The sequence below is a fragment of the Burkholderia sp. PU8-34 genome (assembly GCF_053427725.1).
In genome coordinates this window covers 1-111,860 of sequence record NZ_JBSAXC010000005.1, presented here as the reverse complement: position 1 = coordinate 111,860, position 111,860 = coordinate 1, and the positions used below count along the sequence as shown (strand labels likewise).

104 protein-coding genes and 1 pseudogene (1 of these 105 running past the window's edge) are annotated in these 111,860 nt (G+C 68.1%); 65 read left to right on the top strand and 40 right to left on the bottom strand.

Annotation, left to right across the window (positions count from 1 at the left end):
* The 9 genes from ACV22Z_RS14545 to ACV22Z_RS14505 form a co-directional block, all read right to left on the bottom strand.
* On the bottom strand, positions 1–172 hold the 5' portion of the coding sequence (locus ACV22Z_RS14545) for a D-alanyl-D-alanine carboxypeptidase family protein (protein ID WP_448077000.1). Its footprint begins 1,145 nt before the window's first position; 172 of the gene's 1,317 nt are visible here — the first part of the coding sequence; its start codon is at positions 170–172; its stop codon lies off the left edge, out of view.
* 981 nt (positions 173–1,153) lie between these two features.
* Positions 1,154–2,368: a DUF6402 family protein gene (locus tag ACV22Z_RS14540; protein ID WP_448076999.1), complete on the bottom strand. Its 1,215-nt coding sequence runs from the start codon at positions 2,366–2,368 to the stop codon at positions 1,154–1,156.
* 473 nt (positions 2,369–2,841) lie between these two features.
* Positions 2,842–3,486 carry an alpha/beta hydrolase gene (locus tag ACV22Z_RS14535; RefSeq protein ID WP_448076998.1) on the bottom strand — a complete coding sequence of 215 codons (645 nt, stop codon included), beginning with the start codon at positions 3,484–3,486 and terminating at the stop codon, positions 2,842–2,844.
* 14 nt (positions 3,487–3,500) lie between these two features.
* Entirely contained in the window at positions 3,501–3,818 is a 318-nt protein-coding gene (locus tag ACV22Z_RS14530; protein ID WP_038711208.1) for a (2Fe-2S) ferredoxin domain-containing protein, read from the bottom strand.
* Between the two features lie 173 nt (positions 3,819–3,991).
* Positions 3,992–5,155 carry a VanZ family protein gene (locus ACV22Z_RS14525; protein WP_448076997.1) on the bottom strand — a complete coding sequence of 388 codons (1,164 nt, stop codon included), beginning with the start codon at positions 5,153–5,155 and terminating at the stop codon, positions 3,992–3,994.
* 19 nt (positions 5,156–5,174) lie between these two features.
* Positions 5,175–5,798, bottom strand: a complete 624-nt coding sequence (locus tag ACV22Z_RS14520) for an ABC-type transport auxiliary lipoprotein family protein (RefSeq protein ID WP_448076996.1) — start codon at positions 5,796–5,798, stop codon at positions 5,175–5,177.
* A gap of 35 nt (positions 5,799–5,833) precedes the next feature.
* On the bottom strand, positions 5,834–6,763 hold the full coding sequence (locus tag ACV22Z_RS14515; RefSeq protein WP_448076995.1) for an MlaD family protein: 930 nt from the start codon (positions 6,761–6,763) through the stop codon (positions 5,834–5,836).
* Between the two features lie 17 nt (positions 6,764–6,780).
* The gene (locus ACV22Z_RS14510) at positions 6,781–7,695 is read right to left on the bottom strand and encodes an ABC transporter ATP-binding protein (RefSeq protein WP_448076994.1); all 915 of its coding nucleotides are present in this window, start codon (positions 7,693–7,695) and stop codon (positions 6,781–6,783) included.
* On the bottom strand, positions 7,692–8,816 hold the full coding sequence (locus tag ACV22Z_RS14505) for an MlaE family ABC transporter permease (RefSeq protein ID WP_448076993.1): 1,125 nt from the start codon (positions 8,814–8,816) through the stop codon (positions 7,692–7,694). The genes ACV22Z_RS14510 and ACV22Z_RS14505 overlap by 4 nt, the downstream gene beginning before the upstream one ends.
* Before the next feature lie 299 nt (positions 8,817–9,115).
* On the opposite strand from ACV22Z_RS14505, the gene ACV22Z_RS14500 reads away from it, so the two are divergent.
* Entirely contained in the window at positions 9,116–11,182 is a 2,067-nt protein-coding gene (locus ACV22Z_RS14500) for a bifunctional 2',3'-cyclic-nucleotide 2'-phosphodiesterase/3'-nucleotidase (RefSeq protein ID WP_448076992.1), read from the top strand.
* Between the two features lie 8 nt (positions 11,183–11,190).
* Entirely contained in the window at positions 11,191–12,036 is an 846-nt protein-coding gene (locus tag ACV22Z_RS14495; protein ID WP_448076991.1) for a tetratricopeptide repeat protein, read from the top strand.
* 84 nt (positions 12,037–12,120) lie between these two features.
* Here the strand turns inward: ACV22Z_RS14495 and ACV22Z_RS14490 are convergent, their stop codons facing one another.
* Together ACV22Z_RS14490 and ACV22Z_RS14485 are read right to left on the bottom strand one after the other, a co-directional pair.
* Positions 12,121–12,630 carry a hypothetical protein gene (locus ACV22Z_RS14490; protein WP_448076990.1) on the bottom strand — a complete coding sequence of 170 codons (510 nt, stop codon included), beginning with the start codon at positions 12,628–12,630 and terminating at the stop codon, positions 12,121–12,123.
* A 107-nt stretch (positions 12,631–12,737) separates the two neighbouring features.
* Positions 12,738–12,920, bottom strand: coding sequence for a hypothetical protein (locus tag ACV22Z_RS14485; RefSeq protein ID WP_448076989.1), 183 nt, complete (start codon positions 12,918–12,920; stop codon positions 12,738–12,740).
* Between the two features lie 377 nt (positions 12,921–13,297).
* Between ACV22Z_RS14485 and ACV22Z_RS14480 the strand changes: the two genes are divergently transcribed.
* The 3 genes from ACV22Z_RS14480 (at position 13,298) to ACV22Z_RS14470 (ending at position 15,463) form a co-directional block, all read left to right on the top strand.
* Entirely contained in the window at positions 13,298–14,218 is a 921-nt protein-coding gene (locus ACV22Z_RS14480) for a biotin--[acetyl-CoA-carboxylase] ligase (RefSeq protein ID WP_448076988.1), read from the top strand.
* Positions 14,215–15,003: a type III pantothenate kinase gene (locus ACV22Z_RS14475; protein WP_448076987.1), complete on the top strand. Its 789-nt coding sequence runs from the start codon at positions 14,215–14,217 to the stop codon at positions 15,001–15,003. The genes ACV22Z_RS14480 and ACV22Z_RS14475 overlap by 4 nt, the downstream gene beginning before the upstream one ends.
* A gap of 217 nt (positions 15,004–15,220) precedes the next feature.
* Positions 15,221–15,463: a hypothetical protein gene (locus tag ACV22Z_RS14470; RefSeq protein WP_448076986.1), complete on the top strand. Its 243-nt coding sequence runs from the start codon at positions 15,221–15,223 to the stop codon at positions 15,461–15,463.
* A gap of 25 nt (positions 15,464–15,488) precedes the next feature.
* On the opposite strand, the gene rfaE2 is transcribed toward ACV22Z_RS14470, so the two are convergent.
* The 6 genes from rfaE2 to ACV22Z_RS14440 form a co-directional block, all read right to left on the bottom strand.
* On the bottom strand, positions 15,489–15,974 hold the full coding sequence (gene rfaE2 / locus ACV22Z_RS14465; protein ID WP_448076985.1) for a D-glycero-beta-D-manno-heptose 1-phosphate adenylyltransferase: 486 nt from the start codon (positions 15,972–15,974) through the stop codon (positions 15,489–15,491).
* Positions 15,975–16,130: 156 nt separating this feature from the next.
* Positions 16,131–17,006 (bottom strand): ferritin-like domain-containing protein, encoded by an 876-nt coding sequence (locus tag ACV22Z_RS14460; protein ID WP_448076984.1) that lies wholly within the window; start codon positions 17,004–17,006, stop codon positions 16,131–16,133.
* Positions 17,007–17,488: 482 nt separating this feature from the next.
* Positions 17,489–18,700 (bottom strand): patatin-like phospholipase family protein, encoded by a 1,212-nt coding sequence (locus ACV22Z_RS14455; RefSeq protein ID WP_448076983.1) that lies wholly within the window; start codon positions 18,698–18,700, stop codon positions 17,489–17,491.
* Between the two features lie 31 nt (positions 18,701–18,731).
* Positions 18,732–19,469, bottom strand: a complete 738-nt coding sequence (locus ACV22Z_RS14450) for a PhaM family polyhydroxyalkanoate granule multifunctional regulatory protein (RefSeq protein ID WP_448076982.1) — start codon at positions 19,467–19,469, stop codon at positions 18,732–18,734.
* 73 nt (positions 19,470–19,542) lie between these two features.
* The gene (locus ACV22Z_RS14445; RefSeq protein ID WP_448076981.1) at positions 19,543–20,370 is read right to left on the bottom strand and encodes an enoyl-CoA hydratase/isomerase family protein; all 828 of its coding nucleotides are present in this window, start codon (positions 20,368–20,370) and stop codon (positions 19,543–19,545) included.
* A gap of 119 nt (positions 20,371–20,489) precedes the next feature.
* Complete coding sequence (locus ACV22Z_RS14440) at positions 20,490–21,482, bottom strand: fumarylacetoacetate hydrolase family protein (protein ID WP_448076980.1); 993 nt, start codon at positions 21,480–21,482, stop codon at positions 20,490–20,492.
* A gap of 136 nt (positions 21,483–21,618) precedes the next feature.
* On the opposite strand from ACV22Z_RS14440, the gene ACV22Z_RS14435 reads away from it, so the two are divergent.
* From ACV22Z_RS14435 to metH, 5 genes are all read left to right on the top strand, one after another.
* Entirely contained in the window at positions 21,619–22,494 is an 876-nt protein-coding gene (locus ACV22Z_RS14435; protein ID WP_448076979.1) for an IclR family transcriptional regulator, read from the top strand.
* 189 nt (positions 22,495–22,683) lie between these two features.
* The gene (locus ACV22Z_RS14430; RefSeq protein ID WP_448076978.1) at positions 22,684–24,072 is read left to right on the top strand and encodes a DUF3108 domain-containing protein; all 1,389 of its coding nucleotides are present in this window, start codon (positions 22,684–22,686) and stop codon (positions 24,070–24,072) included.
* A gap of 276 nt (positions 24,073–24,348) precedes the next feature.
* Entirely contained in the window at positions 24,349–24,606 is a 258-nt protein-coding gene (locus tag ACV22Z_RS14425; RefSeq protein WP_448076977.1) for a BTH_I0359 family protein, read from the top strand.
* Between the two features lie 329 nt (positions 24,607–24,935).
* On the top strand, positions 24,936–26,030 hold the full coding sequence (locus tag ACV22Z_RS14420; RefSeq protein ID WP_448076976.1) for a homocysteine S-methyltransferase family protein: 1,095 nt from the start codon (positions 24,936–24,938) through the stop codon (positions 26,028–26,030).
* A 42-nt stretch (positions 26,031–26,072) separates the two neighbouring features.
* Positions 26,073–28,790, top strand: coding sequence for a methionine synthase (gene metH / locus ACV22Z_RS14415; protein ID WP_448076975.1), 2,718 nt, complete (start codon positions 26,073–26,075; stop codon positions 28,788–28,790).
* Positions 28,791–28,895: 105 nt separating this feature from the next.
* On the opposite strand, the gene ACV22Z_RS14410 is transcribed toward metH, so the two are convergent.
* A complete protein-coding gene (locus ACV22Z_RS14410) occupies positions 28,896–29,219 on the bottom strand; it encodes a DUF1840 domain-containing protein (RefSeq protein ID WP_448076974.1) in 324 nt (107 codons plus the stop codon).
* A gap of 200 nt (positions 29,220–29,419) precedes the next feature.
* On the opposite strand from ACV22Z_RS14410, the gene argS reads away from it, so the two are divergent.
* The 5 genes from argS to ACV22Z_RS14385 all read left to right on the top strand — a co-directional run bounded on the left by argS (position 29,420) and on the right by ACV22Z_RS14385 (position 35,919).
* Entirely contained in the window at positions 29,420–31,201 is a 1,782-nt protein-coding gene (gene argS, locus ACV22Z_RS14405; protein ID WP_448076973.1) for an arginine--tRNA ligase, read from the top strand.
* A gap of 96 nt (positions 31,202–31,297) precedes the next feature.
* A complete protein-coding gene (locus tag ACV22Z_RS14400) occupies positions 31,298–32,224 on the top strand; it encodes an SPOR domain-containing protein (RefSeq protein ID WP_448076972.1) in 927 nt (308 codons plus the stop codon).
* A gap of 67 nt (positions 32,225–32,291) precedes the next feature.
* Positions 32,292–32,930: a thiol:disulfide interchange protein DsbA/DsbL gene (locus tag ACV22Z_RS14395; RefSeq protein WP_448076971.1), complete on the top strand. Its 639-nt coding sequence runs from the start codon at positions 32,292–32,294 to the stop codon at positions 32,928–32,930.
* Positions 32,931–32,973: 43 nt separating this feature from the next.
* Complete coding sequence (locus ACV22Z_RS14390; protein WP_448076970.1) at positions 32,974–33,747, top strand: SDR family oxidoreductase; 774 nt, start codon at positions 32,974–32,976, stop codon at positions 33,745–33,747.
* A 585-nt stretch (positions 33,748–34,332) separates the two neighbouring features.
* The gene (locus ACV22Z_RS14385) at positions 34,333–35,919 is read left to right on the top strand and encodes an ABC transporter substrate-binding protein (RefSeq protein WP_448076969.1); all 1,587 of its coding nucleotides are present in this window, start codon (positions 34,333–34,335) and stop codon (positions 35,917–35,919) included.
* 135 nt (positions 35,920–36,054) lie between these two features.
* On the opposite strand, the gene ACV22Z_RS14380 is transcribed toward ACV22Z_RS14385, so the two are convergent.
* On the bottom strand, positions 36,055–37,134 hold the full coding sequence (locus tag ACV22Z_RS14380; protein WP_448076968.1) for an MBL fold metallo-hydrolase: 1,080 nt from the start codon (positions 37,132–37,134) through the stop codon (positions 36,055–36,057).
* A 365-nt stretch (positions 37,135–37,499) separates the two neighbouring features.
* Here ACV22Z_RS14380 and aceK point away from each other — a divergent pair, with 365 nt between their 5' ends.
* The 6 genes from aceK to ACV22Z_RS14350 all read left to right on the top strand — a co-directional run bounded on the left by aceK (position 37,500) and on the right by ACV22Z_RS14350 (position 44,011).
* Complete coding sequence (gene aceK, locus ACV22Z_RS14375) at positions 37,500–39,311, top strand: bifunctional isocitrate dehydrogenase kinase/phosphatase (protein ID WP_448076967.1); 1,812 nt, start codon at positions 37,500–37,502, stop codon at positions 39,309–39,311.
* Between the two features lie 48 nt (positions 39,312–39,359).
* Complete coding sequence (can, locus tag ACV22Z_RS14370; RefSeq protein ID WP_448076966.1) at positions 39,360–40,112, top strand: carbonate dehydratase; 753 nt, start codon at positions 39,360–39,362, stop codon at positions 40,110–40,112.
* A gap of 151 nt (positions 40,113–40,263) precedes the next feature.
* Positions 40,264–41,460, top strand: coding sequence for an acetyl-CoA C-acetyltransferase (locus ACV22Z_RS14365; protein WP_448076965.1), 1,197 nt, complete (start codon positions 40,264–40,266; stop codon positions 41,458–41,460).
* Positions 41,461–41,496: 36 nt separating this feature from the next.
* Positions 41,497–42,174 (top strand): SDR family oxidoreductase, encoded by a 678-nt coding sequence (locus ACV22Z_RS14360; protein ID WP_448076964.1) that lies wholly within the window; start codon positions 41,497–41,499, stop codon positions 42,172–42,174.
* A gap of 29 nt (positions 42,175–42,203) precedes the next feature.
* Positions 42,204–42,641 (top strand): YchJ family protein, encoded by a 438-nt coding sequence (locus ACV22Z_RS14355; RefSeq protein ID WP_448076963.1) that lies wholly within the window; start codon positions 42,204–42,206, stop codon positions 42,639–42,641.
* A 107-nt stretch (positions 42,642–42,748) separates the two neighbouring features.
* A complete protein-coding gene (locus ACV22Z_RS14350) occupies positions 42,749–44,011 on the top strand; it encodes a dienelactone hydrolase family protein (protein ID WP_448076962.1) in 1,263 nt (420 codons plus the stop codon).
* Between the two features lie 85 nt (positions 44,012–44,096).
* Here the strand turns inward: ACV22Z_RS14350 and ACV22Z_RS14345 are convergent, their stop codons facing one another.
* Positions 44,097–44,552: a hypothetical protein gene (locus ACV22Z_RS14345; protein ID WP_448076961.1), complete on the bottom strand. Its 456-nt coding sequence runs from the start codon at positions 44,550–44,552 to the stop codon at positions 44,097–44,099.
* 356 nt (positions 44,553–44,908) lie between these two features.
* On the opposite strand from ACV22Z_RS14345, the gene bioA reads away from it, so the two are divergent.
* From bioA to bioB, 4 genes and pseudogenes are all read left to right on the top strand, one after another.
* Positions 44,909–46,255 (top strand): adenosylmethionine--8-amino-7-oxononanoate transaminase, encoded by a 1,347-nt coding sequence (bioA, locus tag ACV22Z_RS14340; RefSeq protein WP_448076960.1) that lies wholly within the window; start codon positions 44,909–44,911, stop codon positions 46,253–46,255.
* Positions 46,252–47,519, top strand: a pseudogene (bioF, locus tag ACV22Z_RS14335) (8-amino-7-oxononanoate synthase). Before bioA ends, bioF begins: the two are co-directional and overlap by 4 nt.
* The gene (bioD, locus tag ACV22Z_RS14330; protein WP_448076959.1) at positions 47,516–48,235 is read left to right on the top strand and encodes a dethiobiotin synthase; all 720 of its coding nucleotides are present in this window, start codon (positions 47,516–47,518) and stop codon (positions 48,233–48,235) included. Before bioF ends, bioD begins: the two are co-directional and overlap by 4 nt.
* A gap of 37 nt (positions 48,236–48,272) precedes the next feature.
* Positions 48,273–49,304, top strand: a complete 1,032-nt coding sequence (gene bioB, locus ACV22Z_RS14325; RefSeq protein ID WP_448076958.1) for a biotin synthase BioB — start codon at positions 48,273–48,275, stop codon at positions 49,302–49,304.
* Between the two features lie 134 nt (positions 49,305–49,438).
* On the opposite strand, the gene ACV22Z_RS14320 is transcribed toward bioB, so the two are convergent.
* Positions 49,439–50,356 (bottom strand): LysR family transcriptional regulator, encoded by a 918-nt coding sequence (locus tag ACV22Z_RS14320; RefSeq protein WP_448076957.1) that lies wholly within the window; start codon positions 50,354–50,356, stop codon positions 49,439–49,441.
* 259 nt (positions 50,357–50,615) lie between these two features.
* Here ACV22Z_RS14320 and ACV22Z_RS14315 point away from each other — a divergent pair, with 259 nt between their 5' ends.
* From ACV22Z_RS14315 to ACV22Z_RS14290, 6 genes are all read left to right on the top strand, one after another.
* Positions 50,616–51,398 (top strand): 5-oxoprolinase subunit PxpA, encoded by a 783-nt coding sequence (locus ACV22Z_RS14315; protein ID WP_448076956.1) that lies wholly within the window; start codon positions 50,616–50,618, stop codon positions 51,396–51,398.
* 21 nt (positions 51,399–51,419) lie between these two features.
* Positions 51,420–51,662, top strand: a complete 243-nt coding sequence (locus ACV22Z_RS14310) for an acetyl-CoA carboxylase (protein WP_448076955.1) — start codon at positions 51,420–51,422, stop codon at positions 51,660–51,662.
* Between the two features lie 5 nt (positions 51,663–51,667).
* Entirely contained in the window at positions 51,668–53,125 is a 1,458-nt protein-coding gene (locus tag ACV22Z_RS14305) for an acetyl-CoA carboxylase biotin carboxylase subunit (RefSeq protein ID WP_448077286.1), read from the top strand.
* On the top strand, positions 53,122–53,997 hold the full coding sequence (locus ACV22Z_RS14300) for a 5-oxoprolinase subunit B family protein (RefSeq protein WP_448076954.1): 876 nt from the start codon (positions 53,122–53,124) through the stop codon (positions 53,995–53,997). Before ACV22Z_RS14305 ends, ACV22Z_RS14300 begins: the two co-directional genes overlap by 4 nt.
* On the top strand, positions 53,987–54,982 hold the full coding sequence (locus tag ACV22Z_RS14295) for a 5-oxoprolinase subunit C family protein (RefSeq protein ID WP_448076953.1): 996 nt from the start codon (positions 53,987–53,989) through the stop codon (positions 54,980–54,982). Before ACV22Z_RS14300 ends, ACV22Z_RS14295 begins: the two co-directional genes overlap by 11 nt.
* Before the next feature lie 233 nt (positions 54,983–55,215).
* A complete protein-coding gene (locus ACV22Z_RS14290) occupies positions 55,216–56,571 on the top strand; it encodes a purine-cytosine permease family protein (RefSeq protein ID WP_448076952.1) in 1,356 nt (451 codons plus the stop codon).
* Between the two features lie 43 nt (positions 56,572–56,614).
* On the opposite strand, the gene ACV22Z_RS14285 is transcribed toward ACV22Z_RS14290, so the two are convergent.
* Entirely contained in the window at positions 56,615–57,901 is a 1,287-nt protein-coding gene (locus ACV22Z_RS14285; protein ID WP_448076951.1) for a sensor domain-containing phosphodiesterase, read from the bottom strand.
* 294 nt (positions 57,902–58,195) lie between these two features.
* Between ACV22Z_RS14285 and ACV22Z_RS14280 the strand changes: the two genes are divergently transcribed.
* Positions 58,196–59,863 (top strand): Na+/H+ antiporter, encoded by a 1,668-nt coding sequence (locus ACV22Z_RS14280; RefSeq protein ID WP_448076950.1) that lies wholly within the window; start codon positions 58,196–58,198, stop codon positions 59,861–59,863.
* A gap of 147 nt (positions 59,864–60,010) precedes the next feature.
* Here ACV22Z_RS14280 and ACV22Z_RS14275 read toward each other — a convergent pair whose 3' ends face one another.
* Complete coding sequence (locus ACV22Z_RS14275; RefSeq protein WP_448076949.1) at positions 60,011–63,583, bottom strand: indolepyruvate ferredoxin oxidoreductase family protein; 3,573 nt, start codon at positions 63,581–63,583, stop codon at positions 60,011–60,013.
* Between the two features lie 1,398 nt (positions 63,584–64,981).
* Between ACV22Z_RS14275 and ACV22Z_RS14270 the strand changes: the two genes are divergently transcribed.
* On the top strand, positions 64,982–65,596 hold the full coding sequence (locus ACV22Z_RS14270; RefSeq protein ID WP_448076948.1) for a glutathione S-transferase family protein: 615 nt from the start codon (positions 64,982–64,984) through the stop codon (positions 65,594–65,596).
* 32 nt (positions 65,597–65,628) lie between these two features.
* Here ACV22Z_RS14270 and ACV22Z_RS14265 read toward each other — a convergent pair whose 3' ends face one another.
* A complete protein-coding gene (locus ACV22Z_RS14265) occupies positions 65,629–66,600 on the bottom strand; it encodes an ion channel (RefSeq protein ID WP_448076947.1) in 972 nt (323 codons plus the stop codon).
* A 298-nt stretch (positions 66,601–66,898) separates the two neighbouring features.
* On the opposite strand from ACV22Z_RS14265, the gene ACV22Z_RS14260 reads away from it, so the two are divergent.
* Both ACV22Z_RS14260 and ACV22Z_RS14255 read left to right on the top strand, forming a co-directional pair.
* Positions 66,899–68,131 (top strand): molybdopterin-dependent oxidoreductase, encoded by a 1,233-nt coding sequence (locus ACV22Z_RS14260; protein ID WP_448076946.1) that lies wholly within the window; start codon positions 66,899–66,901, stop codon positions 68,129–68,131.
* 10 nt (positions 68,132–68,141) lie between these two features.
* Positions 68,142–68,486 (top strand): c-type cytochrome, encoded by a 345-nt coding sequence (locus ACV22Z_RS14255; protein ID WP_448076945.1) that lies wholly within the window; start codon positions 68,142–68,144, stop codon positions 68,484–68,486.
* 183 nt (positions 68,487–68,669) lie between these two features.
* On the opposite strand, the gene ACV22Z_RS14250 is transcribed toward ACV22Z_RS14255, so the two are convergent.
* The gene (locus ACV22Z_RS14250; protein ID WP_448076944.1) at positions 68,670–69,692 is read right to left on the bottom strand and encodes a sulfate ABC transporter substrate-binding protein; all 1,023 of its coding nucleotides are present in this window, start codon (positions 69,690–69,692) and stop codon (positions 68,670–68,672) included.
* 126 nt (positions 69,693–69,818) lie between these two features.
* Here ACV22Z_RS14250 and ACV22Z_RS14245 point away from each other — a divergent pair, with 126 nt between their 5' ends.
* A complete protein-coding gene (locus ACV22Z_RS14245; protein ID WP_448076943.1) occupies positions 69,819–70,007 on the top strand; it encodes a hypothetical protein in 189 nt (62 codons plus the stop codon).
* Positions 70,008–70,145: 138 nt separating this feature from the next.
* Positions 70,146–71,039, top strand: a complete 894-nt coding sequence (dapA, locus tag ACV22Z_RS14240) for a 4-hydroxy-tetrahydrodipicolinate synthase (protein ID WP_448076942.1) — start codon at positions 70,146–70,148, stop codon at positions 71,037–71,039.
* Positions 71,040–71,059: 20 nt separating this feature from the next.
* On the opposite strand, the gene ACV22Z_RS14235 is transcribed toward dapA, so the two are convergent.
* The 3 genes from ACV22Z_RS14235 to ACV22Z_RS14225 form a co-directional block, all read right to left on the bottom strand.
* Positions 71,060–71,440, bottom strand: a complete 381-nt coding sequence (locus tag ACV22Z_RS14235) for a type II toxin-antitoxin system VapC family toxin (protein WP_448076941.1) — start codon at positions 71,438–71,440, stop codon at positions 71,060–71,062.
* Complete coding sequence (locus ACV22Z_RS14230; RefSeq protein ID WP_448077285.1) at positions 71,440–71,685, bottom strand: type II toxin-antitoxin system Phd/YefM family antitoxin; 246 nt, start codon at positions 71,683–71,685, stop codon at positions 71,440–71,442. The genes ACV22Z_RS14235 and ACV22Z_RS14230 overlap by 1 nt, the downstream gene beginning before the upstream one ends.
* Positions 71,686–71,781: 96 nt before the next feature.
* On the bottom strand, positions 71,782–72,807 hold the full coding sequence (locus ACV22Z_RS14225) for a LysR substrate-binding domain-containing protein (protein ID WP_448076940.1): 1,026 nt from the start codon (positions 72,805–72,807) through the stop codon (positions 71,782–71,784).
* 112 nt (positions 72,808–72,919) lie between these two features.
* Here ACV22Z_RS14225 and ACV22Z_RS14220 point away from each other — a divergent pair, with 112 nt between their 5' ends.
* Both ACV22Z_RS14220 and ACV22Z_RS14215 read left to right on the top strand, forming a co-directional pair.
* Positions 72,920–74,182, top strand: a complete 1,263-nt coding sequence (locus tag ACV22Z_RS14220) for an MFS transporter (RefSeq protein ID WP_448076939.1) — start codon at positions 72,920–72,922, stop codon at positions 74,180–74,182.
* 193 nt (positions 74,183–74,375) lie between these two features.
* Positions 74,376–74,672, top strand: coding sequence for a hypothetical protein (locus ACV22Z_RS14215; RefSeq protein ID WP_448076938.1), 297 nt, complete (start codon positions 74,376–74,378; stop codon positions 74,670–74,672).
* A 370-nt stretch (positions 74,673–75,042) separates the two neighbouring features.
* Here ACV22Z_RS14215 and ACV22Z_RS14210 read toward each other — a convergent pair whose 3' ends face one another.
* Entirely contained in the window at positions 75,043–75,666 is a 624-nt protein-coding gene (locus tag ACV22Z_RS14210; RefSeq protein ID WP_448077284.1) for an RBBP9/YdeN family alpha/beta hydrolase, read from the bottom strand.
* A 235-nt stretch (positions 75,667–75,901) separates the two neighbouring features.
* On the opposite strand from ACV22Z_RS14210, the gene ACV22Z_RS14205 reads away from it, so the two are divergent.
* The 5 genes from ACV22Z_RS14205 to ACV22Z_RS14185 all read left to right on the top strand — a co-directional run bounded on the left by ACV22Z_RS14205 (position 75,902) and on the right by ACV22Z_RS14185 (position 79,046).
* Positions 75,902–76,339: a VOC family protein gene (locus ACV22Z_RS14205; protein ID WP_448076937.1), complete on the top strand. Its 438-nt coding sequence runs from the start codon at positions 75,902–75,904 to the stop codon at positions 76,337–76,339.
* A gap of 5 nt (positions 76,340–76,344) precedes the next feature.
* Entirely contained in the window at positions 76,345–77,286 is a 942-nt protein-coding gene (locus tag ACV22Z_RS14200) for a 2-hydroxyacid dehydrogenase (RefSeq protein WP_448076936.1), read from the top strand.
* 30 nt (positions 77,287–77,316) lie between these two features.
* Positions 77,317–78,249 carry a hydroxymethylglutaryl-CoA lyase gene (locus tag ACV22Z_RS14195; protein WP_448076935.1) on the top strand — a complete coding sequence of 311 codons (933 nt, stop codon included), beginning with the start codon at positions 77,317–77,319 and terminating at the stop codon, positions 78,247–78,249.
* Between the two features lie 96 nt (positions 78,250–78,345).
* On the top strand, positions 78,346–78,852 hold the full coding sequence (locus ACV22Z_RS14190) for a YbaK/EbsC family protein (protein WP_448076934.1): 507 nt from the start codon (positions 78,346–78,348) through the stop codon (positions 78,850–78,852).
* On the top strand, positions 78,849–79,046 hold the full coding sequence (locus tag ACV22Z_RS14185; protein ID WP_448076933.1) for a DUF1289 domain-containing protein: 198 nt from the start codon (positions 78,849–78,851) through the stop codon (positions 79,044–79,046). The genes ACV22Z_RS14190 and ACV22Z_RS14185 overlap by 4 nt, the downstream gene beginning before the upstream one ends.
* A 245-nt stretch (positions 79,047–79,291) precedes the next feature.
* On the opposite strand, the gene ACV22Z_RS14180 is transcribed toward ACV22Z_RS14185, so the two are convergent.
* The gene (locus tag ACV22Z_RS14180) at positions 79,292–80,194 is read right to left on the bottom strand and encodes a DMT family transporter (RefSeq protein WP_448076932.1); all 903 of its coding nucleotides are present in this window, start codon (positions 80,192–80,194) and stop codon (positions 79,292–79,294) included.
* Positions 80,195–80,305: 111 nt separating this feature from the next.
* On the opposite strand from ACV22Z_RS14180, the gene ACV22Z_RS14175 reads away from it, so the two are divergent.
* A complete protein-coding gene (locus tag ACV22Z_RS14175; RefSeq protein WP_448076931.1) occupies positions 80,306–80,797 on the top strand; it encodes an Lrp/AsnC family transcriptional regulator in 492 nt (163 codons plus the stop codon).
* 269 nt (positions 80,798–81,066) lie between these two features.
* On the opposite strand, the gene ACV22Z_RS14170 is transcribed toward ACV22Z_RS14175, so the two are convergent.
* Positions 81,067–81,963, bottom strand: coding sequence for an alpha/beta fold hydrolase (locus tag ACV22Z_RS14170; RefSeq protein WP_448076930.1), 897 nt, complete (start codon positions 81,961–81,963; stop codon positions 81,067–81,069).
* A gap of 358 nt (positions 81,964–82,321) precedes the next feature.
* Here ACV22Z_RS14170 and ACV22Z_RS14165 point away from each other — a divergent pair, with 358 nt between their 5' ends.
* Positions 82,322–83,281, top strand: coding sequence for an NAD(P)H-dependent flavin oxidoreductase (locus tag ACV22Z_RS14165; RefSeq protein WP_448076929.1), 960 nt, complete (start codon positions 82,322–82,324; stop codon positions 83,279–83,281).
* Between the two features lie 122 nt (positions 83,282–83,403).
* Here ACV22Z_RS14165 and ACV22Z_RS14160 read toward each other — a convergent pair whose 3' ends face one another.
* From ACV22Z_RS14160 to ACV22Z_RS14150, 3 genes are all read right to left on the bottom strand, one after another.
* Positions 83,404–84,366, bottom strand: coding sequence for a LysR family transcriptional regulator (locus tag ACV22Z_RS14160; protein WP_448076928.1), 963 nt, complete (start codon positions 84,364–84,366; stop codon positions 83,404–83,406).
* A gap of 170 nt (positions 84,367–84,536) precedes the next feature.
* Positions 84,537–85,613 carry a porin gene (locus tag ACV22Z_RS14155; RefSeq protein ID WP_448076927.1) on the bottom strand — a complete coding sequence of 359 codons (1,077 nt, stop codon included), beginning with the start codon at positions 85,611–85,613 and terminating at the stop codon, positions 84,537–84,539.
* A gap of 343 nt (positions 85,614–85,956) precedes the next feature.
* Entirely contained in the window at positions 85,957–86,442 is a 486-nt protein-coding gene (locus tag ACV22Z_RS14150; RefSeq protein ID WP_448076926.1) for a peptide-binding protein, read from the bottom strand.
* A gap of 346 nt (positions 86,443–86,788) precedes the next feature.
* Between ACV22Z_RS14150 and ACV22Z_RS14145 the strand changes: the two genes are divergently transcribed.
* From ACV22Z_RS14145 to ACV22Z_RS14120, 6 genes are all read left to right on the top strand, one after another.
* Positions 86,789–87,838 (top strand): bile acid:sodium symporter family protein, encoded by a 1,050-nt coding sequence (locus ACV22Z_RS14145; protein ID WP_448076925.1) that lies wholly within the window; start codon positions 86,789–86,791, stop codon positions 87,836–87,838.
* 256 nt (positions 87,839–88,094) lie between these two features.
* Positions 88,095–89,933, top strand: coding sequence for an EAL domain-containing protein (locus ACV22Z_RS14140; RefSeq protein WP_448076924.1), 1,839 nt, complete (start codon positions 88,095–88,097; stop codon positions 89,931–89,933).
* 396 nt (positions 89,934–90,329) lie between these two features.
* Positions 90,330–91,346, top strand: a complete 1,017-nt coding sequence (locus tag ACV22Z_RS14135; RefSeq protein ID WP_448076923.1) for a LacI family DNA-binding transcriptional regulator — start codon at positions 90,330–90,332, stop codon at positions 91,344–91,346.
* Complete coding sequence (locus ACV22Z_RS14130; RefSeq protein WP_448076922.1) at positions 91,343–92,623, top strand: AGE family epimerase/isomerase; 1,281 nt, start codon at positions 91,343–91,345, stop codon at positions 92,621–92,623. The genes ACV22Z_RS14135 and ACV22Z_RS14130 overlap by 4 nt, the downstream gene beginning before the upstream one ends.
* Positions 92,624–92,643: 20 nt before the next feature.
* Positions 92,644–93,555 (top strand): carbohydrate kinase family protein, encoded by a 912-nt coding sequence (locus ACV22Z_RS14125; protein WP_448077283.1) that lies wholly within the window; start codon positions 92,644–92,646, stop codon positions 93,553–93,555.
* 65 nt (positions 93,556–93,620) lie between these two features.
* Positions 93,621–93,842: a hypothetical protein gene (locus ACV22Z_RS14120; RefSeq protein WP_448076921.1), complete on the top strand. Its 222-nt coding sequence runs from the start codon at positions 93,621–93,623 to the stop codon at positions 93,840–93,842.
* 93 nt (positions 93,843–93,935) lie between these two features.
* On the opposite strand, the gene ACV22Z_RS14115 is transcribed toward ACV22Z_RS14120, so the two are convergent.
* Together ACV22Z_RS14115 and ACV22Z_RS14110 are read right to left on the bottom strand one after the other, a co-directional pair.
* A complete protein-coding gene (locus tag ACV22Z_RS14115) occupies positions 93,936–94,130 on the bottom strand; it encodes a DUF2905 domain-containing protein (protein ID WP_448076920.1) in 195 nt (64 codons plus the stop codon).
* A 2-nt stretch (positions 94,131–94,132) separates the two neighbouring features.
* Positions 94,133–95,323: a class I SAM-dependent methyltransferase gene (locus ACV22Z_RS14110; RefSeq protein WP_448076919.1), complete on the bottom strand. Its 1,191-nt coding sequence runs from the start codon at positions 95,321–95,323 to the stop codon at positions 94,133–94,135.
* A gap of 13 nt (positions 95,324–95,336) precedes the next feature.
* Here ACV22Z_RS14110 and ACV22Z_RS14105 point away from each other — a divergent pair, with 13 nt between their 5' ends.
* The 7 genes from ACV22Z_RS14105 to ACV22Z_RS14075 all read left to right on the top strand — a co-directional run bounded on the left by ACV22Z_RS14105 (position 95,337) and on the right by ACV22Z_RS14075 (position 101,751).
* Entirely contained in the window at positions 95,337–96,098 is a 762-nt protein-coding gene (locus tag ACV22Z_RS14105) for an SDR family oxidoreductase (protein ID WP_448076918.1), read from the top strand.
* 55 nt (positions 96,099–96,153) lie between these two features.
* A complete protein-coding gene (locus tag ACV22Z_RS14100) occupies positions 96,154–96,558 on the top strand; it encodes a dihydroneopterin aldolase (protein WP_448077282.1) in 405 nt (134 codons plus the stop codon).
* Complete coding sequence (gene ttcA / locus ACV22Z_RS14095; RefSeq protein ID WP_448076917.1) at positions 96,555–97,655, top strand: tRNA 2-thiocytidine(32) synthetase TtcA; 1,101 nt, start codon at positions 96,555–96,557, stop codon at positions 97,653–97,655. Before ACV22Z_RS14100 ends, ttcA begins: the two co-directional genes overlap by 4 nt.
* A gap of 125 nt (positions 97,656–97,780) precedes the next feature.
* On the top strand, positions 97,781–99,142 hold the full coding sequence (gene glmU, locus ACV22Z_RS14090; RefSeq protein WP_448076916.1) for a bifunctional UDP-N-acetylglucosamine diphosphorylase/glucosamine-1-phosphate N-acetyltransferase GlmU: 1,362 nt from the start codon (positions 97,781–97,783) through the stop codon (positions 99,140–99,142).
* Positions 99,143–99,196: 54 nt separating this feature from the next.
* Entirely contained in the window at positions 99,197–101,014 is a 1,818-nt protein-coding gene (gene glmS / locus ACV22Z_RS14085) for a glutamine--fructose-6-phosphate transaminase (isomerizing) (RefSeq protein ID WP_448076915.1), read from the top strand.
* 48 nt (positions 101,015–101,062) lie between these two features.
* A complete protein-coding gene (locus ACV22Z_RS14080; protein ID WP_448076914.1) occupies positions 101,063–101,533 on the top strand; it encodes a hypothetical protein in 471 nt (156 codons plus the stop codon).
* Complete coding sequence (locus ACV22Z_RS14075; protein WP_448076913.1) at positions 101,533–101,751, top strand: hypothetical protein; 219 nt, start codon at positions 101,533–101,535, stop codon at positions 101,749–101,751. Before ACV22Z_RS14080 ends, ACV22Z_RS14075 begins: the two co-directional genes overlap by 1 nt.
* Positions 101,752–101,868: 117 nt before the next feature.
* Here the strand turns inward: ACV22Z_RS14075 and ACV22Z_RS14070 are convergent, their stop codons facing one another.
* Both ACV22Z_RS14070 and ACV22Z_RS14065 read right to left on the bottom strand, forming a co-directional pair.
* Positions 101,869–102,705, bottom strand: a complete 837-nt coding sequence (locus ACV22Z_RS14070) for an FTR1 family iron permease (RefSeq protein WP_448076912.1) — start codon at positions 102,703–102,705, stop codon at positions 101,869–101,871.
* A 12-nt stretch (positions 102,706–102,717) separates the two neighbouring features.
* Complete coding sequence (locus ACV22Z_RS14065; RefSeq protein ID WP_448076911.1) at positions 102,718–103,047, bottom strand: cupredoxin domain-containing protein; 330 nt, start codon at positions 103,045–103,047, stop codon at positions 102,718–102,720.
* Between the two features lie 344 nt (positions 103,048–103,391).
* Between ACV22Z_RS14065 and ACV22Z_RS14060 the strand changes: the two genes are divergently transcribed.
* Positions 103,392–103,592, top strand: a complete 201-nt coding sequence (locus ACV22Z_RS14060; RefSeq protein ID WP_448076910.1) for a heavy-metal-associated domain-containing protein — start codon at positions 103,392–103,394, stop codon at positions 103,590–103,592.
* A gap of 156 nt (positions 103,593–103,748) precedes the next feature.
* On the opposite strand, the gene ACV22Z_RS14055 is transcribed toward ACV22Z_RS14060, so the two are convergent.
* Complete coding sequence (locus tag ACV22Z_RS14055) at positions 103,749–105,239, bottom strand: aldehyde dehydrogenase (RefSeq protein ID WP_448076909.1); 1,491 nt, start codon at positions 105,237–105,239, stop codon at positions 103,749–103,751.
* Between the two features lie 82 nt (positions 105,240–105,321).
* Positions 105,322–105,873: a cupin domain-containing protein gene (locus ACV22Z_RS14050; protein ID WP_448076908.1), complete on the bottom strand. Its 552-nt coding sequence runs from the start codon at positions 105,871–105,873 to the stop codon at positions 105,322–105,324.
* A gap of 413 nt (positions 105,874–106,286) precedes the next feature.
* On the opposite strand from ACV22Z_RS14050, the gene ACV22Z_RS14045 reads away from it, so the two are divergent.
* The 5 genes from ACV22Z_RS14045 (at position 106,287) to ACV22Z_RS14025 (ending at position 111,606) form a co-directional block, all read left to right on the top strand.
* Positions 106,287–106,508: a hypothetical protein gene (locus ACV22Z_RS14045; RefSeq protein WP_346778735.1), complete on the top strand. Its 222-nt coding sequence runs from the start codon at positions 106,287–106,289 to the stop codon at positions 106,506–106,508.
* Positions 106,509–106,819: 311 nt separating this feature from the next.
* The gene (locus ACV22Z_RS14040; protein ID WP_448076907.1) at positions 106,820–107,605 is read left to right on the top strand and encodes a gamma-glutamyl-gamma-aminobutyrate hydrolase family protein; all 786 of its coding nucleotides are present in this window, start codon (positions 106,820–106,822) and stop codon (positions 107,603–107,605) included.
* A gap of 28 nt (positions 107,606–107,633) precedes the next feature.
* Positions 107,634–108,971 carry a glutamine synthetase family protein gene (locus ACV22Z_RS14035; protein WP_448076906.1) on the top strand — a complete coding sequence of 446 codons (1,338 nt, stop codon included), beginning with the start codon at positions 107,634–107,636 and terminating at the stop codon, positions 108,969–108,971.
* A gap of 28 nt (positions 108,972–108,999) precedes the next feature.
* Positions 109,000–110,427, top strand: a complete 1,428-nt coding sequence (locus ACV22Z_RS14030; RefSeq protein ID WP_448076905.1) for an aspartate aminotransferase family protein — start codon at positions 109,000–109,002, stop codon at positions 110,425–110,427.
* 60 nt (positions 110,428–110,487) lie between these two features.
* The gene (locus ACV22Z_RS14025; RefSeq protein ID WP_448076904.1) at positions 110,488–111,606 is read left to right on the top strand and encodes a polyamine ABC transporter substrate-binding protein; all 1,119 of its coding nucleotides are present in this window, start codon (positions 110,488–110,490) and stop codon (positions 111,604–111,606) included.
* The last annotated feature ends 254 nt before the right edge of the window (positions 111,607–111,860 follow it).

Here is a 111,860-nt window from a genome sequence, read left to right as displayed (position 1 = left end):
CGGCCGGCGCGGCATGCGCGGCCTTGGCCTTCGCGGCCGGCTTCGCCTCGGCGACGACGATCGTCGACGCGAGCGCGACGGGCAGCATCACGCCGAGCGCGACGTTGCGCGCGGCGGTGCCGAAGGTGATGGAAGAAGCGAGGGACTTGAGGCCTTGGGAGGACAAACGCATGATCGATTCAGGCTGATGGCAGAAAGTACGGCGCGGAACGCGCACGGTTGAATGGCAAGGCGGCGGGCGTTCCGGCCATGCGCCTGAGCGTCAGGCGATGCGAAACGCGCCGGTTGGACTCGTGCGGACGCGTTCGGTTCGCGGCCCGCGGCGCATGCGCGCGAACGGCCAACCGAGCGCCGCATGGGCCCGGCCGGGCCGCGGGCGACGCGAAATGCGGCCATTATACGTGGCCGCGAATGGCGTTTTCGCGAACCGGGCGCCGGACCGCCGCACAGCGGCTCCGAGAGCATAGCGCGGCCGCGCCGCGCGGACCGACGATCGAAGCCGTGCGAAAGGCGCGCGCAGGCGGTGTGCAAGTCGGCGCGCAGCGCCTAGCTGTAGCGACTTACAATGGAAATCGGTCGTGCTTGCAATTGACGTGATCTCTTGCTCGCAATAGCTGCAGCTGACGGCATGCGCGTGCCTGAATTATCTGCAACTGAATCCGCTCGGCTCGACAACCCGGCAGAGGTGCCCATTTGCAGCCCAACCTGACTGACAAACCGGTAAGCCGTGGTGAATGCTTTCATAGGCGCACACGCGCTGCCAGAACCTTGTCCCACCAAGATGGTGGTAGCGGAATTTTGGAATTGCCTTGACTAGGATCCCCGCTGGAAAACAGGATACCCGGACCAGTGCACTTCTCAGGTCCCCCTGGCGAGTCGGAAGAACACACGCCGTCAGACCATATAAAAACTGCAACAGGTGCGCTGAACGTGCGCTGTGCGAGCTTTTTGCCACCTTTTCCATTGAAGATCCGCCCGACGTATTCTGAATTTCCTCCAGGAACCCGCCGAAGTAAGCAACGTTCAGCTGTGTAAAGACCATCTGGGGACACTGATTTCCGGCACTCTGTACCGTGTGGAGTGCGATCGACGAGGCAGAAGGAAAGCACGCCAATAGCCGCGACAAATAACGCGATCCGCTTTAATGACCGTTTCATAGGTAAATCGTGATGGACGGTACAACCGGAACATAACGGCGATCGGAATAAATGACGAAGTCACCGCCTCGGTGGTGCTTAATTGCCCACTGTCGAAAATCGCTGTTGTGGACGGGATGATTGAGGTTACCCTTGATGACCGGATTGCCAAGGGTGACCGAGGCGTTGATGTACGGAAGGTTAACCGGAGATTCGATGTAAGGAATATACGGAGAGGTCGCGGCAACTGCGTCGAGCGGGATGACAATCACGCCGTCGCTGTTCCAGTGTCCCAGATACTGCGACCGATCACCCTGCCTGTCAGTGAAGGTGTAGTTGTCTTTCACATATACCCAGATGCCCCTTACCTCGGCTCTTGTTCTCCTGGACCCAGCATCCCAGTGAAAGCGGGCGTGCCCGAGAGCCGCGTAGAAATTGAATGAGCCAAGCGCGCTGCTGAGATCATCGGGCACACCACCCCTTGCCAAAGTGTGCAAGAGAAGGTCGATTTTCTGCCCGAACGAGCCATCGACCGATGTCAGTTGAAACTGAAAGTGACGATGCAGGGTCGCGATATCGTCACCGCACATATCCGCGGAATCCAGCAGGGTCAATCGCTCCTTGTAGGGTACAAGCTTCCCTTTAAGCACCTCCTTGGCCGCCGACGAGCGAATGGCCTCATTTATCAGATAATCGTATTTCTTCTTCGCACGGGCAAAACTGAGCACCCAATCAAGCTTGATGGTCTTGGTGTCGTACATCTCAGGTGGGTACGGCCTGCCGTCTTGATTAATTTCCGCCGCTTCCTCCGCGTCCGTTGGAGAATAATTGAGCTTTCCGGCAAACCATCGCTCCATCAGCTTGGCCCCAATCGGCATCATCTCCTTGCGCATCGCGCCGGGGATTTCCTGAATGTCGAACGGTGGCACCGTCTTTTCAGGCTTCGTTGGCGCAGGTGCTTTGGCCGGCTTGGGCGGATCGGGCGTGTTCAGCCAGGTTTTGAAGCGGGAAAAAGCGTCTACGGCCCTCGATATGTCATCCACCATCTTGACCATCGGGTCAGGCTTTGGCGGCTTCTGGGCTGGCACGGCCTTCGCTACAGGCGCGGGTGAAGCGGGGAGCGCAGGCGGTGCCTGGTCCATCGACAAACCAACCTCATGCACGATGCGCGCGCCATCTGTCTTGCTCCAGCGCCACAACAGCTTATTGATTTTGTAATACGACAGATCCATAAATCGGTGTCCTACACGCATAATAAATGCTGGTTTGATGGACACCCCGGGACCTGATCGGGATCTGCGCGAAACCCATGAAAGGCGCCCGGAATCGGTTCCCATCTTTCGACCGCCGACTGTACTGGATTTTCGCCAGATAAATTGGGGAGCATGTGTTGATTGGCTACGCACAGCCTCGACCGACGACCCGCATTTCGACCTTCGGAAACACTGACTTAACCAGTCGCGCTGCCCGCAAGCCCTCGTCGGGGTGTGCTCGCCCCCGGAATTCAGCCTTTAATCAGTGCTTCCCTGAAATGCAACGTACTCGCGAAAGAAAACTGCAAACCAATGTCAACACGCGAAAATAGAATGCGCGCACGGTTTCAGATAATCCGAGCACGTGGCTTCGATTAGTTGCAGTTACTTCGAGCAGGAAACAACGTCGCTTGCAAGTACGGGGCTGTTTCAAATGCAAGTCGCTATACCGTCTACCGCCACGCGTCGACGACGACGCGCTTCAGCACATGCAGCTTGCGATGGAAGAAGTGCTCGGCGCCGGGGATCACGACCACCGGCAGCTCCTGCGGCCGCGCCCAGTCGTAGACGGACGCGATCGGCACCGTGTCGTCGGTCTCGCCGTGGATCACGAGCGTATTCTCCGGCACGTCGGCGACCTGCCAGCGGCTCGCGGCCGTGCCGACGAACACCATCCGCTCGATCGCCGCGCCCGCGTCGCGCAGCCGCTTCGCGACATGCGACAGCACGAAGGTGCCGAACGAGAAGCCGGCCAGCACGAGCGGCAAGTCCGCATAGCCGGGCTGCGCGCGCATGTGCGCGAGCACCGCAAGCAGGTCGTCGGCCTCGCCCGTGCCGTTGTCGTGCACGCCTTCGGTTGCGCCGACGCCACGGAAGTTCGACCGGTAGACGACGTAGTTGAGCTGCACGAGCGTTCGCGCGAGCGTCTGCGCGACCTTGTTGTCCATCGTGCCGCCGAACAGCGGATGCGGATGCGCGACGAGCGCGATGCCGCGCGGCGCGGCGCTGCCTTCGCGCACCGCGTCCGGCACGTCGACGGCGATCTCGATCTGCCCGACCGGGCCGGCGATCAGCGATTTCTGCGTATGGATGTTCATTCGGGCCGGCTCGCTCAGATCTTCAGGCGCTCGACGACCTTGCCGTCGCGCAGGTGCGATTCGACGATCTCGTCGATGTCGGCCTGGTCGACGTACGTGTACCAGGTGCCTTCCGGATAGACGACCATCACGGGCCCTTCCTCGCAGCGGTCGAGGCAGCCCGCCTTGTTGATGCGAACCTTGCCGGGCCCCGCGAGGCCGAGCTCCTTGACGCGTTTTTTCGCGTATTCCTGCATGGCCTGCGCGTCGCATTGCGCGCAGCTCGGGCGTTCGGCGCCGGGCTCGCGCTGGTTCAGGCAGAAGAAGACGTGGTGCTGGTAGTAGGAATCCATGATCGGTGACGGCGAACGGCCCGGCGACGATGCCGGGCCGACGGTGGCAGGTGAATGGTGCGGACGATTATAGCGAGCGGCGCATGCTGTTGCCCGCCAGACCGTCCGCCCCTCACCCCGCTGCCCGCCCCGCTGCTCGCCCCGCTGTCCGCCCCTCACCCGGCGGCCGCCCGTCAGCGGCGCGGCGGTCCGGGCGGGGCGGCCGGCAGCCATGTGCGTTCGACGCGCAGCCCGAGCCAGATCAGCGCGGCATAGGGCCAGATCCACGCGAGCCAGCGCGCGAGGCTGTTGAAGTGCACGTAGCGGCCCTGCCGCCAGCCCGCCAGCGTGAAGTCGAAGAACGGATTGACGGGCAGCAGGTTCACGAGCGCGACGCCCGCGACGAGCGCGGCGGCGGCGAGTGCCGCCCGCCACGTTTCGGGCGCGCGCAGCGCGACGAGTGCCGCCGCGAAGCCGAGCGCGATGCCGAGCCGCGCGCCGGGCGTCGCCCACACGATGACGAGCCCGATGGTCGACTGCATGTAGGTCGCGCCGGCCTTCAGCACGAGCGTCGCGGCGACGAGCGCGATCAGCAGCCGCACGCGCGGCGCGCGCGGCCGCATCGCGAGCGACGCGATCGCGAGTGCGGCGAACAGCATCAGGGCGCCAAGCACGGCCTCCCATCCGGAATCGGACAGCCAGCCGTCGACGCGCTCGGGCCACGCGGAAACCTGCCACGCGGCCGGCAGCCACGCGAGCAGCGCGTCCTGCATCGACGCGTCCGCGCGCTCCCACAGCTCGGCCGGCCAGTCGCCGATGCCGAACAGGAACGGTGACGGAAAGAGGATCGCGAACGGCCACAGCGCGGCAAGCAGCAGCGGCGTCGCGCCGTCCGGCTCGAACCACGCGAAGCGCAGCCGCCGGAGCGCGCCGCGATCGAGCAGCGCGCCCGTCGCCGGCGCGACGAGTGCCGCGCCGAGCAACGCGCCGAGCGCGTTGGCCGCCAGATCGAGATTCGACGCGACGCGCGTCGGCAAGTAGGTTTGCAGCGCCTCCATCGACCCCGACAGCAGCGTGCCGAGCACGCCGGCGATCAGCGTCGCGCCGACACCGCGCCAGCGCGGATGCAGCGCAAGCACCGCGAGGCCGCCGAATGGCACGTAGCCGAGCACGTTCGTGACGACGTCGAACGCGGTCACGTAGCGCTGCATCGGTGCGAACAGATAGTCGAACGGGCCGATGCCGAGCGCAGTCCAGCCTTCGAACGGATACAGCGACGCGTAGACGACGAGCGCCACATACGCGCCGAATGCCTGCCTCGCAAGCGCCGACGCGCGAGGCGGGCCGGGCACCCTCATCGCGAACGCGGCACGCGCATTACGGCGTGCCGGCGTACGCCTGCATGCCGACCCACGCGGCAATCTGCGCGACGAGATCGTCGCTCGCCATCGCGAGCGCACGGGCACCGCCGGCCGCGTCGGGCGTGCTCGACGGCGCGCGCGCGACGAACGTGCGCTGGCCGAGCACCTTGCCGTCCTGCATGAGCGTCGCACGCGCGGTGACGGCGCCGTGGCTTTGCGACTCGCCGTCGAACACCTGCTCGAATTCGTTCAGGTCGATCTTGAGCGTCGGCGCACGCACGCCGTCGGAGCCTTCGAGCACCGTGCCGCGCGACGACAGCGCGCCGCGCAGTCGCTGCGTGAGCAATTGCGCGGGCGGTGCGGTCCAGTGGCTGTCGCGATACACGGCGGTGCGCTGCGCATCCGCGTACGCGAGCCGGTAGACGAACTTGTCCGAATCGAGCGCGTCCGGCGCGGCAATGTCGAGTACCTTCAGCGCGGGGCCCGTGCCGGCGGTCGCGACCGGCGCGGCGGGGCCGAGGTCGTAGCGGATGTTCGACAGCGCGGCGCGCTCGCTCGCGCAGCCGGCTGCAAGCGTGAGCGCCAGCACCGCACACGCGGCCGCGGCCGGGCGCAGCGCGTGGGCAAGGATTCGGGACATGACGGTTTCCTGCATGAGAAATCTCGCTTCGAAGGTCAGTGGCCGGCCGCGGCGTTCGGCCAGACGAAACCTGCCTCGCCCGGCCCCGGCGCCGCGCCCGGCGAGCCGAACAGCAGACTGCGCGGGTTGCGGCCGAGTTCACCGGCAACGTCCTTCAGCTGGCGCGACGCGTCGCCGACGCTGCCGGCGAGCGCGTTGAAGCGCGGCAGCGTGTCGTACTGCACGCGCGCGTTCAGCTCGTTCAGCGCGACGCCGATCTGCTGGGCCGCGGTGCCGGCCTTGTCCAGGTTCGCGACGAGCGGGCCGTTCGGCTGCAGCAGCGTGTTCGCCGACGCCATCGTGCGGTTCACCTCGTGCATCGTCTCCGGCAGCGCCGCGACCGCCGGCCCGAGCTGCTTCGACAGCGCCGTCGCGCCGTCGGCCGCGTGCTGCAGGCTCTCCGCCGTCGCACGCAGCTGCTCGCGCATTTCCGGCGACATCAGCTCGTTCGCGCTCTTCGCGGCGAGTTCGAACTGCCGCAGCAGCTCGTCGCCGCGCTGCTGGATCTGGTCGAACAGGCTCGGGTGCATCGGAATCTGCGCGATCGCCTTCGGCGACGACGGCAGCGGCGACAGGTCGCGCCCGGTGTCGTCAAGCTGCACGAACGCGATGCCCGTCACGCCCTGGAAGCCGAGGCTGCCGAACGTCGACTGCGTGATCGGCGCGTCCTTGTCGACCATGATCCGGATCCGGATCTGGCCCGGATGCGAGCGATCGAAGCCGATCGACTGCACCTTGCCGACGTCGAGGCCGCGAAAGCGCACGGCCGCGTCCGGGAACAGGCCCGTCACGTTGGTGCGCGCGATCAGGTCGTACGGAATGCGCACGGCGCGGTCGACGTTGAACCAGAACACGGCGCCCGCGATCACGAGCGTCAGCGCGATCGTGAACAGGCCGGCCCAGAATGCATGCGATTTGTTTTCCATTCGCGGGTTCCTTCAGGCTACAGCTCGACGCTCGACGGCGCCGGTTCGAGGGCTGCCGGCGGCAACTTCGCGCGCCGCTCGGGCGGAAGCGCCTGCAGCGCGCGCCGTCCGCGCAGCCCCAGAAAATATTCGTGGATGAACGGATGGTCGACGTTCGCGGCCTCCTCGACCGGCGCGGCGACGAGCACCTTGCGATCGGCGAGCACCGCGACGCGCGTCGACAGCGCGACCATCGTGTCGAGATCGTGCGTCACCATCACGACAGTCAGCCCGAGCGTGCGGTGCAGCGTCGCGATCAGGTCGACGAACTCCTCGGACGCCTGCGGGTCGAGCCCCGCCGTCGGCTCGTCGAGGAACAGCAATTCCGGCTCGAGCGCGATCGCGCGCGCGATGCCGACCCGCTTCACCATCCCGCCCGACAGCGCGGCCGGCATCTTCGACGCATGCTTGCACGGCAGCCCGACCATCTCGAGCTTCAGCATCACGATGTCGTGCAGCAGGTCGGGCGGCACGCGGCCGAGCTCGCGCAGCGGCTGCGCGACGTTGTCGAACACCGTCATCGACGAGAACAGCGCGCCCTGCTGGAACAGCATTCCCGAACGGGTGCGCATGGTCCGCGCGGTCGCCGCGTCGATCTTCGACGTGTCCTCGCCGAACACCTTGATCGTGCCGGAGGTCGGCCGCTCGAGGCCGAGGATCTGCCGCACGAGCGTCGTCTTGCCCGAGCCCGAGCCGCCGACGATCGACACGATCTCGCCGCGCCGCACGTCGAAATCGAGCTTCTGGTGGATGATGTTGCGCCCGTAGCGCTTCGTCAGGTTGCGCACCTCGATCACGAGTTCGTCGGCCGCGTGCGCGCCCGGCGACGGCGCGCCGCTCGTCGCCGGATCGGTTGCCGCTGCATGGGCGGCTCGTTGAGCAGTCGTATTCATCCCAGCCCCACGTTCTGGAACAGCATCGCGAACACCGCGTCCGCGAGGATCACGACCGTGATCGACGTGACGACCGACGTCGTCGTGCCTTCGCCGAGGCTCTGCGAGTTCGCCTTGATGCGGAAGCCGAAATGGCACGCGACGAGCGCGATCAGCATGCCGAACACGACACCCTTGCCGAGCCCGATGTACAGGTTCGCGATCGGCACGACGCCCGGCAGCGAGCGCACGAAGAAGTTGAAATCGATGCCGAGCGCGAGCTTCGCGGCGAGCGCACCGCCCGTGAGCGCGATGATGTTGGTCCACATGACGAGCAGCGGCATCGCGACGCCGAGCGCGAGCACGCGCGGCAGGATCAGCCGCAGCCCGTGCGGGATGCCCATCACGCGCATCGCGTCGAGCTCCTCGGTCACGCGCATCACGCCGATCTGCGCGGTGATCGCCGAGCCCGACCGGCCGGCGACGAGGATCGCCGACAGCACGGGCCCGAGCTCGCGGATCACCGACAGGCCGAGGATGTTCACGATGTAGCGGTTCGCGCCAAACATCTGCAGCTGCTGTGCGGACAGGTAGCTGAGCACGATGCCGATCAGGAACGCGACGAGCGCGGTGATCGGCAGCGCCTGCGCGCCCGCGCTGTAGACGTTTGCCGAGGTTTCCTTCCACGGCATCGTCTTTGGCCGGCGCAGCACGGACAGCGCGTCGAGGATCACGCGGCCGAACATCGCGATGGCGCCCTGCAGGTGCTCGGCGAACGTGAAGATCCCGCGCCCGAGGCGCGTGACGGGATCGACGCGCGCGACGCGCTCGGGCGCCTCGCGCTGGCTGTCGAGCCGCTCGATGCGCTCGAAGATCGTGCGCTGCGTGTCGGTGAGCGCGACGCCGGCCGGCAGCTTGCGGCCCCACACGCGCCACAGCGCCTGGCCGCCGACGTGATCGAGCCGTTCGATGCCGGACAGGTCCCATTCGCGCACGCGCGCGGTCGCGAGACCCGCGACACGGCGCGCGACGGCGCCGCGGTTGCGCGCCAGCGCGAGCGCGGTCCATTGTCCGTACAGGCGCACGGTCGGGCCCTGGCCACCGGCATCGACCGACAGGCCGGGAGGAGTGTCGAAATCCAAGGCGGCTTGTTTGCAAATGAATGACAACGGCCATTGTAGCGAACCGTCCGCCACCGCGACGTGAGGATTTCCGCCGGGGTCGAAGCGGCAGGCGGCCGCCCTGCCGGCAAACCATTCGGCGGCACCGGGTTGCCGCCCGCCTTCCGGAAAGCCGTCGCCCACCTTTCATTCCTCCGTCACGTTTCCTTTCGATACTCTCACGCGCCGCACATCAGGCCGTCGGCGCATGCGCCGTCTTCAGTGCGAATCAGGACGAGTTACGACGAATCACGACACCAGAACACCGAACAGGACAACCGATGCGTCTCCCCCCGTTTCCCCGCCATCGCGCGCCGGCCGCCGCCGCGCTTGCGAGCCTAGCGTTCCTCGCCGCCTGCAACGGCGACGACGTGACCGCCCCGCCGTCGTCGCAGGCGCAGGCGCAAGCCCCCGCCGGCACGCAGGCGACCCTCGCCGTGCTCGAGACGACCGACCTGCACACGAACGTGCTGTCGTATGACTATTTCAAGCTCGCGGCGGACAAGTCGCTCGGCTTCGAACGCGTGGCGACGCTGATCGCGCAGGCGCGCACGCAGTACCCGAACACGCTGCTGCTCGACAACGGCGACACGATCCAGGGCACCGCGCTGTCGGACTACCAGGCGCTCGTGAACCCGCTCGGCTGCGACCAGACGCTCGCGATCTACAAGGTAATGAACGCGGCGAAGTTCGACGGCGGCGGGATCGGCAACCACGAATTCAACTACGGGCTGCCGTACCTGTCGCAGGTGACCGGCAACACGTTCGAAGTCGACGGGATGCCCGCGCCCGCGCAGCAGAAGAAATGCGCGGGCCCGGCATTCCCGCAGGTGCTCGCGAACGTGATCAGCGCGAAGACGAATGCGCCGCTGTTCACGCCGTACACGATCCTCACGCGCACGCTCGCCGCGACGATGCCGGACGGCCGCACCGTCAGCGCGCCGGTGAAGATCGGCATCATCGGCTTCACGCCGCCCGCGATCATGAACTGGGACAAGCGCTGGCTCGACGGCAAGGTGTACACGACCGGCCTGAAGGAAGCGGCCGAGAAGTACATCCCCGAGATGCGCGCGAAGGGCGCGGATCTCGTCGTCGCGATCTCGCACGGCGGCCTCGACAACTCGCCGTACTCGCCGACGATGGAAAACGGCAGCTGGTGGCTGTCGACCGTGCCCGGCATCGACGCGATGCTGATCGGCCACTCGCACCAGGTGTTCCCGGATGCGGCGAGCACCGTGCCGCAGTTCAACCTGCCGGGCGTCGACAAGGTCAAGGGCACCGTCAACGGCGTGCCGACCGTGATGGCGAACTACTGGGGCAAGCACCTCGGCGTGATCAAGCTCGGCCTGAAGTTCGACGGCAAGACGTGGAGCGTCGACAAGTCGCTGACGACCGTCGAGGCGCGGCCGATCCAGAACGCCGACAAGACCTACGTCGCGGCCGATCCGTCGGTGTCCGCCGCGATCGCGGCCGAGCACCAGGCGACGATCGACTACGTGAAGACGCCGATCGGCTCGACCGACTACCGGATGAACTCGTATTTCGCGGACGTCGGCGATCCGGGCGCGATCCAGATCGTCAACGAGGCGCAGGCCGACTACGTGAAGACCTACGTGCAGGCGAACCTGCCGCAGTACGCGTCGCTGCCGGTGCTGTCGGTCAGCGCGCCGTTCAAGAGCGGCTTCGGCGGCGGCAGCGACTACACCGACGTCGCGCCCGGTGCGCTCGCGATCAACAACGCGGCCGACCTGTACCTGTATCCGAACACCGTGTACGCGGTGAAGGTGAGCGGCACCGACGTGAAGAACTGGCTCGAGACGGCCGCGAAGCGCTTCAACACGATCGACCCGACGAAGGCGACCGTGCAGCCGCTCGTCAGCAGCTTCCCCGGCTACAACTTCGACATGTTCACGTCGGCCGATCTCGCGTACGAGATCGATGTCACGCAGCCGGTCGGCAGCCGGATCCGGAACCTGACGTACAAGGGCGCGCCGCTCGATCCGAACGCGCAGTTCATCGTCGCGACCAACAACTATCGCGCGAGCGGCGGCGGCAACTTCCCGGGCCTCGACGGCAGCAAGACGATCTTCGCGTCGCCGGACGCGAACCGCGACGTGCTGATCGCGTTCATCAAGAAGCGCGGCGCGCTCACCCGCGCGGTGGACGGCGCGCAGCGCAGCTGGCGCTTCACGAAGCTCGCGGGCTCGGTCGCGCACGTGCAGTTCGCGTCCGCGCCGAACCGCGCCGCCGACGCGGCGGCGGCAGGCCTCGCCGGCATCACGCAGGTCGCGGCCGACGACGGCACGGGCAAGAATCTCGCGACCTACGAAATCGACCTGACGCAATGAGGCACGCGATGCAACCGATCCGCACGATGCGGCCCGCCGAGTCCGGCTTCGCGCCGGCCGCGTGGCGCCTGCTGCGCGTGAAGCTGCCGCCCGCCGTGCTGCTCGCGGCGTCGGCGGCGATCGTCGCCGCCGTCGTCACGGCGGCAGGGTGGCGGAGCGACGGCCCCGCGCCGAGCGCTGCGCAGCTCGACGAATGGCAGGCGATGGTCACGCAGGTCGCCGACCCGCACGCGCTCGCGCAGCTGCGCGACCTCGCGCGCGCCGGTTCCGCCGATGCGCAGGCGGCGCTCGGCATCGCGCTCGTCGACGCGCGCGAGCCGGGGCTGCGCGACGAAGGGCGCGGCTGGCTCGAAACCGCCGCGCAGGCAAACGGCACGCAGGATGCGCCGGCCGCGCGGCGCGCGCAGCTCGCGCTCGGCAAGGCGTTGCTGTTCGGCAGTGGCGATCAGCCGAAGGACTATGCGCGCGCCCGTACGCTGCTCGGTGCGGCGGCCGAACACGGCGATCCGGCTGCCGCGTACTACGTCGGGCTGATCTACCGCAGCGGCTACGGCACCGCCGCCGATCCCGCGCAGGCGGCGCGCTGGTTCGAGGCCGCGTCGCGCGCCGATATCCCGGCCGCCGACTTCATGCTCGCGAACGCGTATCGCGACGGCAACGGCGTGCCGCGCGACGACGCGCGCGCACTCGCGCTATACCGGCGTGCGGCCGAGCACGAGCTGCCGGAAGCGGTGCAGACGCTCGCGATGGCGTATCGGAATGGCGAACTCGGGCTCACGCCGGATGCGGATGAATTCCACGCGCAGTGGATCGAGACCGCGCACGCGCTGAAGCATCCGGTCGTCGCGCCGTGACGCGACGCGGCGTTCGGCCGGACGACGCATTTTCCGGCCGGACGCCGCCGTGACCTCGCGGTCGGGCGGCGCCGCAAGCGCCCATCAGGCGGCGATGTCCAGCGAGCGTCGCTCCAGACGCAGGTAGACGTCGGACGCAATCAGCCCGTACACGACGTGATCGAGCGCACTCACCCAGCCTCGCGCATCGGCGAACCATGGGAAGAATTGCGTCATTGCGTAGAAATTGACGAAGTACAGCAGCACGCCGAATGCCGCACCCGCCAGCGTCGCCATCCCGACGCTCGAATCCAGGCTGAACGGCGCGATGATCACCGCCAGGATCAGCGCGAACACGATCGTCAGCGCAATGTGCACGCCCAGCGCCGCGAGCAGGATCCCGACTTCGAACGTAGCCGACGGCGCAAGCGCGTCCTCTCCGAAGTAGATTGCCGCGATCATGCGCAGCGGCGCCCACGCGCCTTGTCCGAGGATGACCGCCTCGACGATCTCGAGGACGAGGATGACCGCACCCGCGACGCCCCCGCCGATCACGGCTGCGCGCCAGTCCGGAATGCGGTGCACGTAATGATGCGAATGCATGTGAAGTTGCATGGCGACCTCCTTGAAAGCGGTCAACCGTTGCTTCCGCCGGCAACCTGCGGTCGATGCGGACGAGCCCGGATCGCGATCGGCCGGACACCGCGACACACGCTGCCGCGTCAATGCCGATGCGTATGCGACGTCCCGGAGCGAACCGCCGACCACGCCGACTCGATCGACTCCGACAGCCGGTGACAGGCACGCGTCATCGGCGGCCGGACGGCTTCGGAGATCTGGGTCGTCTTGCGGTGAAAACGCTCGAACAGGCTGGACAGGTTCGAACATGAATGAAGCTTGCTCATCGCCTATTCCCTCGATGCAGCAACGACGAGAACGCGCTGGCGCGCTCCGGTTCGTCTGCGTTGCTGCTGGCAAACCCGTCGGAACACGCCGCCAGAGCGGATACATCGAACGTAGTCCCGCCGGTCAGGAATATCAAGATAGCGGCAAGGCGCCGGTGCGCAACAGTGTCGAGTTCCACAGACGAATAAGCAAACGCCTGCGCGGCATACGACCGTCGATCCATCTGCAAGCGCCGGCAGCCGCGATACGCGGGCGCCCGGTCATCGACCGGGACCCAACGCGGCGACGGGTGCCGGCCCAACGGTCGGCAGCGCCGGTCGCCGCGTCGCGCATTTCGCCAGCACGATCCCCGCACCCTGTCGCTACAATAGGCCCCATGAACGCCCCCACCTCCTCCGACACGCCCGACACCGGCGACGCGCACATCGCGCGCAGCCGTCTCGACGCGCACCTGGACGCCACGCCGCGCGCGTGGCCGCTCGACATCGTCGCCGCGACCGGCTCGACCAACGCCGACGTCGCCGCCCGCCTGAAGGCGCTGCCGCGCACCGCGAACGCGCTGCCCGCGCCGCTCGTACGGGTCGCGTTCGAGCAGACGGCCGGCCGCGGCCGGCAAGGCCGGCCGTGGTTTGCGCAGCCGGGCAACGCGCTGCTGTGCTCGGTCGGCTGCATCGTGCCGCGCCCCGTCGACGCGCTTGGCGGATTGAGCATCGCAATCGGCGTCGCGCTCGCCGAAGGGCTCGCGGCGCTGCCGCTCGACGGCCGCACCGGCATCGCGCTCAAGTGGCCGAACGACGTGCTGCTGACGGCCGCCGACGCCGGCGCGCAGCGCCTCGTCGGCAAGCTCGCGGGGATCCTGATCGAAACCGTGTGGACAACGCCGAACGCGACCGCCGTCGTGATCGGCTTCGGCATCAACGTGCGCGGCGCGGAAGCCGTCGCCGCGCAGGTCGACGCGCAGCGTGCGCGCGAAGCGACGCTCGCGGGCGCGCTGCCGCCCGCCGCGTTGTCGTCCGCGTGGGCGTCGGCCAACCTCACCGATACGCTCGCCGCGGCGCTGAACGCGCTCACGCCCGCGCTCGCGCAGTTCGCGGCCGACGGCCTTGCGCCGTTCCTGCCGCGCTGGCACGCGTTGCACGCGTATGCCGGGCGCGAAGTCGTGCTGATCGAGCAAGGCGTCGAACGCGCCCGCGGCATCGCGACCGGCATCGACGCGGCAGGCCAGCTGCTGCTCGACACGCCCACCGGGATCCAGGCGATCGCGGCCGGCGACGTGTCGCTGCGCGAGGCGCAATGAGCGAAGCGCGGCTGCTGATCGATGCCGGCAACAGCCGGATCAAGTGGGCGCTCGCCGACGCTCGGCGCGAACTGGTCGAAACGGGCGCGTTCGGCCACGCGCGCGACGGCGGTGCCAATCCGGACTGGTCGCGCGTGCCGCGCCCGCGCGGCGCGTGGATCTCGAACGTCGCCGGAACGGAAGTCGCGGCGCGGCTCGACGCGCTGCTCGACGCGCACTGGCCAGGCCTGCCGCGCACGACGATCCGCTCCTGCGCCGCCCAGTGCGGCGTGACGAACGGCTACACGACGCCCGGCCAGCTCGGCAGCGACCGGTGGGCGGGCCTGATCGGCGCGCATGCGGCGTTTCCGGGCGAGCACCTGCTGATCGCGACGTTCGGCACCGCGACGACGCTCGAGGCGCTGCGCGCGGACGGCCGCTTCACGGGCGGACTGATCGCGCCCGGCTGGGCGCTGATGATGCGCTCGCTCGGCACGCACACCGCGCAATTGCCGACGCTGACGACCGACATCGCGAGCGGCCTGCTCGCGGGCGCGCAGGCGGAGCCGTTCCAGGTCGATACGCCGCGCTCGCTGTCGGCCGGCTGCCTGTATGCGCAGGCGGGGCTGATCGAACGCGCATGGCGCGACCTGAACGATGCGTGGCAGGCGCCGGTGCGGCTCGTGCTCGCCGGCGGCGCGGCGGACGACGTCGCGCGCGCGCTGACGGTGCCGCATACGCGGCACGACGCGCTGATCCTCTCCGGACTGGCGCTGATCGCCGCCGAGACTACCGCGAACGGTTGATAAGGTGAAAGCGGCGGGGACGGCCATCGTTCCGCACGCCGACGGCCCGAATGCATGGAGAACGGGCTGGCCTTGCGGCCGCCCCGACCGGACGACCGGACGACCGGACGACGGGACGACGGGATCACTGGACGACTTGGCGACCGGGCAACCGGGCAACTAGACGCATGGACGCCAGGACGCCTGGGCACCTGGATGACGAAAAGGAGTGTCGACGATGCTGCGCTGGCTGATCGCTGTTCTCTTTCTCGCCAACATGCTCGCGCTCGTTTTGACGCGCGAGGTGTTCGGGCCGCTGCCCGCGGCCGGTCCGCGCGAGCCGGAGATCCTGTCGCGGCAGGTGCATCCCGATGCGCTGCGCGTGACGCCGCTCGCACAAGCCGCCGGCGAGGCGGTCGTCGGCGGGCCGATCGCCGCGCCGCCGGTGGCCGCCCAGCCGCTTGCCGCGTCCGCGCCGTGACGACGCGCGCGGCCGCGCGCCGACCTTACGGCTGCTGCGTGCGCACCTTCTTCAGCAGCGCAGTGGTCGAGCGGTCGTGCTCGAACGGGATCGCCAGCGCGCGCCCACCCCAGCCGCGCACCAGCGCCGATTCCGGCAGCACATCCATATCGTAATCGCCGCCCTTGACGAGGATGTCCGGATGGACGGCCTCGATCAGCGACACCGGCGTCTGTTCCTCGAACTTCACGACATAGTCGACGCTCTCGAGCGCCGCGAGCAGCGCCATGCGGTCGTCCTCGCGGTTGATCGGCCGGTCGTCGCCCTTGCCGAGCATCCGCACCGACGCATCGCTGTTCACGCCGACAATCAGGCACGCGCCGAGCGCCTTCGCGTCGGCGAGATAGGTGACATGGCCGCGGTGCAGGATGTCGAACACGCCGTTCGTGAACACGACGGGCGACGGCAGCGACGCGCGGAGCGCGACGAGCGCATCGCGGGTGATCAGCTTTCGTTCGAAGGTGGCAGGCATGATGGGCGAAAAGCGGAAATAAGCGGCATGCGCGGCGCGCATACCCAAGAAAAAGCCCGTCGGACCGGCCGGACGGGCTTCGTTTCATCGCGGCCCGGCAGCGGGCGCGGCCGGTGACGTGCGGCCGGCAACGAGCCGGCCGCACGCGAACCGACGTCAGGCCGGCTGCGCTGCGGACGGGCCGCTTTCGGACTGCAGACGGCCCGTGACTTCCTTGCGGTACCGGTTGAGTTCCTGCGCGGTCGCGAACGTGCGCTCGAACAGGATCGACAGGTTGTGCAGGATACGCTCGACGACCTTCTTCTCCCACTCGCCGTCGAAGCGGATCTGCTCGTCGAGCCAGCGCTCGAGCCACTCCGGATCGGGCAGGCGCGACTGCACGGTGTCGCGCGGGAACAGCGCCTGGTTCACGTGCAGGTTGGTCGGGTGCAGCGGCTTCTCGGTGCGGCGCGCAGACGCCATCAGCACGCCGATCTTCGCGAACGCCGCACGTGCGACGTCGCCGCAGTTGTTGAGCGCCCTCTTCATGTAGCGGAGGTACGCGCCGCCATGGCGCGCCTCATCGCGCGAGATCGTTTCGTAGATGTGCTTGATGACCGGCTCGGTGTGCCACTCGGCTGCGCAGCGGTACCAGTGGTTCAGGCGGATCTCGCCGCAGAAGTGCAGCATCAGCGTCTCGAGCGGTGGCGCCGGATCGAACTCGAAGCGCACCGCATGCAGCTCCTCCTCGGTCGGCATCATTTCCGGCTTGAAGCGGCGCAGGTATTCCATCAGCACGAGCGAGTGCTTCTGCTCTTCGAAGAACCACACGCTCATGAAGGCGGAAAAGTCGCTGTCGTGCTGGTTGTCGCGCAGGAACATCTCGGTCGCGGGCAGCGCCGACCATTCGGTGATCGCGTTCATCTTGATCGTCCTCGCCTGCTCGTCGGTGAGCAGCGAAGCGTCGAACTTGTCCCACGGAATGTCCTTCTCCATGTCCCAGCGGACGGCTTCGAGCGACTTGTAAAGTTCCGGATAAAGCATGGTGTTCATGATGGTCCCACCCCTGTTCTGCGCAATGCGACTTCTCTCAAACGTGACTGTTGCAGCAATTGCGCATGCCGATGCGCTTTTTGCAACCAAGCCTCTAATTTTACGCGTGAAACCGGCCCCCGGACGCGCGATCCGCATCCGTCAGCCGCGCGGCCGCGTAAGCCGCCGTGGGGCAAGCTGCGTGCCATGACGGAACGGGCCGCGCGTGCCTGAGTGGGGGCCGGCGCTGGCCGGCTTCGCTGGCGAGCCCGTCCGCGGCCCCATGCGGGGCACCGCTGGCAGGCGGGCTGCTCGATATGGTGTATTCGGCGGCGGCCATGATATCACGCGGGCGTGACGGTTCCGAGACGGTGCCCCGGTCGCGTTCGGCCAGGCGCCGCGCGGCACGGTGCGGCGCCTGGCCGCATCCATCATGCCGTGGAATTGAAACAAGAATGTAATTAGCGTGAAATGAATGCGTAATCGTCATGCACCGATATGCGTCAGACCTGTATTTCCCCGGCCGTCGGCCCGTCGGCCGGCGACGCGCTCGCGCCGTCCGCGTGCGCGATCCAGCCGGCGAGCGTGTCGCGCTGCGCGCAGCCGTCGCGGTAGCCGAGCTCGATCAGCTCGCGCGCGAACGACGCCTCGAACAGCAGGTAGCTCGCGAACGACGCGCCCGCGGGCTGGCTGCCGCCGACCGCGCCGAGCAGCCCGCGCACGCTGAGCGGCAGCTGCTTCACGTGCTTCGCGGCAATCAGCTCGATGCGCTCGGACGGCGCGATCGCGAGCACGTCGACATGCCGCCAGCCGCTGTCCACTTCGACCTGGTGCGGCAGGTGCGTGATCATCCGGTTGATGTGCTCGATCCGCTCGATGTCCGAGCCGATCGAGTCGAGGAACACGCTCGCGAGCACCTGCTGGCCGATCTGCGCGAGCGACGGGTAGCCGCGCACGAGGCCCGCGCCGTTCGCGGCGGGAATCTCGGGCCGCGGATCGGCCGCGCCGACCACGACGATCGCGTCCGCGCCGAAATGGATCGCCGGCGACAGCGGCGCGATCTGCCGGATCGAGCCGTCGCCGAAGTATTCGATCTGGCCGTCGAGCACGAGCGGCACGGCCGGGAACACGAACGGAATCGCCGACGACGCGAGCAGGTGCGACGCCGACAGGTCGACGAGCCGCGCGGTGCGCTGCGCGCGCCGCCACGCCTGGATCGGCTCGGCCGCCTGGTAGAACGTCAGGTGCCGGCCGCTCGAATAGCTGAGCGCCGTGATCGACAGCGCGTGCAGCAGGCGCGCCTCAAGCATCTGCTCGATCCGGTGAAAGCTCAGCTCGCGCTGCAGCAGGTGAGCGAGCGGCGCGTTGTCGAGCAGGCCGCGCGGCGAGCGGCGCGCCGCCCAGCCGAAACTCATCGCCGCGAGCCAGCGCGCGCCCGCGGCGGCAATGCCGAGCCAGTCGGTGCGGTACACGTAATCGGCGCGCAGGTGCTCCCAGAATTCGAGCAGGCGCCGCACGCCGTGCGAGAAATCGTCCGCGTGGCTCGCGATCGACGTCGCGTTGATCGCGCCGGCCGACGACCCGCACACGACCGCGAACGGCAGCGTGCGCCGCGGCGGATCGGCGTCGAGCGCGATCTCGGTGAGCGCCTTCAGCACGCCGACCTGATACGCGGCACGCGCGCCGCCTCCCATCAGTACGAGCGCGAGCCGCATCGTTCGACCTGCTACATGGGCTGCCGCGCCGTCACGTCGAGCGCTTCGGCGGACGGCTCGCGGGCGTCGACGCGGCTGCCGCGCGCGCCGCGGCCGAACCGGCCGGCTTCGCACGCTTCGCGGCAGGCTTGCGCGGCGCGGCGGCCGGCGGATCGGCCGGATCGGCCGGATCGGCCGCCGCGGGCGGCGCCGCGTCCGGCGCGGCGGCGGGCTGGGCGCCCGGCTGCGTCATCGCGAAGCTCGCGAGCTGATTGAACTGCGTCTGCAACAGGTTCCACCACCCGGCCGGATCGAACGCCTGGTTCTGAGCGGCGGCCTCGGCGTCGGGCGGCGGCGCGTCCGGTTCGGCTTTCGGCGCGTCGCCGAGCGGCGATGCCGCGGCCTTCGCCGCCGCGACGGCCGCGTCCTCGGCGGCCGACATCGAGCTTTGCGCGAACGCACCGAACGCACGCAGCGTCGCGAGCGTCGCGCGCTGCACCTCGAGCGCCTGGATCGCGGACTGCAGCATCCCGAGGTTCAGCTTCAGCCACTGCTCGACCGCACGCAGGTCGGTGATCCGCTTGTCGAGCTCCTCGACGTTCGTGAGCGGCGCCATCATGTCGGACATGCTCGCCAGCGACGGTGGCAACCCTTGCGTGGCGCCGGGAATCGCCGCCATCGCGCCGAACGGCGACAGGCGGATCATTTCCCACATCCGGTCGACCATGTCGGCGGGTTGGAAGCCGGCAAAGCCGGAGAAAGGATTGGAGCCGGTGGTATCGATCGTCATGCGGGCGTCCTGGTTGACTGGGGGAGGGCGGCGGCCGGATCGGCCAGGCGCGCCTGGATCATCATAGCGCGCGTCAGAACGGCGCGCCGCCGGGGAAATCGGGCGGGCGGCGCTCGCGCAGCGAACGGATGCCCTCCTGCACGTCGGGCCCCGAAAAGCCCATGAATTCGAGCGCGAGCGACGTGTCGAACGTCGGCCCGGCCGAGCGCAGCCAGTTGTTGAGCGCGTACTTGGTCCAGCGGATCGCCGTCTGCGACCCGTGCGCGAGCCGCTCGGCAACCTCGTACGCCTTCGGCAACAGGTCTTGGTCGTCGACCGCGAGCGACACAAGGCCGATCCGCTCGGCCTCCTCGCCGCTCACCGGCTCGCACAGCAGCAGGTAGTACTTCGCTTTCGCCATCCCGCACAACAGCGGCCACACGATCGCCGCGTGGTCGCCGGCCGCAACGCCGAGCCGCGTATGGCCGTCGATGATGCGCGCGCTCTTCGACGCGATCGAGATGTCGGCGAGCAGCCCTGCGACGAGCCCCGCGCCGACCGCCGGGCCGTGCATCGCGGACACGATCGGCTTGCTGCAGTTGATCACGTTGTAGACAAGGTCGCGCGCCTCGCGCCAGACCCGCGCGCGCACGTCGAAGTCGTTTGCCATCTGCTCGACGAGCGCGAGGTCGCCGCCCGCCGAGAAGCCCTTGCCTTCGCCGCGGATCACCGCGACGCGCGTGTCGGGATCGCGATCGACGTCGCGCCAGATGTCGGCCAGTTCGCGGTGCATGCGCTCGTTCGCGGTGGCGAGGCCGCTCTTGTTCGCGCCTTCGCCACTCATCACGATTTCGAGGATGCCGTGCGGCTGACGCCGCACCTTCAGTGCTTCATAGCCGCTGTAGACAGCAAGATCAGACATGCGCAACTCCTTGCGGAAAACCCATGGGTCGAGTGTAGCCAAGCCCGCGCGGGCAAACATCGGGCGAAACCCGGCGCGCGGGCCGCAACCGGGTTGCGCCCGTGCACCGCGGGTGCATGTCAGGCAGCGCCGTCGGGCGGTGCGACAGACTGCTCGATCGCGCCGAAGATCGACTTGCCGGCCTCGTCGACCATCTCGATCTTCACGGTGTCGCCATAGCGCATGAACGGCGTCTGCGGCGCGCCGTGCTCGATCGTCTCGAGGCAGCGCTTCTCGGCGATGCAGCAGTAGCCGCGCTTCGGGTCCTTGTTCGACACCGTGCCCGAGCCGACGATCGAGCCCGCGCGCAGGTTGCGCGTCTTCGCCGCGTGCGCGATCAGCTGGCCGAAATGGAACACCATGTCGGTGCCCGCGTCCGGCTGGCCGACTTTCTTGCCGTTCCAGTGGACGACCATCGGCCGGTGCACGCGGCCGTCGCGCCAGTGCTCGCCGAGTTCGTCCGGCGTCACCGCGACCGGCGCGAACGCAGTCGCCGGCTTGCTCTGGAAGAAGCCGAAGCCCTTCGCGAGCTCGGCCGGGATCAGGTTGCGCAGCGATACATCGTTCACGAGCGTGACGAGCCGCACGGCCCTCAGCGCGTCGTCGGGCGACACGCTCATCGGCACGTCGCCGGTGATCACCGCGACTTCCGCCTCGAAGTCGATGCCCCATTCCTCGGACGGGCAGATCACGTCGTCGCGCGCCCCGAGGAAATCGTCGCTGCCGCCCTGGTACATCAGCGGATCGGTCCAGAATTCCGGCGGCATTTCCGCGCCGCGCGCGCGGCGCACGAGCTCCACGTGGTTCACGTATGCGGAACCGTCCGCCCACTGGAACGCGCGCGGCAGCGGCGCCATGCAGTTGGCCGGATCGAACGCGAACGCGTGGCGCGCACGGCCGTGGTTCAGCGCGTCGTACAGATCGCGCAGCTGCGGCGCATAGAACGCCCAGTCGTCGAGGACGCGCTGCAGCGTCGGCGCGATCGCATCGGCGATCGCCGCGGTATGCAGGTCGCGCGACACGACGATCAGCTGGCCGTCGCGCGTGCCGTCCTTCAGCGAAGCAAGTTTCATAAGGGGAATCTGCCGTTGTAGTGACGATGGAAGGAATCTATTTTACGATGGTGAATCCGTGCGGCGCGCCGCCAGCATGCGCGCCGCGGCCGAACCCAATCCAGCCTCTTCATCGCGCACCGCGCGCCGTTGCCCCATGCCCGCCAGCCAGCTCCCAGACGACGATCTCGCCGAACCCGACACTGCCGACGATTCTGCCGGCGACGGCGGCGATGGCGGCGAGAAGGTCCGCTCCGGCATCCAGTCGATCGAGGTCGGCTTCCGCCTGCTCGACGTGCTGACGAGCGAGCCGCGCGCGATGATGCTGCGCGACCTCGCGCAGCGCGCGGGCATGAGCCCCGCGAAGGCGCATCGCTATCTCGTCAGCTTCTCGCGGCTCGGCGTCGTATCGCAGGATCCCGTGTCCGGCCGCTACGAGCTCGGCGGCTTCGCGCTGCAGATGGGCCTCGCACGCCTCGCGCGGGTCGACGGCGTGAAGCTCGCGCGGATCGCGCTGACCGAGCTGCGCGACCGGCTCGACCAGACGGTCGGCATCGCAGTGTGGGGCAACCAGGGGCCGACGATCGTGCACTGGATGGAATCGAGCCATCCCGCGAAGGCATCGCTGAAGCTCGGCGACGTGATGCCGCTGCTCGGCTCCGCGACGGGCCTGCTGTTCGCCGCGTACCTGCCGCCCGGCAAGACCGCCGCGATGATCGAGCGCGAGCTCGCCGACACGCGCCGCTCGCCGCATCACGGCGGGCCGCGCACGCGCGCCGACGTCGACGCGATGCTCGCGGACGTGCGCGCGCATCAGGCCGCACGCGTCGAAGGGATGCTGCTGCCGACGATCCACGCGTTCTGCATGCCAGTGTTCGACGCGGTCGGCGAACTCGCGCTCGCGATCCTCGCGCTCGGCCACGAAGGCACGTTCGACATCGCATGGGGCGGCGAGATCGACACCGCGCTGCGCGACTGCGCGCAGAAACTGTCGTACGAACTCGGCTATAGTCCGGACGCACGCGACGCGTGACGTGCCTGTCGCGCCTGTCGCGCCTGTCGCGCCTGTCGTGCCTGACGCGCCTGTCGCCCGCCACGCGCCGCGAACGCGCGGCGCCTCCGGCGGTCGGAATCCTGACGAGCCCCGCGAGCCGGCACGCACGTTGCGCGCCGGATGCCCGACAACCGCCCCACACCGCCCCGTACCCTTCGCCGCCAGCCGATGCCTCGCTCCGACACCCGCCCCCGCCATGCTCCGCCCCGCCTCTGGCTGCGCGTGGGCGTCGCGCTCGTCGTGGTGCTCGTGCTGCACGTGCTCGCCGCGTTCTGGTTCACGCGTCATCGCGAACCGTTCACACCGCCCGCGCCCGCCGAGGTGCCCGTGCAGATCGAGCTGCTGAAACCGCAGCCGATCGAGCGGCAAGCTGCGCCGCCCGCGCCAAAGCCGGTCGCGAAACCGGCCGCGCCGCCCCTTGCGAAGCCGGCCGCAAAACCCGCCTCACATCCGCGCCCGGCGCCGCAAGAACCGGTTCTGACATCGACGCAGACTGCAGCGGAAGGCGAGCCGCCGGCCGCATCCACAAACGGCGCGGCATCCGGTGCAGCCGGTGCATCCGGTGCATCGGCTGCGTCCGCCGGCGGCGCGAGCGGCCCCGCGACGGCAGGCCCCGCTTCGAACGGCGTGAAATACGCGGTGCCGCCATCCGGCGACCTGCAGTACGACGCGTTCTTCAACGGCATGCAGAACTCGACGGGCACGATCCACTGGCGCACCGACGGGCAGACCTACGAGCTTTCGGTGACGATGCCCGTGCCGTTCGTCGGCCCGTTCCGCTACCGGAGCCAGGGCCGCATCGATGCATTCGGGATCGCGCCCGAGCGTTACGTCGAGCAGCGCGGCAAGCGTCCCGAGGACATCGCGATCTTCAACCGCGAGATCAAGCAGGTCGTGTTCACGCGCACGCCCAACAACGTACCGCTGCCCGACGGCGCGCAGGACCGCTTCAGCATGCTGATGCAGCTCGCGGGCCTCGTGCGCGGCAACCCGGATGCGTACAGGCCGGGCGTCACGCAGCAATTCTTCGTCGTCGACAACAACAGCGGCGAGACCTGGCCGCTCACGGTGATCGGCGACGAACAGGTGCAGACCGCCGCGGGCTTCGTCGCGACGCGGCACTTCATGCGCCTGCCGCGCCGCGCGGGCGACACGCGGCGCATCGACATGTGGCTCGCGCCGTCGCTCGGCTGGCTGCCCGCGCGGCTCGTGCAGACCGAACCGAACGGCACGCAGATCGAACTGCTGTGGCACGGGCGGCTCGCCGCCCCCGACGTGCCCGCGGACGCCACGCCCGACACCGCCCACGCACCGGCCGCGCCGGCCAATGCTTCGACGCCGCCCGCCCCCGCTGGGTCGCCCGCGCCTGATGCGTCGCCCGCGCCCGCGGCATCGCCTGCGCCGGCTCCTACACCCGCTCCCGCTGTATCGCCTGCGCCGGCTCCTACACCCACTCCCGCTGCATCGCCTGCGACGGCTCCCGCACCCGCTCCCGCGCCGACAGCGCCCGCCCCATCGCCATCCGCGCCGCCTGCGCCATCGACTGCAGCCCCGTGACGCGCCGCGTGCCGACGCACGAATCGGCAATTTCGACCGATGCTCACACACCTAAAGATCAGCCGTTATGCGCCGTAAAATTAGGCATGACACTCTTTAACAACTATTTCGGTGCACCGGCCGACAATAGGAAACGTTTCTAAGCTATCGGCTTCTAACCGATACACCCCATGCAACGGGAACGGGGTGTGCAGCGCAAGCCCCTTGAAACCGGCGCAGCCTGCCCCACCTATGGGGACAACAAGGCCAGATGCCACTGCGAAGAGGAGTGCCGCCATGCAAATGATCTACAACAGCCCCAACTACTGCGTCGTCGAGTTCCCGCCGCAGGCCGGCCACCACGCGATGAACGCGGGCGGCTACGAAATCGTCGACAAGAACGCGCAGCGCGAAATCTTTATCGATGGCGAACTCGCTACGCGGTTTCGCGAGCACGTCAAACAGCTGATCGAGGACGAACCGTCGCTCGACGAAGTCGACGAATTCCTCGGACAGTTCGACAGCCTGATGACGCAACCGGTCGTCCTGCACTGACGGCACCCGGGCCCGGCGGCCTGAAGCGCCGGGCTCACCGCAAGCGGCGCGCGGTTCACCTGCGCCGCCCCGAGCACTCCGATCCCCCCGCCCGGTCCGCCGCGCGGGGGTTTTCATTTGGGATTTCGCGCGGCGCGCCAGCCGCGCACCGACTGTCACGCGGCCGACATGCGCGCGTCATGCTGCGCACCGTCACGCGCCGGCCCGGCTACTGCGCGGCCGCCCTCGCTCCACCCTCGCTCCACCTTCGCTCCGCCCCGCGCCACGCCGGGCGGTGCAGGGCCGCACCGGCTACAATGGCGGTTTTTCCGATTCGCCGGTCATCCGCCATGTCTGCGACCTCATCCGCCGTTCCTTCCGCTCCGTCCGCCGCGCCCGACGCAGCGGCGCCCGACGCGCCGTACACGCGCGGCGCCCAGCTGCCTGCGCTGCTCAAGCAGCGCATCCTGATCCTCGACGGCGCGATGGGCACGATGATCCAGCGCTACAAGCTCGACGAGGCGGCGTATCGCGGCGAACGCTTCACGAATTTCGCGCGCGACATCAAGGGCAACAACGAACTGCTGTCGATCACGCAGCCGCAGATCATCCGGGAGATCCACGACCAATACTTCGCGGCCGGCGCGGACATCGTGGAAACCAACACGTTCGGCGCGACGTCGGTCGCGCAGGCCGACTACGGGATGGAAGACCTCGTCGTCGAGATGAACGTCGAATCGGCGAAGCTCGCGCGCGAATCGGCCGCGAAATACGCGACTCGGACCAAGCCGCGCTTCGTCGCGGGCGCGATCGGGCCGACGCCGAAGACGGCGAGCATCTCGCCGGACGTCAACGATCCGGGCGCACGCAACGTCACGTTCGACGAACTGCGCGACGCGTACTACGCGCAGGCGAAGGCGCTGCTCGACGGCGGCGTCGACCTGTTCCTCGTCGAGACGATCTTCGACACGCTGAATGCAAAGGCCGCGCTGTTCGCGCTCGACCAACTGTTCGACGACACCGGCGAACGCCTGCCGATCATGGTCTCGGGCACCGTCACCGACGCGTCGGGCCGCATCCTGTCGGGCCAGACGGTCGAGGCGTTCTGGAACTCGCTGCGCCATGCGAAGCCGCTCACGTTCGGCCTGAACTGCGCGCTCGGCGCGGCGCTGATGCGCCCGTACATCGCCGAGCTCGCGAAGCTGTGCGACACCTACGTGTCGTGCTACCCGAACGCGGGCCTGCCGAACCCGATGAGCGATACCGGCTTCGACGAGACGCCCGACGTCACGTCGGGCCTCTTGAAGGAATTCGCGCAGGCCGGGCTCGTGAACCTCGCGGGCGGCTGCTGCGGCACGACGCCCGAGCACATCGCCGAGATCGCGAAGGCGCTCGCCGAAGTGCAGCCGCGCCGCTGGCCGAGCCAGTACAGCGAAGCCGCCTGACCCGACCGCCCCACGCCCTTCATCACACGAATTCGCACCGCCATGACCGATCACATGATGCGCCTTGCCGGCCTCGAGCCGTTCAACGTCACGTCCGGGACGCTCTTCATCAACGTCGGTGAACGCACCAACGTCACCGGCTCGAAGGCGTTCGCACGGATGATCCTCAACGGCCAGTTCGACGAGGCGCTCGCCGTCGCGCGCCAGCAGGTCGAGAACGGCGCGCAGGTGATCGACATCAACATGGACGAGGCGATGCTCGATTCGAAGGCGGCGATGGTGCGCTTCCTGAACCTGATCGCGTCGGAGCCGGACATCGCGCGCGTGCCGATCATGATCGACTCGTCGAAGTGGGAGGTCATCGAGGCGGGCCTGAAGTGCGTGCAGGGCAAGGCGATCGTCAACTCGATCTCGCTGAAGGAAGGCGAGGACGCCTTCCGCCATCATGCGAAGCTGATCCGCCGCTACGGCGCGGCAGCCGTCGTGATGGCGTTCGACGAGCAGGGCCAGGCCGACACGTTCGCGCGCAAGACCGAGATCTGCAAGCGCTCGTATGACTTTCTCGTGAACGAGGTGGGCTTCCCGCCGGAAGACATCATCTTCGACCCGAACATCTTCGCGGTCGCGACGGGCATCGAGGAGCACAACAATTACGCGGTCGACTTCATCGAGGCGACCCGCTGGATCAAGCAGCACCTGCCGTACGCGAAGGTGAGCGGCGGCGTGTCGAACGTGTCGTTCTCGTTCCGCGGCAACGACCCGGTGCGCGAGGCGATCCACACCGTGTTCCTGTACCACGCGATCCAGGCGGGGATGGACATGGGCATCGTCAACGCGGGCCAGCTCGGCGTGTATGCGGAGCTCGATGCGGAACTGCGCGAGCGCGTCGAGGACGTGATCCTGAACCGCCGCACCGATTCGACCGATCGCCTGCTCGAGATCGCCGACAAGTTCAAGACCGGCGCCGCGAAGAAGGAAGAGAACCTCGAGTGGCGCAACCAGCCGGTCGAGAAGCGCCTCGCGCACGCGCTCGTGCACGGCATCACGAACTTCATCGTCGAGGATACCGAAGAAGCGCGCGCGAAGATCGCCGCGGCGGGCGGGCGCCCGATCAACGTGATCGAAGGGCCGCTGATGGACGGGATGAACGTCGTCGGCGACCTGTTCGGCCAGGGCAAGATGTTCCTGCCGCAGGTCGTGAAGTCGGCGCGCGTGATGAAGCAGGCCGTCGCGCACCTGATCCCGTTCATCGAGGAAGAAAAGCGCCTGCTCGCGGAAGCGGGCGGCGACGTGCGTGCGAAGGGCAAGATCGTCATCGCGACCGTGAAGGGCGACGTGCACGACATCGGCAAGAACATCGTGTCGGTCGTGCTCCAGTGCAACAACTTCGAAGTGGTCAACATGGGCGTGATGGTCCCGTGCAACGAGATCCTCGCGAAGGCGAAGGTCGAGGGCGCGGACATCATCGGGCTGTCGGGCCTGATCACGCCGAGCCTCGAGGAAATGGCCTACGTCGCGTCGGAAATGCAGCGCGACGACTACTTCCGCGTGAAGAAGATTCCGCTGCTGATCGGCGGCGCGACGACCTCGCGCGTGCATACGGCCGTGAAGATCGCGCCGCACTACGAGGGCCCGGTCGTCTACGTGCCGGACGCGTCGCGCTCGGTGTCGGTCGCGTCGAGCCTGCTGTCCGACGAGGGCGCGGCGAAGTATCTCGACGAGTTGAAGTCCGATTACGAACGCATCCGCGACCAGCACGCGAACCGCAAGGCGCAGCCGATGGTCACGCTCGCCGAGGCGCGCGCGAACAAGACCAAGGTGGACTGGGCGAGCTACCAGCCGGTCAAGCCGAAGTTCATCGGCCGGCGCGTGTTCAAGAATTACGACCTGAACGAACTCGCGAACTACATCGACTGGGGCCCGTTCTTCCAGACCTGGGATCTCGCGGGCCCGTATCCGGCGATCCTGAACGACGAGATCGTCGGCGAATCGGCGCGCCGCGTGTTCTCCGACGCGAAGTCGATGCTCGCGCGCCTGATCCAGGGCCGCTGGCTGACCGCGAACGGCGTGATCTCGCTGCTGCCGGCGAACACGGTCAACGGCGACGACATCGAGATCTACACCGACGAATCGCGCTCCGAGGTGCTGCTCACATGGCGCAACCTGCGCCAGCAGAGCGTGCGCCCGGTGGTCGACGGCGTGATGCGGCCGAACCGCTCGCTCGCCGACTTCATCGCGCCGAAGGAATCGGGCGTCGCCGACTATATCGGGATGTTCGCGGTGACGGCCGGCGTCGGCGTCGACGTGAAGGAAAAGCAGTTCGAAGCCGACAACGACGACTACAGCGCGATCATGCTGAAGGCGCTCGCGGACCGCTTCGCGGAAGCGTTCGCCGAAGCGATGCACGCGCGCGTGCGCCGCGAGCTGTGGGGCTATGCGAGCGGCGAGACGCTCGACAACGACGCGCTGATCGCCGAAAAGTACGTCGGCATCCGCCCGGCGCCCGGCTATCCGGCCTGCCCCGACCACCTCGTGAAACGCGACATGTTTGAAGCGCTTCACGCAGACGAGATCGGCATGAGCGTCACCGAGTCGCTGGCGATGCTGCCGGCGGCGAGCGTGTCGGGCTTCTACCTCGCGCACCCGGACAGCACCTACTTCTCGGTCGGGAAAATCGGGCAGGACCAGCTCGAGGACTATGCGCAGCGGATGGCGCTGTCGCTCGACGACGCGCGGCGCGCGCTCGCGCCGCAGCTTTGAGCGGGAACGGCCGGCCGGCGCCGGCCTGTTGCCACGCTTTTCGTCACACGAAATGAAAAAAGCCCGCATTTGCGGGCTTTTTGCTGGCGGTCTGGCTGGTGCGGCTCAGAAACCCCAGTGCACGTCGGCTTCGCCGGCCTTCGCCTCGCGCAGCATCGTGAGGAACGGCGCGACGCGCTGCGCCAGGCTCGGCGGCACTTCGTGGTGCGCGTGCTCGGCATCGTCCTCGTGGAAATGGCCGGCGTGCTCGGCACGCTCCTGCTTCGCCTGCGTGACGGCGTCTTCCAGCTTCGCGATCGCGTGGTCCAGCTCGTCGTGCGTAATCACGCCGCGCTCGCCGAGCTGCTTGCCGACCAGGCCCAGCACATACACGGCGAAATCCTTCAGCACGTCGAGATCCTGTGCCGCCTTGCTCTTGAACGTAATCATGACAATTCCCTTTTCATCTTGTTGTGCCCGCCGCGCGAGGTTGGGGAACGCCGGCAGACCGGCGTCTGGCCTCGCGGACACGGGCCGCCTGAGCGGCATATTAGCACCTGTTAAAATTCTGCGATCCCTGAAACGCGCGCCCGAACAGCGCGCCGGCGCGCCGAGCTTCCCGGCCGCCACCAACGAAGCCTTCTATCAGCATGCTGCCAGCCCAAAAACAGACCCTCGAAGCCCTGCTCGCGGATAGCGTCAAGCAGGTCGCCCACGCCCTGAAGGGCGACGACGCTACGTTCGTCGCCCCCGCGATCACGCTGGAGCGCCCGAAGGTCGCCGCGCACGGCGACGTCGCGTGCAACGTCGCGATGCAGCTCGCGAAGCCGCTCGGCACGAACCCGCGCCAGCTCGCCGAACGGATCGTCGCGGCGCTCACCGCGCAAACGGGCGCGCAAGGCCTCGTCGAGGCCGCCGAGATCGCCGGCCCGGGCTTCATCAACCTGCGCCTGACGGCGGCGGCCAAGCAGGCCGTGATCGCCGCGGTGCTCGCCGAAGGCGGCTCGTTCGGCCTGTCCGCGCGCGAGAAAGGCAAGCAAGTGTTGCTGGAATTCGTCTCGGCGAACCCGACCGGCCCGCTGCACGTCGGCCACGGCCGCCAGGCCGCGCTCGGCGACGTGCTCGCGAACGTGATTGCGAGCCAGGGTTACGCGGTGCACCGCGAGTTCTACTACAACGACGCCGGCGTGCAGATCGGCAACCTCGCGATCTCGACGCAGGCGCGCGCGCGCGGGCTGAAGCCGGGCGACGCGGGCTGGCCGGAAGCCGCGTACAACGGCGAATACATCGCCGACATCGCGCGCGACTACCTGAACGGCGAGACGGTCGCCGCGAAGGACGGCGAGCCCGTCAAGGGCGCCGGCGACATCGAGGATCTCGAGGCGATCCGCAAGTTCGCGGTCGCGTACCTGCGCCACGAGCAGGACATGGACCTGCAGGCATTCGGCGTGAAGTTCGACCAGTACTACCTCGAGTCGTCGCTGTACAGCGAAGGCCGCGTCGAGAAGACGGTCGACGCGCTGATCAAGGCCGGCATGACCTACGAGCAGGAAGGCGCGCTGTGGCTGCGCACGACCGACGACGGCGACGACAAGGATCGCGTGATGCGCAAGTCGGACGGCACGTATACGTACTTCGTGCCGGACGTCGCGTACCACGTGACGAAGTGGGAGCGCGGCTTCACGAAGGTGATCAACATCCAGGGCTCGGACCACCACGGCACGATCGCGCGCGTGCGCGCCGGCCTGCAGGGGCTGCACATCGGCATCCCGAAGGGCTACCCCGACTACGTGCTGCACAAGATGGTCACCGTGATGCGCGACGGCCAGGAAGTGAAGCTGTCGAAACGCGCGGGCAGCTACGTGACGGTGCGCGACCTGATCGAATGGTCGGGCGGCGCGGCGCCGGGCCAGGAGGCGGCGCCCGACCTGATCGACGAGGCGACGATCACGCGCGGCCGCGACGCGGTGCGTTTCTTCCTGATCTCGCGCAAGGCCGATACCGAGTTCGTGTTCGACATCGACCTCGCGCTGAAACAGAACGACGAGAACCCGGTCTATTACGTGCAGTACGCGCATGCGCGGATCTGCTCGGTGCTGAACGAATTGAAGTCGCGCTATAACGGCGATCTCGCGCAGCTGCCGGACGCCGACCTGTCGCAGCTGACGAGCGCGCAGGCCGCGTCGCTGATGCAGAAGCTCGCCGAGTATCCGGACATGCTCACGCACGCCGCGAACGAGCTGGCGCCGCACGCGGTCGCGTTCTACCTGCGCGATCTCGCTGGCGAATTCCACTCGTTCTACAATGCGGAGCGCGTGCTGGTCGACGATGAAGCGCCGCGCAATGCGCGCGCCGCGCTCCTCGCCGCGACCCGGCAGGTGCTGGAGAACGGTCTGGCGATGCTCGGCGTGTCCGCGCCCGCCAAGATGTAAGCGGCCCGAACCGGGCAGCGAATGGCCGCGGCCGCGCCCGCCGCAGGAGCGCCCGTCGCGGCCTTTTCACGATTCTTTTTGCAGGTGACTCAAGCAATGGCACAACCACGCCGCACTTCGAAGCAATCGAAACAAGCCGGAGGGACATTTCTTGGAATCGTGCTGGGCCTGATCGTCGGCCTTGCGATCGCCGTGGTGGTGGCGCTCTACATCACGCGTTCGCCGTCCCCGTTCGTGTCGAAGGTCGCGCCGCAGCCGGCCGACAACGCCGCGAGCCAGCCGCAGCAGTTCGATCCGAACCGCGTGCTGCAGGGCAAGACGCCCGGCCAGCCGGTGCCGCAGGCCGCGCAGCCGACGCCGCCCAATACCGCGCCCGGCCAGGCCGGCAACCAGACGCAAGGCGGCCTGCTGCCCGAGCCGCAGATCGTCGAAGTGCCGCCGTCGGCCAACGGCAACACCCCGAGCGCGTCGAACGGCTCGAATGGGTCGAATGGGTCGAACGGTTCGAGCGCGTCGAACGGATCGTCGGGCAACGGCGTCGCCGTCGCACCGAAGGCGGCCGACAACCCGCCGCCGAAGAAGCCGCAGGCGACCGCGAATGCGAACGCGAACGCCGGCGAAGACGACATCGCGCGCCTCGCCGCGCAGAAGCAGGCGCAGCAGCAACAGGCGCAGAAGGCCCAACAGCAGCAGGCCAATGCACCGAAGGCGACGTCGTCGTCGACGACGGTCGCGAGCAACACGCCCGGCAATGCCGCGAAGGCGCCCACCGCGAGCGACGCGAACACCGGCTACTTCCTGCAGGTCGGCGCGTACAAGACGGAAAGCGATGCCGAACAGCAGCGCGCGCGCCTCGGCTTCCAGGGGTTCGAGTCGAAGGTGTCGAAGCGCGACGTCAGCGGCGTCACGTATTTCCGCGTGCGCGTCGGCCCGTTCTCGAAGTTCGAGGATATGAACTCGGCGCGCCAGCGCCTGTCCGATGCAGGTGTCGACACGGCAGTGATCCGCTTCACGAAGCAGTGAAACCGGCCGCGCCCACGCTGATCCCGTTACGTTTCGCTACCCAAGCAACTGATTCGACGTTCACAACATGAAAAAACTGCTCAGCACGCTCCTCCTGTCCCTGGGTCTCGTGGCCGGCTTCGCCCATGCCGCGCCGGCCGCGCCGGTGTCCGGCAAGGACTTCGAGGTGATGAAGGCGCCGCAGCCGGTGTCCGCACCGGCCGGCAAGGTCGAAGTGATCGAATTCTTCTGGTACGGCTGCCCGCACTGCTACGAGTTCGAGCCGACGGTCGAGGCATGGGTCAAGAAGCAAGGCAACAACATCGACTTCAAGCGCATCCCGGTCGCATTCCGTGACGATTTCGTCCCGCACTCGAAGCTGTTCTACGCGGTGTCCGCGCTCGGCATCTCGGAGAAGGTCACGCCGGCAATCTTCAACGCGATCCACAAGCAGAAGAACTACCTGCTGACGCCGCAGGCGCAGGCCGACTTCCTCGCGACGCAAGGCGTCGACAAGAAGCAGTTCATGGACGCGTACAACTCGTTCAGCGTGCAGGGCGAGGTCAATCAGTCGGCCAAGCTGCTGAAGGACTACAACATCGACGGCGTGCCGACGGTGATCGTCCAGGGCAAGTACAAGACGGGCCCGGCCTACACGAACAGCATTCCGGGCACCGCGCAGGTCCTCGACTATCTCGTGAAGCAGGTTCAGGACAAGAAGCTCTGATCTCCGTTCCGATCCTCGTCCTGCCCCCCGCCCCTGCGCCGGCATGAGTACTCCGCTTAAGGTCTTCATCACCGGCGCGTCGAGCGGCCTCGGCCTCGCACTGGCCGAGGAATACGCCCGCCAGGGCGCGACGCTCGCTCTCGTCGCGCGACGCACCGATGCACTCGATGCCTTCGCGCGACGTTATCCGAAGCTTTCCATTACCGTCTATTCGGCCGACGTGCGCGACGCCGATGCGCTGGCGGGCGCCGCCGCGGCGTTCATCGCCGCGCACGGCTGCCCGGACGTCGTCATCGCGAACGCGGGCATCAGCCAGGGCGCGGTCACGGGCCAGGGCGACCTCGTCACGTTCCGCAACGTGATGGACGTCAACTACTTCGGGATGGTCGCGACGTTCGAGCCGTTCGTCGGCCCGATGACGGCCGCGCGACACGGCACGCTCGTCGGCGTCGCGAGCGTCGCCGGCGTGCGCGGCCTGCCCGGCTCCGGCGCGTACAGCGCGTCGAAATCGGCCGCGATCAAGTATCTCGAGTCGTTGCGCGTCGAGCTGCGTCCCGCAGGCGTCGGCGTCGTGACGATCGCGCCCGGCTACATCCGCACGCCGATGACCGCGCACAATCCGTACCGGATGCCGTTCCTGATGGACGCCGACCGCTTCGCCGCGCGCGCGGCGCAGGCGATCGCGCAGCAGCGCGCGTTCCGCGTGATTCCGTGGCAGATGGGCGTCGTCGCGAAGGTGCTGCACGTGATGCCGCGCTGGCTCTACGACCGCCTGTTCGAAAAGGCGCCGCGCAAGCCGAAGACAAGCGCGCACTGAGCGCGGCGCCGGGCGGGACGTACGGCGCATCGTTGCCGCTGCGGCCCGCTTGAGCCCTCGCCGTTCGCATCGTCGTTTCCGGTCACCGTTATGCCCTTCCGCCTCAGCCTCGCGCTCCGCCTTCCCGCTTCGGCCTCTTGCTTCAGCCTCTCGCTTCAGCCTCTCGCTTGAGCCTCACGCTTCGGCCTCACGCTTCGGCCTCACGCTTCGGCCTCACGCTTCGGCCTCTCGCTTCGGCCTCACGCTTCGGCCTCACGCTTCGGCCTCACGCTTCGGCCTCACGCTTCGGCCTCACGCTTCGGCCTCTCGCTTGAGCCTCTCGCTTGAGCCTCACGCTTCGGCCTCATGCTTCAGCCTCCCACTTCGGCCGCCCGCTTCACCCGCCAGCTTTCCGCCGCACAAACGCCCTTTCCGTCGTCATCGCAGCCGTTTTCCGCTCAACTCGCAGCGTTCCGGCGCCTTTTTCCACGCGACGCGCGCTTTGACGGTATGCTATCCGCCAGCCGCGCGGGGCCAGACCGAATTCCCGGCCGCGCATCCGCATCCCGTCATCAAGCAAAAAACACAAATCACGTGGGAGAACCTATGCACGTCAAGCTGTTCGCCGCGGTCGCACTCGCCGCTGCGCCCGTCCTCGTCGCCGCGAAGCCGCTCACCGTCTGCACGGAATCGAGCCCCGACGGCTTCGATGTCGTGCAGTACAACTCGCTCGTCACGACCAACGCGTCGGCCGACGTGATCTTCAACACGCTCGTGTCGTACGACGAAGCCGCGAAGAAGGTCGTGCCCGCGCTCGCGGACACATGGGAAGCGAGCGCCGACGGCCTCACATACACGTTCCGCCTGCGCCCGAACGTCGCGTTCCAGACCACCGACTACTTCAAGCCGACCCGCGCGCTGAACGCGGACGACGTCGTGTTCACGTTCAGCCGGATGCTCGACGACAGCAATCCGTGGCACAAGGTCGCCGGCGCGAGCGGCTTCCCGCATGCGCAGTCGATGGGGCTGATCAAGCTCGTGAAGTCGGTGTCGAAGGTCGACGACAACACCGTGAAGTTCGTGCTGAACGAGCCGAACGCGACCTTCGTGCCGATCCTGACGATGGGCTTCGCGTCGATCTATTCGGCCGAATACGCGGACCAGCTGCTGAAGGCCGGCAAGCAGGCGGACCTGAACGCGAAGCCGGTCGGCACGGGCCCGTTCGTGCTGAAGAGCTACACGAAGGACGCGCTGATCCGCTACGACGTGAACCCGGCCTACTGGGGCGCGAAGCCGAAGGTCGACCGGCTGATCTACGCGATCACGCCCGATCCGTCGGTGCGGATGCAGAAAGTGAAGGCCGGCGAATGCCAGATCGCGTTGTCGCCGAAGCCGCAGGACGTGCTCGCCGCGAAAGGCGAAGGCGCGCTGAAGGTCGTGCAGACGCCCGCGTTCATGACCGCGTTCGTCGCGCTGAACACGCAGAAGAAGCCGCTCGACAACGCGAAGGTGCGCGAGGCGCTGAACCTCGCATTCGACCGCGCGACCTACCTGAAGGTCGTGTTCGACAACACCGCGACGCCCGCGAACAACCCGTATCCGCCGAACACGTGGAGCTACGCGAAGGACATCGCGCCGTATGCGTACGATCCCGCGAAGGCGAAACAGCTGCTCGCCGCGGCAGGCTTTCCGAACGGCTTCTCGACGACGATCTGGACGCGTCCGACCGGCAGCGTGCTGAACCCGAACCCGAAGGCCGGCGCCGAACTGCTGCAGGCCGACCTCGCGAAGATCGGCGTGAAGGCCGACCTGAAGGTGATCGAATGGGGCGAGCTGATCAAGCAGGCGAAGCTCGGCCAGCATGACATCCTGTTCATGGGCTGGGCCGGCGACAACGGCGATCCGGACAACTACCTGACGCCGCAGTTCAGCTGCAACGCGGTGAAGTCGGGGATCAACTTCGCGCGCTACTGCGACCCGCAGCTCGACAAGCTGATCGCCGACGGCAAGGCCACCGCCGACCAGGCGAAGCGTGCGAAGCTGTACGAAGCCGCGCAGAAGATCGTCCACGACGAGGCGCTGTGGATTCCGCTCGGCTATCCGACCGCGGCGGCGCTCACGCGTGCGAACGTCAGCGGCTATCGCGTGAGTCCGTTCGGACGGCAGAATTTCACGGCGGTGTCGGTGCAGTAACCGCACCGTGGCGCGCAAGCGATGGGCGTGACGGCCCGTCGCTTGCGAACCGCGCGCCCCGCTTGCCCGCACGATGCAATGGAGCCGCGACGGGTGGCGCTACGAACCCGTCGCGTGATGAAGGAGAACGGACGATCAGCGTGCGGGCCGGAACCGCAGCACGCCGTCCTCGCCCTGCTCGCGCACGAGTTCGCCCGCGAGCCACAGCAGGTTCAAATGCGCGATCGCCTCGCCGAGCGCGAACGTGATCTGGTGGATATCGAGCTCGCGGCGGCGGAACATGATCGGCACGATGTCGGCCGCGCTCATCGGTTTCTCCGCACATGCTTCGCGCACCTCGTCGAGGCGCGCGTCATGGTGCGCGCGCAACTGCGCGATGCGCGTGCGCACGCCGCGGAACGGCTTGCCGTGCGACGGCAGCACGAGCGTGTCGGCGGCCATCGTCTCGTAACGGCCGAGCGACTGCAGGTACAGCGCGAGCGGGTTCGCCTCCGGCTCGAGATCGAACACCGACACGTTCGTCGAGATGCGCGGCAGCACCATGTCACCGGAGATCAGCACACCGTCCGCTTCGCTGTGGAGCGCGCAATGCTCAGGCGAATGGCCGAAGCCCGTGACGACGCGCCACGTGCGCGCGCCGATCGTCACCGCGTCGCCTTCGCGCAGGCGGCGATAGCGCGGCGGCACGGCCGGCACGAGATCCGAGTAGTAGCTGCGGCGGTTACGCAGCTTGTCGAGCGAAGCCGGATCCGTGAGGCCGTGGCGCGCGAAGTGATCGGCCGCGGCCGGGCCGCCGGCGTTCGAGCCGTTGCCGGCGGCCATCAGGCAGCCGAACATGTATTCGCCGAGCGTCATCCACAGCCGCACGTTCCAGCGCGACCGCTCGCCGCCTTCGCACAGCCAGTTCGCGAGCCCGAAGTGATCGGGATGGCAGTGCGTGACGATCACGCGCAGCACCGGCAGCCCGTCGAGGTGCGTGTCGAAGATCCGTTCCCAGTGCTCACGGATCGCGTCCGACGCGATCCCGCAGTCGACGATCGTCCAGCCGGCCTGCCCGTCGATCTCGTCGCGCAGCAGCCAGAGGTTGATGTGGTCGAGCGAGAACGGCAGCGGCATGCGCAGCCAGCGCACGCCGGGGGCGACCTCGAACGTGTCGCCCGCGGCGGGCAGCGTATCGGCGAAGGGGTAGTCGAGTTGGTGTTCCAGTGCGTTCATCGGTGGGGTGTCTCGTCGTTATTCGTGCCGGGCCGACAAGCGGCCGAGCGTGCGGGGCCGACAAGCGGCCTGGCGTGCGGGGCCGGCAAGCAGCCGGGCGTGCGGCGGGCTGCCGCGGGCGTTCCGGCGATTCTATCGCTCAATCGCGCGGGACGTGATCCGCACCGCCTGCGCGTCAAAAAAAGTTCGCGTCAGAATCCGTTCCGTACCTGTATCTTTGCGCGAAGATGCCCCGAACGGCACCGAACGCCGCGCAACGTGCCGACCGGCGACCGACCTGGGCGCGGCCCCGGATGCAATGAAAGCGCCGACTTGGGCGCTAAAATGTCGACTGGTTCCAGCCCTTTTGAGCGAGCCTGCACGCAATGAATCACTTCCCCAAACTGCTGTCGTCGCAGATCGGCTTCGACGTCGCGCAGACGATGCTCGAGAACTTCGACCACCACTACCGGGTCTTCCGGGAAGCGGCCATTGCAGCAAAGACGCTGTTCGAGCAGGCCGACTGGCACGGGCTGCAGCGGCTCGCGCGCGAGCGGATCACGTCGTACGACGATCGCGTGCAGGAATGCGTCGAGGTGCTGGAAGACGAATACGACGCTGAGAACATCGACGACGAGGTGTGGCAGCAGATCAAGCTGCACTACATCGGTCTCCTGACGTCGCACCGCCAGCCCGAGTGCGCGGAGACGTTCTTCAACTCGGTGTGCTGCAAGATCCTGCACCGCTCGTACTTCAGCAACGACTTCATCTTCGTGCGCCCGGCGATCTCGACCGAATACCTCGAGAACGACGAGCCTGCGGCCAAGCCGACCTACCGCGCGTACTATCCCGGCACCGACGGGCTCGCGGTGACGCTCGAGCGGATCGTCACGAATTTCCAGCTCGAGCCGCCGTTCGAGGATCTCTTGCGCGACATCACGTGCGTGATGCATGCGATTCACGACGAATTCGGCCGCTTCGACGAGGCGCAGAATTTCCAGATCCACGTGCTGTCGTCGCTGTTCTTCCGCAACAAGACCGCGTACATCGTCGGCCGCATCATCAACGCGGACCGCGTGCTGCCGTTCGCGGTGCCGATCCGCCACGTGCGAGCGGGCCTGCTCGCGCTCGACACGGTGCTGCTGCGCCGCGACCAGCTGCAGATCATCTTCAGCTTCTCGCACTCGTACTTCCTCGTCGACATGAACGTGCCGTCCGCGTACGTCGACTTCCTGTGCTCGATCATGCCGGGCAAGCCGAAGGCGGAGATCTACACGTCGGTCGGCCTGCAGAAGCAGGGCAAGAACCTGTTCTACCGCGACCTGCTGCATCACCTGTCGCATTCGAGCGACCGCTTCATCATCGCGCCCGGGATCAAGGGCCTCGTGATGCTCGTGTTCACGCTGCCGTCGTTCCCGTACGTGTTCAAGGTCATCAAGGACCAGTTCCCGCCGCCGAAAGAGACGACGCGCGCGCAGATCATGGAGAAGTACCAGCTCGTCAAGCGCCACGACCGGCTCGGGCGCATGGCCGACACGCTCGAGTATTCGAGCGTCGCGCTGCCGCTCGCGCGGCTCGACCACGCGCTCGTGCGCGAGCTCGAGAAGGAAGTGCCGTCGCTGCTCGAATACGAGGGCGACGACCTCGTGATCAAGCACCTGTACATCGAGCGCCGGATGATCCCGCTCAACCTGTACCTGCAGAACGGCAGCGACGCGGACATCGAGCACGGCGTGAAGGAGTACGGCAACGCGGTGAAGGAGCTGATGAAGGCGAACATCTTCCCCGGCGACATGCTGTACAAGAACTTCGGCGTCACGCGCCACGGCCGCGTCGTGTTCTACGACTACGACGAGATCGAGTACCTGACCGACTGCAACGTGCGCCGCGTGCCGCCGCCGCGCCACGAGGAAGACGAGCTGTCCGGCGAGCCGTGGTATTCGATCGGCCCGCACGACATCTTTCCCGAAACCTACGGGCCGTTCCTGCTCGGCGATCCGCGCGTGCGCGACGTATTCTTGAAGCACCACGCGGATTTCTTCGAGCCTGCGCTGTGGCAAGCGAGCAAGGACAAGCTGCTGCAGGGCGAGCTGCCCGATTTTTATCCGTACGACGCGTCGCTGCGCTTTTGCATACGCTATCCGGCACGCTTCGATGCCATGGACGACGACGAAGGCGGCGCGCAACGCGCCGCCTGAAGCCGCATCCCGAACCGACCCGATTTCCGCACACGGAATTCCACACCGATGAACACCAACGACCACCCGCTCTCACACCTGTTCGACAACAACGACGCCTGGGTCAAGCGCAAGCTCGCCGACGATCCGCAGTACTTCTCGCGTCTCGCCGACCAGCAGGCGCCGGAATATCTGTGGATCGGCTGCTCGGATTCGCGCGTGCCGGCGAACCAGATCATCGGCCTGCCGCCGGGCGAAGTGTTCGTCCACCGCAACATCGCGAACGTCGTCGTCCACACCGACCTCAACTGCCTGTCGGTGATCCAGTTCGCGGTCGACCTGCTGCGCGTGAAGCACATCATGGTGGTCGGCCACTACGGCTGCTCGGGCGTGAACGCGGCGCTGCACAACCGGCGCGTCGGCCTCGCGGACAACTGGCTGCACCACGTGCAGGACGTGCGCCAGAAGCACGCGGCGCTGCTCGACGAATGGCCGCTCGGCGAGGCGCGCTATCGCCGCCTGATCGAGCTGAACGCGATCGAGCAGGTCGTCAACGTGTGCCGCACGACGATCGTCAACGACGCGTGGGCGCGCGGCCAGCAGCTTACCGTGCACGGGCTCGTGTACGGCGTGCACGACGGCCGCATGCGCGATCTCGGGATGGCAGTGTCGAACGCCGACGCGCTCGACGACATGTACCGGCGTGCGGTGGCCGCGCTGACTGCGCGCGGCGAGCACTCGCCCCGCAACGACATGGTCGCGGCCGATGCGGCCAAGCTCACCGAAGTCGCGCAGTCTGTCGCGGACACGTTGAAGCATTGAGTGGGGCCGGAGCAAGCGCCGAAGCGCTGACGCTGGTCGACCGCGAAGCATGGGGCCCGAAAAAGCGCTGAAGCGCTAACTCGGGCCGACCGCGAAGCATGGGGCCCGAGTAAGCGCTGAAGCGCTAACTCGGGCCGACAGGAGACGCACCATGGCATCTGTTGACCACGACGATCCGATCGTCATCGCCGCAGCGGCGCGCACGCCGATCGGCGGCTTTCAGGGCGATTTCGCGTCGCTCACGGCGCCGCAGCTCGGCAGCGTCGCGATCGGCGCGGCGCTCGCGCGCGCCGGTCTCGGGCCGGAGCAGATCGATGAAGTGGTGATGGGCTGCGTGCTGCCCGCAGGCCTTGGCCAGGCGCCCGCGCGCCAGGCCGCGCTCGGCGCGGGCCTGCCGCTCGCCACCGGCTGCACGACGGTCAACAAGATGTGCGGCTCGGGAATGCGCGCGGCGATGTTCGCGCACGACATGCTCGTCGCCGGCTCGGCCGACGTGATGATCGCGGGCGGCATGGAAAGCATGACGAACGCGCCGTACCTGTTGCCGAAGGCGCGCGCCGGGATGCGCATGGGCCACGGCCAGGTGCTCGACCACATGTTCCTCGACGGCCTCGAGGACGCGTACGACAAGGGCCGCCTGATGGGCACGTTCGCCGAGGAATGCGCGGCCGAGTACCAATTCACGCGCGACGCGCAGGACGCGTTCGCGATCGAGTCGCTCGCACGCGCGAAACGCGCGAACGAGGACGGCTCGTTCGGCTGGGAGATCGCGCCCGTGACGGTGGCCGCCAAGAAAGGCAATCACGTCGTGTCGCGCGACGAGCAGCCGTTCAACGCCGATCCGTCGAAGATCCCGACGCTGAAGCCCGCGTTCAGCAAGACCGGCACCGTGACCGCCGCGAATGCGTCGTCGATCTCCGACGGCGCGGCCGCGCTCGTGATGATGCGCGCGTCCACCGCCGCGCGGCTCGGCCTCAAGCCGCTTGCGCGCGTCGTCGGCCATGCGACGTTCGCGCAGGAACCGTCGAAGTTCACGACCGCGCCGGTCGGCGCGATCCGCTGCCTGTTCGGCAAGAACGGCTGGCGCGGGTCGGACGTCGACCTGTACGAGATCAACGAGGCGTTCGCGGTCGTCACGATGGCGGCGATGACGGAATTCGACCTGCCGCACGACAGGGTGAACGTGCACGGCGGCGCCTGCGCGCTCGGCCATCCGATCGGCGCGTCCGGCGCGCGCATCGTCGTCACGCTGATCGGCGCGCTGCGCGCACGCGGCGGCAAACGCGGCGTCGCGAGCCTGTGCATCGGCGGCGGCGAGGCGACTGCCATGGGCATCGAACTGATCTGACACCCTGAACCCACGCACTGCGAAGGAGTGGCGAGCATGAAAACCGTATTGATCGTCGGCGCGTCGCGCGGCCTCGGCCGCGAATTCGTCCGGCAATACCGGCGCGACGGCTGGAACGTGATCGCCACCGCGCGCGACGACGCCTCGCTTGCCGCGCTGCGCGAGCTCGGCGCGCACGCGCATGCGCTCGACATCGCGCAGCCCGAGCAGATCGCCGCGCTCGGCTGGAAACTGGACGGCGAACGGCTCGACGCGGCCGTCGTCGTGTCGGGCATCTACGGGCCGCGCACCGAAGGGGTCGAAACGATCACCGCCGACGATTTCGACGCAGTGATGCACACCAACGTGCGCGGGCCGATGCAGCTGCTGCCGATCCTGCTGCCGCTCGTCGAGGACGCGCGCGGCGTGCTCGCGGTCGTGTCGAGCCGGATGGGCAGCATCGGCGAGGCGACCGGCACGACCGGCTGGCTCTACCGCGCGAGCAAGGCCGCGCTCAACGACGTGCTGCGCATCGCGTCGCTGCAGACCCGCCACGCAGCCTGCATCTCGCTGCATCCGGGCTGGGTGCGCACCGACATGGGCGGCGCGCAGGCGGCCATCGATCCGGAAACGAGCGTCACGGGCATGCGCCGCGTGATCGCCGAAGCCGGTGCGGACGTCGCGCTCGCGAACGGCCGCTTCTTCCAGTACGACGGCATCGAGCTGACCTGGTAACAACAACCCGTCGTTAATTCGTATTTCGCATGATTTCAACCCGACCTGACGCGTGCCCGTGCGGCGGCGCGTCGCCCGCACCTGCCGGCCGCGCGCCGGCGCCCCGCTACGCCGCGTGCTGCGGCCGCTTCATCGACGGCGGCGAGATTGCGCCGACCGCGCTCGAGTTGATGCGTTCGCGGTACAGCGCGTACGTGCTCGGCGCGACGGATTACCTGCGCGCGACATGGGACGCGCGCACCTGCCCCGCCGATCTGGATGCCGACCCCGCCGCGCCCGACGCACCGCGCTGGCTCGGCCTCGCGGTGAAACGCCACACGCCGCTCGACGAACGCCATGCGGAGGTCGAATTCGTGGCCCGCTACAAGGTCGGCGGGCGCGCACACCGGCTTCACGAAACGAGCCGTTTCGAGCGCGACGAACGCGGTTTCTGGCGCTATGTCGACGGCGATGTAAACGAACGCTGACAAATACTTGCTGTGGCATACGCCGGGTTATTCCTGCATTGCACAACCCAAATTGGTCAGGCTACGATAAGCCTCAGTTTGGTCAAGTTGCATGGCAGGGCTTACGAATGGCGTTCAGCAAGGTACTGGTGGGATGGATGGCGGCCTGCGCGCTGTCGGCCGCGATGGCCGACACGCTGCCGAACGCCGCGCCCGCAGGCGGGCCGCTCGCCCGTGCTGAACGCTTCGACTACGGCGGCTCGGGCCTGCCGCAGGTCGCCGCGAACCTGAACGAGCAGATCGTTCGCATTCCGGCCGACGCGTCGGGCACGGTGACGCTCGAAGCCACGCTGTTCAAGCCGGACGGCCCCGGCCCGTTCCCGCTCGTCGTGTTCAACCACGGCAAGAATCCCGGCGATCTCCACGAGCAGCCGCGCAGCCGCCCGCTCGCGTTCGCGCGCGAATTCGTGCGTCGCGGCTATGCGGTGATCGCGCCGAACCGGCAGGGTTTCGCCGGCTCCGGCGGCACCTACCAGCAGGAAGGCTGCGACGTCGGGAAGAATGGTCTCGCGCAGGCAGCCGACGTCGACGCGACGGTCCGCTACATGGCGCACCAGCCGTATATCGACGCATCGCGCATCGTCGTCGCCGGCACATCGCACGGCGGGCTTGCATCGATCGCTTACGGCACCGAAGCGGCATCCGGCGTGCGCGGCATCATCAATTTCTCCGGCGGGCTGCGCCAGGATCTCTGCCAAGGCTGGCAGCGCAACCTCGTCGATGCGTTCGACCAGTACGGCGCGCATTCGGCGGTGCCGTCGCTGTGGCTCTATGGCGACAACGACTCGGTGTGGACGCCGGGGCTCGTCGCGCAGATGCACGACGCGTACGCGTCGCACGGCACGCGCGTGCAGTTCGTCGACTTCGGTCGCTACAAGGACGACGCGCATCGGCTGATCGTCGATCGCGACGGCGTGCCTGTCTGGTGGCCGGCCGTCCATGCATTCCTCGCCGACCTGAACCTGCCGACCGCGGTGCGCTTTGCGGTCGCGAACCCGCACGAGCCGAAGGCATCGGGCTATGCGTCGATCGACGCCGTCAACGCGGTGCCGTTCGTCGACGAAGCCGGCCGCGAGGGCTATCGCCGCTTCCTGAGCCAGCATCCGAGCCGTGCGTTCGCGGTGTCGGACGAGGGCGCGTGGTCGTGGGCCGAGGGCGGCGACGATCCGATGGCGCTCGCGCTCGACAACTGCGCGAAGCAGGGTGCGGGCGCATGCCGGCTGTATGCCGTCAACGATCGCGTCGTGTGGAACGCGCATGCGTCGCAGACCGCGGACAACGGCGACCGCGACGACGATGCGCAGGCCGCGCGCTCGCTCGCGGCGCGCTGATCGTACGCGCCTGATTTCCGCCTCTTCTCCGCTTTTTCCTCCGATCATTTCTTTCTGCAATCGAATCGCTCGTCGCGCGTGACGATCACGATCCGATGCTGAAACGCGGCCGCCCGCGCGATTCAAGCGCAGCGACGCCGATCGTTTCGCTGCATATCCCCCTGAGCGCACGATAGCCCGCGCGGTCGCCAATCTGCGTCATTCGTCGGCCCTGAGCTCGATGCCGCTGCCCGGTCCCGACTTTCGCATCCGCATCAACTTCCGTTTTCGCTCCCGCTTCCGCTCCCGCTCCCGCTCCCGCTTCCGCTTCCGCTTCCGCTTCCGCTTCCGCATCGGCATCGGCATCGGCATCGGCATCGGCATCCACATCCACATCCACATCCACATCCACATCCACATCCACATCAGCATCGGCATCGGCATCAGCATCCGCATCCGCATCCGCATCCGCATCGCCAGCAAGCGCGCCGCTCGTTCCGTCACGCTTTTCGGCGTTCCCACTTTCCGCTTTCGCCCGCGTCGCAGGTACCGTCACGCACACGCGCCGCCCTCCTTCGATCCCCGTTTTTCGCCCCAAACGGCACCATCGGCCCACGATTTTTTTCTACTGGGGGGTGTCACTCGAACGTCGTCATCTGCATGCATTTCCGGACTACTGGGCCGTACCGTTCCGAGCCGTCCCGAACTGCGCCGAACTCCCGTCCAGCAAGGCTTTGCGGCGTTTGTAACCGCTCGTGCACGGATCCGCGGAACACGCTAATCTTCCGCGGAACACGCTGATCTCTGCGCGTTTTCGTGTTTTGCATGCCGCCCTGACGGCCTGCATTGCCGTCATCCTTTGCGGCCGCCGAGCCTCTGTCCGATGCTCCGCGCCGCGCGTTTTACCCCGGAGCCGTTTTGACGACGCAAGCGACCGACGACTGGGTCGCGCGCAGCCTGCGCGCGGTCTGGCACCCCTGCACCCAGATGAAGCACCACGAGCGGCTACCGCTCATCCCCGTCGCGCGCGGCGCAGGCGTGTGGCTGTACGACCGCGACGGCCGCCGCTATTTCGACGCGATCAGCTCGTGGTGGGTCAACCTGTTCGGCCATGCGAACCCGGACATCAACGCCGCGCTGAAGGACCAGCTCGACACGCTCGAGCACGCGATGCTCGCCGGCTGCACGCACGAGCCCGCGATCGAGCTCGCCGAGCGGCTCACCGCGCTCACGCAGCACACGCTCGGCCACGCGTTCTTCGCGTCGGACGGCGCATCCGCGGTCGAAATCGCGCTGAAGATGAGCTTCCACGCGTGGCGCAACCGCGGCCGCGCGGACAAGCGCGAATTCGTCTGCGTCGCGAACGGCTATCACGGCGAGACGATCGGCGCGCTGGGCGTGACCGACGTCGCGCTGTTCAAGGATGCGTACGACCCGCTGATCCGCCATGCGCACGTCGTCGCGTCGCCCGACGCGCGCCTCGCGCAGCCCGGCGAGACGGCCGCCGACGTCGCGGGCCGCGCGCTCGCCGACGTGCGGCGCCTGTTCACCGAACGCGACGGCCACATCGCCGCGCTGATCGTCGAGCCGCTCGTGCAGTGCGCGGCCGGCATGGCGATGCACGATCCGTCGTACGTGCGCGGGTTGCGCGCGCTGTGCGACGAATTCGGCGTGCACCTGATCGCCGACGAGATCGCGGTCGGCTGCGGCCGCACCGGCACCTTCTTCGCGTGCGAGCAGGCCGGCGTATGGCCCGATTTCCTGTGCCTGTCGAAGGGCATCAGCGGCGGCTACCTGCCGCTGTCGCTGGTGCTGTCGCGCGACGACATCTTCGCGGCGTTCTACGACGACGACACGACGCGCGGTTTCCTGCACTCGCACTCGTACACGGGCAACCCGCTCGCGTGCCGCGCGGCGCTCGCGACGCTCGACCTGTTCGCGCGCGACGACGTGCTCGCGCGCAACGCACGCAACTCCGCCGCGATGCGCGACGCGCTCGCGCCGCTCGCAGCGCACCCGCAGGTGCGCCACCTGCGCGAGCGCGGCACGCTGTTCGCGTTCGACGTCGCGCTCGACGGCGACGCCGCGCGCGGCTTCTCGCGGCGCTTCTTCGAGCGCGCGCTCGAACGCGAGCTGCTGCTGCGCCCGATCGGCACGACCGTCTACCTGATGCCGCCGTACGTGATCGACGACGCCGACATCGCGTGGCTTGCGCAACGCACGCGCGACACGCTCGACGCCACCCTCGCGGAGATCGCCGGATGAAACAGCCCCCACGTTCACTTCGTTCACTGCCCCCCGAGGGGGCGGCTGCCTCCCTTGGGGCGGCCCGGCGGGAGGCAGCATGACCCTGCTCGACACCCTGCAACGCGGCCTCGCCGAACTCGACGCGCAAGGCCTGCGCCGTGTGCGCCGCACGGCGGACTCCGCGTGCGATGCGCACATGACCGTCGACGGCCGCGAGATCGTCGGCTTCGCGAGCAACGACTATCTCGGGCTCGCCGCGCACCCGGCGCTCGTCGCCGCGTTCGGCGAAGGCGCGCAGCGCTACGGCTCGGGCAGCGGCGGCTCGCACCTGCTCGGCGGCCATTCGCGCGCGCACGCGCGGCTCGAGGACGAGCTCGCCGCCTTCTGCGGCGGCTTCTCCGACGCGCCGCGCGCGCTGTACTTCAGCACCGGCTACATGGCGAACCTCGCCGCGATGACCGCGCTCACGGGCAAGGACGCGACGATCTTCTCCGACGCGCTGAACCATGCGTCGCTGATCGACGGCATCCGGCTGTCGCGCGCGAACGTGCAGGTCTACCCGCACGCGGACATGGCCGCGCTCGCCGCGCTGCTCGATGCGTCCGACGCGAAGACGAAGCTGATCGTCAGCGACACCGTGTTCAGCATGGACGGCGACATCGCACCGCTCGCCGAACTCGTCGCGCTGGCCGAACGCCACGGCGCGTGGCTCGTCGTCGACGACGCGCACGGCTTCGGCGTGCTCGGCCCGCAAGGCCGCGGCGCGCTCGCGGCCGCAGCGCTGCGCTCGCCGCACCTCGTCTACGTCGGCACGCTCGGCAAGGCGGCCGGCGTCGCGGGCGCGTTCGTCGTCGCGCACGACACGGTGATCGAATGGATGATCCAGCGTGCGCGCAGCTACATCTTCACGACCGCCGCGCCGCCGGCGGTCGCGCATGCGGTGTCGGCGAGCCTGAAGGTGATCGCCGGCGACGAAGGCGACGCGCGGCGCGCGCACCTCGCCGCGCTGATCGAGCGCACCCGCGCGCTGTTGCGCAAGACCCGCTGGCAGCCGGTCGATTCGCACACGGCCGTGCAGCCGCTCGTGATCGGCAGCAACGACGCGACGCTCGCCGCGATGCGCGCGCTCGATGCGCACGGCCTGTGGGTGCCCGCGATCCGGCCGCCGACGGTGCCGGCCGGCACGTCGCGGCTGCGCATCTCGCTGTCGGCCGCGCATTCGTTCGACGATCTCGCACGGCTCGAGGCTGCGCTGATCGACGCGAGCGAGACAGCAGCATGAGCGAGCCCCTTTCGCTGTTCGTCACCGGCACCGATACGGAGATCGGCAAGACCTTCGTGTCCGCGGCGATGCTGCACGGCTTCGCGCGGCGCGGCCTGCGCGCGGCCGCGCTGAAGCCGGTCGCGGCCGGCGCGTACGAACAGGACGGCGTCTGGCGCAACGAGGACGCCGACCAGCTCGACGCGGCCGCGAACGTCGTGCTGCCGCCCGAGCTGCGCACGCCGTTCCTGCTGAAGGCGCCCGCCGCACCGCACATCGTCGCCGCGCAGGAAGGCGTGACGCTCGACATCGACACGATCGTCGCGTGCCATCGCGAAGCGATGACGCGCGCGGACATCGTCGTCGTCGAAGGCGCCGGCGGCTTCCGCGTGCCGCTCACCGACACGCACGACATGGCCGATCTCGCGGTTGCGCTCGGCGTGCCGGTCGTGATGGTGGTCGGCGTGCGGCTCGGCTGCATCAGCCATGCGCTGTTGACCGCCGACGCGATTGCCGCACGCGGCCTCACGCTCGCCGGCTGGGTCGCGAACCACGTCGATCCGGCGATGTCGTACCCGGACGAGAACGTCGCGACGATCCGCGACTGGCTCGCACGCGAGCACCGCGCGCCGCTCATCGGCCGCATTCCGCACATGACGCCGGCCGCCCCCGAATCCGCCGCAGCGATGCTCGACGTCGCCGCGCTCACCGACACGCTGCGCGCCGCGCAGCATTGATCCCAACACTCCCCCACGCGAATCCAGGATGAACGATATGACCCAAGCCCAGACCGCTGCCGTGCAGCCCGAAGCGATCCCCGTGGCCGCCCCGGCCGCGCAGCGCTGGCGCGTCGCCGACGTCGTCGCGCTGTTCGAACTGCCGTTCAACGACCTGATGTTCCGCGCGCAGCAGGTGCACCGCGAGCATTTCGACGCGAACGCGGTGCAACTGTCGACGCTGCTGTCGATCAAGACGGGCGGCTGCGAAGAGGATTGCGGCTACTGCTCGCAATCGTCGCACCACGACACCGGCCTGAAGGCGGAGAAGCTGATGGATGTCGACGCAGTGCTCGACGCCGCGCGCGCCGCGAAGGCGAACGGCGCGAGCCGCTTCTGCATGGGCGCCGCATGGCGCAACCCGAAGGAACGCCACATGCCGGCGCTGACCGAGATGGTGCGCGGCGTGAAGGAAATGGGGCTCGAGACCTGCATGACGCTCGGCATGCTGGAAGACGAGCAGGCGAAAGAACTCGCCGACGCGGGCCTTGATTACTACAACCACAACCTCGACACGTCGCCAGAGTTCTACGGCCAGGTCATCTCGACGCGCACGTACCAGGATCGCCTCGATACGCTCGACCGCGTGCGCGACGCGGGCATCAACGTGTGCTGCGGCGGGATCATCGGGATGGGCGAATCGCGCCGCGAGCGCGCGGGCCTGATCTCGCAGCTCGCGAACCTGAACCCGTATCCGGATTCGGTGCCGATCAACAACCTCGTCGCGATCGAGGGCACGCCGCTCGAAGGCACCCCGGCGCTCGATCCGTTCGAATTCGTCCGCACGATCGCGGTCGCGCGGATCACGATGCCGAAGGCCGTCGTGCGGCTGTCGGCCGGCCGCGAGCAGCTCGACGACGGGTTGCAGGCGATGTGCTTCCTCGCCGGCGCGAACTCGATGTTCTACGGCGACCAGCTGCTGACGACGAGCAACCCGCAGACGCAGCGCGACCGCGCGCTGTTCGAGCGTCTCGGGATTCGCGCGAGCCAGGCGGACGCGCTTTCGGGTGACGCAACGGCGGACGCATAAGCGGCGCTTTGCCAGCGAACGGAAAAGCCGGGATGCGTCCCGGCTTTTTTTGTCGCGGCGCGCGGCGTCGCATCGCCGCACCGCGTCGCCGCGCACCCGCCAGCGAACGCGCCGCACGACGCCCGCTCCCGCCTTCAGCCAGCGCCGCCCAGCGCCCTCGGCTCCATGAACGTGTGCCGGAAGTAGTCGCGCACCGCGTGCATCGCGGGACTTAGCTCGATGTTCTTGCGCCAGGCGAGGCCGACGCTCATCGGCGGCACCGGATCGCGCAGCACGATCGTCTCGATGCGCCGCCCCTCGAGCGACCACGGGCGATACACCATGTCGGACAGGATCGCGACGCCGCTGCCGTTCGCGACCATGCTGCGCACGGCCTCGACGGACGACGTGCGCAGGATCACGTTCGGCCGGTACGGCGTCTCGTTCCAGTAGCGCAGCGCCGTCTGCCCGGCCTCGTCAACCGTCAGCATCACGAACGGTTCGCGCGCAACCTCGGCGAACGTGACGCTTTCCCGCTTCGTCAGCGGGTGATGCGCGCCGACCCACAGCCGCCGCACCGAATGGATCACGGGCTCCAGCACGAGCTCGGGATTCGACACGTTCGACGTCAGCAGCACGGCCATGTCGTACCGGCCCGCGATCAGCCCCTCCTCGATCGACTCCCGGTTCAGCTCGTGCAGGTGGATCGTCAGTCTCGGGTAGAGCGTATTCAGGCGCAGCACGTGATGCGGCAGGAAGTAGCCGAGCACCGTATAGCTCGCGGCGATCGCAAGCGTGCCCGTCAGCGTGCTTTCGAGGTTCGGGATCCGCATCGCCTCGTCGACCGACGACAGGATCGTGTAGGCGTGGTTGAGGAAACGCCGTCCCGTGTCGGTCAGCGTCACGCCCGCCGCCGTGCGAAGGAAGAGTTGCGTGCCGAGGCTGTCCTCCAGCTCCCGGATCGCGCTCGTCACGGCCGACTGCGAGATCGTGAGCTGGATCGCGGCCTGCGAAATCTGTCCGAGCTCGGCGGTCGCGACGAAGTACTTGAGCTGTCTGAGAGTCAGGGCCATGTCGGGTGGAAAACTGATGGAGACGCGGGTAAACATCATATCAACCGTGCCGCGCGCGTAAAGCGCGCACCGCCGAACCCCGCACGCCCTTGCTCCCGCGGCGCTGCGCGGCCGGATTCGGCGATATCGAAAAAATCGATACCTACGCATATAAAAATAGAACTTTTTTGACGCACCCCACGCGGCTAACCTCCGTTCAACACGGATTCGGCATGCGCCCCGACGCACGCGAACCGGAGAACCTGGAGGAACGAACAGTATGAGGAAGCACAGCGTCGACCTGAATTCCGACATGGGCGAAGGCTTCGGCCCGTGGACGATCGGCGATGGCGTCGACGAGCAGATCATGCCGCTCATCAGCTCGGCGAACATCGCCACCGGCTTCCACGCCGGCGACCCGAACATCATGGCGCGCACGGTGCAGCTCGCGCGCGACGCCGGCGTCGGCATCGGCGCGCATCCGGGCTTTCGCGATCTGGTCGGCTTCGGCCGCCGCACGATCGCCGAAACGCCGCAGGCGCTCGTCAACGACATCCTGTACCAGCTCGGCGCGCTGCGCGAGTTCGCGCGGCTCAACGGCGTGAGCCTGCAGCACGTGAAGCCGCACGGCGCGCTCTACATGCACGCGGCCAGCAACGAGGCGTTGTCGCGGCTGCTGATCGAGACGCTGCAGCGCGTCGATCCCGGCCTGTGGCTGTACTGCATGGAAGCGTCGGTGACCTACCGCGTCGCCGCCGAATACGGGCAGCCGGTGATCCGCGAGTTCTACGCGGATCGCGACTACGACCGCAGCGGCTCGATCGTGTTCACGCGCCGCGTCGGGCGGCTCGACCCGCGCCAGGTCGCCGACAAGGTGCTGCGCGCGTGCGTCGACGGCAAGGTGCGCACGGTCGACGGCGACGACATCGACATCGATTTCGATTCGGTCTGCATCCACAGCGACACGCCGGGCGCGCTCGACCTCGTGCGCGAAACGCGCAACGCGCTGCTTCGCGAAGGCATCCGGACCGCCGGCCCGCAGCCGCTCGCCGCGCACCACTAATACGATTCAAGGAGACACACGATGGCATTGCACGATATCGTCAGCCCGCTGCCGGGCACCTTCTACCGGCGCCCGTCGCCCGATGCGCAATACTACGTCGCGGTCGACGCGACGGTCGCCGCCGGCGCGGTCGTCGGCCTCGTCGAAGTGATGAAGCAGTTCACCGAGATCGAAGCCGACGCGGCCGGCCGCGTTGTCGAGCTGCTCGTCGAGGACGGCGAGCCGGTCGACGCGGGCCAGGTCCTGATGCGGATCGAGGGGTGAACGCGATGAATCCGGCAACCTCCTGCGGCGCGTTCTACCGCCCATCGCGCATCAAGACCGTGCTCGTCGCGAACCGCGGCGAAATCGCGGTGCGCGTGATTCGCGCGGCACGCGAGCTCGGCATGCGCGCAGTCGTCGTGGTCAGCGACGCCGACCGCGACAGCCTCGCGGCGCGCATGGCCGACGAAGCGATCCACATCGGCTCATCGCATGCGGCGAAGAGCTACCTGAATCCCGCCGCGATCCTCGACGCCGCGCGGCAATGCGGCGCGGACGCGATTCATCCCGGCTACGGCTTCCTGTCCGAGAATGCCGCGTTCGCCGCGCAGGTCGAAGCGGCCGGGCTGGTCTTCGTCGGCCCGGATTCGCGGGTGATCGCGACGATGGGCGACAAGGCGCGCGCCCGCGAAACAGCGCGGCGCGCGAACGTGCCGACGGTGCCCGGCAGCGACGGCGTGGTGCAGTCGCTCGACGAGGCACGCGACGTCGCCGCGCGCATCGGCTATCCGATCATGATCAAGGCAGCCGCGGGCGGCGGCGGGCGCGGCATCCGCGTCGCGCACGACGCCGCGCAGCTCGACGCCGAACTGCCGCTCGCGCAGCGCGAAGCGCAGGCCGCGTTCGGCGACGGCGGCGTCTATCTCGAACGCTTCATCGCGCGCGCGCGGCACATCGAGGTGCAGGTGCTCGGCGACGGCCGCGACGCCATCCACCTGTTCGAGCGCGAATGCTCGCTGCAGCGCCGCCGCCAGAAGATCCTCGAGGAAGCGCCGTCGCCGTCGCTCACGCCGGCGCAGCGCGACGCGCTGTGCGCGTCGGCGACGCGCCTCGCGCGCGAAGTCGGCTATCGCAGTGCGGGCACGCTCGAATACCTGTTCGACGACGCACGCGGCGAGTTCTATTTCATCGAAATGAACACGCGTATCCAGGTCGAGCATCCGGTGACCGAGGCGATCACCGGCATCGATCTCGTGCGCGAGACGCTGCGCATCGCCAACGGCGAGCCGCTGCGCTTCGCGCAGCAGGACATCGCGATGCGCGGCGCGGCACTCGAATGCCGGATCAACGCGGAAGACCCGCTGCAGGATTTCCGCCCGAATCCCGGCCGGATCGACGCACTCGTGTGGCCGACCGGCCCCGGCGTGCGCGTCGATTCGCTGCTCTTTCCGGGCTACGTCGTGCCGCCGTTCTACGATTCGCTGCTCGCGAAGCTGATCGTGCACGACGAGAGCCGCGCGGCCGCGCTGCAACGCCTCGCCCGCGCGCTCGGCGAGCTGCACGTCGGCGGCATGAAGACCACCGCGCCGCTGCACGTCGCGCTGCTCGCGGACGACGACGTGCGCGCCGGGCGCTACCACACGAATTTTCTCGAAGCGTGGATGCCGCAGTGGCGCGAGGCCGCGACGGCCGCCGCGCGGCAGCCTGCAACCACGGACGCCGTGCGCGTCGGGGAGGCCCTGTGACAACCCGTTATACGTTCGGCGGCGACGAATTCGTGTTCGTCGAAATCAGCGAAGCCATGTCGCTCGACGCGTTCTTCAAGGGCACGGCGATCACGCGCGAGCTGCAGCGCCGCGAAGTGCCGGGCGTGACCGAGATCTGCCCGGCGAACGCGTCCTACCAGGTGCGCTACGACCCGGACGTGATCGAGCCCGACACGCTCGTCGCGCTGCTGAAGACGATCGAGGCCGAAGTCGGCGAAGCGCCGCTCGACATCGACACGCGGATCGTCGAAGTGCCCGTGCTCTACAACGACCCGTGGACGCACGAAACGCTGATGCGGTTCCGCGAGCGCCACCAGGATCCGTCGTCGACCGATCTCGAATACGCGGCACGCATCAACGGCAAGCGCGACGTCGACGAATTCATCGCCGCGCACTCGGGCTCGCCGTGGTTCGTGTCGATGGTCGGCTTCGTCGCGGGGCTGCCGTTCATGTACCAGATGGTCGAGCGCGACCGCCAGCTGCAGGTGCCGAAATACCTGCGGCCGCGCACCGACACGCCGAAGCTGACGGTCGGCCACGGCGGCTGTTTCGGCTGCATCTACTCGGTGCGCGGCGCGGGCGGCTATCAGATGTTCGGCGTGACGCCGGCGCCGATCTTCGATCCCGAGCAGCGGCTCGACTACCTGCGCGACTTCATGGTGTTCTTCCGGCCCGGCGACATCGTGAAGTTCCAGCCGATCGACCGCGATGCGTACGATGCGGCCATCGCGGCCGTCGAAGCCGGCACTTTCTCCCTGCGTGTGCGACCCGTGAAATTCTCGCTCGACGATTTTCTCCGCGATCCCGACGCATACAACCGTTCTCTCGTCGAGGTGCTGCATGCAAGCTGACGCGCACAACGTGATCGAGGTCGTGAAACCCGGCCTCGCGACGTCGGTCCAGGACACGGGCCGGCAAGGCTACTACCACGTCGGCATCCCGCCGTCGGGCTCGCTCGACCAGTACGCGTCGCGCGCGGCGAACCTGCTCGTCGGCAATCCCGAGCAGGCGGCCGTGCTCGAATGCACGCTGCTCGGGCCCGAGCTGCTGTTCCATGCCGACGCGCTGATCGCCGTCACCGGCGCGGAGATGACGCCGAAGATCGACGGCGTCGGGCAGCGCTGCAACGTGGCGCTGCGGATCCGCGCGGGCAGCGTGCTGTCGTTCAACTACGTGAAGGGCGGCGCGCGCGCCTACCTGGCCGTCGCGGGCGGCATCGACGTGCCGGTCGTGCTCGGCAGCCGCTCCACCTATACGCTCGGCGCGATCGGCGGCCATGCGGGCCGGCGTTTGCAGAAAGGCGACCGGCTGCCGATCGGCCCCGCGCGCGACGCGCGCCGCGAAGGGCTCGAACTGCCGGCCGCCGTATGCCGGCCGCTCGAGAGCCAAGTCGAGCTGCGCGTGCTGACGGGGCTGTACCACTACCGCCTCACCGCCGAATCGGCGCGCACGTTCTTCGACGACGAATGGACGGTCGCGCCCGAAGCGGACCGCATCGGCTACCGCTACAAGAACGGCCGCCCGCTGCAGTTCATGCCCCGCGAGCAGCCGTTCGGCGCGGGCGCGGACCCGTCGAACATCGTCGACGCGTGCTACCCGATCGGCTCGATCCAGGTGCCGGCCGGGCTCGAGCCGATCATCCTGCATCGCGATGCGGTGTCGGGCGGCGGCTACGCGACGATCGGCACGGTCATCAGCGCCGACATGGACCTGATCGGGCAGATGCAGCCCAACCATCGCGCGCGCTTCGTGCGCGTGACGATGGCCGACGCGCTCGCGGCCCGCCGCGAATACCAGCGGCGCCTCGCGCTGCTGCGCGCCGTGCTGCAGGACTGAGCAACGAAAGCCCGGCCGCCGCGCCGGGCGCTTTCGTCCGCTTCAGTTCTCCGTCGTTCCGCTTTTTCCGCTTTTTCAATTTCCCGCCCGCGCGGCCGCGCGCCGCGCGGCGGGGAAGCGCACGTCTTTTTCCTGTGAGACCGGTTGCCCGCCCGACGTCGGGGCAACCCTGCGGATGCGTCGTACCGCGGCCGAGACGTCGTTCGCTGTTTCGCTCATTGAGGAGCACGATCATGGCCAACCTGGCTCAGGCCCACACCGGCGAGGATCTCGATCTGTCGACGGTCGCCATTCCCGATCACGCGCGCATGCCGCCCTTCTCGCTGACGATGGCGTGGTGGGCCGTGTGCAGCGCGGTGTTCTACATCGTGGTCGGCGCGACGCTCGCGCTCACCTACGGCGCGCGCAACGCATTGATCGGGATGGCGCTGTCGGTGGTGTCGTACGGCGTCGTCAACTCGATCATCAGCCGCTACGCGATCCGCACCGGCCTGTCCGTCGCGCTGTTCTCGCGCGTGCTGTTCGGCAGCGCGGGCGCGGCGCTCGCGACGCTGATCTTCTTCGCGACGGCCATCTACTACGCAGTGTTCGAAGGCTCGGTGATCGCGGTCGCCGCACACCATCAGTTTCCGGCGCTCGACTACAAATGGGCCGCGCTGATCGTCGTCTGCTACAGCGTGCCGCTCGTGTTCGGCAGCGTGCAGCACTGGCTCGACAAGTTCAACGGCGTGCTGCTGCCGTTCTACCTGCTCGGGCTCGCCGCGGCGGTCGGGCTCGCCACCGCCGAATACGGCTACCACGCCGCGTGGCTCGATTTCGGCCCGGCGGGCGGCGCGCCGGCCGGCGGCTGGTGGCAGTGCTTCGTCTACTACATGGGCGTGTGGGTGCTGATGATGTTCACGTTCGACTACGCGCGCTTCGGCCGCAAGGAGGACGCGGGCTATCACGGCCGCTTCAACTTCGGGATGCCGTTCTATCTCGTCACGTTCCTCGTCAACGGCGCGGCCGGCATCTATCTCGTCAGCACGATTCCGGGGCTCGGCACGCTGTCCGAAGTGTCGGTCGTGCTCGCGCTGCTGAAGCTGATGGGCGTGTGGGGGCTGCTGTTCGTGTGGGTCACGCAATCGCGCATCAACACCGCGAACTACTATCTCGCGACGGTCAACATGCAGGCGTTCTTCCAGAAAGTCGCCGGCCTGCGCGCGCCGAAGTTCGTGTGGGCGCTCATGGTCGGCGCAGTCGTCTATGCGCTGATGATGGCCGACATCTTCTCGCGGATCCTGCAGGCGCTCGCGTACCAGGGCATCTTCGTCGTCGCGTGGGTGGGCGTCGCGCTCGCGCACATCCTGTCGGCCCGCTACGGGCAGCTCGTCGGCGACGACGTCGAATGCCGCGACGCGCATGTGCCGGTGTTCAATCCGGGCGGGCTGACCGCGTGGTTCGCAGGCGCGTTCGCGGGGCTCGCGCTGAACCAGGCAACGGGATTCGCCGCGTCGCTGTCGGCGCCCGCGACGTTCGTCGTGTCGTGGGCGGTCTACCGCGCGCTGCTCGGTGCCGCGAAGCGGAACTGGTTCGTGCGGAACACGTGACGGCGCGCGAGCGGTTGCCGCACGCGCAGCGGCCAGACAGGTGCTACGCCGCGTCGGCTTCGTCGTCGATCCAGTCGATATCGCCGCACAGCACGCGCAATGCGTCGCCGACGCGAATCGCGACCGACAGCGTCACGCACGGCTGAGCCTCGTTGATCGACAGGTACGGCCGCGTCACCTGCACGCGCCCCGGTTCGCCGATCGCCGTGCGGAAATACGGCCGCCGCAGCCAGTTCGCGCCCTGCGCATCCGCGAGCGGCAGGAAGCGCGCCTCTTGCGCCGCGCGATCGGCGCGCAGCACGACGTTGCGGCCCGCCTGCCGGCCCTGCGCGTCGAGCAGGAAGCACCGCGCCGCATGGTCGAGCGCGAGGAAGTTCCAGCACACCTCGTCGAGCGGCTCGCCGGCCGCGACGCGCTCGGCCGCGCGCTCGAACGCGCGCACGTACGGCGCAAGGCGCTGCGTGTCGCGCCGCTCGCGCGCTTCGGTCTGCTGACGAAAGCGCTCGGTCAGCTCGCCGATGCAGGCGGTCGCGGCCGCGCTGTCGGGCAGTCCCGGCGCCGGACGGCCGAAGAAATAGCCCTGCACGAAATCCGCCTCGCACGACAGCGCGATCTGCGCCTCGTGCTCGGTTTCGATCCCTTCGACCAGCACGAGCTTGCCGGCCTCGTGCAGCAGCGTGACGAGGCCGTGCAGGATCGCGGTCAGCCCCGTGCGGTGCGCCGCGTGCGACAGCATGATCCGGTCGAGCTTCACGAGGTCCGGGTTGAGCTGCCAGATCCGTTCGAGGTTCGAATGGCCGGCGCCGAAATCGTCGAGCGCGATCAGGAAGCCCTGCGCGCGGAATTCGCGCAGCGCGTCGGCGAGCCGCTCGAGATCGTCCGCGCGCTGCTCGAGCACTTCGAGCACGATGCGGCGCGGCGGCATGCCGAGGCGCTTCAGGTTCGCGAGCAGCGCGGCCGCCTGGAACGGATCGGTCAGCACGCCCGGATGCACGTTCAGGAACAGCCATTCGCGCTCCGCGCCGAGCAGCGCGAAGTTCTCGAGATGCAGCGCCTGCGCGAGCCGGTCGAGCTGCATCAGCTCACCGTGGCGGGCGGCCTCGCCGAACACGTCGAGCGGCGACACGGGCCGGTCGAATGGGTCGTGCGCACGCAAGAGCGCTTCGTAGCCGACCGCACGCTGGTGCGACAGGCTGAAAATCGGCTGAAACACGGTCGTGAGCGTCAGCTCGTGATGCTGCGTCGCAAGACGCTCGAAGCCGGAACTCACCTCCCGTTCGAAGCGGTACGGCGATGCGGCGGCCGGACGCTCCTGTTGCACGATCGTCATACCTCCCTCCTCCTGATGCTGGCAAACGCGGCGGCTGACGAACTGGGCGGCGCGCAATATCTCATGAACTGTCCCTCGGATTTCCGGTTGTTGTCGCTTGTAGGTCAGCAATAAGCAAGCTCCGTGCGCGCTCGCGTGAGGCCCGCCACGCCGGTCCGCGCGGGCCATGCACCGGCATGACGCATCCCAGCCGCACCATTCTGGTGCGCACGCACCGGGACGCTTGAACGCAGCCGTCGCATCAGCACGCTACACTCCGTACGGTCGTTTCATTCCCCGCTTTTTGCCGTATCGATGGAAATCGTCTTCACAGTCCTGATTCTGCTGCTCACGGTTGCGCTGTCCGGCGCGATCACGCGCGTGCTGCCGTTGCGGTTGCCGCTGCCGCTGATGCAGATCGCGTTCGGCGCGATCCTCGCGTGGCCGAAGTTCAACCTGCACGTCACGTTCGATCCCGAAATCTTCATGCTGCTGTTCATTCCGCCGCTGCTGTTCGCGGATGGCTGGCGGATTCCGAAGCGCGAGCTGTACCTGCAGCGCCGCGCGATCCTGATGCTCGCGTTCGGGCTCGTCTTCATGACGGTACTCGCAGTCGGCTATTTCGCGCATTGGCTGATTCCCGAGTTGCCGCTGCCGATCGCGTTCGCGCTCGCCGCGGTGCTGTCGCCGACCGACGCGGTCGCGCTGTCCGGCATCGCCGGCCGGGGCCGGATCCCGCCGCAGCTGATGCACATCCTCGAGGGCGAGGCGCTGATGAACGACGCGTCGGGCCTCGTCGCGCTGAAGTTCGCGGTCGCCGCCGCGCTGACCGGGATGTTCTCGCTGCGCGACGCGTCGGTCACGTTCGTGATCGTCGCGGCCGGCGGGCTTGCGACGGGCGCGGCGGTGTCGTGGATCTTCAGTGCGCTGTCGACGCGCTTCCTGAACGCCGAGCAGGAAGGCGACCCGGCGCCCGGCATCGTGATGACGCTGCTGGTGCCGTTCGCCGCGTACCTGTTCGCCGAGCATCTCGACCTGTCCGGCGTGCTCGCGGCCGTCTCGGCCGGGATGATGATGAACTACACGAGCTTCTCCCGCAAAAGCACCGTCGCGTCGCGCGTGCGGGCGGAGAGCACGTGGGCGATGATCGAGTTCGTGTTCAACGGCATGGTGTTCATCATGCTCGGCCTGCAGTTGCCGCACATCATCGGCCGTGCGCTCGTCGATGCGCACCATACGAGCGACGCGCTCGTCGGCCGGATGATCTTCAACGTGCTGGCGATGATGGCCGCGCTGTACGCGATCCGCTTCCTGTGGGTCTGGCTGCTGCGCTGGATCGCAAGCCGCCGCGCCGCGCGCCAGGGGCTCAGCGGCACGATGGCCGGCGTGCGCACGATCGCGGTGATGACGGTCGGCGGCGTGCGCGGCGCGGTGACGCTCGCCGGCGTGCTGTCGATTCCGGTCGCGCTGTCGGACGGCACGCCGCTGCCGGGCCGCGACACGGCAATCTTCGTCGCGTCGGCGGTGATCCTCGGCTCGCTGGTGTTCGCGGTGATCGGCCTGCCCGTGCTGCTGCGCGGCGTGCGCTCGACGCGCAACCCGCTCGCCGGCGAGGAACGCACCGCGCGCGCGGCCGCCGCGCAGGCGGCGATCCGCGCGATCGATTCGTCGCACGACGCGATCGCGACCGATCTCGACGAGTCGGGCGCCGCGCGCTGCGCGGACATCTCCGCGCGCGTGATGGATCTGTACCGCCGCCGTCTTTCCGCGCTCGCCGAAGACGAGCCCACGCCGCGCGCGCAAGCGCAGCAGGCCGAGACGATGGAGCTGCAGATGCGGATCGCGGCCATCCGCGCGGAACGCTCGGTGCTGTACCGGATGCGCAGCGAGAGCAAAATCTCGGACGAGACGCTGACGAAGCTGATCCGCGAGATCGACCTGTCCGAAACGGCGTTGTCGACGCGGAAGAAGGGCATCGTCTGACTGCAGGCGCGGCGCGTGCGCCGGATCACCGGATTGCAGCGCGTCATGCAGACGTCGTGAACGCGGCGACAAGCGAGACATCGCAATGAAAAACGGCGACGCCCGCGATGCGCGCGTCGCCGTTTTTCGTCGTGCGTGCCGTGCGACTTACTTCGCGACGACGACCGGAATGCCCTTCAGCGTCCCCGCACCCTTCACCTCGTCGAGCGCATGCTGCACCGCAGCGCTCGTCGCCGCGTCGATGCCGAGCTGCAGCGCAAGCTCGCGCTCCGCGCGCTTCACGCCCGCCAGATTGCGCAGCTTCACGTGGCCGAAGCCACGCACGCGTGCGTGCAGGTCCGCCAGCTGGGTGACGTGTGCCGAGTTGTCAGCGGTCAGCGCCGCGAGTGCGCGGGTCAGCGTCGTCTCGTAGTCGTCGGCGAGCGCGCGCTCCATCTTCCGCTCGACGGTGCGGCCGAACGGATCGAGCGATGTACCGCGCAGGCTGCGCACGCGCGCGAGCATGCCGAGCACCGGCCACATCCACTGGCCGAACACGCGCTTCTTCGGCACGCTGCCGTCGCGGCCCGCTTTCGCGACCGTCGGCGGCGCCAGGTTGAACTTCACGCGATAGGCCTGCCCCGGCACGCCTTCGAACTGCGCTTCGAGCGCCGAGCGGAATGCGCCGTCCGCATACAGTCGCGCGACCTCGTATTCGTCCTTCACCGCGAGCAGACGATGGAACGTCGTCGCGACCGCGCGCGTCAGCGCGTCGTCGCCCTTCGCACGCGCGGCGCTCACGAGCGCGCGGTAGCGCTCGACGTAGCGCGCGCCGCCGTAGGCGGACAGGCGCGTTTCGCGGTCCGCGATCAGGTCGCCGAGCGTCTCGATCGCGGCCGGCGCCGCAACCGTGTGACGCGCGTTCCACAACGCATCGAGGCCGACCGGGTCGCCGGCCGCCATCCGGCCGACCGAGAACGCGAGCTTGTTCATCGGCACCGCGACGTTGTTCAGCTCGATCGCGCGCATCATTGCCGCGTGCGACACCGGTACGAGGCCGAGCTGCCATGCGAAACCGAGCATCAGGATGTTCGCGCCGATCGTGTCGCCGAGGAACTTGGCGGCGAGCGCCTGCGCGTCGCAGCTCGACAGGAAGCCGTCGCCGGCCGCGTGGTGCATCTTTTCGAGCAGCGCATCCGCGTGCAGGCTCGCGTCGGGGTTCTGCACGAACGACGCGTTCGGGATCCGGTGCGTGTTGACGACGATCCGCGAACGCTCGTGACGCACCGTCTGCAGCGCTTCCGCGCTCGCGCCGACCACCATGTCGCACGCGAGCAGCACGTCGGCCTGCTGCGTGTCGATGCGCACCTGGTTCAGCCATTCGTCGCGCGCGGCGATCCGCACGAACGACAGCACCGAGCCGCCCTTCTGCGCGAAGCCCATGAAGTCGAGCACCGACGCGCTCTTGCCTTCGAGGTGCGCGGCCATGCTGATCAGCGCGCCGACCGTCACGACGCCCGTGCCGCCGACGCCCGTCACGAGCATGTCGTAGGGCGCCGCGTCGAGATGCGTGGCTGGCACCGGCAGCGCACCGACGCGCACGGCGAGCGCCGCCTCGTCGAACGCCGCGCCCGCGGCCTTCTTCAGCGCCGCGCCTTCGACCGTCACGAAGCTCGGGCAGAAGCCGTTCACGCACGAGAAGTCCTTGTTGCACGACGACTGGTCGATGCGGCGCTTGCGGCCGAGCGGCGTCTCGAGCGGCTCGACCGACAGGCAGTTCGACTGCACGCCGCAATCGCCGCAGCCTTCGCACACCGCGTCGTTGATGAACAGGCGCTTGTCCGGGTCGGGGAATTCGCCCTTCTTGCGGCGGCGGCGCTTCTCGGCGGCGCAGGTCTGGTCGTAGATCAGCACGGTGACGCCCGGCGTCTCGCGCAGTTCGCGCTGCACCGCGTCGAGCTCGCTGCGGTGATGGAACGTCGTGCCCTTCGGGAACAGCCCGTGATGGCCGTCGTACTTCTCCGGCTCGTCGGACACGACGACGAAGCGCGACACGCCTTCCGCCTCGACCTGCCGCGCGATCTGCGGCACCGAGATGCTGCCGTCGACCGGCTGGCCGCCCGTCATTGCGACCGCGTCGTTGTAGAGGATCTTGTACGTGATGTTGGCCTTCGCGGCGACCGCCTGGCGGATCGCGAGGATGCCCGAGTGGAAGTACGTGCCGTCGCCGAGGTTCTGGAACACGTGCTTCGTGTTCGTGAACATCGCGTGCGCGGCCCAGTCGACGCCCTCGCCGCCCATCTGGATCAGCCCGGTCGTGTCGCGCTCCATCCACGACGCCATGAAGTGGCAGCCGATGCCGGCCTGCGCGATCGAGCCTTCCGGCACCTTCGTCGACGTGTTGTGCGGGCAGCCCGAGCAGAAATACGGCGTGCGCTTCACCGCGTCGGCCTCGTTCGACAGGATCTGCGGCGCGACGAGATCGACCACGCGTTCGCGGCGGTCGAGCGCCGGCTTGTGACGCGCGAGCCACGCGGCGAACACCGGCAGGATCCGCGACGGGCGCAGTTCGCCGAGTTCGGACAGCAGGCACGCACCTTCAGCATCGTGCTTGCCGAGCACGCGCGGGCGCGCGCCGTCCGCGCGGTTGTACAGGTAGTCCTTGATCTGCTGCTCGATCACCGGGCCCTTCTCCTCGATGACGAGCACTTCCGACAGGCCGTCGACGAAGGTTTCGATCCGCGTCATCTCGAGCGGGTACGACAGACCGACCTTGTAGATGCGTACGCCGGCCGCTTCCAGATCGGCGACGGTGAGGTCGAGCCGGCGCAGCGCTTCCATCAGGTCGAGGTGCGCCTTGCCGCACGTGACGATGCCGACGTTCGCGTGCGCACTCGGCGCGATCCATTTGTCGATGCTGTTCGTGCGCGCGAAATGGCGCACCGCGTCGAGCTTCGCCGCGAGGCGCGCTTCGATCGTGAGGCTCGGCAGGTCCGGCCAGCGGTTGTGCAGGCCGCCCGCCGGCGGGGTGTAGCCTTCGGGCGCGGGCCAGTGCGTCTGCAGCGCGTCGAGATCGACGGTCGAACCCGATTCGACCGTCTCCGAGATCGCCTTGAAGCCGACCCACGCGCCCGAATAGCGCGACAGCGCCCAGCCGTACAGGCCGAATTCGAGCATGTCGGCGATGTTCGACGGATTCACGACCGGCATGTGCCACGCGATCATCGCGAAGTCGCTCTGGTGCGGCATCGACGACGACACGCAGCCGTGATCGTCGCCCGCGACGACCAGCACGCCGCCGTGCGGCGACGAGCCGTACGCGTTGCCGTGCTTCAGCGCGTCGCCGGCGCGGTCGACGCCCGGCCCCTTGCCGTACCACATCGCGTACACGCCATCGACGGTGCGTTCCGGATCGGCCTCGACGCGCTGCGTGCCGAGCACCGCGGTGCCGCCGAGTTCCTCGTTGATCGCGGGCAGGAAACGCACGCCGCTGCCGTCGAGCAGTTTCTTCGCTTTCCACAGCTGCTGGTCGACCATCCCGAGCGGCGAGCCGCGGTAGCCGCTGACGAAGCCGGCGGTGTTGAGGCACTGCTCCGCGTCGGCCGCGCGCTGCATCAGCAGCAGGCGCACCAGCGCCTGCGTGCCGGTCAGGAAGATACGGCCGCGCGTCGCGGTCAGGTTGTCGGTCAGACGATAGTCGGATAGAGCGGGCGTGCCGTCGATGGGCAAGCGGGCGGTCATGGGGACGTCTCCTGATTTGTACTGTTCTGGGCTGCCGCGGCGGGGCGTCGGGCGACGCGCCGGCCGGCGGCGGCGGAATGGCTCTATTTTTTCGCGCGGAGACGAGAATGTTTTTTCTCATCTTGCGCAGACAGCCCCGTGACGAGAAAAACCACGCAGTATTTGCAGCCGTTTTGAGAGAGTTTTCGCGCACGGCGGAGGAAGCGGGTGGATCGGCCTGGATCGGCCCGGATCGGGCGCGCAGGCGCGGCTCGTTGCGGCAGCCGTGCCTGTTCGCGCCCGCCGTCCGCGGCGGCGGGGCGGCCGCCCGTGCGCCGGCTGACGCGGCCCGACGGCCCGCGAGCAGGCACCCTCACCGTTCGAATGCACAGCATTTGGATTTTTTCTGGGGGGCGGATATCCACAAAGGAAATGCGCCCGATCAGACGCTCACCCTCACCTGTCGAATGCACAGCTTTTCGATTTGCGGGGGTGGCGGGATATCCACACGAAAACTTTCCGTGCCGGGCGTTCTCGCTCACCGTTAAAATGCACAGCGTTTCGACTTGCCGGGTTGGCCGGATATCCACACGGATACTTTCCGGATTGGGCGTTCGCACTCACCATTGAAACGCACAGCGTTTCGACTTGTCGTGAGAATCGGGGCGCGATTTGAACCCGCCGATAGGGCGCTCACTCTCACCCTTGGAGTGCACAGCATTTCGACTGGCTGGGTGGGCTGGATATCCATATTGAAATTCTCCGCGCCTGATGCTCACGGTTGAAATGCACAGCATTTCGCGTCGTTTCCGGGGGTAGATATCCACACCCTCGAATGACGCTTTCAGCCAGATCCGATCGCTCTCACCTGTGGAATGCACAGCGTTTCGAGTTGCCTCGGGGTATGGATATCCACAACGAAAGCAGCGGCGTGATCGATGGACCGTGTGTCGATCGAATCAACCCGGTTGTCCGCGGGAAACGGCCCCCGGCGCGGCGCAGCCGGCTTGTGGGCCGGGTGCTCACCATTCGAATGCACAGCGTTTCAAGTGGTTTCGGTAGGTAGTTGTCCACATGCGCCTGAGCGCGCGCCGCTTGTGAGCGGGCCGCCTCCAGGCGGGTACGGACCGCGACATTCACAGCATTTCTAACTAGTTATTCAAAGACTAGTTATTTCACGACTTGCCCTGCCGGTTGTCTCTAGCCGGTCGCCTCCAGCCGGTTGCCTCCAGCCAGTCACCTCCAGCCGGTCGCCTCCAGCCGGTCGCCTCCAGCCGGTCACCTCCAGCCGGTCGCCCCTGGCCTGCTGCCTCTGGACCGCCCGCCCCTCGCCGGGCGCCCCTCGCCGGGCGCCCCTGTCCGAACCTCCGCGGGTCGGGTACGCTTGACCCTCGACGGACATCGACATGCGGAGGCACGATGAAGCTCTATTACTGGCCGAAAACCCGGGCGTTCCGGGCCTTGTGGATGCTCGAGGAGGTCGGCGCGGTGTACGAGCTCGTGCCGATCGACCTGCGTTCGCACGAGCAGGGCAGCGACGCGTTTGTCCAGGTCAATCCGATGGCGAAGCTGCCCGCGCTCGACGACGGCAGCGTGCCGTTCGCCGAATCCGGCGCAGTGCTGCTCTATCTCGCCGACCGCTTTGCCGACGCGCGGCTCGGCATCGCGCCCGACGATCCGCTGCGCGGCCGTTTCCTGCAATGGCTGTTCTTCACGCCGACCTGCCTCGAACCGGCGATGGCGGAAAAATTCACGGGTGCGTCAGGCAACCCGGTCGCGTTCGGCTGGGGCAACATCGCGCGCGTGCAGCGCGCGCTTGCGCAGACGCTCGCGCATCAGCCATGGCTCGTCGGCGAGCAATTCACCGCGGCTGACCTGCTGCTCGCGAGCACGCTGAAGGTCGCATTCGACGCGCACCTGCTGCCGCACGAAGGCGTCCTCGGCGATTACGTCGCGCGTGCGGAGGACCGCGACGCCTTCCGCCGTGCGATGGCGATCGAGCAGCGCGAAGCGGCGCGGCTGCTGCATCCGTGACACGCCGGTCACGCGCGGCCTGCCGGCCGCCGCTAAACGGTGGGTGCAGCCGAGCCAGGCGGGTGCGCCCCGGGGGGCACGACGGTCGCGCCGGGCGTGCCACCGTCGGTGTCCGCGTCGACCGGCACGATCTCGTGGAAGTGCGTGTAGTCGACGCATGTGACGCCGCCCTCTTCGTGCATCAGGTCGACATAGCGATGGAACCAGCGGATCTCGCCGTGCTCCCATGAATACCGCGCCTGCATCACCTGCGCGGTCGTCTCGTCGGAGCCTTCGATCGTGATCAGCAGCGACGCGTCGCGCGCCGCGAGCGAATCAGCCGTCTCGCCGAACAGCGGGCTCGACTCGTCGATCACATGCATCAGGTTCCAGCCGAGCAGGAAGATCGGATGCTCGCTGCGCACGAGCGGCAGGTCGTGGATCTTGCGCAGCGTATAGCCTTCGTGCGTGCCTTCGACGCGCATCAGCCGCAGTTTCGCGCGCGCCTCGGCGATCACGTTCTGGCGCGCGTTCGCGACCCGCACCATCAGCGTCATCCGGCCGTTCAGCGGCCGCACGATCGCGTAGCGCGCGAACACGATCTTCGCGCGCGGCCGCGAGAAACGCGCGAATACGAGCCCCGTGGCCAGCGCGATCCCCGACATCCCGATGAAGATCTCGAGCGTCGCGACGAGGTGCGCGTAGACGGTCTGCGGATGCATGTCGCCGTAGCCGACGGTCGCGAGCGTCTCGACGCTGAAGAAGAACGCGCCGCCAAACCCGGCCGGCGACTGGTTCGCGATCGGCGCCGTGCCGAGCAGGTATAGCGTCGCGAAACAGCCGTTCATCAGCAGGAACAGCACCGCGAGCGACAGGAAGAACATCGGCCAGCTCACCGTCAGCGCACGGTGGTACAGGTCGCGCCAGCCGGGCGGCGGCATCCCGTACGCAATCACGTGACGGGTGCCCGACCAGATCTTGCGGCCACGGCCGCGGGGGCGAAAGGAGGCGGAAGATTCTTTCATGACGCGTCGCCGCTGACGGGGAGCGACGAGCGTAGCACGGGGAACGCCGGGCCGGAATGCGCGGCCGGTGCTGGTGCTGGTGCTGGTGCTGGTGCTGGTGCTGGTGCTGGTGCTGGTGCTGGTGCTGGTGCAGGGTGCCAGTGCCGGGCGATGAGCGGTCGGCGTTGCTGCACCGCTTCCACGCGTGAACCCTGACCGCCCCGATATCGCGCCGGATTGCGCCTACCATTGAATTTCGGTGCATCGCGCGCACACGGTCGCGGTATCGGCAGACAGATCGGCAAACACGGGAGTCGCCATGGGAGACGAACACAATCCGCAACGCCGGCGCCTGCTGCATACGGCCGCCGCAGGCAGCCTGCTGGTCGTCGGCGGAAGCTGGCACGGCCGCGCCAGCGCGGCCGACGCGGTCACGCTGCCTTTCGAGAACGGCCTGCGCGAACTGACGCACGCGTTTCCGCAAAAGGGCGAGATGCTGCTGGTACGCATCCGCCCGCCGCTGCTCGAAACCCCGTTCGCCGTGTTCGACGACGGCGTGTTCACGCCGAACGACCGGTTCTTCGTGCGCTGGCATCTCGCCGACATCCCGACGCGAATCGACGCCGGCGCGTTCCGGCTCGCCGTGCACGGGCTCGTCGAGCGCCCTGTCGAACTGAGCCTGCACGATCTCATGAGCCACTTTCCGCACGTCGAAGTGGCCGCGGTCAATCAGTGCGCGGGCAATTCGCGCGGCTTCTTCAGTCCGCGCGTCGCCGGCGGCGAATGGGGCAACGGCGCGATGGGCAACGCGCGCTGGACGGGCGTGCGGCTGAAAGACATCCTCGATCGCGCGGGCGTGAAGGCGGGCGCGGTCCAGGTCCGCTTCCGCGGCCTGGACAACGGCGTGCTGCCCGCCACGCCGCCCTTCGTCAAGGCGCTCGACGTCGACCGTGCACGCGACGGCGAAGTGATCGTCGCGTTCGGCATGAACGGGCAGCCGCTGCCGCTGCTCAACGGCTTCCCGCTGCGCCTCGTCGTGCCCGGATGGTATTCGACGTACTGGGTGAAGATGCTGAACGACATCGAGGTCATCGACCGGCGCGACGACAATTTCTGGATGGCGAAGGCGTATCAGATTCCCGACACGCCGCATGCGAGCATCCAGCCCGGGCAGGCAGGCGTCAAGACCGTGCCGATCAGCCGGATGGTGCCGCGCTCGTTCGTCACCAACCTCGCCGACGGCGCCGTGATCGCACTGGACCGCGCGCAGACGGTCCGCGGCATCGCGTTCGGCGGCGACACGGGTGTGCGCAACGTGCTGTTCTCGCACGACGGCGGCGCGTCGTGGTCGGCGGCGCGGCTCGGCAAGGACTACGGCAAGTACAGCTTCCGCCGCTGGGAAGCGCAGTTCACGCCGCACCGCGCCGGACAGGCCGTGCTGCAGGTCAAGGCGGTCAACGACGACGGCGTCGAGCAGCCCGACACCCCGCCCTGGAACCCGGCCGGCTACATGCGCAACGTGGTCGAATCGACGAAGGTATTCGTCGCGTGAGGAGCCGCTGATGACGAAGACATGTGCCGCGATCCTGCTCGCCGCCGTCGCGTGCGCGGCAAGCGTCGCGATGGCGGAAACGGCCCGGCCGGCGCGCGCTGCAGCGGGCGGGACGGTCGAGGTCCAATTGCCCGGTGATACGCAGAAGTTTCCGCCCGGCCCGGGCGCCGATCTCGCGAATCTGCACTGCCTGATCTGCCATTCGGTCGACATGGTGACCCGGCAGCCGCCGTTGTCATTCCAGGAGTGGAAGGCGGAAGTCGCCAAGATGCGCGCGGTCTACGGCGCGCCGCTGCCGCCCGACGCAATCGACGATATCGCGCGTTACCTGACCGCGATCAACGGAAAGCCGTGACGCATTGCAAGGCCACGCGGCGCGCCGGTGAAAAGGCCGGCCGCTTGTCGGCCACGAAGCGTGCGTTGGAGTTTCTCCGGCCCGCCGCCGGCATGCGTGCCGACGAGGCAACGCATCCGCATGTGAAAATGGCCGGCAGCACGCTGCCGGCCCCTCTCCCTATGATCGCAGCGTGCACCGCGGTCACTTCCGGTCGACGATCACCCGATCGAACGTGCCGCCGTCCGCGAAGTGGGTCTTCTGCGCGTTCGCCCAGCTGCCGAAGACCTGTTCGACGCTGAACGTCTTCAGCGCCTTGAACTCGGCCGCGTGCTTCTTCAGCACGTTCGGATCGCGCGGACGCAGATGATGCCGCGCGATGATCTCCTGCGCGTCCGGTGTGTACAGGTAGTCGAGATACGCCTGCGCGACCTTGCGTGTGCCCTTCTTGTCGACCACCTTGTCGACGATCGCGACCGGCGGCTCCGCGAGGATGCTCGCCGACGGATACACCGCGTCGAACTGCGCGCCCGATGCGCCGGTATCCATCAGCGCGACCTCGTTCTCGAACGTGACGAGCACGTCGCCGATCCCGCGCTGCGTGAACGTCGTCGTCGCGCCACGGCCGCCCGAATCGAGCACCGGCACGTTGCGGAAGATCGCCTTCTCGAAGTCGAGCGCCTGCTGGTCGGTCGCGCCCTTCTGCTTCTGGTAGCCCCATGCGGCCAGATACGCGTAGCGGCCGTTGCCCGACGTCTTCGGGTTCGCGATGATCACCTGCACGCCCGGCTTCGCGAGGTCGCTCCAGTCCTTGATCCCGTTCGGGTTGCCCTTGCGCACGAGGAACACCATCGTCGTCGAGTACGGCGAGCTGTTGTCGGGGAAGCGCGCGCGCCAGTCCTTCGGCATCAGTTGGCCGCGCTCGGCGAGCAGGTCGATGTCGTTCGGCTGGTTCATCGTCACGACGTCGACCTGCAGGCCCTGCAGCACCGACAGCGCCTGCGCGCTCGATGCGCCATGCGACTGCTTGATCGTCACCGTCTCGCCGGTCTTCTGCTTGTACGCGGCCGCGAAGCCCGCGTTGATGTCCTTGTACAGCTCGCGCGTCACGTCGTACGACACGTTCAGCAGCGACGTGTCTGCATGCGCAGCCGCCGTCGAAACGACCAGCGCCGCCGCGGCGATGCCCTTCAGCAGCCGGCCGCCGATTCCGTGCATGTATCCCATCGTTGAAATGCCCCGCTTCCAGTGGTTCCAGTGGTGGATGCGTGACGGCGCGCGCACGCGCCGTCATCGAAACGTAAGCGGGCATTCTAGCGGCCGGCCGCGCGGCGCTTTCCAATCAGTCATGGAATGCAAAGCTGGAATTCTGCTAAACGACGATCGCTCGCGCAGGCGTTCGATCTGATGCTAAGATCGCCGTTCAGCCCACTTCACGGTCCATCCATGTCCGCTGCCCTGCGTCCGCATCCGATCCTCGCCGCCGTCGCGGCAGGCGCGCGCGCGGCCGGGCTGAAAGCGAAAAAACGACTCCTCGACTGACGGGGACGTCGCGTCCCGTCAGGCGATTGCCGGACGGGATACCCGCAAGCCGTTTCACTCTCCTCGCTTGCCCGCCTCGTTCCGGCACCCCGCCGGCGGAACGGTTCCCTCCCATCCGTTTCCACCATGAGGCTTTGCATGCAAGCACGTTTCGAAGGTATCTGGCTGCCGATCATCACGCCGTTTCACGACGGTGAAGTCGACCATGCGGCGCTCGCGCGGCTCGCCCGCCGCTATGCGGCAACCGGCATCGCCGGCTTCGTCGCGGGCGCGACGACGGGCGAAGGCGCGCTGCTCGACGCGCGCGAACAGGACGCCGTGTTCGCGACCATCCGCGACGCGGCGCCGGGTCTGCCGATCGTCGTCGGGCTGACCGCGAGCGCGACGCATTTTGCCGCGGCCCGCGCGCGCGAACTCGCCGCGCTGCGCCCCGACGGCCTGCTCGTCACGCCACCCGTCTATGTGCGGCCGACGCAGGACGGCATCCGTCGGCACATCGAGGCGATCGTCGACGCGGCCGACCTGCCGGTGCTCGTCTACAACATCCCGTACCGCACCGGCGTGAACGTCGAATTCGAGACGCTGCAGGCGCTCGCGCGCGATCCGCGCGTCGCGGGCGTCAAGGAATGCGGCGGCAGCTTCGAGCGGATGACGCGGCTCGTGCACGACACGCCGCTCGCGATCCTGTCCGGCGACGACAACCAGAACTTCGCGGCGCTATGCGCGGGCGCGCACGGCACGATCGCGAGCAGCGCGCACGTGCTGCCCGAGTGGCACGTACGCATTCACGCGCTGGTGCGCGACGGGCGACTTGCCGATGCACGGCGGCTCTCCGTCGCGCTGCAGCCGCTCGTCGCGGCGCTGTTCGCGGAGCCGAATCCGGCACCCGTGAAGGCGCTGCTGGCTGCGCAAGGCTGGTGCGAGGACGTCCTGCGGCTGCCGTTCGTGCCGGCGAGCGACGCGCTGCGGGCGAGGCTGGTCGAGCTTCATGAGGAGCTCGAAGCGTCGACGCCGGTTGTCGCAGCCGCTTAGGATTTCGATCGAAAACTGTTTCAAACCGTCAGGATCTGGGGCGAGCCATACTGCGCGAGGTGGCTGTCTGCAGTGACAAGGCGCAACGGTTCGTAGTGAGCCTGCGCGACGAGCAACCGGTCGAACGGGTCGCGGTGATGGTGCGGCAGGTTGCGCACGGCCGCGCCGTGCGCCGCCCGAACCGGCAGTTCGTTGTAGCCGCTCGCATCGATTTCATCGATGAGCCGATCCACGTCGACGTTCAGCTTTCCCCGCCCGACCTTGATCGCTACTTCCCAGATACTGGCGCTGCTGACGAACACTTCCTCGGCAGCGGCGATCAGCGTGCGCGCGCGGATACTCAGTTTCGGGTCATTGTTCACGACCCAGAGAAAGATGTGCGTATCGAACAGCAACCGCATCACTTCCCCTCGAAAGCATCCAGCACATGGTCGGGCAGCGGCGCATCGAAGTCGTCGGCAATCCAGACCTGCCCCGCAAGGGCACCGAACCGCCGGACGGGTTTGACGCGCCTGACGGGTTCGACAGGCACAAGCCGCACCGCGGGCTTGCCGTGCCTCGAGATCACGACTTCCTCGCCGCCCATCGCGGCATCGACGAGCCGGGACAGATCGAGCGCGGCATCGTTGAGGTTTGCGTTCTGCATGATCGACTCCATTGAGTGGCCCACCATTGTCGCCAGATTGGGCAGTTCGCTCCAGTTGGCCGAATGGGCGACCGAACGCGCATTTGCCGATGGCGATCACGCAGCGAGCACTGTCGTCGCCGCCTCCGTCGCATCGCGCACCGCCTGCGTCACGATCCGCGCGAGCCGGTCGACCGTCGGCGTCGCCGACGACGCGCGCCGCAGCAGCATCAGCGGCAGGCTCGGCAACTCGGGCAAGCCGAGCGATGCGGCGTCGAGCAGGCGCACCGACGCGGGCAGCCCGTAGTGCGAGCGCACCGTGAGCCCGAGGCCAGCCGCGGCCGCCGCCCATAGCCCGGCGAGGCTCGGTGTCGTGAACGCGACGCGCCACGGCACGCCGGCGCGATCGAGCGCATCCGTCGCCGCGCCAAAGAACCGGCATGGCCGGTCGAACACGACGAGCGGCAGCGGTTCGCCCGGTACGGAAACGGTGCGGATGTCCGTGCCGCCGCGCGCGTCCGGCACCTCCCCGCCTTCGGCTGCGCCCTCCCTGCCGCCACCCGGAACACCCATGCCGGCCGTACCCAGGCCAACCTTACCGATCCACCGCATCGGCACATGCGCGATCGCTTCGCTGTCGATCCCGGCCCGCGACACGAACGCCGCCGACGCGGGGTCTCCCCACACCAGCGCGAGGTCGAGCTGGTTCGCATCGAGCCGGTCGAGCAGTTCGGCATTGCGCGCGACGCGCGCCTCGATCCTCACCTTCGGATGCGCGCGCGCGAAGCGGCCCAGCACGCCGGGCAGGATCGCCTCGCCGAAATCCTCCTGCAGGCCGATCCTCACCCAGCCGTCGAGATTCGCGCCGCGCACGGCGGCGGCGGCCTCGTCGTTCAGCTCGACCATCCGCCGCGCGTAGCGCAGCATCGCGTCGCCGGCATCGGTCAGCGCCAGCCCGCGCCCCGACTTGACGAAGAGCGGCGTGCCCGCCTGCTCCTCGAGCTTGCGGATCTGCGCGCTCACCGCCGACGACGAGCGCGCGACGCGATCCGCCGCCTTCGCGAAGCTGCCGAGATCGACGCCCGCGACGAGGCTGCGCAGCGCGGCGATGTCGAAATTGGGGTACGCCGCTGATTCAGACATTTATTTCAACCATCCTGTTTTATCGAACGATCCATCAAAAACTTTCCGATTTTCAGGATGAATCTAGGACGCGAGACTGTGGCTGTCAATGTCCTCCCGCCCACTGATTGCCATGGATACTTTGCTCCCCCTCGCCCCGTGCTCGCCGGCGCGCCCCGCGCGCGGCCCGGCCCATCGCTGGCGCGTGCTCGCGGCCGGCGTCGCCGCGAACATGAGCTTCTCCGCCGCCGCGACGGGCATCCCGACCACGGCCGTGTGGCTGCGCGCCGACTACCGGCTCGACAGCGCCGCGCTCGGTGCCGCGCTCGGCGCGCTTGGCCTCGGCGTCGCGCTGTCCGAACTGCCGTGGGGCATCGCCGCCGACCGCTTCGGCGACCGGCGCGTTCTGCTGTCCGGGCTCGTCGCCACGGCCGCGATGTTCGCGCTGATGGTGTTCGCGATCGTGCCGTCCGCGCACGCCGTGCCGCCGCTCGCGCGTGTCGCGGCCGCGCTGTTCTGCGTCGGATTGCTCGGCGGCAGCGTGAACGGCTCGAGCGGCCGCGCGGTAATGCGCTGGTTCGGCGAACGCGAGCGCGGGCTCGCGATGAGCATCCGCCAGACCGCGGTGCCGCTCGGCGGCGGCGTCGGCGCCGCGCTGCTGCCGTCGCTCGCGACGCATGCCGGGTTCGCCGCGGTATTCGGTGCGCTGGCGCTGCTGTGCGCGGTGTCCGCAGCGCTGACCTGGCGCTGGTTGCATGAGCCGCCGGACAGCCACACTGCCGCGCCGCCCCACGTTTCCGGACAGCCCGCGCGACCCGAACGCGGGCCGCTCGCGAGCGGCCCGGTCTGGCGGATCGTGCTCGGCATCGGCCTGCTGTGCGCGCCCCAGTTCGCGGTGCTGACGTTCGCGACCGTGTTCCTGCACGATTTCGGCCGGCTCGGCGTCGCGGCGATCAGTACCGCGATGGTCGCGCTGCAGGCGGGCGCGATGACGATGCGCGTGTGGAGCGGACGCCACACCGACCGGCACGGCAACCGGCGCGCATACTTGCGCGGCTCGGTGCTCGTCGCGGCCGCGTCGTTCGCGCTGCTGGCGGCCGCGACCGCCGCGAGCCCGCAGGTGCCGATCGCCGCGATCGTCGCGGTGCTGGTGTTTGCGGGCATCTGCGTGTCGGCGTGGCACGGTGTCGCGTACACGGAACTCGCGACGCTCGCCGGCGCGAACCACGCGGGCACCGCGCTCGGCATGGCGAACACCTGCGTGTACCTGGGCCTGTTCGCGACGCCGCTCGCGATCCCGCCGCTGCTCGCGCATACGTCGTGGAGCGTCGTCTGGCTCGCGACGGCGGCATGCGCATGCGTGGCGTGGCCGCTGTTTCCGCGGCGTGCACGTTGAGCGCGCGTGCCCGCGTCCGGAGCGGGCTGGCATCGGCTGCCGGTCGCGCCGCTGACGCCCTGCCCGAAAGCCATTCGTCACTTCACGGAAAGCACCCCAGCGTCACACCCGCCTGCGCAAACGATTCACCGAAACGCCTCATCCGACCGGCATACTCGCAGATGTTCGGGATCAGCCCTATCGGAGAAATGTGATGCGCCGCGTTGCCACCGCCCTGGCCCTTTGTGCCGCGATGTTCGCCGCCGCGTGCAGCGACGACGCCCCGCACGACGCGCACGCGGCCGACGGGACGCAGCCGTCCGGCGCATCGGCCGGCGTGGCGAGCGCGTTCAACAGCGCCGCGCCCGGCGGCAACGCCGCGTCGGACGCTGCGCCGCTCGCGCCACCCGTCGTCCACTACCCGCCCGACGATGACGACGACGCTGCAAAGCCCGCTGCCAGCGCGCCACCTGGCGCCGCATCGGCTGCCGCCGCGTCGACACTGGGGTGATCCGAAGTTTCCGTCCCCGTTCGCAGACTCGAGGGGAAAAACACGACGTCGTCCGGCCGCCGCCGTTTCCTGCATACCGTCGCACAATCCGCGGACGCCACCGTCGCCCTCGACACGTCCCCGAATCGACCCGCACGAACCGGGCGCGCGGCCAGCGCGCGCGCTGCAGTACACGCTGCATGTGAACGCGTGCAGCGACGGCGCGAACCGCATGTTCTCGCGCCGTTTCGCGGGCCACGTCGAAAACAGTCAGCCGAGCTACCCGGATCCGGCGCCGGTGAAGCCGGTCATTGCGTAACGGCATTTGCGGGTATCTGCGCAGGCGCAGCGCGCGGTTGCGCTGCACCCGACGTGTCATACGCAGGACGCGTCACACCGCATGCGCGAACCCGCCGCCGGCGAACGCCGGCTCGAACGCCCCCGACTCCTCGCGAAAGCGCAGCGGCGCTGCGCAATGCACGAGCGTGTCGACGAAATACTTCGCGCGCGGCCACGGCCCGAAGCCGGCCGCGGTGTTGATGTGGCCCGCGTCGCCGAGATTGACGAATGCGCTGCCGAGCCGCTGCGCGAGCGCGCGTGCGTCGCCGAGCGCCATCCACGGGTCGGTCTCGCTGCCGATCACGATCGACGGCACCGCGAGACGACGCGCATCGAACGGCCCCGCGAACGTGAACTTCTTCGGGCTCGCGGGCGCGACGAGCAGCACGCCGGCGACGTCGCCCGCATGCGGCCATTGCGCGAGCGCGTGCGCGGCCGCGAGGCAGCCGAAGCTGTGCGCGGCGAGCACGAACGGGCCGCGCTCGCGTTCGAGCAACGCGCGCACGGACTGCGCCCAGCGTGCGAGGTCCGGTGCGTCCCAATCGTCCTGCTCGACACGCAGCGAACGCGGGAACTGCCGCTCGAGCCAGGTCTGCCAGTGAGCGCCTTCGCTGCCGTGCAGGCCGGGAACGGTGACGAGCCGCGGCGGCCACGCCGTTTTGCTGCATGCGCGCATCATGATCACCCTCGCTGTGTGGAAGACGAGGTCCGATTGTGGCGCGCGGCGCGCGGCGGCCGAACCAATATTTCGTGCTTTGCTTTTCGGCGGGCGCGCAGCCGATGCATGGGCCGGATCGGGCGGCGAACCGCGCATCGACCGCGCGCCCGGCGTTTGCGCGCCCCGCGCGGGTCGCCACAACGCAAGCGCCCGCGAAACCGTAGAATGTGGGGTTCCAGAATGGAGACACCCGATGCCCGCTACGCCTTCCGGCGCGCTGCGCCCGTTCCATCTCGCCTTTCCCGTGTCGAACCTCGCCGACGCCCGCGCGTTCTACGGCGGCCTGCTCGGCTGCCCGGAGGGCCGCAGCTCGGATCATTGGGTCGATTTCGACTTCTTCGGCCATCAGCTCGTCGCGCACCTCGCGCCGGACGAAACGGGCGCGAGCGCGGTCAATCCGGTGGACGGCGACAACGTGCCGGTGCGCCACTTCGGCGTCGTGCTGTCGATGGACGAATGGCATGCGCTCGCCGACACGCTGAAGGCCGCGCACACGCGCTTCGTGATCGAGCCGCACATCCGCTTCAAGGGCGAGGTCGGCGAGCAGGCGACGATGTTCTTCCTCGATCCGTGCGGCAACGCGCTCGAATTCAAGGCGTTCGCCGACATCGGCCAGCTGTTCGCGAAGTGACCGGCATGAAAGTCCTGTTCTACTCGCCCTACCAGGAAGCCGACGCATGGCGCGCGGAGCTCGCGCAGGCACTGCCCGAAGCCGACCTTCGCGCGTGGCAGCCGGGCGATACGGCTGCCGCCGACTACGCGCTCGTGTGGCGCGCGCCGCGTGAACTGTTTGCGCCGCGCGACGGCCTGCGCGCGATCTTCAACCTCGGCGCCGGCGTCGACGCGCTGCTCGCGCTCGAGCGCGCGCATCCGGGCACGCTGTGTCGCGACGTGCCGCTCGTGCGGCTCGAGGATTCGGGCATGGCGCAGCAGATGGTCGAATACGCGACGCACGCGGTGCTGCGCTACCTGCGCCGCTTCGACGAATACGACGCGCTGCAGCGCGCGCGCCGCTGGCAGGTGCTCGAGCCGCATCCGCGCGCGACCTTCACGGTCGCCGTGCTCGGCCTTGGCGTGCTCGGCACGCAGGTCGCGCGCGCACTCGCCGGGCTGGGACTGCCGGTGCGCGGCTACAGCCGCAGCCCGAAGCAGCTCGACGGCATCGCGACGTTTGCCGGCGCAGCGGAGCTCGACGCATGCGTCGACGGCGCGAAGGTGCTCGTCAACCTGCTGCCGAGTACGCCGGACACCGACGGGATCCTCGACGCGCGCCTGTTCGCGCGTCTCGCGCCCGGCGCGTACGTGATCAACGTCGCGCGCGGCGCGCATCTCGTCGAAGCCGACCTGCTCGACGCGCTCGCGAGCGGCCGCATTGCGGCCGCGACGCTCGACGTGTTCCAGCACGAGCCGCTGCCGGAAGACCATCCGTTCTGGCATGCGCCGCGCATCACGATCACGCCGCACAGCTCGGCCGAGACGCTGCGCGCGGAAGCCGTCGCGCAGATCGCCGGCAAGATCCGCGCGTTCGAGCGCGGCGAGCCGGTCAGCGGCATCGTCGACTACGCGCGCGGCTACTGAATTTCCTATTTCAAATTACCGGAGACAGCCATGACCTTCCCCACCGCCGTCAAGATCGTCGAAGTCGGCCCGCGCGACGGGCTGCAGAACGAAAAGACCTTCGTGCCCACCGACGTGAAGATCGCGCTCGTCGACCGCCTGTCGCACGCCGGCTTCCGCAATGTCGAAGCCGCCTCGTTCGTGTCGCCGAAATGGGTGCCGCAGATGGCCGACGGCGCCGACGTGATGGCCGGCATCGAGCGGCGCGCCGGCACGATCTACTCGGTGCTCACGCCGAACCTGAAGGGCTTCGAGGGCGCGCTTGCCGCGCGCGCCGACGAGGTGGTGATCTTCGGCGCGGCGAGCGAAGCGTTCTCGCAGCGGAACATCAACTGCAGCATCGCCGAGAGCATCGCGCGCTTCGAGCCGGTCGCGAAGGCCGCGAAGGATGCGGGCCTGCGCCTGCGCGGCAGCGTGTCGTGCGCGCTCGGCTGCCCGTACCAGGGCGACGTGCCGGTCGCCTCGGTCGTCGACGTCGTCGAGCGCTTCGCGGCGCTCGGCTGCGACGAGATCGACATCGCCGACACGATCGGCGTCGGCACGCCGACCCGCACGCGCGAAGTGCTCGCGGCCGTCACGCGTGTGTTCCCGCGCGAGCGCCTGTCGGGTCACTTCCACGACACCTACGGCCAGGCGCTCGCGAACATCTACGCGGCGCTGTTCGAAGGTATCGAGATCTTCCACGCGTCGGTCGCGGGCCTCGGCGGCTGCCCGTACGCGAAGGGCGCAACCGGCAACGTCGCGACCGAAGACGTGCTGTACCTGATGCAGGGCCTCGGCATCGACACGGGCGTCGATCTCGCGCAGGTCGTCGCCGCCGGCGAGTTCATCTCGAACGCGATCGGCCGCGCGAATGTGTCGCGCGCCGGCCGCGCGCTGCTCGCGAAGGCGCAAAGCGCGGCCGACGCGTCGAGCTGCGCCTGACCCCAAGGGCCTGTTCCCGCTGATAAGGGGCTTGCGCTGGCCGCCAGAATGAATTTTGGTTTCGGGAACGTGCCCTACTCCAACGGATTGCTCAATATGACGACACCTGCTTCACTCGAATCCCTCCCCGATTCCGCGCGACGCGTCGCGACGCTGCTGCGCGAGCGCGGCCACGCGAAAGGCATCGTGATGCTCGCCGAAACCGGCAAGACCTCGGCCGAGGCAGCGGCCGGGCTCGGCTGCTCGGTCGCGCAGATCGCGAAATCGATCCTGTTCCGCCGCCAGTCGGACGGCGCGCCGGTGCTGGTCGTCGCAAGCGGCGTGAACCGCGTCGACGAGAAGAAGGTCGCCGCGCAGGTCGGCGAGGTCGGCCGCGCCGATGCGAAATTCGTGCGCGAGAACACGGGCTACGCGATCGGCGGCGTGTGCCCGATCGGCCATCTCGTCGAGCCAGTCACGCTGATCGACGCCGACCTGCTCGCGCTCGACAGCCTGTGGGCCGCGGCCGGCCATCCGCATGCGGTGTTCAACCTGTCGCCGCAGGAACTCGTCACGCTGACCAACGCGCCGGTCGCGGACGTCGCGCTGCGCGAAACCGCATGAGCGACGTGCCGGAAAGCGCGGTCGCATCGCCGTGCACGGGCGTGTGCCGGATCGATCCGCGCACCGAATGGTGTGCGGGTTGCCTGCGGACCCGCGATGAGATCAAGGCGTGGCGCGCGTCGGACGACGACGCGAAGCGCGCGGTGCTCGCGCGGCTCGATGCGCGGCGTGCGCTCGCGACGAGCGACGCATAAAAAAATGCCGTTCAGCCTGTCGGGCGAACGGCATCTCGAATCGGAATCCTGTGAACGTGATCAACGTCACAGCACGCATCATACGAGCGACGCCGACGGCATCGCATCGGGTGTTTCCCTACAACTTCTTACAGCGCGTTTCAACCGCGCGCACCGGCCTTCGGCACGCGTGCAAGCGACGTGCCGCTGCGCCGATGTGCGCACTGCAGGCAAGCCAGGCCGGCCACGCGAGCCGCACGACCGTTTCAATTCCCGGTGGCCGGGCGGCGCACCGGCACGATGCGCCAGCCGAGGTTGACGCCGGCGGCCGCGAGCAGGATCAGCAGCGCGCCGAGCACTTGCGTCCACGCGAGCGTCTGCCCGAACGCGATGCGGTCGACCACGATCGCGACGACCGGATAGACGAACGACAGCGCGCCTGTCATCGCGGTCGGTAATTTCTGGATTGCACCATACAGCAGCACGTACATCACGCCCGTGTTCACGATGCCGAGCGCGACGAGGTCGAGCCACTGCGCGGGTGTCGCGGGCAGCGTATCGAAGTGCGCGAACGGCGCGAGCATCACGACGCCGAGCCCGACCTGCAGCAGCGCGAGCAGATGCGGCGGCGTGCCTTTCAGGTGCTTCGTGATGATCGACGACACTGCGTACAGGAAGGCCGCGCCGAGCGCGAGCGCGACGCCTTCGAGGTACTCGCCCGGCACCGCGAGCACGGCCGGCTCGACCCGCACCACGCACACGAGGCCGACGAACGCGAGCAGCATCCACGCGAGCGCCGACGCGGTGATCCGTTCGCGGAACACGATCGCGCCGAGCGCGACGAGCATGAACGGCTGCGTGTTGTAGACGGCGGTCGCCATCGAGATCGACGCGCGCGAGTAAGCGGCGAACAGCAGCAGCCAGTTCGCGACGATCGCGACGCTGCCCGCCGCGGTGAGCAGCAGCATGCGTGGCGAGAACAGCGAGCGGCGCAGGAACCCGAACGCCGCACAGACGATCGCGAGCGTCGCGCCGCCGAACACGCAGCGGAAGAACACGACATTGGCGAGCGGCTGCCGCGACGACATCACGAGCCAGCCGATCGTGCCGGACATCAGCATCGCGACGACCATCTCGGCGGCGCCGCGGCGAATTTCGTTCGAAGCCATGACAGTTCCCGTTGAAGGATCGGATGACTTCGATTCTAGAAACTTGCTTTCGTGATCTCTACGACTAAACTGAAGCGAATCCGTCGCTTCACCTTCGAAAGCAAAGCCATCATGCCAAAACGCCTTTCTCCGCCTGCGGTCGCGACGCTCGACGCGACCGACCGCGCGATCCTCGCCGCGCTCGCCGACGACGCGCGCATCGCCACCAGCGAACTCGCGCGGCAGATCGGCCTGTCGGCGCCCGCGACCGCGGACCGCGTGCGGCGCCTCGAAGCGCAGGGCGTGATCGCGGGTTTTACGATCGAGCTCGATCCGCGCGCGCTCGGCTACACGCTGCAGGCGATCGTTCGCGTGAAACCGCTGCCCGGGCAGCTGCATCTGGTCGAGGAGCTGCTGCGGCGCATTCCCGAATTCGTCGAATGCGACAAGGTGACGGGCGACGACTGCTTCATCTGCCGGCTCTACCTGCGCACGATCGAGCAGCTCGACGGGATCCTGTCGAAGGTGACGGAGCGCGCGGAAACCAGCACCGCGATCGTCAAGTCGACGCCCGTGCCGCGCCGGCTACCGCCACTCGCGGACGACGACGCGGCGCGCCGCTGACGCGCGCCGCACCGTGACACCATCACATCGCCACATCGCCGCATCGCCGCATCGCCACATCGCCACATCGCCACATCGCCACATCGCCACATCGCCACATCGCCACATCGCCGCATCGCCGCATCGCCGCATCGCCACACCGTCACACCGTCACACCGCAGCACCGCCACATCGCCGCACCGCCACATCGCCACATCGCCACATCGCCGCACCGCTCACGCGGCGCCCTAACGCGGCCGGACTCATGCAGCCAGCCCATGCAACCGGAGTCACGCAGCCGGATCACGCGCCTCGAAGAATGCGAGGATCTCGTCGATCAGTTCGACCGGTGCCTCTTCCGGAATGTAATGCCCGCAGTCGACCGCGCGGCCGCTGACGTCGCGCGCGACGTGCCGCCACTCGTCGAGCGGATCGAAGCAGCGGCCGACGATGCCGTTCTCGCCCCACAGCACGCGCAGCGGGCACGCGACCTTGGTGCCGCGCTCGAGATCCGCCCGGTCGTGCTCGAGATCGATCGTCGCCGACGCGCGGTAGTCCTCGCACATCGCATGCACGGCGCCCGGCTGCGCGAGCGCCGCGCGATACGCGGCGAGCGCCTCCGGCGCGAACGGCGCGAGGCCCGCCGAACGGTTGCCCATCACGCGCTCGATATACGCGTCGGTGTTGCCGCCGACGAGCGTCTCCGGCAGCGGCTCGGGCTGGATCAGGAAGAACCAGTGGAAATACGCGGTCGCGAACGCGCGATCGGTCTTCTCGTACATCGCGAGCGTCGGCGCGATGTCGAGCAGCATCATCCGCTCGACCGCGTCGGGGTGATCGAGCGCGAGCCGGTGCGCGACGCGCGCGCCGCGATCGTGCGCGCACACGTAGAAGCGCTCGAAGCCGAACTGCCGCATCACCGCGACCTGGTCGGCCGCCATCGCGCGTTTCGAGTACGGCGTGTGCTGCGCATCGCTCGCTGGCTTGCCCGATGCCCCGTAGCCGCGCAGGTCGGTCGCGATCACCGTGAAATGGTTCGCGAGCGTCGCGGCGACGCGATGCCAGATCATGTGGGTTTGCGGATGGCCGTGCAGCAACAGAAGCGGCGGCCCCGCGCCGCCTTTGATACCGAAGATGTCGGTGTCCTGCACCGTGACGCGAAATGGTGCGAATGTCTCGAACGACATGGTCTGTTTCTCATTGGTTTGTTATGGCGCCTATTGTAGGACGCGTCCGAAACCACACAGCGGAGTGGATACCCGAATTCGTAGAAAGAGAGCACTCACTCGAGTGTCCGCGTCCGGCACGATTTGCCAAGCCCGCATACAATTGCACGATCGTTCGTATTAATATGTGCCGCAGGCCTTCTGCTGCGACTACACTCGAGCGGCTACACTCGAAACGCCGTACGCGCCGCCGCACACGGCCACGATCCGCTTTGCATGGGACCAGTGCGTGCTGTCGGGGTCGGAGCAAGCAATGAGGCACCTGCTCCCGCCGACCCGGCACTGAAGCGCGCACTCTGGCCGACACTGGAGACTTCACATGGCACTGCCCGCCGTCCTGCAGCAGCTGACGCTGCCCGTCATCGCGTCGCCGATGTTCATCGTCAGCTATCCCGAACTCGTGCTCGCGCAATGCAAGGCGGGCATCGTCGGTTCGTTCCCTGCGCTCAACGCACGCCCGGCCGAACTGCTCGACGAGTGGCTCACGCAGATCCAGGCCGAGCTCGCCGACCACAAGGCGAAGCATCCCGATGCGGTGATCGGCCCGATTGCGGTCAACCAGATCGTCCACCAGTCGAACGTGCGGCTCGAGCACGACGTGCGCGTGTGCGTCGACCACCAGGTGCCGATCTTCATCACGAGCCTGCGTGCGCCCGCGCGCGAGATCGTCGATGCGGTGCACAGCTACGGCGGCATCGTGCTGCACGACGTGATCAACCTGCGTCACGCGCAGAAGGCGCTCGAAGCGGGCGTCGACGGGCTGATCCTCGTCGCCGCCGGCGCGGGCGGCCACGCGGGCACCACGTCGCCGTTCGCGCTCGTCGGCGAAGTGCGCCGGATGTTCGACGGCCCAATCGTGCTGTCCGGCGCGATCGCGAACGGTGGCTCGATCCTCGCCGCGCAGGCGATGGGCGCCGACCTCGCGTACATGGGCACGCGCTTCATCGCGACGCAGGAAGCGCACGCGGTCGAGGACTACAAGCACGCGATCCTCAACGCGAAATCCGCCGACATCATCTACACGAACCTCTTCACGGGCGTGCACGGCAACTACATCCGCGAGAGCATCGAGAAGGCCGGCCTCGATCCGGAAGCGCTGCCGGAATCCGACAAGACAAAGATGAACTTCGGCGGCGACAAGGCGAAGGCATGGAAGGACATCTGGGGCGCCGGCCAGGGCGTCGGCCTGATGGACGACCTGCCGAGCGTCGGCGCGCTCGTCGCGCGGCTCAAGGGCGAGTACGACGACGCGAAGGCGCGCCTCGGCATCACGCGTTGAGCGTGATGAAACGGGCGCGCTGACGCGCGCAGCACGCCAGGCGTCGCACAAGACGCCACATAAAAGAAAAGCGCGAACCGGTCACGGTTCGCGCTTTTTCATTCACGGCGAGATTGCGCGGCTCAGCCCGCGCGCTTGATCCGCGTGATCGGCAGCACGCGCAGGCGCGCCTCGATCGACGGGCACAGCGACTGGTCCTCGAAACGCGCGGCGAGGAAGTCGACGAACGAGCGCACCTTCGCCGACACGTGACGGCGGCTTGCATACACCGCGTAGATCGGCAGCTCGCGCGGCGGCACCGCGTCGAGCAGCACCGGCACGAGCCGCCCGGCCTCGAGGTCGTCGCCGACCACTTCCGTGCCGAGCAGCGCGATGCCCGCGCCGCCGAGCACCGCCGCGCGCAGTCCTTCGAGGTGATTGACGATCAGGTTGCCGCTGAGATTCACGCGCGACGCGGCGGCCGCGTCGATCAGCATCGAATCGAGCATCGTCGCATTCGTGTCGCGACGCAGGTAATTGTGGTGCGCGAGATCGGCGATCGTCTGCGGCGTGCCGCGCTTCTCGAGATACTCGGGCGATGCGACGAGCAGGATGTGCGCGGTCGCGATCTGCCGCGCGACGAGCGACGACGACTTCAGTCCGGTCGGCGCCGCGCGCACGGCGACGTCGTAGCCTTCGTCGATCAGCTCGACGACGCGGTCGGACAGCGTGATCTCGACCGTCACGTCGGGGAAGCGGTCCGCATAATCGGTCACCGCCTGCATCACGTGCCGCAGCCCGAACGCGGACAGCGACGTCACGCGCAGCCGGCCCTGCGGCACCACGCTCGCGGCGCCGACCGCCTGCCCGGCTTCGTCGAGTTCGGACAGCGCCTGCACCAGGCGCTCGTAATATTCGCGTCCCGCCTCGGTCGGCGCGACGCGACGGGTCGTGCGATGCAGCAGCCGCGCGCCGAGCTGCTGCTCGAGATGCATCACGTGCTTGCTCGCCATCGCGGCCGACATCTGCATGCGCTCCGCCGCGCCGACGAAGCTGCCCACTTCGACGACGTAGCGAAACACATTCATGCTGACGAGGGTATCCATCGAACTAGCTCGCAATTCCAGAGAATCATGCAATTACGAGATAGGGTAGCAAAGGAGAGGCAATAGAAAGGTCAACAAAGGCAAAACGGCGCCGCAATAGGCGGCGCCGTTCAGGAAAATGCAACAGGTCGCGAATCCGGGACGGATCGCGCGGCGGGGTGCCCGCGGGGTCAGAACTTCGCGCGGATGCCGGCCCCGAACGTGTTGCCGTTCGACAGGCTGTTGATGTGGTCGTTCATGTACGCGGCGTACACGTCGGTGCGCTTCGACAGCGGGTAGTCGTAGCCGACCGCCCAGGTCTGGCGCGTCTGGTTCAGGCCGCCCCCGTCGCGCGAGTAAGCGTACGACGCCATCGCGCTGCCGGCGCCGAGCGGCACCAGCACGCCGCCTTGCCCGGTGTTCACGTGCCAGCTGCCGACGACCTGGTCATTCTTCGTATACATATACTGCGCGAACAGCTTCACGAGCTTCAGGTCGTAGGTCGCGCCGACCTGCGCGATGCCCTGGCTCTTCAGGCCCGTCACGAGCGAACTCAGGTCGCGCGGCGCGTTGTTGAAGTTCACGTACTGGTAGACGGCGGTCGCCGCGAACGGACCGTTCGCATAGTTGAACTGCGCGCTCCACTTCTTCGAACCGTTGTCGCCGGCCTGGTTGCCGAGCGCGTACATCGCGCCGAAGTTGAACCCGCCGAACTGCGGCGACGTGTACGACACCGCGTTGTTCCAGCCCGAATCGCCGACCGCGCCCTGGTCGCTCGGGTACGTCGGGAACGTGCCGAGGCCGAGGAACGTGTGATAGACCATCGGCGAGAACGTGTACGAGTCGAAGAACGGGTTGAACAGGATCGTCGACAGGAACAGGTGCGTCGTCAGGCGGCCGGCCGTCACGGTGCCGTACGGCGCGCTGATGCCGACGTACGCGTTGCGCGCGAAGAACGTGTCGCCCTGGAAGCGGCCGAACTGGCCGTTCTGCGCGCGGAAGAAGCTTTCCAGCGTGAAGATCGCCTTGTAGCCGCCGCCGAGATCCTCGGCCCCGTGCATCCCCCAGTACGACGTCGACATCCCGCCGCCCGACACGTTCCATGCGCGATCGCCGCCCGGGAACTTGGTCGCGCCGACCCATTCGTCGACCTGGCCGTACAGCGACACGCTCGATTGCGCATGGACGGGGGCGGTGGCGGCAACGCAGGCGGCGGCCGCGATCAGCTTGACGGACGTGCGCGACGCACGGCGGGCGAATGCTTTCATGGGATCTCCAGGTATTGTCGATAAGAAATCGTGCGGCGCTAGCGTTGTTATCGGAGCCGATGCTTGCGTCGTGTTGGGGCGCAGCCATCTTTACGGATCATGGGTCCGGTCAAAATTGCATGCGCTTATTGCGGGTATAGCGGCGGCATTAACTTCGCGCGGGCGGTGCTTGGACAGGCGGGGCGCGACGGCCATGCGCGGACGGATCGCGCGGCGGCACGGCGGCGCGCAATGCGCGAGCCGGGCGCGAAAGATAGCGCAACGTGGCGGGAAAATCAGCGGAAATCTGGGCCCGACTGTGGCGAAATTGCATCAGTCGGCGGGGGACAGAACGCGGGCGCGCTCAGTTTCGGTAGAACGGCGAGAAAAACGGCGAGTGCGCAGGCTCTTCCTGCGAACGGGGCGGCGGCAGCGGACGGCCGCCGCGCTCCTCGTTGTAGCGCGCGACGTCGGCGCGGATCGACCCGGCGCGCAGCGGCACGTTCCCGCCGCCGGGCGGACGCGGCACCTGGCGTGCATCGGCGCTGATCGGCCGGTACGGGTTCTGCGCGGCGTAGTGACCATAGGATGGCGTCGGCCGCAGGCCCCAGCGAGCGCCGCCGTAGCCGTTCACGCCCGCGCCGAACCGGGCGCCGCCGGGCGCGCCGCCGCCGCTCTGCGGGATCCGGCGCCAGACGGGCGACCCGCCGGACGGCTGGCCGTACGCGTGCATGCCGCCGCCGAAACCGTGTCCGCCGTGCGGAGGCTGTGCGAGCGCGAGCGGCACCAGGAGCGCACCGAGCACGCCTGCCGCCCACCGTCCGATCTTCCGTTTCACCCGATCCGTCATCGTTCAAAGCCTGGTTACGCCCTGCAGCCCGCCGGATAGACGGGCGCAAGCCTTTCAGCAGTAATTTATGAGCGAGGCGAAATCGTGTCGAGCCAAAAAATGTTAGGCCGCGGGCATCGGTGTAACACCATGTTACTGCTACGTTTTTCCCTCTCGGGGCCGGATGGGGACGGGACATTCTTCTGCCAATTTCGTCAACCGGACGGGGGCGTTGCAGCCATTTCCGTCATGCATCCGAATCATCAATCGATTCGCACAATGAATTTGTTTATTGAATGACCAGCCGGGACAATACGGTACCCGCGCGTGCGCGGCATGCATTCCTGTCGTTCCGATCGAGATCCCGATGGCCCGCCCCCGTTTCCTCCCCGACAACTTCACGCTCGCCCTCGTCGGCACCGTCGTGCTCGCGAGCCTCCTGCCCTGCCGCGGCAACGCCGCCCATGCGTTCAACTGGGCGACCAACATCGCCGTCGGCCTGCTGTTCTTCCTGCATGGCGCGAAGCTGTCGCGCGAAGCCGTCGTCGCAGGCGCGACGCACTGGCGGCTGCACGCGGTCGTGCTGCTCAGCACGTTCGCGCTGTTCCCGCTGCTCGGCGTCGCGCTCAAGCCCGTGCTGCAGCCGCTCGTCACGCCGGCGCTATACGCGGGCGTGCTGTTCCTGTGCACGCTGCCGTCGACGGTCCAGTCGTCGATCGCGTTCACGTCGATCGCGAAAGGCAACGTGCCGGCGGCCGTCTGCGCGGCATCGGCGTCGAGCCTGCTCGGCATCTTCGTCACGCCGGCGCTCGTCGGGCTGCTGATCACGACGCAGACCGGCGCTTCCACGTCGCCGTGGAGCACGGTCGGCAGCATCGTGATGCAGCTGCTCGTGCCGTTCGTCGCCGGCCAGCTGCTGCGCCCCGCGATCGGCGGCTGGATCGAGCGCAACCGCGGCGTGCTGCGCTTCGTCGACCAGGGCTCGATCCTGCTCGTCGTCTACGTCGCGTTCAGCGAGGCCGTCAACCAGGGCCTCTGGCTCCAGATCCCGCCGCGCGCACTCGCGGGGCTGCTCGCGGTGAACCTGCTGTTGCTCGCGATCGCGCTGCTGCTGACCGCGTTCGTCAGCAAGCGGCTCGGCTTCAATCGCGCCGACCAGATCACGATCATCTTCTGCGGTTCGAAGAAGAGCCTCGCCGCCGGCGTGCCGATGGCGAAGGTGATCTTCTCCGCGCATGCGGTCGGCGCGATCGTGCTGCCGCTGATGCTGTTCCACCAGATCCAGCTGATGGCCTGCGCGGCACTCGCGCAGCGCTGGGGCGCACGCGACCGCAGCGGCGAGCGCGATGCGCGGACCGACAGGCCCGCGCCGCCCGCACCGCCCGCACAAAGCGCGCTGAGCGGCGGCAAGCGCTGAGACGGGCGGCTGAGACGGTCGGACACGCGTGCGGTGCGGGGGCCGCTGCGTTCGGCGGCAGTGCTCACATAAGCCGACTCGCTCACACGCAAGCGCTCGCATTTCTCGCGGCGCCGGCCGCGCCCCCATGCACGGCGGCGCGCCGCGCTCGTGAAGCAATGCACCAGAACCGTGCATCGCTTCACGAAAGCTTCATTCAATTCTCGGTAATCGGTGCCGTTAAGCTGGACGTTCCGTCGCTTTGGCCACCCCGCCCATGTCCGCCGTCTCAGCCGCTCCCGATGCCGTCCGCACGTCGCGCTTGATCGCGGATCGCGCGCTCGCCGCCGTGTTCCAGCCAATCGTCGATCTCGGCTCGGGCACGGTAATCGGCTACGAGGGCCTGATCCGCGGCCCGCGCGGCACCGCCCTGGAACTGCCGGCCGCGCTATTCGCGCAGGCCGCGCGCGAAGGGGAAACCGTCGCGCTCGAGCATGCGGCGGCCGTCACCTGTCTCGATGCGTTCGCCGCGCTCGGCTGCGACGGCAAGCTGTTCCTCAACTTCAGCGCAGGCGCGATCCTGCAGCTCGCGCGTGAACGCGAGCGCGCCCGCGCGCTGCTCGAGCGCGCGCAGATCGCCGCCGAGCGCATCGTGATCGAGCTCACCGAGCAGAACGCGACGCCGGATCTCGCGTACGTCGCGCCGGCACTCGCGTCGCTGCGCGACGCGGGCATCCAGTTCGCGCTCGACGACTACGGAACCGCGAATGCGAGCATGAACCTGTGGCTGCGCCTGCATCCCGACGTCGTGAAGATCGACCGCTTCTTCATCCACGACATCGCGCTCGATCCGCTGAAGTTCGAGGCGGTCAGGGCAATGCAGCACTTCGCGCACGCGAGCGGCGCAAAGCTGATCGCGGAAGGCATCGAGCACGAGCGCGACCTGATCGTCGTGCGCGACATGGGGATCTGCTGCGTGCAGGGCTTCCTGCTCGGCCGCCCGCACGCGCGGCCGTCGCCGATCGTCGCACCGGCCGCACAGGACGCGATCCGCGCGCCGCATATCGCGGTGTTCCCCGGCACGACGCGCGCGGCACGCCAGACCGGCACGATTGCAGCGAAGATGCTCGTCGCCGCGCCTGCGCTGCCGCGCGACGCAACCAGCAACGACGTGCTCGACCTGTTCAACCGGATGCCCGGGCTGCACGCGGTCGCGCTCGTCGAGCACGACCGGCCGGTTGCGCTCGTGAACCGCCGCGGCTTCATGGACCGCGTCGCGCTGCCGTACTACCGCGAGGTGTTCGGCAGGAAGCCGTGTCTGCAGTTCGCGAACGACGCGCCGCTGATGATCGAGAACACGACGACCGTCGAGCAGCTCGCGACGCTGCTCGCGAGCAACGACCAGCGCTATCTCGCGGACGGCTTCGTGATCACCGAGCACGGCCGCTACGTCGGGCTCGGCACCGGCGAGAGCCTCGTGCGCGCGGTGACCGAGATGCGCATCGAGGCCGCGCGCTATGCGAACCCGCTGACGTTCCTGCCCGGCAACATCCCGATCAGCGCGCACATCGACCGCCTGCTCGAGCGCGACGCCGGGTTCCACGCGTGCTACGTCGACCTGAACCAGTTCAAGCCGTTCAACGACCAGTACGGGTACTGGCAGGGCGACGAAGTGCTGAAATTCGCCGCGACCGTGCTGGCCGGCATCTGCGATCCGCAGCGGGACTTCCTCGGCCACGTCGGCGGCGACGACTTCCTCGTGCTGTTCCAGAGCGACGACTGGCAGGCGCGCGCGACCGCAGCGATGCAGCGCTTCAACGACGGCGCGCAGCGCTTCTACACCCAGGCCGACCAGCGCGCGGGCGGGCTGCGTGGCGAGGATCGCCAGGGCAACCCGGCGTTCTTCGGCTTCGTGACGATGGCGATCGGCGCGGTGGGCGTGCCGGCGGGCGCGCACCGCGCGATGCGCTATGGCAGCGACGAGATCGCATCGGTTGCCGCGCTCGCGAAGCGGCGCGCGAAGCAGCAACCGGACGGGCTCGCGGTCGTCGATCTCGACGCCGGACGCGCGGCGCTGCTTGCACGCGGCGAGCCGCCGCACGCCGCCGCGCGCTGACGGGCGCTGACGGACACACCCTCGGTCGCTGTCGACCGGCGACGCGCGTAGCCGCGCCGTCGTTGCCGATGTTGCCGATCGCGAGCGCCACCCGCCCTGCCGCTCTCCCGCTCTCCCGCTCTCCCGGTCTTCCGGTCTTCCGGTCTTCCGGTCTGCCGGTCTTCCGGTCTTCCGGTCTTCCGGTCTGCCGGTCTGCCGGTCTGCCGGTCTGCCCGCCCCTCACGCGACCACCTTGCCCTTTTTGCCACCTGTTTAGTATTTTTAGTAAAAGCTCCGGCGCAGATTAGTGCTTTAAATCCGGGTATTTACGGATCACCCCCGATGATCAGGCACGAATTTCCCGATGCGTTTTACTATACAATCGCCGTCACCCTAAACAAATCCGGATCTCGAACGATGGGTACCACCATTCGCGACGTGGCGCGGGCGGCAGAGGTCTCGATCGGCACCGTGTCCCGCGCGCTGAAAAACCAGCCTGGCCTGTCCGAAACCACGCGCGCGCGCATCGTCGAGATCGCGCAGCGCCTCGGCTACGACTCCGCGCAGCTGCGGCCGCGCATCCGCCGGCTCACGTTCCTGCTGCACCGCCAGCACAACAGCTATCCCGCCAGCCCGTTCTTCTCGCACGTGCTGCACGGCGTCGAGGACGCGTGCCGCGAGCGCAGCATCGTGCCGACACTGCTCACCGTCGGTCCGAACGACGACGTGCTGCGCCAGATGCGCACGCACGCGCCCGATGCGATCGCGGTCGCCGGCTTCATCGAGCCGGAAACGGTCGAGGCGCTCGCCGCGACCGGCCGCCCGCTCGTGCTGATCGACCTGTGGGCGCCCGGGCTGCGCTCGGTCAACGTCGACAACGCGACCGGCGCCGCGCTCGCGATGCGACACCTGCTCGCCACCGGCCGCACGCGCATCGCATTCATCGGCGGCTCGCCCGCGCACTACAGCATCACGCAGCGCGCGATCGGCTACCGGCGCGCGTTCTTCGAGGCCGGACGGCTGTTCGATCCCGCCTACGAGGTGACGATCGACGCCGGACTCGACCCCGACACGGGCGCCGCGCGCGCGATGCAGCAGCTGCTCGACGCGCCATGCCCGCGCCCCGATGCGGTGTTCGCGTACAACGACGCAGCGGCGCTCGCCGCGCAGCGCGTATGCATCGCGCGCGGCCTGCGGGTGCCGGACGACATCGCGATCGTCGGCTTCGACGACATCCCGGCCGCCGCGCACGCGCATCCGCCGCTCACGACGCTCGCGGTCGACAAGGAAGCGCTCGGCCGCCGTGGCGTCGAGCTGCTGCTCGCCGAATCCCCCGAGCACACCGAGCTCTGCCTGCCCGTCGAGCTGATCGTCCGGGCCAGCAGCCAACCCGCCGCGTCGCCGGCATTCGCCACCACGGTCACCGAATCATGACTACGCCCCCGGCCCAATCCAGCCCGGCGATGCCGGCCGCGCACGCGCATCCGGCCCCGTTCGTCGAGAGCTTCCGCGATCCGTCGTTCCTGCTGTCGCACGTCGAGGACACGCTGCGCTTCTACGCGCCGAACGTGATCGACCCGACGGGCGGCTTCTACCACTACTTCCGCGACGACGGCAGCGTGTACAACCGCACGTCGCGGCACCTCGTGAGCAGTTGCCGGTTCGTCTTCAACTACGCGATGGCGTACCGGCACTTCGGCGATCCGCGCCATCTCGAGTACGCGCGCCACGGGCTGCGCTTCCTGCGCGACGCGCACTGGGACGACGAACTGAAGGGCTACGACTGGGAGCTCGACTGGCGCGACGGCGCGAAGCGCGCGACGCTCGACGGCACGCGGCACTGCTACGGGCTCGCGTTCGTGCTGCTCGCCGCCGCGCACGCGACGATGGCGGGCGTCGACGACGCGCGGCCGCTGATCGCCGCCACCTACGAGCTGGCCGAGCACCGCTTCTGGGATGCCGCCGCGGGCCTGTATGCGGACGACGCGACGCCGAACTGGATCGTGTCGAGCTACCGCGGCCAGAACGCGAACATGCACATGACCGAGGCGCTGCTCGCCGCGTACGAGGCGACCGGCCACCTCACCTACCTCGACCGCGCGGAAAAGCTCGCGACCCACATCACGCAGCGCCAGGCGACGCTGTCGGGCGGGCTCGTGTGGGAGCACTATCACGCGGACTGGTCGGTCGACTGGGACTACAACAAGGAAGACAGCTCGAACATCTTCCGGCCGTGGGGCTTCCAGCCCGGGCACCAGACGGAATGGGCGAAGCTGCTGCTGATCCTCGAGCGCCACCGCCCGCTCGACTGGCTCGTGCCACGCGCGGCCGAGCTGTTCGACGCGGCGCTCACGCACGCGTGGGACGCCGATCACGGCGGGCTCTGCTACGGCTTCGGCCCCGACTTCACGATCTGCGACCACAACAAGTATTTCTGGGTGCAGGCGGAAACCTTCGCGGCGGCCGCGATGCTCGGCGCGCGCACCGGCAGCGAACGCTTCTGGGACTGGTACGACGAGATCTGGCGCTACAGCTGGACGCATTTCGTCGACCACCGCTACGGCGCGTGGTACCGGATCCTCACGTGCGACAACCGCAAGTACAGCGACGAGAAAAGCCCCGCCGGCAAGACCGACTATCACACGATGGGCGCGTGCTACGACGTGCTCGCGACGCTCGCGCGCGCGGCGCGCAGTGAATCGACACAATGAGCAACACAATGAGCGGCGTAATGACGGGCGGTGCATTTCCGGCGTTCGTCTCCGCCGGCGACATCCTGACCGACATGGTGCGCACGGGCGACGCGCACTGGACGTCGGTGCCGGGCGGCGCCGGCTGGAACGTCGCGCGCGCGGTCGCACGGCTCGGCGTGCCGAGCGCGCTCGCGGGCGCGATCGGCGACGACTGCTTCTCCGACACGCTGTGGCACGCGAGCGACGCGGCCGGACTCGACCTGCGCTTCCTGCAGCGCGTCGCGCGTCCGCCGCTTCTGGCGATCGTCCACGAGACGCGGCCGCCCGCGTACTTCTTCATCGGCGAGGCCAGCGCCGATCTCGCGTTCGATCCCGCGCGCCTGCCGGCCGGCTGGGCCGACCACGTGCAGTGGGCGCACTTCGGCTGCATCAGCCTCGTGCGCGAGCCGCTCGCCGGCACGCTCGTCGCGCTCGCCGCCAGCCTGCACGCGCGCGGCGTGAAGATCAGCTTCGATCCGAACTTCCGGAACCTGATGACGGCCGCGTACCGGCCGACGCTCGAGAAAATGGCGGGCCTCGCAGACCTGATCAAGGTGTCCGACGAGGATTTGCGGCACCTGTTCGACGGCAGCAGCGAAGCCGACGCGATTGCGGCGCTGCGCGCGATGAATCCGCGCGCGACGCTGCTCGTCACGCGCGGTGCGCAGGCCGCGACGCTGTACGCGGACGGGGAGACTCACGAAGCGCGGCCGCCGCGCGTCGAAATCGCCGATACGGTCGGCGCGGGCGACGCGTCGATCGGCGGGTTGCTGTTCAGCCTGATGGCGGCGCCCGGCCGGCCGTGGCGCGCGCACCTCGCGTTCGCGCTTGCCGCCGGCGCCGCCGCGTGCCGCCATACGGGCGCGCACGCGCCGACGCTCGACGAGGTCGTCGCGCTGTTCGAAGACTGACGGGAAGCACTGTACAGGGTGCGGCGCAGTGCTAGGATGAAGTGTCCTATTGCGGGAGAAGCGGCATGGACACCAACACGTTCACGAAGGGCATCTACACGGCCAAGGCGCACACCCAGCATGCCGGCACCGGGCAGTTCCAGGGCTACGTGATCCTGACCCGGGACGACGGGGACGACACCGAGAACGTGCGCTACGACGTCCACACCACGAGCCCGAACGAGGAAGAAGCGTTCAACGAGGCGAAGGCGCTCGCGCACCGGATCCTCGGCGAAATCGAGCTGTGAGCGCGCTGCGGCCGACCTTTGACGCGCATCCGCGATGCCGCCGCCCGCGACGGGCGGGCGCGCCGCCCACCGCGAAAGGTGCGCCGCCGCGCGTCAGACGAGCCGCGCCACCATCGACACCAGCATCGTGATCACCAGCGTCGACATGAACGGAAACGGGTAACGCCGCGTGCCGAGCGTCAGCGTCACGTCGCCCGGCAGCCGCCCGACGCCGAGCTTGCCGAGCCACGGCCAGCAGCGCGTGAGGATCATCACCGCGATGAACGACGCCATCAGCCAGCGCAGCATGGTCAGAGCGCGTGCGAGCGATCGCCGCGCGCGAACGCGTCGAGCGTGCCGTCGATGCCGCGCGAAAACGCGATCACCTTGAACAGCTCGCCCATTTCCGCTTCCGAAATCAGCTTCTGCACCGCGTTCGCGGCGGGCAGGAACTGCGTGATGTCGGACGGATCGATCGCGGCGAGCGCGTCGGTGACCCCGGCATTCAGCAGGAAGCGCGCCTGCGACGTATAGCCGAGCAGGTCCGCGCCGGTCGCGACGCCGGCTTCGTAGATGCCGGAGAATTCGACGTGCGCGGTGATGTCCTGCAGCCCCGGGTACAGGAACGGATCGTCGTGCGCGCGGTGGCGGTAGTGGCACATCAGCGTGCCGCGGTCGCGCTGCGGATGGTAGTACTCGTGCGCGGGAAAGCCGTAGTCGATCAGCAGCACCGCGCCGCGCGCGAGCATCGTGCAGACCGTGCGGGTGAACGCGAGCGCCGCCTCGTGCGTCTCGGTCACATAGCCGTCGGCGGCATCGAGCGTCGCGAGCACCGGCGGCAGCCCGGCCGGCCCGACCGGCCGGTCGTCGAACACGAACGTCTGCCGCGCGTCGAGCGCGACGCCGCGCTCGTGCCACGCGCCGTCCGCCTTCGCGAACAGCCGCACCGGCATCGCATCGAGCACCTCGTTGCCGACGACGACGCCCTCGAACCGCTCCGGCAGCGCGTCGAGCCATCGTACCTTCGACGCGAGGGCCGGCGCGGCGGCCTCGATCGTGTCGCGCTGCCGCTCGCGCAGCTCGCCGGACAGGTCGACGATCAGGTATTCGTCGACCTCGGCTTCGAGCGCGTCGAGCGACACGAGCAGCCCGGCCGCGAGCTTGCCGGTGCCGGCGCCGAATTCCATCACGCGGCGCGTGCCGCTCGCCGCGAGCGCCTCGGCGACCGGCCGCGCGAGCGTCTGCGCGAACAGGGGCGACAGCTCGGGCGCGGTGACGAAGTCGCTGCCGTCCTCGGCGCGGCGGCCGAACTTGCGCGCGCCGCCGCTGTAATAGCCGAGGCCCGGCGCGTACAGCGCGGTCTCCATGAAGCGGGCAAACGGCAGCCAGCCGCCGGCCGCCGCGATCTCGCCGCGCAGTTGTGCGGCAAGCGTTTCGGACTGCGCAAGCGCGTCGGGGCCGGGAGCAGGTAAACTAGCGGGTTCGTGAGCTTTCGGGTTCATCCCGGCATTGTAAATGACCGTTTCAGCCGATACGTCGCCCGCGCGCGTGGTGCTCATCGCGGGCGCCGCGGGCAGCGCCGCCGACGCCGCGTCCATCGGGCGCGCGCTCGCGACGGGGTTCGCCCGCCGCGGCTGGGACGTCGCGCTGCAGCGCGGCCCCGGCGCGCCGCGCGCGGCGGCCGACGCGCTCGCCGCCGAGGTCGGCGCGCTCGGGCATCGCGCGGCCGTGCTCGATGCCGATCTGGCCCTCGAAGCCGACGCAGCGGGACTCGTCGCGGCCTGCGGCACGGCGCTCGGCCGGCCGGCGTGCGTCGTGTTCCACAGCGCGCCGGCGGGCGCCGACGACGCGCACTCGGTGAGCCATGCGTCGCTCGCCGACGCGCTGGCGCGCAACGTCGCCGCGCCGCTCGCGTTGGCCCGGGCGCTCGAAGCCGCGACGCCGGACGCCGCGCGCGCCGACGAAGCGCTGCGCGCGTGCGCGGTCCACGTGCTGGACCAGGCGCTGTTTCACCCGGCGCCCGGGCAGCTGTCGCACGCGCTGATGCAGGCCGCGCTGAACCGCGCGACCGCCGCGCTGGCGCTCGAACTCGCACCGAAGGTGCGCGTCGCGGCGCTGGTGCGCGGACACGCGCCGCACGTCGACGACATCGCGGCGGCGGCCTGTTACCTGGCGGACGCGTCCGGCATCACCGGCGCGACGCTGACCGTCGACGGCGGCGAGCACCTGGTGCCGCCCGCCGCCGACCCGAATGAACCACGCGGGCGCACGCCATGACGGCCGCCGCCCGCGCCGCTTTGCGTGCGCGCACGCCAATTTGACTGGAACGACCATGCTTTCCGCTCTCCTGCACCCCCGCCTCGCGGATTGCCGCAGGCTCTACCTGCGCGACTACGAGGTGCACATCAACATCGGGGCATTCGAACACGAGAAGCGCGGCGAGCAGCGCGTCGTCATCAATGTCGACCTGTTCGTGCCGCTCTCGCTCAGCACCCCCGTCGACGACCGGTTGCACGAAGTCGTCGACTACGATCTGATGAAGCAGAGCGTCGCGCAGTGCGTCGCACGCGGCCACATCCATCTGCAGGAGACGCTGTGCGACGCCATCGCCGCGCACCTGCTGTCGCACGAAGCCGTGCGCGCGGTACGCGTCTGTACCGAGAAACCGGACGCCTATCCGGACTGCGACGCCGTCGGCGTCGAAGTCTTTCGCATCAAGGACGAGGAGCGCGCATGAACGCCCCCCACATCCCCAATCTGAATGAAGCGGCGGCCGATGCCGCGGCGGCCGATGCCGCGGCGGTCGATGCCGCGGCGGTCGACACCGAGGCGGTCGACACCGCAGCCGTCGATGCCGCAGCCGATGCCGCCCCCGTCGAAGCCGGCGAAGCCCCCCAGGCCGGCACCGGCCGCCGCGCGCTGACGCGCCGCGAGCAGAAGGAAGCGTACGAGAACAACAAGCTGTTCAAGCGCATCGTGCGCCAGGTCGGCCAGGCGATCGGCGACTACAACATGATCGAGCACGGCGACAAGGTGATGGTCTGCCTGTCGGGCGGCAAGGACAGCTACGCGATGCTCGACGTGCTGCTGCGCCTGCGCGAGCGCGCGCCGATCGACTTCGACATCGTCGCGGTCAACCTCGACCAGAAGCAGCCGGGCTTCCCCGAGCACGTGCTGCCCGAGTACCTGACGCAGATCGGCGTGCCGTTCCATATCGAGAACCAGGACACGTACAGCATCGTCAAGCGCCTCGTGCCCGAGGGCAAGACGACCTGCTCGCTGTGCTCGCGGCTGCGCCGCGGGATCCTGTACCGCGTAGCGGGCGAGCTCGGCGCGACCAAGATCGCGCTCGGCCACCACCGCGACGACATCGTGCAGACGCTGCTGCTGAACATGTTCTACGGCGGCAAGCTGAAGGGGATGCCGCCGAAGCTGCAGTCGGACGACGGCAAGAACGTCGTGATCCGCCCGCTCGCGTACGTGAAGGAAACCGATCTGGAAAAGTACGCGGAGCTGCGCGAATTCCCGATCATCCCGTGCAACCTGTGCGGCAGCCAGCCGAACCTGAAGCGCGCGGAGATGAAGGCGCTGATCCGCGAGTGGGACAAGCGCTTCCCGGGCCGCGTCGACAACATGTTCAGCGCGCTCGCGAACGTCGTGCCGTCGCACCTGATGGACACGAACCTGTTCCCGTTCGCGTCGCTGCGCGCGACCGGCCAGGCCGACCCGCAGGGCGACATCGCGTTCGACGAGGAACCGTGCTCGACGGGCGACGATGCGGTCGCGCCGGGCGCGGCCCGGCCGATCTCGATCGTCCAGTTCGACGATCTTTGAGACGGCCGCCGGAGCGGGTGCCAGGACGCCCGCTCCGGTTCCGCCAACCTTGCGCGGCGGGCCTCGAGGGGCGGAACGTCCATGCTAAAATGATTGGCTTCGAACTCTTCTGACACGCTGGCGCCATGAATATCGTGATTTTGGCGGCAGGCACCGGCAAGCGCATGCGTTCCGCGCTGCCGAAGGTGCTTCATCCCCTGGCCGGCAGGCCGCTCCTCTCCCACGTCATCGCCACCGCGCGCGCGCTGCAGCCGTCCCGGCTGGTCGTCGTCGTCGGTCATGGCGCCGAGCAGGTGCAGACAGCCGTGGCCGCGCCCGACGTGCAGTTCGCGGTGCAGGCCGAGCAGCTCGGCACCGGCCATGCGGTGCGCCAGGCGCTGCCGCTCCTCGATCCCGCTCAGCCGACCCTCGTGCTGTACGGCGACGTGCCGCTCACCCGCGTGTCCACGCTCGAGCGCCTCGTCGACGCGGCGCGCGAAGGCCGCTACGGCATTCTGACGGTCACGCTCGACAATCCGACCGGCTACGGCCGCATCGTGCGCGACGCCGCCGGCTTCGTCACGCGCATCGTCGAGCAGAAGGATGCGTCGGCCGACGAGCTGAAGATCGCCGAGATCAACACCGGCATCGTCGTCACGCCGACCGCGCAGCTCGCAATGTGGCTCGGCGCGCTGAACAACGACAACGCGCAGGGCGAGTACTACCTGACCGATGTCGTCGAACTCGCGATCGACGCCGGCTTCGAAGTCGTCACCGCACAGCCGGACGCCGAATGGGAAACGCTCGGCGTGAACAGCAAGGCGCAGCTCGCGGAGCTCGAGCGCATCCACCAGCGCAACGTCGCCGACACGCTGCTCGCCGACGGCGTGACGCTCACCGATCCGGCGCGGCTCGACGTGCGCGGCACGCTGCGCTGCGGCCGCGACGTGTCGATCGACGTCAACTGCGTGTTCGAAGGCAACGTGACGCTCGCCGACAACGTGACGATCGGCGCGAACTGCGTGATCCGCAACGCGTCGGTCGGCGCCGGCACGCGCATCGACGCGTTCACGCACATCGACGGCGCCGAGCTCGGCGCGCATACCGTGATCGGCCCGTACGCGCGGCTGCGCCCGGGCGCGCAGCTCGCGGACGAAGCGCACGTCGGCAACTTCGTCGAGGTGAAGAACGCGGTGATCGGCCACGGCTCGAAGGCGAACCACCTCACGTACATCGGCGACGCCGACATCGGCGCGCGCGTGAACATCGGCGCGGGTACGATCACCTGCAACTACGACGGCGCGAACAAGTTCCGCACCGTGATCGAGGACGATGTGTTCGTCGGCTCCGATACGCAATTCGTCGCGCCGGTGCACGTTGGCCGTGGCGTGACGATCGCCGCCGGCACGACGATCTGGAAAGACGTCGCCGACGGCGTTCTCGCATTGAACGAGAAGACGCAGACCGCGAAGAGCGGCTACGTCCGACCGGTCAAGAAGAAGAGCTGAAAACAGCATGCGGGCGCGGCACGGCGCCCGCTTTGACATAGAGGGTAGATTTCCATGTGCGGCATTGTCGGCGCAGTTGCGCAGCGTAATATCGTTCCGGTGCTGATCGAAGGTCTGCGGCGCCTTGAATACCGAGGCTACGATTCGTGCGGCGTTGCCGTGCTCGAGCCGAATGCGCCGAAACGCGCGCGCAGCGTCGCGCGCGTTTCCGATCTCGACGCGCAGGTGCGCGAAACCGGCCTCGACGGCGGCACCGGCATCGCGCACACGCGCTGGGCGACGCACGGCGCGCCCGTCACGCACAATGCCCACCCGATCTTCTCGTCGGACGCGCTCGCGCTCGTCCACAACGGCATCATCGAGAACTTCGAGCCGCTGCGCGACGCGCTGCGCGCGAAGGGCTACGACTTCGTATCGCAGACCGACACCGAAGTGATCGCGCACCTCGTGCACAGCCTGTACCGCGGCGACCTGTTCGCCGCCGTGCGCGAAGCCGTGCAGCAGCTGCACGGCGCCTATGCGATCGCGGTGATCCACAAGGACCAGCCGCACACGGTCGTCGGCGCGCGCCAGGGCTCCCCGCTCGTCGTCGGCTACGGCGACGGCGAGAACTTCCTCGCATCCGACGCGCTCGCGCTCGCGGGCAGTACCGACCACTTCACGTTCCTCGAGGAAGGCGACGTCTGCGAACTGTCGCGCGACGGCGTGAAGATCGTCGACCGCCACGGCGCGGCGGCCAAGCGTGAAGTGCGCGTCGTCAGCGCGTACGGCGGCGCGGTCGAGCTTGGGCCCTATCGCCACTTCATGCAGAAGGAAATCTTCGAGCAGCCGCGCGCGATCAGCGACACGGTGCCGCAAACCGAAGGCTTCGACGCGACGCTGTTCGGCGACGCGGCGAGCGCCGCGTTCGCGGACATCGACAGCCTGCTGATCCTCGCGTGCGGCACGAGCTACTACTCGGGCCTCACCGCGAAATACTGGCTCGAATCGATCGCGAAGATCCCGACCCAGGTCGAGATCGCGAGCGAGTACCGCTACCGCGAATCGGTGCCGAACCCGCGCCAGCTCGTGCTGGTGATCTCGCAGTCGGGCGAAACGGCCGACACGCTCGCGGCGCTCAAGCACGCGCAGTCGCTCGGCCACACGCACACGCTCGCAGTCTGCAATGTCGCGACGAGCGCGATGGTGCGCCTCACCGAGCTGCAGTTCCTGACGCACGCGGGCACCGAGATCGGCGTCGCGTCGACGAAGGCGTTCACGACGCAGCTCGTCGCGCTGTTCGTGCTGGCCGCGACGCTCGGCAAGCTGCGCGGTCACGTCGACGCCGCGCTCGAAGCCGAATTCCTGAAGCAGCTGCGCCACCTGCCGGCCGCGCTGAACAGCGTGCTCGCGCTCGAGCCGCAGATCATCGCGTGGGCGGAAGAATTCGCGCGCAAGGAAAACGCGCTGTTCCTCGGCCGCGGGCTGCACTATCCGATCGCGCTCGAAGGCGCGCTGAAGCTGAAGGAAATCTCGTACATCCACGCCGAGGCGTACCCGGCCGGCGAACTGAAGCACGGCCCGCTCGCGCTCGTCACCGAAGCGATGCCGGTCGTCACGGTGGCGCCGAACGATGCGCTGCTCGAGAAGCTCAAGTCGAACATGCAGGAAGTGCGCGCGCGCGGCGGCGAGCTGTACGTGTTTGCAGACGCCGACACGCACATCGTCAACGACGAAGGCCTGCACGTGATCCGGATGCCCGAGCACTACGGCCAGCTGTCGCCGATCCTGCACGTCGTGCCGTTGCAGCTGCTCGCGTATCACACGGCGTGCGCGCGCGGCACGGACGTCGACAAGCCGCGGAACCTCGCGAAGTCGGTGACGGTGGAATAAGCGGCGCGGCAAGCCTGTTGCACCGCCGACGTGAAAGACGGAGATAGCATGGTGAGACTGATTGGATGCGGGTTGCTGGCGCTCACGTTCGCGTCGTCGGGCTGGGCCGCCGAGCATTACGTCGAGGTCTGGAATCCGCCCGAGGCGCGCGCATCGGCGCCCCGGTCGCCGGTGAGCCATGCTCCCGATGCGCATGCGGCGGCACCGGCGAAGCACGCCGCCACCCAGCCGAAGGCGGCTGCGAAACTCCACAAGCACCGTGTCGTGCAAACCGCGCAGACGCTGAAGACACTGAAGACGGGCGCGCATCGGATGCCGGCGCCGGGCGCGACGCCCGCCGGCGCACCGACGGCTCGGCCCGTCGCGCAGCCTGCGCCGGGCCGGCTGACGGTCATGCAGCCCGATGTGCAGGACACGCCGCGTGGCCTCGCGTATTCCGACATCCCGCGGCAATATACGCCGGACGGCAACGTGCTGCGGGTGGGCACGCGCAACGGACCAGCCGAGGTGGCACGATAATGGAAGCGGAAACCTATTACGGCTACCAGATCTGGGGCCACGCGATCCTGCAGCAGGACGAGATCCTGCAGCCGGAGCGCTTCGCGGCAAGCGGAACGATCACGCAGCACAACAAGCTCGTCGAGGCGTCGGGCGTGCTCGGTGTATTCGACACCGAGGACGAGGCACGCGTCGCCGGGCTCGAGTGGGCCCGCGCGTGGATCGACAACCATCGCTGAGCGCAGGCGCGCCGGCGGCGCGCGGCGTGGCCGATCGCGGTCTTCAATGAAACAAGGGGCGTCCGAGGACGCCCCTTGTTTCATTCAGGCTCGAGCGGTGAAGCGGCGAATCAGGAATCAGGCGGCCTGCCGCGGCGGCTGCACCGCGCTCTGCGGCCGGCCGACGAGTCGCGCCAGCACGACGATTGCCGCCAGCGTCCCGAGGTACGCGGCAATCTGGATGCCCGCCGGACGCGCGGTATAGCCGATCAGCGTATGCAATGCCTTGCCGACGATGCTCGTGTCCTTGAGCAGCCACGACGTATCCCACACCGCATCGCCCCACGACGGCACGAGACCGGCCGCCAGCAGGAAGCCGACGCACTGGCTCGCCATCCCCGCCGCGAGCAGCACGATCAGCCCGTTGGTGACGGAAAAGAGGCGCTTGAGCGGAATCCGCAGCAGGCCCGCGTACATCGCGTAGCCGAGCCCGGCGCCGCCGAGCACGCCGAGCAGCCCGCCCGCGATCATCTGCGGCGTCTGCCCCGGGTCGCCCGCCGCGATGCCGTACAGGAACAGCACGGCCTCCGAGCCTTCGCGCAGCACCGCGACGCCGACGACGATCGCGAGCCCGGTCAGCGGCTTGCTGCCGGCTGCGACGGCCCGGCCGACCGCGGTCATGTGCAGCGCCATCTCGCGGCCATGCTTGCTCATCCAGATGCTGTGCCACGCGAGCATCAGCGTCGCGACGAACATCACGCCCGCGTTGAACACCTCCTGCCCCATCCCGGACGCCCATTGCGAGATCACGTCGGCGAACGCCGCGATCAGGCCCGCGCCGATCACGCCGCCGACGAGCCCGCTGCCGACCCACCAGCCGCGCCGCGGCACGCCCTTCGTGGCGGCCATCACGATCGAGACCACCAGCGCGGCCTCGAGCACTTCACGAAAGACGATCAGGGCGGTAGACAACATGGCGGTATCCGCTTACTTGACGGTCAGGTGCGTCTTCGACTGGTCTTCGTGGTACTCGTCGTGGAACTCGTACGTGCCGGCCTTCAGCGGCCCGACCAGGATTTCGGCCGACTTGCCGGCGGGAATCACCTTCTCCGCCTTGAAGTCGTCGCTCTCGAATTCGGCAGGCGTCGCGTCGAGGTTCTTCACGACGAACTTGACCTTCTTGCCGGCCGGAATCGTCACGCCTTCGGGCGAAAACTTGTGGTCCTTCAGGGTCAGGTTGACGACGTCGTCGGCGGCGAATGCGGTTGCCGACGCGCCCAGCAGGGCCAGCGCAAAGCCGAAAGCGAAACGGTTCATGGTCAGGAGGGGGAAATGATTTTGACAGAGACTGATATTAAGATCGATTCGCATTTCCACATCGAATGCCCTTATTCGCATAATGGGGATCGCGCCGCATACTGTTTCGCAACCCATTGTCCGGAAAGGAATTTTCCAATGGGCTGCGGCGCCTTGAAACGGTCAATCCGGCTAAATACCGACTGACGATCGGGCCGGCACTCCAATTCGTCTGATTACCGCTTTACGAATTGCTGTCTGAATGCGAATGCCGCGCACGGTATCCTGCCCATCGGTGCGCACGCTTGACCTTCCCATCGTGGCAAGCTTCATGCTGTGCGCGTTCGTCAACTCTGGAGGGAATGATGGAATTCGAAGTTCAGGACATGACCTGCGGCGGATGCGCAAACGCGATCACCCGTGCAGTGACCGCGGCCGATCCCGGCGCGAAGCTCGACATCGACGTCGCCGCGAAACGCGTGACGATCGAATCGACGCAATCCGCGCAGCAGGTGCAGTCGATCATCGAAGCCGCAGGCTTCCATCCGGCGCTGCGCGCCGCGTAACGCGTAACGCGGCGTCACGCGCAATTCGCAGCGCCCGCGCGACACGCTGCGCAGGTGCCGGGCCGATCGGGCCAGATCCGGCCGAATGAGGCCAGATCCCGGCCTCACTCGGCCGCGTGCGCGCCGCATCCTGCTGCGGCGCGCACGCGCACCGGCTCAACGCAGCCGCACGAGCGTCGATTTCAACTCCGTGTATTTCTCGAGCGCGTGCAGCGACTTGTCGCGGCCGTTGCCCGACTGCTTGTAGCCGCCGAACGGGAAGTTCATGTCGCCGCCTTCGTCGTAGCAGTTCACCCACACGGTGCCCGCGCGCAGGCGGCGCGATACTTCGTGCGCGGTCGTCAGGTTCGACGTCCACACGGCGGCCGCCAGGCCGTATTCGGAGTCGTTCGCGATGCGCACCGCCTCGTCGACGTCGTCGAACACGATCACCGACAGCACCGGCCCGAAGATCTCCTCGCGCGCGATCTTCGCGTCGGGCTTCACCTCGAACACCGTCGGCTCGACGTAGAAGCCGCCCGTCTCTTCCTTCACCCGTGCGCCGCCCGTCACGAGCCGGCCTTCGTTGCGCCCCGCCTCGATGTAGCCGAGCACGCGCTCGAGCTGGATGCCGTCGACGATCGCGCCCATCGACGCCGCCGGGTCGAGCGGATTGCCGGGCACGTAAGCGCGCGCGGCCGCGACCAGCTTCTCGATGAACACGTCCTTGATGTCGCGATGCACGAGCAGGCGCGAACCCGCGGTACACATCTCGCCCATGTTGTAGAAGATCGCGCCGGCCGCGGCCTGCGCCGCGCGATCGAGATCCGGACAATCCGGCAGCACGATGTTCGGCGACTTGCCGCCCAGCTCGAGCCACACGCGCTTCAGGTTCGATTGCGCGGCGTACTGCATGATCAGCTTGCCGACCGCCGTCGACCCCGTGAACGCGACGCAGTCGACGTCGCGATGCAGCGCGAGCAGCTTGCCCGGCTCGCCGGCGCCCGGCACGACGTTGAACACGCCCGCCGGGATGCCGGCTTCGTGCGCGAGCTGCGCGACCTTGATCGCGGTCAGCGGCGACTTCTCGGACGGCTTCAGCACGACGCTGTTGCCGGCCGCGAGCGCGGGGCCGAATTTCCACGCTGCCATCAGGATCGGGAAGTTCCACGGCACGACCGCCGCGACGACGCCGATCGGCTCGCGCGTGACGAGCCCGACGAGATGATGGTCGGCCGGCGCGACTTCGCCGCCGACCTTGTCGATCGCTTCGGCGAACCATTCGACGCAATACGCGGCGCCCGGCACGTCGACCGTCGTCGTGTCGCCGATCGGCTTGCCCGCGTCGAGCGTCTCGAGAAGCGCCAGCTCGTCGAGATGCTCGCGCATCAGCGCCGCCCAGCGCAGCAGCACCGCCTTGCGCGCGCGCGGGTTCAGCCCCGCCCACACCTGCGCGTCGAAGGCGCGGCGCGCGGCCGCGACGGCGGCATCGACGTCCGCCTCGCCGCAATCGGCGACCTTCGCGAGCACGCGGCCGTCGATCGGGCTCACGCAGTCGAACGTCTTGCCCGCGTGCGCGTCGCGCCACGCGCCGTCGATGAATGCGCGCCCTTCGATTGCGAGCGACGCTGCCTTGTCTTGCCAGTCAGCCAAAGTCAACTTGTTCATCAGGATGCCTCAATGTTGAGTCATTCACCGTCCGATGCGGTGCGCCCACGGCACGGCCGGCGGCGAATGCGGTGACGCGCGGTCAGAAGGTCGGCGGCGAATTGGCCGAGACGACCTCGCAGATCTGCTCCGCGCTGGGATTGCGAAAACGATGCGGCAAACGGCTTTCGAAGTAGTAGCCGTCTCCGGGGTCGAGCAGCCAGGTCGCGCCGTCGACGGTGAGTTCGAGCCGGCCCGACACGACGACGCCGCCTTCGTGGCCGGCATGCGCGAGCATCTCGGGACCGGTGTCGGCCTGCGGCTGGTAGATCTCGCGCATGATGCACATGTTGCGGTCCTTCACGCCCGCGCCGACGAGATGAAACGCGAGCGCGTCGTTGCCGAGGTTCGGCATCTCGTCGCGGCGCGACACGACCGTGCGCGATTCGACGAGCTCGAACGTGAAGAATTCCGCGAGGCTCATCGGAATGCATTCGAGCAGCTTCTTCAGCGAGCCGACCGACGGGCTCACGCGGCCCTGTTCGATCAGCGAGATCGTGCCGTTGGTCACGCCGGCCCGCTTCGCGAGCTCGCGCTGCGACAGGCCATGCTTGTTGCGCACGAAGCGCAGGCGCTCGGCGACTTCGGTGGACATCGATTCGGTTTCGGACACGATAAGTGCGATGAAAAAGAGAAGCGACGCATGGAACGGCCGTTGAATATTCTAATCACTTTATCGCGTATATTGACGGGGAAAACCCTGAAAGGCGTTCGAAATAATGAACACCTGCGGCGTCATTCCGTTTACGTATCTTTTATTCGCAGTGCTTCGGGAAAGCCCTGATGCAGGACCGTTAAAAAACATTTGACGCCGTTTTTGGCTCGTATATGCTGGCTCTCAGGTCAGCGTCATCCGATCGTCATAAGCAACGAATCGCGTTATTGCAGCGCAAAAATTGATGCTTATCGATGTAAATGAAGCCCGGCCGATGCCTCGATTATTTAAACGCCCTCGGCGTTCTAACGATCAGGTGTTCAATACTTTCAACAAACCAGTCGAGTGTAATCGTGAGAGTCCGTGGCCCTCTGGTGAGGTGGGATCGAGGCGATGCGCGAAGTTCGCGCAGCGCGGCGCCCCCTTCCGACGGCAGTTGCGGCTGGCATAGTCCTCGCCTGCATCTGTCGATCTACACCATCCTGTCCCGTCGTTCCGTCCGTCGTCACAACGCCGTCTCCGCGCGCGCGTTCGTCGCGATCCATACCGACGAAGTGGCGTCGCTGCTGCCATAGCGCCTCTCCCCTCTTCACGTCGTCCGTTTCGTTTGCGTTGCCAGCATCACGTCTGCCGTGTCGCATGACCGGTGACGGATCGCGTTCGCGCGTGCATTGCCGCGCGCGGCAATGCACCACGAAACGGACGCCGGCCTGATCGTCGCGCGCAGCATGAATCGCCCACGGATTCCCGCTGCGCCCATTCGTCAGCGGCCTTGCGCGTTGCGCACGGCTGCGGGGCAGTGTCGCGCCTGCAACTGGCGCAAGCCGAGTCCGGCTTGCCTCGACCGCAACGCGCCGCGGCCTGTTTAGGCAACCTGATTGACGCCATGGAAAGCAAACCCCTCGTCGGCCTCACCGCCGACTACACGCAAATCGGCGCGCACGCGTCGCACACCGTCGGCGACAAGTACGTCGCGGCCGTCGTCGACGGCGCGCACGCGCTCGCGATGGTGCTGCCCGCGCTCGGCGAACGCCAGTCGGTCGACGACATCCTCGACGCCGTCGACGGCCTGTTGTTTACCGGCAGCTATTCGAACGTCGAGCCGCATCGTTACGGCGGCGAACCGAGCGCACCCGGCACCAAGCACGATGCCGCGCGCGACGCGACGACGCTGCCGCTGCTGCGCGCGGCGATCGCCGCCGGCGTGCCGGTGCTCGCCGTCTGCCGCGGCTTCCAGGAACTGAACGTCGCATACGGCGGCACGCTGCACCAGCGCGTGCATGAAGTGCCGGGCTTCGACGATCACCGCGAGGACGACGACGCGCCGATGGATACGCAATACGGCCCCGCGCACGTCGTGCGCCTGACGCCTGGCGGCAAGCTGCACGCGCTCGCCGGCGGCCGCGATGAAGTGCACGTGAACTCGCTGCACAAGCAGGGCATCGCGCAGCTCGGCTCCGGCCTTGCCGTCGAGGCCGCCGCGCCGGACGGCCTGATCGAGGCCGTGAGCGTCGCCGACGCACCGGCATTCGCACTCGCCGTGCAGTGGCATCCCGAATGGCGGCATGCGCAGGACCCGCTGTCGAGCGCGATCTTCCGCGCCTTCGGCGACGCCTGCCGCGCCCGCCACCATGCCCGCACGAGCGCCACGGCCGCCGCCGCGCTCGCCTGAGCGCGCCGCCTAACAAACGAGAACAGACATGCAAGACATCGACGAATTTCTGAAGAAACACCGGATCACCGAGATCGAAGCGATCATTCCCGACATGGCCGGCATCGCGCGCGGCAAGATCACGCCGCGCAACAAGTTCACGTCCGGCGAATCGATGCGCCTGCCGCAAGCCGTGATGGTGCAGACCGTCACCGGCGAATATCCGGAGGACGGCTCGCTCACCGGCGTCACCGATCCGGACATGGTGTGCGTGCCCGACACGTCGACGATCCGCCTGATTCCGTGGGCAGTCGACCCGACCGCGCAGGTGATCCACGACTGCGTGCATTTCGACGGCTCGCCCGTCGAGATCTCGCCGCGCTACGTGCTGCGCCGCGTGCTCGACCTGTACAAGGCGAAGGGCTGGAAGCCCGTCGTCGCGCCCGAGCTCGAGTTCTACCTGGTCGACATGAACAAGGACCCGGACCTGCCGCTGCGTCCGCCGGTCGGCCGCACGGGCCGTCCGGAAACGGGCCGCCAGTCGTACTCGATCGAGGCCGTCAACGAGTTCGATCCGCTGTTCGAGGACATCTACGAGTACTGCGAATCGCAGAATCTCGACATCGACACGCTGATCCACGAGGTCGGCGCCGCGCAGATGGAGATCAACTTCATGCACGGCGACGCGCTGTCGCTCGCGGACCAGGTGTTCCTGTTCAAGCGCACGGTGCGTGAAGCGGCGCTGCGCCACAACATGTACGCGACGTTCATGGCGAAGCCGATGGAAGACGAGCCTGGCTCGGCGATGCACGTGCACCAGAGCATCGTCGACGAGGAAACGGGCCAGAACCTGTTCACGTCGAAGGAGACGGGCGGCGCGACGTCGCTGTTCTACAACTATCTCGCCGGCCTGCAGAAGTACACGCCGGCGCTGATGCCGATCTTCGCGCCGTACATCAACTCGTACCGCCGGCTGTCGCGCTTCATGGCCGCGCCGATCAACGTGCAGTGGGGCTACGACAACCGCACGGTCGGCTTCCGCATCCCGCACTCGGGCCCGGCGGCACGCCGCATCGAGAACCGCATCCCGGGCGTCGACTGCAACCCGTACCTCGCACTCGCCGCGACGCTCGCCGCCGGCTACCTCGGGATGACGCAGCGGCTGGAACCGACCGAGCCGCTCGTCAGCGACGGCTATTCGCTGCCGTACCAGCTGCCGCGCAACCTCGAGGAAGGCCTGACGCTGATGGCCGCGTGCGAGCCGCTCGGCGAGATCCTCGGCCCCAAGTTCCTGAAGGCGTATTTCGCGCTGAAGGAAACCGAATACGAAGCGTTCTTCCGCGTGATCAGCTCGTGGGAACGCCGCCATCTTCTGCTGCACGTCTGAGCGTGCGCAACCGCAATCCGGAGGAAACATGACTTACCGCACCGAATCAGCCTGGATCCAGCCCGCCGCACCGGCAGCCCGCACGACCCAGGCGCGCACCACGGCCGAATACCGCGCGCTCGACGCCGCGCACCACATCCACCCGTTCTCCGACATGGGCGCGCTCAACCGCGCGGGCAGCCGCGTGATCGTGAAGGCCGACGGTGTCTACCTGTGGGACTCGGACGGCAACAAGATCATCGACGGGATGGCCGGCCTGTGGTGCGTGAACGCCGGCTATGGCCGCAAGGAGCTCGCCGACGCCGCGTACCGGCAACTGCAGGAACTGCCGTTCTACAACACGTTCTTCAAGACGACGCACCCGCCCGTCATCGAACTGTCGGCGATGCTCGCCGAAGTGACGCCGCCGGGCTTCAACCACTTCTTCTATTGCAACAGCGGCTCGGAAGGCAACGACACCGTGCTGCGTCTCGTGCACCAGTACTGGCGCGTGCAGGGCAAGCCGCAGAAGAAATTCGTGATCTCGCGCAAGAACGGCTACCACGGCTCGACGATCGCGGGCGGCACGCTCGGCGGGATGGGCTACATGCACGAGCAGATGCCGTCGAAGGTCGAGCACATCGTGCACATCGACCAGCCGTACTTCTTCGGCGAAGCGGAAGCGGGCGTGACGCCCGAAGCGTTCGGCCTCGCACGCGCGCAGCAGCTCGAAGCGAAGATCCTCGAGCTCGGCGCGGAGAACGTCGCTGCGTTCATCGGCGAGCCGTTCCAGGGCGCGGGCGGCGTGATCTTCCCGCCGTCGACGTACTGGCCGGAAATCCAGCGGATCTGCCGCAAGTACGACATCCTGCTCGTGGCGGACGAAGTGATCGGCGGCTTCGGCCGCACCGGCGAATGGTTCGCGCACCAGCACTTCGGCTTCGAGCCGGACCTGATCACGATGGCGAAGGGCCTGACGAGCGGCTACGTGCCGATGGGCGCGGTCGGCATCCATGAGCGCGTCGCGCGCCCGATCATCGACAACGGCGAGTTCAACCACGGCCTCACGTATTCGGGCCACCCGGTCGCGGCGGCGGTCGCGGTCGCGAACCTGAAGCTGCTGCGCGACGAAGGCATCATCGAGCAGGTGAAGACCGATACCGGCCCGTACTTCCAGGCGCTGATGCGCGAGACCTTCGCGCGCCATCCGATCATCGGTGAAGTGCACGGCCACGGCCTCGTCGCGAGCCTGCAGCTTGCGGAAGCACCGGCCGAACGGCGCCGCTTCAAGAACGGCGGCGACGTCGGCACGATCTGCCGCGACTTCTGCTTCAACGGCAACCTGATCATGCGCGCGACCGGCGACCGGATGCTGCTGTCGCCGCCCCTCGTGATCTCCCGCCAGGAGATCGACGAACTCGTGTCGAAGGCGAAGAGAGCCGTCGATGCGACCGCCCAGCAACTGGGTCTTTCGTAACGGCTTTGCTTACGGGCGGCGGCGGGCGCCGCACGCCCACATAACCCTAGGGAAACCACCATGCGTGCTCGTCATCTTCGCCAAGCCTGTTCTGCCGCCGCCCTTGCTGCCGCGGCCGCGTTCACGTCCGTCGCCAGCCCGCCCGTGCAAGCCGCCGACGAGCTGAACGTCTACAACTGGTCGGACTACATCGCGCCCGACACGATTCCGAACTTCCAGAAGCAGACCGGCATCCACGTCAAGTACGACAACTACGACAGCGATGACACGCTTCAGGCGAAGCTGCTTGCCGGCAGCTCGGGCTACGACATCGTCGTGCCGACGTCGAACTACATGGCCAAGCAGATCCAGGCGGGCGTCTACCAGAAGCTCGACAAGTCGAAGTTGCCGAACCTCGCGAACCTCGACCCGCTGCTGATGAAGATGATCTCGGACGCGGATCCGGGCAACCAGTACGGCGTGCCCTGGGCGTACGGCACGGACGGCATCGGCTACAACGTGCAGGCCGTGAAGAAGGCGCTCGGCGACAATGCGCCGGTCGACAGCTGGGCACTCGTGTTCGACCCCGCGAACCTGTCGAAGCTGAAGGGTTGCGGCGTGTCGTTCCTCGACCAGGCCGTCGACGTGTTCGCGGCAACGCTGCAGTACATGGGCAAGAACCCGAACAGCACGAACCCGGCCGACTACCAGGCGGCCTTCGAAGTCCTGAAGAAAGTCCGCCCGTACATCACCCAGTTCAACTCGTCGGGCTACATCAACGACCTCGCGAACAACGATGTCTGCGTCGCGGTCGGCTGGTCGGGGGACGTCGGCATCGCACACCGCCGCTCGTCGGAGGCGAAGCGCTCGTACGACATCAAGTTCTCGAACCCGAAGGAAGGCGGCCTGCTGTGGTTCGACGTGATGGTGATCCCGAAGGACGCGCCGCACGCCGAGGCTGCACTGAAGTGGATCAACTACATCGAGGATCCGAAGGTCAACGCGGCGATCACCAACACGGTGTTCTATCCGACCGCGAACAAGGCCGCGCACCCGTTCGTGACGCCGGCCGTCGCGCAGGACCCGACCGTGTATCCGCCCGAAGAAGTGCTGAAGAAGATGACGCTGATGAAGCCGATGCCGGCCGACATCCTGCGCCTCCAGAACCGCCTGTGGGCGCAATTGAAGACCGGCCACTGACCGCAACGCATGCACGCGGTGCAGGAATCGCTCGATACCTGCCCGCATGACTGACGCGGACGACCGTCCGCCCGCGCGCGAAGCGCGCACGCTCCACCCGGCACGAGCCGTTTTTCGCGAGTCGCATCCTGCGCCTCGCGCGGGGACGCTCACGCCTGCAATCCGTGATGAACGAATGGTGAAACCCATGCAATCGATACCCTCTTCCGCAGCCGCACGCCATGCGCAGCCGGCCGCCACGGCCCGCACGAAGA

What these genes read in the sequence shown, in the direction of transcription:
- ACV22Z_RS14050 (WP_448076908.1), bottom strand. Translation starts at nt 105,873, where the DNA reads ATGTCCACCGAAGTCGCCGAGCGCCTGCGCTTCGTGCGCAACAAGCAT.
- ACV22Z_RS14100 (WP_448077282.1), top strand. Translation starts at nt 96,154, where the DNA reads ATGCTTTCCGCTCTCCTGCACCCCCGCCTCGCGGATTGCCGCAGGCTC.
- ACV22Z_RS14455 (WP_448076983.1), bottom strand. Translation starts at nt 18,700, where the DNA reads ATGCGGCTCGCGCTCGTACTGATGGGAGGCGGCGCGCGTGCCGCGTAT.
- ACV22Z_RS14035 (WP_448076906.1), top strand. Translation starts at nt 107,634, where the DNA reads ATGCAAGACATCGACGAATTTCTGAAGAAACACCGGATCACCGAGATC.
- ACV22Z_RS14060 (WP_448076910.1), top strand. Translation starts at nt 103,392, where the DNA reads ATGGAATTCGAAGTTCAGGACATGACCTGCGGCGGATGCGCAAACGCG.
- ACV22Z_RS14170 (WP_448076930.1), bottom strand. Translation starts at nt 81,963, where the DNA reads ATGTCGTTCGAGACATTCGCACCATTTCGCGTCACGGTGCAGGACACC.
- ttcA (WP_448076917.1), top strand. Translation starts at nt 96,555, where the DNA reads ATGAACGCCCCCCACATCCCCAATCTGAATGAAGCGGCGGCCGATGCC.
- ACV22Z_RS14205 (WP_448076937.1), top strand. Translation starts at nt 75,902, where the DNA reads ATGCCCGCTACGCCTTCCGGCGCGCTGCGCCCGTTCCATCTCGCCTTT.
- ACV22Z_RS14150 (WP_448076926.1), bottom strand. Translation starts at nt 86,442, where the DNA reads ATGACGGATCGGGTGAAACGGAAGATCGGACGGTGGGCGGCAGGCGTG.
- ACV22Z_RS14185 (WP_448076933.1), top strand. Translation starts at nt 78,849, where the DNA reads ATGAGCGACGTGCCGGAAAGCGCGGTCGCATCGCCGTGCACGGGCGTG.
- metH (WP_448076975.1), top strand. Translation starts at nt 26,073, where the DNA reads ATGACCGATCACATGATGCGCCTTGCCGGCCTCGAGCCGTTCAACGTC.
- ACV22Z_RS14065 (WP_448076911.1), bottom strand. Translation starts at nt 103,047, where the DNA reads ATGAACCGTTTCGCTTTCGGCTTTGCGCTGGCCCTGCTGGGCGCGTCG.
- ACV22Z_RS14255 (WP_448076945.1), top strand. Translation starts at nt 68,142, where the DNA reads ATGACGAAGACATGTGCCGCGATCCTGCTCGCCGCCGTCGCGTGCGCG.
- ACV22Z_RS14190 (WP_448076934.1), top strand. Translation starts at nt 78,346, where the DNA reads ATGACGACACCTGCTTCACTCGAATCCCTCCCCGATTCCGCGCGACGC.
- ACV22Z_RS14350 (WP_448076962.1), top strand. Translation starts at nt 42,749, where the DNA reads ATGGCGTTCAGCAAGGTACTGGTGGGATGGATGGCGGCCTGCGCGCTG.
- ACV22Z_RS14445 (WP_448076981.1), bottom strand. Translation starts at nt 20,370, where the DNA reads ATGTCTGATCTTGCTGTCTACAGCGGCTATGAAGCACTGAAGGTGCGG.
- ACV22Z_RS14265 (WP_448076947.1), bottom strand. Translation starts at nt 66,600, where the DNA reads ATGAAAGAATCTTCCGCCTCCTTTCGCCCCCGCGGCCGTGGCCGCAAG.
- ACV22Z_RS14145 (WP_448076925.1), top strand. Translation starts at nt 86,789, where the DNA reads ATGGCCCGCCCCCGTTTCCTCCCCGACAACTTCACGCTCGCCCTCGTC.
- ACV22Z_RS14425 (WP_448076977.1), top strand. Translation starts at nt 24,349, where the DNA reads ATGCAAATGATCTACAACAGCCCCAACTACTGCGTCGTCGAGTTCCCG.
- ACV22Z_RS14500 (WP_448076992.1), top strand. Translation starts at nt 9,116, where the DNA reads ATGCGTCTCCCCCCGTTTCCCCGCCATCGCGCGCCGGCCGCCGCCGCG.
- ACV22Z_RS14160 (WP_448076928.1), bottom strand. Translation starts at nt 84,366, where the DNA reads ATGGATACCCTCGTCAGCATGAATGTGTTTCGCTACGTCGTCGAAGTG.
- ACV22Z_RS14310 (WP_448076955.1), top strand. Translation starts at nt 51,420, where the DNA reads ATGGCATTGCACGATATCGTCAGCCCGCTGCCGGGCACCTTCTACCGG.
- ACV22Z_RS14115 (WP_448076920.1), bottom strand. Translation starts at nt 94,130, where the DNA reads ATGCTGCGCTGGCTGATGGCGTCGTTCATCGCGGTGATGATCCTCACG.
- ACV22Z_RS14535 (WP_448076998.1), bottom strand. Translation starts at nt 3,486, where the DNA reads ATGAACATCCATACGCAGAAATCGCTGATCGCCGGCCCGGTCGGGCAG.
- ACV22Z_RS14390 (WP_448076970.1), top strand. Translation starts at nt 32,974, where the DNA reads ATGAGTACTCCGCTTAAGGTCTTCATCACCGGCGCGTCGAGCGGCCTC.
- ACV22Z_RS14410 (WP_448076974.1), bottom strand. Translation starts at nt 29,219, where the DNA reads ATGATTACGTTCAAGAGCAAGGCGGCACAGGATCTCGACGTGCTGAAG.
- ACV22Z_RS14270 (WP_448076948.1), top strand. Translation starts at nt 64,982, where the DNA reads ATGAAGCTCTATTACTGGCCGAAAACCCGGGCGTTCCGGGCCTTGTGG.
- bioD (WP_448076959.1), top strand. Translation starts at nt 47,516, where the DNA reads ATGAGCGAGCCCCTTTCGCTGTTCGTCACCGGCACCGATACGGAGATC.
- ACV22Z_RS14030 (WP_448076905.1), top strand. Translation starts at nt 109,000, where the DNA reads ATGACTTACCGCACCGAATCAGCCTGGATCCAGCCCGCCGCACCGGCA.
- aceK (WP_448076967.1), top strand. Translation starts at nt 37,500, where the DNA reads ATGAATCACTTCCCCAAACTGCTGTCGTCGCAGATCGGCTTCGACGTC.
- ACV22Z_RS14395 (WP_448076971.1), top strand. Translation starts at nt 32,292, where the DNA reads ATGAAAAAACTGCTCAGCACGCTCCTCCTGTCCCTGGGTCTCGTGGCC.
- ACV22Z_RS14200 (WP_448076936.1), top strand. Translation starts at nt 76,345, where the DNA reads ATGAAAGTCCTGTTCTACTCGCCCTACCAGGAAGCCGACGCATGGCGC.
- ACV22Z_RS14250 (WP_448076944.1), bottom strand. Translation starts at nt 69,692, where the DNA reads ATGGGATACATGCACGGAATCGGCGGCCGGCTGCTGAAGGGCATCGCC.
- ACV22Z_RS14490 (WP_448076990.1), bottom strand. Translation starts at nt 12,630, where the DNA reads ATGCAACTTCACATGCATTCGCATCATTACGTGCACCGCATTCCGGAC.
- ACV22Z_RS14530 (WP_038711208.1), bottom strand. Translation starts at nt 3,818, where the DNA reads ATGGATTCCTACTACCAGCACCACGTCTTCTTCTGCCTGAACCAGCGC.
- ACV22Z_RS14495 (WP_448076991.1), top strand. Translation starts at nt 11,191, where the DNA reads ATGCAACCGATCCGCACGATGCGGCCCGCCGAGTCCGGCTTCGCGCCG.
- ACV22Z_RS14400 (WP_448076972.1), top strand. Translation starts at nt 31,298, where the DNA reads ATGGCACAACCACGCCGCACTTCGAAGCAATCGAAACAAGCCGGAGGG.
- ACV22Z_RS14110 (WP_448076919.1), bottom strand. Translation starts at nt 95,323, where the DNA reads ATGAACCCGAAAGCTCACGAACCCGCTAGTTTACCTGCTCCCGGCCCC.
- argS (WP_448076973.1), top strand. Translation starts at nt 29,420, where the DNA reads ATGCTGCCAGCCCAAAAACAGACCCTCGAAGCCCTGCTCGCGGATAGC.
- ACV22Z_RS14435 (WP_448076979.1), top strand. Translation starts at nt 21,619, where the DNA reads ATGCCCGCCAGCCAGCTCCCAGACGACGATCTCGCCGAACCCGACACT.
- ACV22Z_RS14080 (WP_448076914.1), top strand. Translation starts at nt 101,063, where the DNA reads ATGGTGAGACTGATTGGATGCGGGTTGCTGGCGCTCACGTTCGCGTCG.
- ACV22Z_RS14470 (WP_448076986.1), top strand. Translation starts at nt 15,221, where the DNA reads ATGCTGCGCTGGCTGATCGCTGTTCTCTTTCTCGCCAACATGCTCGCG.
- ACV22Z_RS14165 (WP_448076929.1), top strand. Translation starts at nt 82,322, where the DNA reads ATGGCACTGCCCGCCGTCCTGCAGCAGCTGACGCTGCCCGTCATCGCG.
- ACV22Z_RS14450 (WP_448076982.1), bottom strand. Translation starts at nt 19,469, where the DNA reads ATGACGATCGATACCACCGGCTCCAATCCTTTCTCCGGCTTTGCCGGC.
- ACV22Z_RS14440 (WP_448076980.1), bottom strand. Translation starts at nt 21,482, where the DNA reads ATGAAACTTGCTTCGCTGAAGGACGGCACGCGCGACGGCCAGCTGATC.
- ACV22Z_RS14355 (WP_448076963.1), top strand. Translation starts at nt 42,204, where the DNA reads ATGATTTCAACCCGACCTGACGCGTGCCCGTGCGGCGGCGCGTCGCCC.
- glmU (WP_448076916.1), top strand. Translation starts at nt 97,781, where the DNA reads ATGAATATCGTGATTTTGGCGGCAGGCACCGGCAAGCGCATGCGTTCC.
- ACV22Z_RS14515 (WP_448076995.1), bottom strand. Translation starts at nt 6,763, where the DNA reads ATGGAAAACAAATCGCATGCATTCTGGGCCGGCCTGTTCACGATCGCG.
- ACV22Z_RS14225 (WP_448076940.1), bottom strand. Translation starts at nt 72,807, where the DNA reads ATGTCTGAATCAGCGGCGTACCCCAATTTCGACATCGCCGCGCTGCGC.
- ACV22Z_RS14070 (WP_448076912.1), bottom strand. Translation starts at nt 102,705, where the DNA reads ATGTTGTCTACCGCCCTGATCGTCTTTCGTGAAGTGCTCGAGGCCGCG.
- ACV22Z_RS14055 (WP_448076909.1), bottom strand. Translation starts at nt 105,239, where the DNA reads ATGAACAAGTTGACTTTGGCTGACTGGCAAGACAAGGCAGCGTCGCTC.
- ACV22Z_RS14075 (WP_448076913.1), top strand. Translation starts at nt 101,533, where the DNA reads ATGGAAGCGGAAACCTATTACGGCTACCAGATCTGGGGCCACGCGATC.
- ACV22Z_RS14140 (WP_448076924.1), top strand. Translation starts at nt 88,095, where the DNA reads ATGTCCGCCGTCTCAGCCGCTCCCGATGCCGTCCGCACGTCGCGCTTG.
- ACV22Z_RS14230 (WP_448077285.1), bottom strand. Translation starts at nt 71,685, where the DNA reads ATGCAGAACGCAAACCTCAACGATGCCGCGCTCGATCTGTCCCGGCTC.
- ACV22Z_RS14315 (WP_448076956.1), top strand. Translation starts at nt 50,616, where the DNA reads ATGAGGAAGCACAGCGTCGACCTGAATTCCGACATGGGCGAAGGCTTC.
- ACV22Z_RS14285 (WP_448076951.1), bottom strand. Translation starts at nt 57,901, where the DNA reads ATGACGATCGTGCAACAGGAGCGTCCGGCCGCCGCATCGCCGTACCGC.
- ACV22Z_RS14280 (WP_448076950.1), top strand. Translation starts at nt 58,196, where the DNA reads ATGGAAATCGTCTTCACAGTCCTGATTCTGCTGCTCACGGTTGCGCTG.
- ACV22Z_RS14290 (WP_448076952.1), top strand. Translation starts at nt 55,216, where the DNA reads ATGGCCAACCTGGCTCAGGCCCACACCGGCGAGGATCTCGATCTGTCG.
- glmS (WP_448076915.1), top strand. Translation starts at nt 99,197, where the DNA reads ATGTGCGGCATTGTCGGCGCAGTTGCGCAGCGTAATATCGTTCCGGTG.
- ACV22Z_RS14235 (WP_448076941.1), bottom strand. Translation starts at nt 71,440, where the DNA reads ATGCGGTTGCTGTTCGATACGCACATCTTTCTCTGGGTCGTGAACAAT.
- bioB (WP_448076958.1), top strand. Translation starts at nt 48,273, where the DNA reads ATGACCCAAGCCCAGACCGCTGCCGTGCAGCCCGAAGCGATCCCCGTG.
- ACV22Z_RS14120 (WP_448076921.1), top strand. Translation starts at nt 93,621, where the DNA reads ATGGACACCAACACGTTCACGAAGGGCATCTACACGGCCAAGGCGCAC.
- ACV22Z_RS14105 (WP_448076918.1), top strand. Translation starts at nt 95,337, where the DNA reads ATGACCGTTTCAGCCGATACGTCGCCCGCGCGCGTGGTGCTCATCGCG.
- ACV22Z_RS14360 (WP_448076964.1), top strand. Translation starts at nt 41,497, where the DNA reads ATGAAAACCGTATTGATCGTCGGCGCGTCGCGCGGCCTCGGCCGCGAA.
- ACV22Z_RS14385 (WP_448076969.1), top strand. Translation starts at nt 34,333, where the DNA reads ATGCACGTCAAGCTGTTCGCCGCGGTCGCACTCGCCGCTGCGCCCGTC.
- ACV22Z_RS14135 (WP_448076923.1), top strand. Translation starts at nt 90,330, where the DNA reads ATGGGTACCACCATTCGCGACGTGGCGCGGGCGGCAGAGGTCTCGATC.
- ACV22Z_RS14210 (WP_448077284.1), bottom strand. Translation starts at nt 75,666, where the DNA reads ATGCGCGCATGCAGCAAAACGGCGTGGCCGCCGCGGCTCGTCACCGTT.
- ACV22Z_RS14430 (WP_448076978.1), top strand. Translation starts at nt 22,684, where the DNA reads ATGCCTCGCTCCGACACCCGCCCCCGCCATGCTCCGCCCCGCCTCTGG.
- ACV22Z_RS14540 (WP_448076999.1), bottom strand. Translation starts at nt 2,368, where the DNA reads ATGGATCTGTCGTATTACAAAATCAATAAGCTGTTGTGGCGCTGGAGC.
- ACV22Z_RS14130 (WP_448076922.1), top strand. Translation starts at nt 91,343, where the DNA reads ATGACTACGCCCCCGGCCCAATCCAGCCCGGCGATGCCGGCCGCGCAC.
- ACV22Z_RS14510 (WP_448076994.1), bottom strand. Translation starts at nt 7,695, where the DNA reads ATGAATACGACTGCTCAACGAGCCGCCCATGCAGCGGCAACCGATCCG.
- ACV22Z_RS14480 (WP_448076988.1), top strand. Translation starts at nt 13,298, where the DNA reads ATGAACGCCCCCACCTCCTCCGACACGCCCGACACCGGCGACGCGCAC.
- ACV22Z_RS14260 (WP_448076946.1), top strand. Translation starts at nt 66,899, where the DNA reads ATGGGAGACGAACACAATCCGCAACGCCGGCGCCTGCTGCATACGGCC.
- ACV22Z_RS14525 (WP_448076997.1), bottom strand. Translation starts at nt 5,155, where the DNA reads ATGAGGGTGCCCGGCCCGCCTCGCGCGTCGGCGCTTGCGAGGCAGGCA.
- can (WP_448076966.1), top strand. Translation starts at nt 39,360, where the DNA reads ATGAACACCAACGACCACCCGCTCTCACACCTGTTCGACAACAACGAC.
- dapA (WP_448076942.1), top strand. Translation starts at nt 70,146, where the DNA reads ATGCAAGCACGTTTCGAAGGTATCTGGCTGCCGATCATCACGCCGTTT.
- ACV22Z_RS14180 (WP_448076932.1), bottom strand. Translation starts at nt 80,194, where the DNA reads ATGGCTTCGAACGAAATTCGCCGCGGCGCCGCCGAGATGGTCGTCGCG.
- ACV22Z_RS14125 (WP_448077283.1), top strand. Translation starts at nt 92,644, where the DNA reads ATGACGGGCGGTGCATTTCCGGCGTTCGTCTCCGCCGGCGACATCCTG.
- ACV22Z_RS14420 (WP_448076976.1), top strand. Translation starts at nt 24,936, where the DNA reads ATGTCTGCGACCTCATCCGCCGTTCCTTCCGCTCCGTCCGCCGCGCCC.
- ACV22Z_RS14195 (WP_448076935.1), top strand. Translation starts at nt 77,317, where the DNA reads ATGACCTTCCCCACCGCCGTCAAGATCGTCGAAGTCGGCCCGCGCGAC.
- ACV22Z_RS14460 (WP_448076984.1), bottom strand. Translation starts at nt 17,006, where the DNA reads ATGAACACCATGCTTTATCCGGAACTTTACAAGTCGCTCGAAGCCGTC.
- ACV22Z_RS14365 (WP_448076965.1), top strand. Translation starts at nt 40,264, where the DNA reads ATGGCATCTGTTGACCACGACGATCCGATCGTCATCGCCGCAGCGGCG.
- ACV22Z_RS14380 (WP_448076968.1), bottom strand. Translation starts at nt 37,134, where the DNA reads ATGAACGCACTGGAACACCAACTCGACTACCCCTTCGCCGATACGCTG.
- ACV22Z_RS14275 (WP_448076949.1), bottom strand. Translation starts at nt 63,583, where the DNA reads ATGACCGCCCGCTTGCCCATCGACGGCACGCCCGCTCTATCCGACTAT.
- ACV22Z_RS14475 (WP_448076987.1), top strand. Translation starts at nt 14,215, where the DNA reads ATGAGCGAAGCGCGGCTGCTGATCGATGCCGGCAACAGCCGGATCAAG.
- ACV22Z_RS14305 (WP_448077286.1), top strand. Translation starts at nt 51,668, where the DNA reads ATGAATCCGGCAACCTCCTGCGGCGCGTTCTACCGCCCATCGCGCATC.
- ACV22Z_RS14155 (WP_448076927.1), bottom strand. Translation starts at nt 85,613, where the DNA reads ATGAAAGCATTCGCCCGCCGTGCGTCGCGCACGTCCGTCAAGCTGATC.
- ACV22Z_RS14485 (WP_448076989.1), bottom strand. Translation starts at nt 12,920, where the DNA reads ATGAGCAAGCTTCATTCATGTTCGAACCTGTCCAGCCTGTTCGAGCGT.
- ACV22Z_RS14025 (WP_448076904.1), top strand. Translation starts at nt 110,488, where the DNA reads ATGCGTGCTCGTCATCTTCGCCAAGCCTGTTCTGCCGCCGCCCTTGCT.
- ACV22Z_RS14040 (WP_448076907.1), top strand. Translation starts at nt 106,820, where the DNA reads ATGGAAAGCAAACCCCTCGTCGGCCTCACCGCCGACTACACGCAAATC.
- ACV22Z_RS14215 (WP_448076938.1), top strand. Translation starts at nt 74,376, where the DNA reads ATGCGCCGCGTTGCCACCGCCCTGGCCCTTTGTGCCGCGATGTTCGCC.
- ACV22Z_RS14520 (WP_448076996.1), bottom strand. Translation starts at nt 5,798, where the DNA reads ATGTCCCGAATCCTTGCCCACGCGCTGCGCCCGGCCGCGGCCGCGTGT.
- rfaE2 (WP_448076985.1), bottom strand. Translation starts at nt 15,974, where the DNA reads ATGCCTGCCACCTTCGAACGAAAGCTGATCACCCGCGATGCGCTCGTC.
- ACV22Z_RS14295 (WP_448076953.1), top strand. Translation starts at nt 53,987, where the DNA reads ATGCAAGCTGACGCGCACAACGTGATCGAGGTCGTGAAACCCGGCCTC.
- ACV22Z_RS14175 (WP_448076931.1), top strand. Translation starts at nt 80,306, where the DNA reads ATGCCAAAACGCCTTTCTCCGCCTGCGGTCGCGACGCTCGACGCGACC.
- ACV22Z_RS14320 (WP_448076957.1), bottom strand. Translation starts at nt 50,356, where the DNA reads ATGGCCCTGACTCTCAGACAGCTCAAGTACTTCGTCGCGACCGCCGAG.
- ACV22Z_RS14245 (WP_448076943.1), top strand. Translation starts at nt 69,819, where the DNA reads ATGCAAAGCTGGAATTCTGCTAAACGACGATCGCTCGCGCAGGCGTTC.
- ACV22Z_RS14220 (WP_448076939.1), top strand. Translation starts at nt 72,920, where the DNA reads ATGGATACTTTGCTCCCCCTCGCCCCGTGCTCGCCGGCGCGCCCCGCG.